This is a genomic window from Leclercia sp. S52 (assembly GCF_039727615.1).
In the GTDB taxonomy this organism is placed as follows: Bacteria; Pseudomonadota; Gammaproteobacteria; order Enterobacterales; family Enterobacteriaceae; genus Enterobacter; species Enterobacter adecarboxylatus_B.
Genome location: NZ_CP152474.1, coordinates 2,185,019 through 2,300,361, shown reverse-complemented (window position 1 = coordinate 2,300,361; position 115,343 = coordinate 2,185,019). Strand labels below are relative to the sequence as shown.

Sequence of the window (115,343 nt, the reverse complement as noted above, 5' to 3'; positions counted from 1 at the left end):
TTCCGCCGTCGATAATCACCACCTGGCCGGGCGAGATCAGCCCGACGCCCTTCTGCGCCACCCGCTTTTTCGCCTCAATGCCCAGGCTGCTGCGTTCGGCAAAGCTGGAGACCGCCTTTGATGCCGGCAACGCGCCGCCGTGTACCCGCTGTAAACGCCCCTCGGCCGCCAGCTCACGCAGATCCCGGCGAATGGTATCTTCCGACACCTCAAACTCCAGGCTAAGGGTTTTGGATAACACCTGCCCATCGGAATTCAGTTTTTCGAGGATCAGCTGTTTGCGTTGACGAGTGAGCATGGGTCGGTTCCTGAAGTTGCATGTTTGATCTTGATATTGCACGAACGTGCAGTTTATGATGCTTACTCTACGAAAACAGGAGGCACCGTGCAATCAAATCGTGCAGAAGTACGCATTCTCGACAGCAAAACGTTGTCAGATGACTGGTACACCCTCAAAAAATACACCTTCGACGTACGCCGCCGTAACGGGGAGTGGCAACGCCAGAACCGCGAAGCCTATGACCGGGGCAATGGCGCAACCATCCTGCTCTATAACCGCGAAAAACGGACGGTGATCCTCACCCGCCAGTTCCGCTTTCCGGTGTACATCAACGGTCACGACGGCTATCTGATTGAAACCGCCGCCGGCCTGCTCGATAACATGGCGCCGGAAAAGCGCATCAAAGCCGAAGCGGAAGAAGAGACCGGGTATCAGATCGACCACGTGGAGAAGGTCTTCGAAGCCTTTATGAGCCCCGGTTCGGTCACCGAGAAACTCTACTTTTACATCGCGGAGTATCTTCCCGGGGATCGCACCGGCGAAGGCGGCGGCATTGAGGCCGAAGGTGAAGACATCGAGGTGCTGGAGTGGCCCATCGGGCAGGCGTTGCAGGCCATTGATGACGGCATTATTGTCGATGGCAAAACCATCATGCTGCTGTATCACGTGGCCCTGAAGAGGATCCTCTGGTGAAATCGCACCGACAGAAACGGATTTCTGTCACCCCGCAAACCTCATCATCTACACTTCTGAAAAGAGCAAACCGGAGATGCCTGCATGACCGACTGGAACCCCGCCCTGTATCTGCAATACGGCGCAGAACGCACCCGCCCCGCCTTAGAGCTTCTCTCCCGCATTGCGCTGGATGAGGTCACCGATGTGGTCGATCTGGGATGCGGGCCAGGCAACAGCACGGCGCTGCTCCAGCAGCGATGGCCCTCGGCACGTATCACCGGGGTGGATACGTCGCCGGCCATGCTGGCAGAAGCCAGAGCGGCGTTGCCGGGCTGTCGGTTTGTTGAGGCCGATATTCGCCACTATCGTCCGGAACAGGCCCTGAGCGTGATTTACGCCAACGCTTCGTTGCAGTGGGTGGTGGATGACCACTACGAACTGCTGCCGCACCTGGTCTCGCTGCTGAAGCTGCACGGCGTGCTGGCGATCCAGATGCCGGATAACTTTCAGGAACCGACCCACGTGCTGATGCGTGAAGTGGCTTTTGAACAGGATTATCCGGATCGCGGCCGCGCGGCCCTGCCGGGGGTGCATGCCTATTACGATATTCTGACCGAGGCGGGTTGCGAGGTTGATATCTGGCGCACCACCTATTACCACCAGATGAGTTCTCACCAGGCGATTATCGACTGGGTAAGCGCCACCGGCCTGCGTCCCTGGCTGCAGGAGCTGAATGAGCGCGAGCAACAACGCTATCTGCATCGCTATCATCAGCTGCTCGAAGAGCAGTATCCGCTGCAGGAGAATGGGCAGATACTGCTGGCCTTTCCGCGACTGTTTATCGTCGCCAGACGCGTACCTTAATTACGCCTTCGCCTCTTTCAGCAGCTGCTGGATCACCTGCTCCTGCCTGTCGTTATTCCCCTCCCCGAAAGAGGCGTAACGCAGCTGACCTTTGGCATCGAAGAAGTAGTGCGCCGGCCAGTAACGATTGCCGAAGGCCGTCCAGATTTTGTAGTTGTTGTCGGCCACCACCCGGTACGGGAGCTGCCATTTATTGATGGCCTGCTGCACCGACGCCAGCGGTTTTTCCCACGGATATTCCGGGGTATGTACGCCAATCACCACCAGCCCCTGGGTCTGATACTTATTGGCCCACTCGCGAACGTGCGGCAGGGCGTGCTGACAGTTGATGCAGTCCCAGGTCCAGAAGTCGATCAGCACCACTTTGCCTTTTAACGACGCCGGGGTAACCGGCTCGCCGTTCAGCCATCCTGTGCCACCCTCAAGCGACGGCATGGCGCTGGTGGTGACCGGTTGCGTGACCGGCTGGAGGGTCGGCTGAGGCTGGCTTTCCGGCGCCAGCTGCAGCAGCGTCTTCTCCAGGCGGTCTGCCACGCCGTTTGCTCCCTGAAAGACGCTGTTCAGACCAAACGCGGTAAAGGCCACCGACATCAGCATCGCCACACCCGCCGCTTTTCGCAGCCCGTCCATCAGCCCTGATTTGGTTTTCAGCCGCGCAATCAGCGCCTGCCCGCTAAAGCCGAGCAGCGCGAGCATTACCGCACAGCCGCTGCCGTAGGCCGCCAGCAGGCTACCGGTATCGATCGGATTATGCCCTGCGATACTCAGACTGATAATGGCCCCCAACACCGGCCCGGCGCACGGCGACCACAGCAGCCCGACCGCCAGCCCGGCGAGCAGCGCCGAGGCCAGACCTCCGGTACGGGTGCTACGGGTATTGAGCGCGTTACCGAGACGTAATGCGGGCCCGGCGATGCGCTGAGCAAAGGCTGGGAAGATCAGGGCCAGCGCGGCCAGGCTCAACAGCGCCAGGGCGATCCAGCGCCCGACCAGAGTGGCGCTGACCACCCAGTCGCTGGCGACGGTGATGAGGCTGGCAACCAGGGTAAACATGATCACCATCCCGAACAGCATGGCGATAAGCTGGCGCTTCTGGCCGCGAAAACCGGCGAACAGCAGCGGGATGACGGGAAGCGTACAGGGGCTGAGCAGACTGACCATGCCCCCCTAAAAATGCGATCACGAGAAACATAACACACCTCACTAAAGCGGTTGGCTGCGACGATTGCAGTGAGGCTATTAAAGCGTGGTGGAGTGTCTGGCATGTGTGGGAAACTGGGGGTTTTGTCAGGTGGTGTATTCGTTTAGCGCGGGGATACAGTGCGGTACAAATGGTGGGTTGAGTGCGGCCTGACTGCCCGGCGGCGCTACGCTTGCCGGGCCTACAAGGTCAAAGGAAGGGTTTTGTAGGCCGGGTAAGGCGCAGCCGCCACCCGGCAGTTCACACCACCGGCAAGGTAATCCGCGCGCTAAGTCCGCCCTCTGACCGGTTCGCCAGCTGCAACTGGCCGTCAAGCTGGGCGGTAAGCTGAGCGGCAATCGCCAGCCCCAGCCCGGTGCCGCCGGTATCCCGGTTGCGGGAGGATTCTACCCGGTAAAACGGCTGCAACACCGCCGCCAGCTCGTTCTCCGGAATACCCGGGCCGTTATCCTCCACGGCGATCAGCACCCTTTCGTCGTGCACCGTCAGCCTCACCTCTGCGGCATCGCCAAACTTCAGGGCGTTATCGAGCAGATTGGTGAGGATCCGGTGCAACGCCTGCGGGCGGGTAGCCAAGGGCAAAGCGGTTCGGGCCGCGACAAACTGCACGTTTTTGCCGGTATCGGCGTAATCACAGACCAGCGTATCAATAAAGTTATAGAGATCGACGTTGCGCACCGGCTCGGGCGATACCCCGGACGAACGTGCATAGTCGATCCCCTCCCGTACCAGCCGGGTCATGCTGTCCAGATCCTGGGTCAGCTTGTCGCGCAGCTCCGGCTGGTCGGCCATCTCCACCCGCAGCCGCATTCGGGTAATGGGCGTCTGTAAATCATGGGAGATGGCGGCGAGGATCTGCGCCCTCTCCTTCAGCGAGGTCTGGATCCTGTCCTGCATGGCGTTAAATGCCCGCGCAGCATGTTGTACCTCCAGCGGGCCTTGCTCGGTGAGGATCAGCGGATTGGGGCTGGCGGGTTCAAGAGTATCGACCGCCCGGGTAAAGCGGGTAAAGGGACGCACCACCTGGCGCACCGCCAGCCAGGCGCAGATCGCCACCAGCAGCAGCTGAATAATAAACACTACCGGCAGCCAGCGGGCGACCGGCGGCATCCGCGGGGTGAGATCCAGCGTCAGCGGCGAGCCGTCGCGCAGCGTCAGGTGCGCCTGAATATGCGAAACCGGGCCCGGCACCGCCGTGAAGCGCAGCGGATACCGGGTCTCAAGGCTCTCCGTTATCGTACGGACCGCATCCCGCGAACGGGCGTCAGCGGGCGGAGCGCCCGGCTCACCGGGGCCCAGCACGTAGTGATAGTTATCCCGGTCGAGGCGTGGAAGCCACTGCGCCCGCTCATTCGCAGGCAGCCGGTCCAGAATCGCCACGCTGGTTGAGACATCGTCCTGCAGATTGCCCAGCATCACGTTGCGCACGCTGCTCATTCGCTCGGCCATCACCAGAGTCAGGCTCAAACCGTTGGCTAACAGCAGCCCCACCAGGACGATCAGCAGCAGACGATAATGCAGCGAACGCGGCCAGAGCCTCACTCTTTAGCCTCAAGAATGCTCACCGGCATCGAAAAGACATAGCCTTCGCTGCGTACTGTTTTTATATACAGCGGGGTGCGCGCATCCTCATTCAGCCGCTGGCGCACCCGGCTGACCAGCAGATCGATTGAGCGCTCGAACAGCTCCGCGTCCCGGCCCTGGGTGAAATTCAGCAGCTGATCGCGGGTTAACACGCGCTGGGGATGGTCGACAAACACCCGCAGCAGACGGTACTCGGCCCCGCTCAGCGCCACGATGGTGCCGGTGGCATCCAGCAGATGACGGGCGCTGGTGTCGAGCTGCCAGTCACCAAAGGCGATGATCCGCCCGGCTTCGGTCACCTGCAGGTTGGGCGGCAGCGTGCGAAAGCGGCGCAGTATGGCTTTGATCCGCGCCAGCAGCTCACGCGCCACAAAGGGTTTGACCACATAATCGTCCGCCCCCATCTCCAGACCCAGAATGCGATCCATGTCGTCGTGGCGCGCGGTCAACATCAAAATCGGCAGATCTTTATGTTGGCCGCTGCGCAGCTGGCGGCACAGGGTCAGTCCGTCGTCGCCGGGCATCATGATATCCAGCACCACCAGATCGACAGCCTGCTTATCGAGCACGGCGCGCATCTCTTTGCCGTTGGCGGCGCCGGTAGCGCGATAGCCCGATTTCAGCAGGTAATCGACGACCAGCTCGCGGATATCCCGGTCGTCATCGACGACAAGAATGTGATCGGTTGTCTCCACCCTAAGCTCCTGTTAATCAGCGATTCGCCAAAAATAGCATAGATTGCTTATAACTTATCCGCATCCACCACCGCCTTGACGAAATCCTGCGGATCTTCCTGCGCCGGATTGTGGCCAATGTTGCCGGTAAAGGTGCGATGCTGATATTTGCCGGTGAATTTCGCGGCATACACCTCAGGCGCCGGATGAGGCGCGCCGTTATTGTCGCCTTCAATGGTGATGGTTGGTACGCTGATGGTCGGGGCGGCCGCCAGCCGTTGTTCATAGCTGTCGTAGCGGCGCTCACCTTTTTCCAGCCCCAGACGCCAGCGGTAGTTGCTGATGGTCACCGCCACGTGATCCGGGTTATCCAGCGCTTTGGCGCTGACGTTGAAGGTGGCATCGCTGAATTTCCAGCCGGGGGATGCGAGAGTCCAGATCAGTTTCGCAAAGTCATGGGTGTTGGCGGCATAGCCCTTCTCGCCGCGCTCGGTGGCAAAGTAGAACTGATACCACCACTGCAGCTCGGCCTGCGGCGGCAGCGGTTTTTCCCCGGCTTTCTGATTACCAATCAGATACCCGCTCACCGAAACCAGCGATTTCACGCGTTCCGGCCACAGTGCCGCCACGATATCCGCCGTTCTGGCACCCCAGTCGTAACCGGCGAAGACCGCACGTTTGATTTTCAGGGCATCCATCAGGTTAATAACGTCTTTCGCCATGGCCGCAGGCTGACCGTTGCGCGGCGTGGCTGGCGACAGAAAATGCGTCGTTCCGAATCCGCGGTTGTACGGCACAATCACCCGGTAGCCTTTTGCCGCCAGCGCCGGGGCAACCTGGGCATAGCTTTGAATATCATACGGCCAGCCGTGGAGCAGGATCACCGGTTCGCCGTTTTTCGGGCCGATATCGACATAGCCAATATTCAGATCGCCCGCGTCAATCTGGCGGATCTGTTTAAAAGCGGTGGCATAGTCGGTGCCCGCCGCTTCGGCCTGACAGGCGGAAACGGTCGCAAAAGAGAGGGTCAGCGCCAGGGTTGAGTAAGCCAGTTTGTTCATCATGGTGGTATCTCCGGGTTATGAATTTCACCCGCTTATCTCACCACCCTGATGTATGGCGAATATGTACAAAGTTGCCCGTTTTGCAAGGTGCTGTATCGCCATACGGCGCAGATACACTGTGATACAAACTTGCAGAAAACTGAGTTAACGCTCATCCGTAACGGCATCCCCCTCCGGCGGGAAAAGCGCTGCCGCAATGGCGTGGTAGAGGTGCCAGTCGGGAATTAAACCGCGCTGGCCATAGCGTTCCAGATCCGTCAGGTGAACATGCAGGGCCTCTTTGACGTCCAGAAACTCGGCGGAAACCAGTTGCGCTTTGGCCAGAGAATAAAACTCATCAATGTTATTCAGGCCTGCGACGCAGGCAATCAGGATCCGGCTGAGGATTTGATAAGGCTCGGTGACCTGCTCGGGAAGCGTCTGATAAGCCTCGGAGAACTGGCGCAAATTACAGAGCGCCAGCGCCAGGCTCATATTCTGGCGCTCATCGCGCTGGAGCGGGGTTAATAAAGCGGCAACGTGCCGGAAATAGTCCTCACCACTCAGCCCGTTAGCCTCCGCCAGCTCACCGGTCAGATTACACAGCAAAAACGAGTCCGGAAACCGCGCCACCAGGCCCGATGCGAGGGCAAACCCTTTGGGAAAATCCTGCGCCTGGGGTTGATACAAAAAGGAGTACACCAGCTGCAGGGCCTGCGATTCGCTGCCCCACGGATTGGCTAACGCCCGCAACGCCAGCTCGCGACCTGTTTGCCAGTCGCCGCTTTTAAAACAGCAGGCGATCACGCTGTCGATGGCGCTGTTCCAGTGCTCTTCAAATTTTAAAAGCGGTGCAAAGGTCCGGGCGGCAATCTGACAGCCCTGTTCGGAGCCACTGAGGGTCAATGTCGCCCCTGTGATATAGAGCGCTAATTCCCGATCGCTCATCCGGGCAACATTCTCGCTAAAGGCGCGGCCTGCCGCCTCCCATCCCTCCTGCAACAGCAGACAGTGCAGCCAGGGATAGAGCACGCCGTTGGCGTCGATGTCGTCGATGGTGATCTGGCGAAACAGCGTTAACGCCCGGGCATAGTCATGAGCAACAATCGCGATCAGCCCCAGCACGGCAAAGGCAGGCGGATAGGGTTCGGCCGGGTCGATCAGCGCCTGAAGCTCGGCTTCCGCACCCTCGATGTTATCCGCCGACCATAAGCAGAGCGCCGCCTCCACTAAGGCCGGCTTTTTATAGTCGGTCAGCGTCGCGGCGTGCAGGAAGCAGCGACGCGCCTCTTCTGGCTGTCCGGCCTCTCTTTTCAGCGTTCCGCTATAAAACCAGGCGTTATCATCCTCGGGAAAGGCGCTGATCCACGCCCCGACGCAGCGTTCTGCCTGGGCAAAATCCTGCTCGCGGCTGAATAAGAACAGAAACTCCGCGGTAAAATGTTCTTTCGATGCGCCCCAGGCGGTTTTCGCTTTCTCCAGCAGGCGGCGGATCATCTGGCTGGAGTAACATTCCCGGTCGAAGGTGAGCAGCCTATAAAACTGCGTTCTCTCCCTCTCCGCCAGCAAAGCTTTGTGTTTGCCGGACGGATGTTTAGCAGCACTACTCACCTCACCCGCTAACGCACTATCGACCAGCCTTTGCAGCTTGCGGTAGTTGCCGCCGAGATCGACCTCGTCGTTAAAGGCGGCAAAGGGCAGGATAAAGTCCCGCTCATTGCCGTTTAACAGGCGCAGCCACTCGGTACGAATTTTTTGATAGCTGGTGGGGTTCTCAGCGGAGACGTCGAGCAGCGCGGCGGTGCCGCGATCGTTGATTTGCGCCAGCCAGTTGTCCGGAAAGCCGTATTGCACCCAGTGCTGGGTTAAGGCGGCGATCGCAGGCTGCCACCAGATATCGTTGTCCGTAGAGGTGATCAGCAGGACATCAATATCGGGCTGGTGGGCCGCCGTAATCTCACCCAGTCTGGCATGGGCGATTAACCATGCCGCCCGGCGCAAACGGGAGGTGAACTCGTCAGGACTGACACTTTGCGTCAGTTCCGCGCTCAGCGCCCGAATTATTTCGACATCCCGGGTATGGACCAGCTGCAAAAAGAGGCGCAGCAGACGAAGTTTCTCTGCGGTGGCGGCTTGCGAAGCTGCACCGTGCGAGGCAAAACGAAAACGGTCCCGGGCAGTAGTCAGCCATTCCCCCACCTTATGGGTGATATTTTCCAGGCCGACGGGCGAATGGGCCAGCAACTGCTGCAACATGTCGCGGTTGCTGACGGCCAGCGCATCGGGATCCGGCTCCACGCGCAGCAGGGGTTGATAAGGCTCCATATTCTCCATCCCATACGCGCGATCGGCTGAAGCCTGGTCGGCAAAAATAATCTCACTAATGCCTTTGCGCGCAATCAGCTGGGGGATGATGAGATTGCACAGCGCAGGCAATGGCCGACAGAGGCTAAGATCGAAGGCGGCGGCGGGCGTCCAGGGAAAATTGGCCTGCACAAAGACCAGATCGGTGCCTGCCACGTCCATCACCACCACCCGGTTTTGCGTATTGTCCCGGGTGGCCAGTATCCGCAGGGCAGCGTTGTGTTCGGCCTCGGTGCCAAAACTGGCCGGTGTCTGACCGTCGCCCTGCTCCACAACGCGCAGCACATTCAGGTGCCCGTGATGATGTCTGGTGCAGCCGATTACCGTGGCGTAGAGATCCTGCCCGGCAACAATCATCGCACTCAGCGGCCCGATGGCATCGAGCAGGTTAATCCAGGAAGAGAGTTGTAGTTCGGCGATGGCGGCGAGAGCCTGATGAGGCGCGGATAGCGCGAGGGCCGCATTGCCATAGAGTTCAATGGCGCCCCCCGGTATGCTGCTGGCAGTAGACAACCCGGTCCGACGCGGATGGCCAAAGTTCGGGAAAATGGCTCGACAAATACTCATCGATCATCTCCGGTTGCAGATAATCGGACATACCCCCCCCTCCGTCAGTTCACGTCGCCCCCGCTACGGCGCATGTCAGGCTGCTGTTCAGGAGTGGGGTGAATGATAGCTTTCTGAAAGGTTCAAATTATAGCAGCCGTGCAGGGGCGAATGACCAGGAAATAAGAATGATTTGCATCAGCGGGACGCGGCTGATGCTCTTCACGCTTACGTCAGCTGGTAATACTTGTCCGGCAGTTTGCGCGCCGGAATTTCCGGCTCATCGTTCATCTGCAGCAAATCAATTTCCATCGCATTGCAGATGGCATCCAGCGGCAAATCGTTATTCTCGGTGCCGAACGGCTCTTCGAGCTCCTCGGCCAGGGTATCCAGCGAAATAAAGGTGTAGGAGATCAGCACCGACACGAACGGCGTCATGTAGTGCAGGTCGCTGACCAGCGCGAACGGCAGCATGATGCAGAACAGATAGACGGTGCGGTGCAGGATCAGGGTGTAGGCAAAAGGCACCGGAGTATTGGCGATGCGCTCGCAGCCGGCCAGCACGGTCGACATATCATTCAGACGAATGTTCAGGCTGTGGAACAGGATATCCGACAGCTCCCCTTTCCGGCGTCTGACCGCCAGCCATTCCCCCCATGATCAGCAGGATGCGGTTAGCTGGCGAACTGGAGTCCATCGCCACGCGCAGGTTTTCCTCGGAAAGATACTTCGACAGCTGGTCGGCCTGCGGCTGTCGGCGCAGGGTCATGCGCAGACAGTGGGCAAAGGCAATCTGCAGGCGAACAAACTCACCCAGCGCCGGATCGTCCGGCAGCGTGTTTTTCACTTCGCGGAACAGCGATCGCGAGGCAATCATCAGCTGGCCCCACAGCTGGCGCGCTTCGACATAGCGCGCGTAGCAGGCGTTGTTGCGGAACCCGAGGAAGATCGCGATGGCGACCCCGAGAATGCTGAACGGCGCCACCGTCAGCCTGATGCCCAGCGAGGTGTACCAGGGCAACATAATGATCACAACGATAGAGAGCAAAAAGTTTAGAAACAGGCGGGAAAAGATTTTGGTCAGCACGGAGCCGTGCCAGACAAAAATCAGACGCAACCAGTGCTGTTGAGGTCGAACAATCATAGTCAGCTTCATCGGAAAAAAGAGCGGTGACTATTAAACGTGATCGTCGTCACGGTTGCAAGTATGTTAAAAAATGATGACGTTTTTGCGAGGCTTAGAGCAGACCGCACCGGGGTTGAGGTGTGGAGTAACAGGAAGAGGTAAAAGTATGTTGTAACTAATATGGAGAAGAAGAAGCAAAGTTATCTGCGGTATGCTCCCCCTCACCCCAACCCTCTCCCTCAAGGGAGAGGGAGTCAGTTCTGTAGGCCGGGTAAGCGCAGCGCCACCCGGCAAAATTTAAAGGATTAACACAGCGGTTTAACCGCTTCGCGCATGCCTTTATGCAAAATCGCATCCAGATCCTGCGCAACCTGCTCTACCAGACCATTGACCTGCGTCAGGTCCTGCTCCCAGTGTTCGCTGACGCTCAGTACCGCCGTCACCAGTTCACGGGTGGTGATCTGCTGGTCATGATGCTGGGTCCACAGCTGCTGGAAGCGGGAGATCCAGTGCGCATCGTCCTGCACCGGGTAGCTTTCGCCGTTACGCTCCGCGCGGTAGAAGGCAATCAGCGCCGCCAGGGCAAACGTCAGACGCGCCGGGAGTTTACCGCTGGCCTGCTGCCCTGCCAGAAGCTGCGGCAGAATGCGGGTGCGGTATTTGGTCATGCCGTTGAGAGCAATCGACAGCAGCTGATGCTTGATGTACGGGTTACGGAAGCGGCCCGTCACCGCGCTGGCGAAGGAGGCCAGCTCATCACGCGGCAGATCCAGCACCGGAATAATCTCTTCATGAATGGCTTTTTCAACAAACGCACAGATTTCCGTGTCGTTCATCGCTTCACCCACGGTATCCAGCCCGGCCTGGAAGGCCACCGGCACCAGGGCGGTATGCGCCCCGTTGAGGATCGCCACCTTGCGCTCTTTGTACGGCTTGATGTCATCAACAATCAGCACGTTCAGCGCCAGCTTGTCGAGACGCAGCTCCTGCGCCAGGGATTTCGGCCCCTGGATCACAAACAGGTAGAAGTGTTCGGCGGTATCGAGGAAGGCATCGTGATAGCCGAGAGAGGCTTCGAGCTGCGCCACTTCATCACGTGGATAACCGGTCACGATACGGTCAACCAGGGTCGAGCAGAAGCTGTTGGCATCGTTCAGCCACTGGGTAAAGGCCGCTGGCAGCGCCCACTCCTCGGCATAACGCAGCACCAGTTCGCGCAGGGCATCGCCGTTATAGTCGATCAGTTCGCAGGGGACGATCACCCAACCTTTATCGGCGGCGCCGTTGAAATGGCTGAAGCGCTCGAACAGCAGACGCGTCAGTTTCGCCGGATAGCTGACCGCAGGCGCATCCTCGAACTTATCCCCGGCGTGATAGCTGATCCCCGCTTCCGTGGTGTTAGAGAAGACAAAGCGCATCTCCGGGTTGTGAGCCAGTTTCAGGAATTCATCGTACTGGTCGTAGACGCTGATTTCGCGGTTAACGGAACGGATCAGGCGTGCGTCGCTGACCGCTTCGCCCTGCTCGTTCAGGCCACGGATAATGGTGGTGTAGAGGCCGTCCTGAGTGCTCAGTGAAGGCGGGAAATCGCTTTTGATCGGGCGGACAATCGCAATACCGGCGTTCAGGTCGGTATGTTCATTGAGCAGGTCGATCTGCCAGTCAATAAACGCGCGCAGGAAGTTGCCCTCACCAAACTGGATGATACGTTCAGGATAGAGAGCACCGGGGAAATCACGACGGTTCAGTGTGTTCACAATGGGGTCCTTGTAATGATTAGTCATACAGCCTGATAAGATTGGTACGATAACTTATCAAAACTTAACGACCACGAACCCCTGTTTTGATCAAATACGGTGTGAATTGTGACAGGATTTATAAGAATTTGTAGAACACAGAGGTGCCCGTCATCTTACCGTCCGGCATCAGGGCATAGCGCGGGATCTCCCCCACTTTCTGCCAGCCCGCCCGCTGATAAAAGGTCTCCGCTCCGCTGCCGGTTGCCGTGTCCAGCACCAGCACCGTTTTACCCTGGTCCCGGGCCACGCTTTCCAGGGCCTGCATTAATCGCCCGGCATCACCGCAGCGGCGTGCGTTCTGGTGAACCAGCAGTTTGGCGACATCCGCACGGTGCGGCTGGTTGTCGGGCTGATCGACGATCAGCTGCACGGTGCCGGTGAGTTGGCCCTCCGCATTGATCGACACCAGTACGGTACGCTCCCCGCGCCCGACGCTGTCGGCCACGCCGCGCCAGAACGCGCTGGCCTGCTCGTGGCTGTAAGGCAGCATAAAGCTCACCGACGCGCCGCCGGTAACGCAGCTGTGCAGGATGTCAGCTAACTGAGGAAGGTGGGCGAGGATCTCGTCGCGGGAAAAGATCTGAATAGCCGGTGATGTCATCATTATTCTCCTTTTTATCAACGGCATCACCATGCGCTTTACATTTTCTTAACACAAGAGTCTCTGACAGAGGATTTTCTTATCTCAGCATCCGGTACCGCGCTGCTGTTTCATGGAGTACATCATCCGATCGGCGGTTTTCAGCCAGCTCTCCAGATCGTCGCGATCGTGGTTAAACTCGATGACGCCCCAAGAGAATGAAAGCGCCCAGGGGAATTCGGCATGCTCATTCCACACCGCAGCCTGTTCGGTGAGATACTGCATGGCGATCCAAGCCCCCTTCTCGTCGCTGTTGGCAAACAGGATCGCGAACTCATCCCCGCCGTAACGCGCCAGTACATCGGCTTCCCGAAAGGTAGAACTCAGCAGCCCGGCCATCGCCTTCAGAGCGTTGTCGCCATCGGCGCGACCAAAACGGGCGTTAATCTGCTTAAAGCGATCGAGATCCAGCCAGGCGAGGGTCAGCGGCTCTGCCCGACGGCGCGCGGCACCAATGGCGTAGGTGGCAAGATGGTGAAAGCCACGGCGGTTATACAGCCCGGTCAGATCGTCGATGATGGTAGCGCAGGTCGCGGCGAACTCCACCTCCACCAGCGCCGCCAGATCGGCCAGCGCTTCGACATCAGCAGGGGAAAACTGCCGCGGCTGATGGTCGATGATGCACAGCGACCCCACCGTGGCGCCATTAGGTAGACGCAGTGGATGACCGGCATAAAACCGCACCGGATTGTCGTCGGTCGCCAGCGGATTATCGGCAAAACGGGCATCGTCTAAGGTGTCAGGCACCACCAGCGGCGTCTCGTTGAGCACGGTATGGCCGCAAAAAGAGAGATTCCGCGGCAGGTTGGTGGCGTCAGCGCCATCCGCGGATTTGACCACCACAACATGCTCATCAACAAGATTGATCATCGCGACCGGCACCGCAAACAGGCGCTTTGCCAGTCGGGTCAGTCGGTCATAGGTCGGGTGATTTTCGATCTCCAGCAGCCCGGATTCGCGCAAGGCGCTAAGACGCGCCGTTTCATTCTTGGGTAAAGCGGGGGGATTTCATACAGGCTCCGGACGTCAGGCTTTTTAAAAGCTTAGCGCATTCTGAGGCCGGTCAATGGGCGAATATCCGATTTTTACCTTCGCGTTTCGCCTGATAGAGCGCGATGTCGGCTGCCTGTAACCAGTCTGTGACATTTCCCATCTCCCGGGTGGCGATGGCGATACCGATACTCATCGTACAATGGACAGCTTCTTCCGCCACGTCGTCGATCACCGCGGCGGCATCCATAATCCGGCTGGCGACCCTGTGCGCTTCGTCGAGCGTGGTGTCAGGCAGCAGGATCACGAACTCGTCGCCGCCCAGCCGCGCCGGAGTATCACTCTGTCGGGTGGCAATATGCAATATTTGTGACACTGTCACTAAAAGCATATCCCCCACCTTATGGCCGAAGCGATCGTTAACCTCTTTGAAGTTGTCGATATCGATAAACATCAGCGCCGATTCGCGGCAGGTCTGCCGCAGCTTATGCAGTTCATTATCGATTCGCTTCTCCAGCAGACGCCGGTTGGCAATATCGAGCAGCGGATCCATCATCGCAATGCGTTCCAGCTCGCGCGATTTGAAGCGCAGCCGCATGGCGATACTGTTGGTGAGCACGCTCAATGCCACGGTATAGATCCCGATCAGCGGCAGCGTGGCGTACAGGGTGCGCTGCGACACCCAGGGGATCAGCGCCATCCCCTGCGTCAGCCAGCTGGCCATAAACACCGCCAGCATCACCGCACCGGCTTTTTTCATTAACGGGAATCCGCCGGCCGCCAGCCGGTCGGCCATTAAGATAGTGGCAATGGCGACAGAGGGCAGCGGGTTCGCCGCCATCATGGCGATCCAGAAACCACCTGCCCCGGCGTCCAGCACCAGGTTTTGATGTTCTGTTGTCAGGGGCGTGGCGGAGCGACGCGCGCGCCAGAAGGCCAGCGTCGGCCAGATAAAGGCGTTGATCCCCAGCAGACCCATAAGCCAGGGTGAACGTTGGTGTTCCACCAGGACAGAGAGAATGGGAATAAAGCAGAGAAATGTTCCAAGCACTCGCATCAGAAACGTGCGTTTGATAAACCGACTGCCAGGCACGCGAGGGGGGTTTACTGAGTCTGTCAGTTCCGTTCATCACACGAATTTTCCGATATAATCACCCCATTATATTATTGACGGATAAAATACGTATCAAGGCATTTATCAGTTTTGTGAATATATGGTGATGGCCCTCTCGCCGGGCAGGCAAACGATTACAGCTGTTCCGATGGCGCAGCCTTTTGGACGGCAGTCGTTATCTCTGTCATTCGCGCGCTGGTGCGATTTCGGCCTGCTTTTTTCGAGCGATACAGATAATCATCCGCTTCGCTCATCAGGCGGTTAAAAATCTCCGTCAGCTTCCACGGATCCGATTTTCCACTGCCCAGCCCAATACTGACGGTCAAAAACAGCGCCTGCTCACGCCAGCTGAACGGATATTGTTCAATCGTGGCGCGGATACGTTCTGCCAGGGCGTAACCCTGTTGCGCCGACGTCGTGTTTACCACTACGGCAAACTCCTCGCCGCCCATCCGCGCCACCAGCCCTTCGCTCCCTACCGTCTCCTGTACTTTGCGGGCAAAAGCCGCCAGCACGGTATCGCCACACTCATGACCGAAGTTGTCATTGATGCTTTTGAAATAGTCGATATCCAGCAACATCACGGTCAGCAGCGGGCTTTTACGCGTTCCCTCCTCGCGCTTCAGCGCCTCATACAGCCCGGAACGGGAGTAAACCTGGGTTAAAAAGTCATAATCGGCGCGCAGGGAGACCTGGCGGATCAGCGAGTTGATCGCCGCCATGCTGACCGACACCATCACCGGGCAGACGGCCATGGTGGCTATCCCCAGACGGGCGGAGAACATCATTGGGGTGGTGAGCGGCGTGGTCGCCACGATGGTGATAATCGAGTTGCCGACCAGGGTGATCTCCACCGTTCCGGTGACAAAGGTCAACAGACAGGTGGCCGGCAGCGAATAGCGGACCGCGCATCAGATCAGCGCCGGCATCGGAAACGCCAGCGCTCCGGCCCCGCCGATCGCGACTGAGGCCACGACAGAGATAATCAGTAACACCACCGGCATCAAATGGCTGACACGTATGGCCCGGTTAAAGGTGGGCCAGGTAATGGTCAGCAGGCAGGGAACGATTAACACCCCGGTAGAAAACTGTTCGCTAAACCAGTCGGCGACCAGCGGCCAGAAGGCGCGACTGTCCACCCCGCCGGACACCGTCGCCCCGAGCAGGGCGCACAGCAGCGCGGCCAGCAGACAGTAGTTAAACAGCCGCAGGGCATTCACCGGATCCGGGGTGCGGTTTTTCAGCCGCCTGTCGCGCTGGACCAGCAGAGCAACGGTGACAATAAACACCATATTCGAGAGGTTAATCCCCAGCGAGGAGATGCCCCAGTTGGTGGTGATGGCGTCATAGGCCAGCATGGCGTCATAGGCCAGCATGGCGATATACGAAATCGCGTAATAGTGCAGTCGGTTCAGGTAAGCGTAACGGGCAAATACCCCCGCCATCACACCGTTTAGCGGCCAGAACATCGACAGCGACTCCACCAGACGTAGCTGCGCGCCAATAAAATAGAACAGCGTGGTCAGGACAACGATTCCCGCCATATTACGCAAGGGGCTTTGCGGCTGAAAAAGCGCGAATGTTCTGGTGGAGGCAGAAGACATGCAATATCAATCCATAGAGTTGCTTTTAACAATGATTTATTACCCGCGCGGGTAAATGTTAAAAGTTTGGCAACAATATATATCACACTGGGGGGGGTAACGATCACCACTCAGTAAAAGGGGTAAACCGGTTGTGCCGTCAGATCCACGGCACAGGTTCCGGTTAATAGACCGAGCGGCCCAGCTTCTGGGTCAGACGTTCCAGCACCGCGACGCCCGCCAGGGAGTTCCCCGTCTCGTCCAGCTCCGGGCTCCAGACCGCAATCGCCATCTCGTGCGGGACAATCGCCACCACCCCGCCGCCAACACCGGATTTGGCAGGCAGCCCCACCCGCCAGGCGAACTCACCGGCGTTCTGATACATGCCGCTGGTTGCCATCAGGGCATTCACCTGCCGGGCCTGCATCGAGGTGACCACGGGCTCAGAGAGATGCGGCGCATAGCCCTGCGCGGCCAGAAACAGAAAGGTGTCAGCCAGTTCGACACAGTTCATCTTCAGCGCGCAGTAGTGGAAGTAGTTTTGCAGGACCGTCGACACATCATTATGGAAATTGCCGAACGACTTCATCAGCCAGGCGATCGCCGCATTGCGCGCCGAGTGTTCGAATTCCGATCGGGCCACCGCGGTATCGTAGGCAATATCGCTGACTCCGGAGAGCTGACGCACAATCTCCAGCATCCGCTGACGGGGCGCGCTGAGGCGGCTTTGCAGCATATCGCACACCACCAGCGCCCCGGCGTTGATAAACGGATTGCGCGGTTTGCCCTGCTCGATCTCCAGCTGCAGGAGGGAGTTGAACGGCTGGCCGGAGGGATCTTTCCCCACACGCTGCCAAATCTCGTCCTCGTCATACTGGCGCATGGCCGCTACCAGGCTCAGAACTTTTGAGATCGACTGAATGGAAAAACGCTCGGTGGCATCCCCGGCCTGGAAGCGCTGGCCGTCCACGGTGCGGATGGCGATCCCGAGCTTGTTGCCGTTGACCGAGGCCAGCGCCGGGATGTAATCGGCCACCTTGCCCTGACCCAGTAAAGGACGTACTTGCGCCAGAATGGCTTCCAGCATCTGATTGTTGATGTTCGCAGCCATCGGTTGCTCCTTGCTCACAGGCCAAAAACGGCCTGCGAGTATAACAGAGGCTTATGGATGACGTCAGGCAGGAAGTCGGAACCGCGATACCGCCTGTAATAAAAGGCCGGATTCATCGTGCAGCCGCCGGGAGGCTACGGAGGCGGTATTCACCAGTTCATCGGTCTGGTGCGCGACCTGGTTCAGGGCCTGCAGCTGGCCGGTCATGCGATGAATGCTGTCCCCCTGGCTGAGAGTGGCAACGGAGATCTCATTCAGTAAGCTGCAGAGATTGCCCACCAGACCGATCACCTGCTGCAGGTTATCTTCCAGCCGGGTGACCGCTTTCGAGCCATCTTCGATACCCTGCAGCGAGTGGTTAATCAGCTGCTGAATGGTTTGCGTCGAGTGGCTGCTTTTGCGCGCCAGCAGGCCCACTTCCCGCGCCACCACCGCAAAACCGCGCCCCTGATTTCCGGCATGCGCCGCTTCGATGGCCGCATTCAGCGCCAGAATATTGGTCTGAAACGCCACGTTATCGATGATCGCCACAATGCCGCGCATCTCGGCAGATCGCTCCACGATGGCCGCCATCGAGGCGTTCACCGTCTCCATCATGCGATCCCCGCCCGCCGCCATCTCCCGCGCCTCGTCCGCCCGCGAGCTTGCCAGCCTGGCGTAGCCGCTGTTGCCCTCGACGTGGGTCTCCAGGTCAGCAATGTGCGCGGTGACCTCTTTCAGCTCCTGCGCCTGACGCGCCGACTGGTGATACAGTTTCTGATTCCCCTCCGCCAGCGACCCGATATTGGTCACCATCGAGGTGGTCGCCTCGCTGACCTCGGTCACCAGCTGCTGCAGCCCCTGCTGCAGGGTATCGACGCTGTCGCCAAGCTGTGCAATCTCGCGGTTGAAACGCTTCACGCCCGGCGGCGGCGAGGAGAGATCCCCCGCCGCCAGCAGATTGATATGGGCGATAAGGCGACGCAGCGGCACGATCACCCAGCGCGACATCGCAAACCACACCACTATCGCGATCGCCAGCAGAACCACCGGGGCCAGTAGGAACAGGGATTGCAGGCTGGAGAGACTGGCGGTCAGCAGCTGGCGCCCCTCTGCGGCGCGCTGGACGCTGGCCTGCTGATAGCGGGCGTAGTTATCGTTGAAGTCCGCCTGGAATGCCTGGGCGGGTACGGCGAAGAAGGCGTCAATCGACTGGCTGTTGACCAGCCCGTCCGCCTGTTCACGGATGGCATCGAAGAACAGCTGATAGCTGGTGAGCAGCGCCTCATCCCGCGGCGGCTGCATCGCCTGCCACGCCTGCCAGGCCTGCTGAGAATCCCGTAATGCCTGCTGCGCCTCGTCCATCAGGCTGTGCCAGCTCCCGTCCGAACCGGTCTCTTTATCCTGCATAAAGTAAACGCCCGCGCGGTTGAGCAGATCGCTCGCCGCCAGCAGCGAGATCCGGGCCTGATCGACCTTCGCCTGTTGCAGGTACGCCATCTGGTTACGCTGTTCATTGCGCTGGGCATCACGCAGCGAGACGGAAAGTAAAACCGAAGAAGAGATTTGCAGGGCGGAAAAGAGCCCGATAATGCAGAAGATCCCCGCCAGCAAACCAAACTGCCGGGGAGTAATGCGGCGAAAAATTTTGGTTAAGTTCATAATTGTATTCATTAACAATGCCTTAGACGTGGGCGAGTCTACGCAGTGAAAATGACAGAACTATTTCAGGGAGATGAAAAGGGGCAGGAGGAACTGGTCTCGTTAATCCCCTTCAGGATATTAATGATTTAATTCGAGTAATAATCGGGTATTAATATACAACTTCTCACGCCCAACGTTCATTTCCTCAAGCACACCGATCTTAACCAGTTGCTTGAGATATGATGACGCCGTTTGTCGTTTTGCCACGCCAGACTCGACGAGATTTTCAATCCGGCAATAGGGTTGTGCAAAGAGTGCCCGCACCAGTTCATGAGTGTAAATTTTAGGTAACTCCTTACGCACGAACCCAGTGGTTTCCGCCATCAGCGCCCTCACGACTGCGATCTTCTTCGTTGTCCATATCGCCGTATTCTCTACCGCTTCGAGCATAAAGAGGATCCATGACTGCCAATCCCCATTCGCAGTCACGCTACGCAATAAGGTGTAGTAATCGTTACGCCTTTCCAGAATGAAACGAGACAAATAGAGAATCGGTAATGACAATAATCCCGTCTGGATCAAATACAGGATATTCAGGATCCGTCCCGTTCGTCCGTTACCGTCGGGAAAAGGGTGGATGCATTCAAACTGATAATGGGAGATTGCCATTTTGATCAGCGGATCGATATCATCCTCTGCATGAAGAAAGCGCTCCCAGTTAGCCAGAAGATCACGGATAGTTGTTTCGCCAACCGGCGGGGTGTAGACCACATCCTTATACTGGTCACGCAAAACTGTACCCGGTGTCTTACGAATATCGGTCTGCACGGCTCGCAACGCGGTACAAATTTTTATCGCGGTATTGGTACATAAAGGGTAGTCGTTGAGATGAAGATACCCATTGTGTAACGCGGTGCGATAGCGTAGCGCTTCTTTTGTGGCGGGATCGGCATTTTCAGCACGGTCAACGAACTGAAAAAGCTGATCGCTGGTGGTCACAATATTCTCAATACGGGAAGAGTCCTTTGCTTCCAGCATTGGAAGGATATTTATCAACAAACTTTGATCAGGTATCAACTCACCCGCGGTTTTTAGCTCTGCAATCGCTGCGCGCGCACTGATACAGGCTTTAAGTACTTTGCGTGTTTCAATGCTATCCAGATCGGGGGGGGAGCGCGGGAAGTTCGTTATAGGGTACAGCAGGATCCCAGCTCATATGTTTAAAAAACCCATTTTTATCGACATATAGTCATTTTATGTCGATGGCATAAACATGTCACGCACATATGTTTAAAAAAATGCATTTTGTCGACATATGTCGCAAACATGTCGAAGCTGTAATTATTTTTATTCAAGGTTTCTATCTGGCAGCGCTGAACAATCCTGGGTAATGATTATTGAGCTACGAAATGTGCGCTTTACAGGGTTATCCATAAGATTGCAAAGCTTTAACTTAACCAGGTCGACTATTTGAAATATTACAGATAGTAAAATATATATTTACACTACCGCTTAGGACGCTGTGATTTCAGTAGTGCTTTTCCATACTGTTCGAGTGGGATATTATACATTCTCTTTATAGAGAAATATGAAGATAACATCCAAAGTAGATATAACCCTAATGATGGATAAAACATTCACCCCATCAATAAATAAGAGTTTATCATCAGTCTCCAATGGTTACAAAGGCTGGAGTTCTGATGGGGAAAACTTCGTAATCTACTCGGTAATTTTATCGAATTTAAATGAGGCTAAGTATGGAACCTGGATACAGCAATTTCAATTATGTTCGCAACAAAGATAAGCTGTTGGCTAATCTTATAAGTATAATTGATGGTGTTATAAGTGACGGAAATATTAATAAAAAAGAAATTCTTTATCTTGATACATGGCTTATGGAAGCCGACTTACTAAGCCGCAATTATTGTGTGCGGGCAATACGTAACAGGGCTAAGGATATTCTCTCGGGCGGTGTGGTAACGGATACTGAACTAAAATTTTTTAAAGCTGATCTTCTCAAAATCCAAAAGCAACTGATTGATATCCCTGATCTGGACCTCTATTCCGAGGAAGCAGACCGCCACCTTCTTGAAGGACTGTGCAAAGGAATGCTTGCGGATCATCATTTGGTCGATGATGAAATTAGATATCTCAATTGGTGGCTAAGCAGTAACGGTACGTTAAAGAATAATTACCCTGGTAAAGAACTGTACAAGCTTGTTTCCCAAGTGCTGAAAGATGGAGTTATCACTCCTGAAGAGCGTGAATCACTTAAAGAAGGACTCATTGCTTATACGGGGTGTGATTTAGCGACAGGAACAGTGGATGGCATGTCTACCCGATTACCTATAGATGTTATTAATTCGTTAGATTTGACGGATTCAATTGTATGTCTCACGGGTGACTTTCTGTATGGCAAAAGAAGTAAATGCAAAGCCGATATTGAAGCGGCAGGCGCAATAGTATGTAACAGTGTTACAATGAAAATCAATTATCTTATTGTTGGTACATTAAGTTCTAAAGACTGGATGTATCAGAGCCATGGAAGGAAGATAGAAAAGGCAGTCGAGTATAGAGACAACAAAAATATTCCACTAAAAATTATCAGTGAAGAGCAATGGCAAAGATTCATGGTTTAGCTGTTATAACCCTCACATCATAAGCTCCTGATGACTTGAGGGTTAATGTGCGCCCATAGAGGCGCGAACTAAATCAAACCCGGTCTTTCCACACCGTCTGCACATTGCAGAACTCATGCAGGCCAAAGTGCGACAGCTCCCGGCCAAAGCCGCTTTTCTTCACCCCGCCGAAGGCCACGCGTGCATCGCTGGCGCTGTAGCCGTTGATAAACACCCCGCCGCACTCAAGCTGGCGAGCAAAGCGATCCGCCGTGGCGGTATCGGCGGTAAACACCGTCGCAGAGAGGCCGAAGTCACTGTCGTTAGCCAAGGTCAGGGCATGGTCGGCATCGGTTGCCACCGTGATGGCCGCCACCGGGCCAAACAGCTCCTGACGGAACGCGGTCATGTTCGGGGTCACATTACCCAACACGGTCGGCGCATAATAGTTCCCTTCCCCCGCCACCTTCTCGCCGCCCAGCAGCAGCGTCGCTCCTTCGGCCAGCGTGGCCTGCACCTGCCGATCCAGCTCGTCGCGCAGATCGAAACGCGCCATCGGGCCGAGATAGTTCTCTTCTGCGTCCGGCGCGCCCATTTTCAGGGCCGCGGTAGCCTCGACAAACCGACGGCTGAATTCGTCGGCAATCCCCGCTTCGACAATAAAGCGTTTGGCCGCGGCACAAACCTGTCCGGTGTTCTGATAGCGTCCGGTTACCGCCGCTTTCACCGCCAGATCCAGATCGGCGTCATTCAGGACGATAAAGGGATCCGAGCCCCCCAGCTCCAGCACGCATTTTTTCAGCGCGGCTCCAGCCTGAGCACCAATCGCCGCCCCGGCGCGCAGGCTGCCGGTAACGGTCACCGCCGCAATGCGCGGATCGGCAATCATCTGGCTTACCCCGTCGTTGGTGGCATTCAACTGACTAAACACAGCCTGCGGGAATCCGGCGTCGTTGAAGATCGCTTGAATCAGATTCGCGGCACCCAGCACGTTCGGGGCATGTTTCAGCAGATAGCTGTTGCCCGCGAGGATAATCGGCACCGCGCCGCGCAGCACCTGCCACAGGGGGAAGTTCCACGGCATCACCGCCAGCACCGGGCCCAGCGGACGATACTCGATCACCGCGTCCGCTACCTGGGTCGCCTCGGTAGAGAGCATGGCCGGGCCGTGGTCGGCATACCAGTCGCACAGACCGGCGGATTTCGCCACCTCTCCGCGCGCCTGGGCGATGGGCTTGCCCATCTCGCGAGTAATCATCTGAGCCATCTCTTCGCCACGGTTGCGCAGCGCGGCGCCCAGGTCACGTAGTTTTTGCGCACGCGTCGCCACCGGCACGCTGCGCCACTGGCGAAATGCAGCATCGGTCCGGGCGAGAGCATGTTCAACCTCGATGTCGGTTGCCCACGGCCAGACGGCCAGGGTTTCGCCGTTTGCCGGGTTAATGGATAAAGCGTGGGTGACAGAAGGTGTAGTCATGATCGGCTCCGTGTAATAACAGTTGCTACAGTGTGGCGTACTCTGCTATTTCTTAAAAATGAATAATAGTGACCACCTTATTCACGATACGAGAATGACATGGATCTGACCCAGCTGGAAATGTTTAACGCCGTCGCCCAGACCGGCAGCATCACCCAGGCCGCGCAGAAGGTGCACCGCGTGCCCTCCAACCTCACCACCCGCATCAAACAGCTGGAGGCCGACCTCGGCGTGGAGCTGTTTATCCGCGAGAACCAGCGGCTGCGCCTCTCCCCGGCGGGACACAACTTTTTGCGCTACAGCCGGCAGATCCTTGCTCTGGTGGATGAAGCCCGGATGGTGGTGGCCGGCGATGAACCCCAGGGGCTGTTTACCCTCGGGTCGCTGGAGAGCACGGCGGCGGTGCGCATCCCGGCCTCGCTGGCGCAGTTTAACCAGCGCTATCCGCGCATTCAGTTTGCACTCGCAACTGGCCCTTCGGGTACGATGATCGATGGCGTGCTGGAGGGGACGTTAAGCGCAGCCTTTGTCGACGGGCCCTTAACTCACCCGGAGCTGGAGGGGATGCCGGTCTACCGGGAGGAGATGATGCTGGTAGTGCCGGCCGGGCAGCCGAAGGTGGATCGGGCGCTGGCCATCAGCGGACGCGATATCTACGCTTTTCGCGCCAACTGCTCCTATCGCCGCCATTTCGAAAGCTGGTTTCATGCGGATCGTGCCACGCCGGGGCGCATTCATGAGATGGAGTCTTACCACGGCATGCTGGCCTGCGTGATCGCCGGGGCCGGGATTGCGCTGATGCCGCGCTCGATGCTGGAAAGCATGCCCGGCCATCAGCAGGTAGAAGCCTGGCCGCTGGCAGAGAACTGGCGCTGGCTCACCACCTGGCTGGTGTGGCGCCGGGGGGGCAATGACCCGCCAGCTCGAAGCCTTTATAGCACTGCTAAACGAAGGTCAGCCACCAGCACCTTCTCCATAAACAGGCTCAGGGGATCGGGCGCATACGGCGGAAAGGCTTCGCACCGCTGATACCCGCAGCGCTCATACAGATGAATGGCCGGCAATTGCTTGATGCCGGTCTCGAGGCGCAACGTATGACAGCTGCGGCTCAACGCTTCATCTTCCAGCGCCGCCAGCAGTTTTTCACCCAGCCGCTGCCCGCGATGGGTCGGATCGATATAGACCCGCTTCATCTCCCCGCTGCCGTCGCCGTTCAGCACGATGGCCCCGCAGCCGACGGCGTTGAGCTGGCGATCGCGGATCACCATCATGATCAGGCTGTGATCGGGCAGCCCGGTCAGATCCAGCAGATGGTTGCTTTCCGCCGGATAGAGCGTGCTCTGGTAACTGTCGAGGTCGGCAATCAGGTTAGTGATAGCCGGATGGGCGGGCGATTCTGAGGTAATGGAATACATGGCAGGCTCCTTTTATCGTTTTTCTCCACCTTAACGCCGCGTGCCGGGCGAACAGGCATATTTTTAACTTATAGCTGCCGCCAGCCATTGCGCCTCCAACGCCTGGGGCGTAAGTTTGGGCCCAGTCACGGTTAAAATCTCAGGAAAAACAATGAACACCAAAGCCCGCAAAGTGATGATTATCGGGGCCGGAAACGTCGGTACCTCCGCCGCTTACGCCCTGCTGAACCAGAATATCTGCGAGGAGCTGCTGCTGGTGGATATCAACCAGCCGCGCAGCGAAGGCCACGCCTGGGATCTGTCGGATGCCGCCGCCTATATGCCGGGCATGATGACCATCTCCACCCGCGCGGCCAGCGACTGTGCCGATGTGGATATCGCAGTGATCACCGTCTCCGGCGGTGCCCTCAAACCGGGGCAGACGCGGCTGGATGAGCTGAACGCCACGGCCAGCATCGTGAAAAGCATTGTGCCGCAGATGATGGCGGGCGGATTTAACGGCATTTTCCTGATCGCCACTAACCCGTGCGACATCATTACCTGGCAGGTGTGGCAGCTCTCCGGCCTGCCGCGCCATCAGGTGATCGGCACCGGCGTCTGGCTGGATACCACCCGGTTGCGACGTACTCTGGCGCAGGCGCTGGATATTGGCGCACAGAGCATCGACGCCTTTATCCTGGGCGAGCATGGGGATACACAGTTCCCGGTCTGGTCCCATTCATCGGTCTACGGCTCGCCGATTGCCGACGTGTATCAACGCCACACCGGTAAAACGCTGGATTTTGATGAACTGGCCGAGCGCGTGCGCAAACAGGGCTTTGAGATCTACGCCCGGAAGGGCTGCACGGAGTACGGCATCGCCGCCACCATCGCTGAGATCTGCCGCAATATTTTTACCGGCAGCCACCGGGCGCTGGCGATCTCCTGCATTCTGGACGGCGAGTATGGGGTGGACGGTGTGGCGATCGGCGTACCGGCGGTGCTGGCCCAGAGCGGTGTCCAGCAGATCATCGAGCTGAAACTGGCGGATGACGAATTGCAAAAATTCCGCCATTCGGCGGAGGTGATCAAAGCCAATATCGCCCGCCTGCCCTGAGCACTTAAGGCGCCAGAGTCAGCGTCGCATCCAGCTGGCTCAGGGTCTGTTGCACCCCTTCGTCCAGCCGTTTGTCGGTAACGATATCGGTCAGGGTGTTGAGGTGGGTAACGTTAAACAGCGACCAGGCACCGTATTTCGAGCTGTCGGCCAGCAGTACGCGGCGTCGGGCGTTGGCGATCAGATCCCGTTTGAGCGCCGCTTTCTCTTCCGTCGGCGAGGTAATGCCGCGCTCCAGATCCCAGCCGTTACAGCTGACAAAGGCGATATCCGGCCAGACGTTCTGCAGCAGGCGGCGGCCGTGCTCGCCAATACAGGACTGGCTGGAGTCATCGATACGCCCGCCGATAATCGTCACCTCAATCTGCTTAAACTCCGAGAGAAACAGGGCGATATGCAGATCGCTGGTGATGATGCGCAACGGCAGATGGGTCAGCTGGCGCGCGAGTTCAATCATGGTGGTGCCCGCGTCGAGCACCACCGCGTCACCGGCTTTTACGAAGCTGGCGGCCGCGCAGGCGATGGCGTGTTTCTCCGCCAGACTGCGCTGCATCTTTTCGCTGGTGGTGGGCTGCGAAGGAATAAACCGGTTCAGGGTCACGCCGCCGTGGGTGCGGCTGATAACCCCCTCCTGATCGAGCTTAATCAGATCCCGGCGAATGGTCGCAGGCGAGGCATCCGTGGCCGCTACCAGCTGATCCACCGTCACCAGATTGTGCCCTTTCAGGTAGTCCATTATCTGTTCTAACCGGCTATATCCCTTCATATTATTCCCGTGTGATTTGCATCGCTAACTGGATAGAAACCGTCATGCTCTCAGACTTCGCTTTACCTGTCCACGCAATGTCGAACGCGGTGCCATGGTCAGCAGAAGTCCGGATAAACGGCAGCCCGGCGGTGATGTTCACCCCGTCGTAAAAACCGAGCAGCTTCAGTGGGATATGCCCCTGGTCGTGATACATCGCCACCACCATGTCATACATCCCTTCATGGCACTGCATAAACACCGTATCCGGCGGGCACGGCCCTGACACATTCAGCCCCTGGGCCTTCATCGCTTCCACTGCCGGGCCGACAATATTGATCTCTTCGTCGCCAAACAGACCGTTCTCCCCGGCGTGCGGGTTAACCCCGGCCACGGCAATACGCGGGTTCTTATACCCCACGCGCTTAAGGAAGGTATCCGCAATGCCAATCACGGTTTTTACCCGATTCTGGTTGAGGGTATCAAGGAATTTGCGCAACGCGATATGAGTGGTGATATGGATCACCTTCAGCTGGTCGGTATAGAGCACCATGGCGTAATCTTTGCTGTCGGTGAGGTGCGCCAGCAGTTCGGTATGGCCCGGATAGTGATGACCCGCCAGATGCAGCGCCTCTTTGTTGAGCGGCGCGGTGGCAATGGCTTTCACCTCGCCCGCCATCGCCAGTTCGGTGGCGCGACGCACGCAGCGGTAGGCCAGATCGCCAGCCTGGGCCTGCACCACGCCGGGTTGCAACGCCTCGGGATCCGCCAGCGGCTCATCCAGCACGTTAATAATAGCCGGGCCGAACTGCGCCTCGCTGACGCGGTTAATCACGCGTAACTCCGCCGGGGCGGTGATCCCTTTCTCCAGCACCCGCTGCAGGGTGCGGGCACAGCCGACTACCACCAGCGGCGCGCCGGACAGCTCGCCTTCGGTCAGGGATTTGATAATGATCTCCGGGCCGATGCCCGCCGGGTCGCCCATGGTTACAGCAATGATATTAGTCACTCATCTTCTCCTCGATAAAATGCAAAACCTCAAGCAGCGTGGTTTCAGTACCAAAACCGCCCGCTTTGGTCATGACTGGCCCCTGCCAGCGACAACCCAAAAACCGACCAAACGGCACGCACTGCGCCACTTGTCCGCGTATGGCAAAACCTTGCGCGTCGAGTGCGCTGGCGACCGCCATCGCCACGTCGCCGCCTGAAACGTACAGCGCCGCCGGGCTATGGCTCTCCAGCACCCTGCGCGTCAATTCCCCGAGAAACGCGCTGATGGTCTCACCCAGCGCGGCGCGGCTTAATCCGCGCTGCTGGCACAGGGCGTCGATCTGATGCCGGGCCTGAGTATCGGCGCAGGTATGCACGACGCAGTGCTGGCCTGCCGCCAGCTCAGCCACGATCTGCTCCTGATAGCCCGCCATCGCGTCGCTGAACACATCATTGATATCTATCAGTACCGTGCTGACGTTATGTTGCGTGCGCACCCGCTGGATCTGCTGCTGAGCAATTTCACTCATCGAACCGATAACCGCCAGCAGCTGCCGTGGGGTCGCCAGCCGGCGCGCCAGGGCATCGCACAGCCCGGCGGAGCCCACCAGCAGCGGGCGTGGGTCGCAGGCAAATGCCGCACTGATGATTTGATCCAGCTCGTCGTCGCTCTGCGCATCGACAATCACCAGTTGCGCATCACCCTGCAGGGCCGCGGCCAGCTGCGCCGGGGTAACGACCACGCTGTTAAGCGCAGTTTGCTCTGCCAGCACCGCCGTAATATGCGCATGGCGCACCGGGGTTTTCGGGTCGCTGGCAAATTCGGTCCCGGTGACCGGCACGCCCTTCACCAGGCAGATGCCATTTTGCGTAGTGCGCCCCGCCGCCGGGAAGGCCGGGGCGACGATGGCCTGACGCTGACCGCTCAGACGCAGCAGCGCTTCCACTTCTGCCCCCCGGATTGCCGCGCAGGGTGGAGTCGATTTTCTTCACCAGCCATTTTGCGGCGTCAATCTCGGCGGCAAAGCGCGTCAGCTTTTCAGCGGCCTCTGATGCCCGAAGCGATCGACTGTCGCTATTAATAACCAGCGCATCGGTGTCGCCGGTAAAGGGAGTCTGAAACGCCACGCTGACTTTTTTGCCGCTTAACGCCAGGCTGACCCCCGCGTCGTTTGCGCCGGTAAAGTCATCGGCGATCGCCACCACTTCTCTGTTCAGGTTGTTCACTTACATCCCCAAAGGTTCGCATTTCCTGTTAATGATTATATTCAATCACGTTTGATTATGTGTGAGCAAGATCAAGGTATTCGGTTTACGAATAAATTATAAATTTAGACACACGATGACTGTGATTGCCTGGTTTGATCGAACTCAATCACAGACACAGCAACAGGAGAGCAATGTGTTAACCATTAACAGTACAATTATCAGCGGTGCGGGTGCGATCCCGGCCCTCGCGCCCCTGCTGGCAGGCAAAACGCGCCTTTTACTGGTCACCGACGGCAATATCGCCCGTCTGGACGCTGCCCGCGCCATCCGCACCCTGCTGGAAGCCGACAACCGCCGCGTCAGCGTGATTGAGAGCGTACCGCCGGAACCGACCAACCATGACGTGCGCGCCCTGCTGGCGGAGATCAACGACACCGCTTTCGATCTGGTGGTGGGCGTGGGCGGCGGCAGCGTACTGGATGTGGCGAAGCTGCTCTCCGTGCTGTGTCATCCCTCTTCTCCGGGGCTCGACGCCCTGCTGGCGGGTGAAAAACCGACCGTTCGTCTTGCCTCTTTATTGATCCCGGCCAGCGCCGGTACCGGTTCCGAAGCCACGCCGAACGCGATCCTCGCCATTCCTGAGCAGAGCACCAAAATCGGCATTATCTCCCCGGTGCTGCTGCCGGATTACGTGGCGCTGTTACCGGAACTCACCACCAGCATGCCGCCGCACATTGCCTCCTCCACCGGGATCGATGCCCTGTGCCACCTGATTGAGTGCTTTACCGCCACCGTGGCAAATCCGCTGAGCGACAACGCGGCGCTGATTGGCCTGCGCAAGCTGTTGAACAATATCGAAACCGCCTGCGCCGAGCCGCACAATCTGGCGGCGAAGCTGGAGATGCTGTGGGCCTCGTACTACGGCGGCGTGGCCATTGCCCATGCCGGCACCCATCTGGTGCATGCCCTTTCCTATCCGCTGGGCGGCAAATATCACCTGCCGCACGGAGTGGCGAACGCCATTCTGTTAGCGCCCTGCATGCGCGTGGTGCGCCCGGATGCCGTGGAAAAATTTGCTCAGGTGTGGGATCTGGTGCCGGGTGCGGATACATCGTTGTCGGTAGAGGAAAAATCTCATGCGCTGGTGGCGTGGTTTGCCGCCCTGGTGCGCCGCCTGAACTTACCGGACAACCTCGAAACGCTGGGCGTCCCGCGGGATGACATCGCCTCCCTGAGCGATGCTGCCCTGAACGTAAAACGCCTGATGAACAACGCCCCGCGTCAGGTCAGACATGCCGAGGTGCAGGGCATTTATCAGACCCTGTTCCCCGAAATTTAACATCGAAGGAGTGAGAAATGCGTAACAAGATTGAAGGCGTGCTGACGGCGATCGTCACCCCCTTTACCGAGGATGGTGCCCTGCATCTGCCGGGACTGAAACGCCAAATCCAGCGCCAGCTGGCGGCGGGGAACGGTATTTTCTGCGGCGGCACCAACGGTGAGTTTTTCGTGCTGACCGAAGAGGAAAAAGTGGCCGTCACCCGCACCTGCGTGGAAGAGGTTGCAGGCCGTGCGCCGGTGGTGGCGCATATCGGCGAAATCTCCACCCGCGCCACCATCCGCCTCGGCAAGCAGGTTGAAAGCCTTGGCGTCGATGCGGTATCGGTAATCACCCCGTGGTTTGTCCCCCTGACGCAGGCGGAGCTGATTACCCACTACACCGCCATCGCCGATGCCCTGACGGTGCCGGTCTTTCTCTACAACATCCCGGCGCGCACCGGCAACACTATTGAGCAGCACACCGCGCGGGTGCTGGCTGCGCATCCGAACATCATCGGCATTAAGGACAGCGCGGGCAGCTATGAGAGCCTGAGCGGTTTCCTGAAGGCTGCCCAGGGCATCGAGGATTTCGACGTGCTGAATGGCCCGGACTCGCTGATCCATCAGGGCTTTGTCGAGGGCTGTTCCGCCTGTATTTCCGGGCTGGCAAACGTCGCACCGGAGGCGATCAACACCATCTGGACACGTTTCCATGCGGGCGATATCGACGGCTCGCGTCAGGCGCAGGAAGGGGTGACTGAACTGCGGATCGATTTGTATAAAGTGGCCTTCTCCCCGGCGGCGGTGAAAAAAGCGCTGCAGGTGATGGGCGAAGAGGTGGGTGAAAGCCGCTACGCGGTGGCTTTCGATGCGCAACAGACTGAACAGATCCGCCAGATAGTGACGAAGTCACTGCAGTAACCGGCGTTTGATTTCGTCCATAAGAATACCGGGTGCCGCAGGCGCCCAGGGTTCCTACGCCCTGAAGAGAGGCAAAGATGAACAATTTTACCGCTGAAGATACCCTGATCATCGTAGGCATTGTGATTGTCTACATCCTGTTTACCACCTGGCTGACGTTCCGATTGCGCAGTAAAAACTCCGGCGATTTTATGGAGGGCTCCCGCGCAATGCCGGCGTTTATTGTCGGGATCCTGCTGATGTCCGAATACATCGGCGCGAAATCCACCATCGGTACCGCCCAGGCGGCGTTCGAGGATGGTTTTGCCGCCTCCTGGTCGGTGATCGGCGCGGCCATTGGCTTCCCGCTGTTTGGCCTGCTGCTGGTGAAGCGCATCTACAGCACCGGCAAAATCACCATCTCCGGGGCGATTGCCGAGAAGTACGGCACCAGCACCAAAAACATCATCTCGATCATCATGATTTACGCCCTGCTGCTGGTGAACGTGGGCAACTACGTCTCCGGCGCGGCGGCCATCTCCACCGTGCTGAAGGTCAACCTGCCGGTCGCGGCCTTTATTACCGCCATTGTCAGTACCTTCTACTTCGCCTTTGGCGGTATGAAGGGGGTGGCCTGGGTAACGCTGCTGCACAGCGCCCTGAAGTATTTCGGTATTCTGGTGATCATGGGCTTCGCGCTCTCTAAAACCGGCGGCTTTACGCCGATGATTGAGCAGATGCCGTCGTACTACTGGACCTGGGATGGCAAAATCGGCGCCAGCACCATCTTTGCCTGGCTGATTGGCACCATCGGCTCCATCTTCTGTACCCAGTTTGTGATTCAGGCCATCTCCTCCACCAAAGATGTGAAGTCCGCCAAACGCTCCACCTGGGTGGCCTTCTTCTTCTGCCTGCCGATTGCCCTGGCGATTGCGGTGATCGGCGTGGCGGCGAAGTATCTGCACCCGGAGATCGACAGCCTGTACGCCATGCCAATCTTCCTGCAGGACATGAACCCGTGGCTGGCCGGCCTGGTGACAACGTCACTTGTTGCCTCAATTTTCGTGAGCGTCAGTACCGTGGCGCTGGCTATCGCCTCGCTGGTAGTAAAAGATTTCTACGTGCCGTACCGCAACCCTACCCCGGAGCAGGAGTTTAAAGCCACCCGCTGGATGTCGCTGCTGATTGGCTTCCTGCCGCTGATTTTCGTCCTGCTGGTGCCGGAAGTGCTGAAGCTGTCGTTCTTCACCCGCGCCATTCGTCTGTCGATTACGGTGGTGGCGGTGATTGCCTTCTATGCGCCGTTCTTCAGGAGCACCCGCGGGGCAAACGCTGGCCTGATTGGTGCCTGCGTGGTGACCTCGGTGTGGTATCTGCTGGGCGACCCGTTTGGCATTAACAATATGTATATCGCGCTGATCACCCCGGCGGTGATTATGGTCCTCGACCGTCTGATCCCGAATAAAGCGGATCGCAAAGCGCCTGCCCCTGTTCAACATAATGGAGTCTGATATGTCTGTAACCGTAACCCGTGACGGGATTGTTCGCCCGCAGCCGCAGGATGCCCGCGTGGAAACGGCAATGCTGCCCTCTTCCTGCCCGCAGAACCACGCCGCGAACCTGCTGCCGCTGCCGGATGGCACCCTGATGTGCGTCTGGTTTGGCGGTACCCAGGAAGGGATCGCTGATATTTCAGTGTGGGGGTCGCGCCTGACCCCTGGCAGCAACCAGTGGAGCGAGGCGGTGAAGCTGTCGGATGATGCCAGCCGCTCGGAGCAGAACCCGGTGCTGTTCCTCGCCCCGGACAACGTGCTGTGGCTGCTGTGGACCGCGCAGCTCTCCGGCAATCAGGACACCGCCATCGTCCGTTATCGTCAGTCTGCGGATTCAGGCAAAAGCTGGGGCGAGATTGCCACCCTGCTGGACAAGCCCGGCACCTTTATTCGCCAGCCCATAGTGGTGCTGGAGAACGGCAACTGGCTGCTGCCGGTCTTCTACTGCCGTACCCAGCCGGGTGAGAAATGGGTGGGTAATGATGATATCAGTGCGGTGAAAATCTCCGAAGATCGGGGTAGAAGCTGGCGCGACGTCGAGGTGCCGGAGAGTCTGGGCTGCGTGCACATGAACATCACGGCACTGAATAACGGTCATCTGGTGGCGCTGTATCGCAGCCGCTGGGCGGACAATATCTATATCAGCCAGTCGCTGGACAACGGCGAAAGCTGGTCGGTGCCGGAGCCGACGGCGCTGCCGAACAACAACTCGTCGATTCAGGTCACCACCCTAGCAAGCGGCGAGCTGGCGCTGGTGTTCAACCACATGAGTGCGGCGGGTGCGCTGGAGCGCCGCGCCTCGCTGTATGACGAGATCGACGATGGCGACGGCCGCAAAGAGCCGGAGGTGACCAACGGCCGCGCCGCCTTCTGGGGCGCACCGCGCGCGCCAATGACGGTGGCGATATCCAACGACGGCGGGAAAAGCTGGGCCTGGCAGCGCAACCTCGACGAGGGCGACGGCTACTGCATGACCAACAACTCGCTGGAGAAACTCAACCGCGAGTTCTCCTATCCGAGCATCAAACAGGGTGCCGACGGGTCGCTGCATATCGCCTATACCTACTTCCGTCAGGCGATCAAATACGTGCGCGTGTCGCCGGAATGGGTGAAGGAGGCGCAACAGTGATTATCGGAAATCTGAACGCCCTGCCGCTGGCCGGGCTCCCTCCGGTCCTGCGGCAGATCCTCGATCGCCCGGACTGCACCCTGGCGGCGCTGGCCGCCCGGGATGACGGACGCTGGCAGCCGCAAGGCTGCCCGTGGTTCTGCCATATCGGCCCGGCGCAGACCCAGCCGCAGGCCGAGCGTCATACTGAATATCACTATTTTTATGCCGATATTCAGGTGGTGCTGGCAGGTGAAGAGACGATCTGCGCCGGAATGCAATCTGTTGCGCAGCCTGGTGACGAAGAGCGTAAGCCTGATCTCTGGATCGCCGCCGGGGCGGTACACCCGGTGAGCATCACCCTGAAGCCCGGGGATTTCGCTGTGTTTCTGCCCGAGGAGCCGCATCAGGCCCTGTGTGCGGTGAACGCGCCCATGACCGTGCGCAAGGCGGTGTTTAAGGTGCCGCGCGCCCTGCTGGAGGCGTGATATGCGCCATGCCATTGTCACCGGTGCAAGCTCGGGCATCGGCGAAGCTATCATCACCCGCCTGCTGGCGGAAGGCTGGCAGGTGACGGGCCTAAGCCGACGCGGAGTGGACTGCGGACACCCGAATTTTACAAGCCTGAGCGTCGATTTAAGTGACAGTGTCACGCTAAAAGCCGCGCTCGATACTCTGCCGGTACCGCAGGCGATAGTCCATGCCGCCGGGATGATGGCCGCCGCCCCGCTCGGCGAGCTGGATCCGGTGGTCAGCGGTCGCCTGTGGGGGCTGCATATTCACGCCGCCGAGATCCTGTTTAACCACTTCGCCCCGCGAATGACAGCGGGTGGACGGCTGGTGGCTATTGGCAGCCGCACCTCGCGGGGTGCCGCCGGGCGTTCGCAGTATGTCGCCACCAAAGCGGCGCTGGTGGGGATGATGCGCAGCTGGGCGGCGGAGCTGGCCCCACGGGGGATCACCGCTAACGTGGTCGCGCCCGGGGCGACGCAGACGCCGATGTTGAGTGCGCCCGGACGGGAGACGTCACCGCCCAAGGTGCCGCCAATGGGGAGGCTGATCGCCCCGGAGGAGGTGGCGGCGATGGTGAACTACCTGCTGAGCGCCGAGGCCGCGCCCATCACCGGGCAAGAGCTGGTGTTGTGCGGCGGGGCGTCGTTGGGGTGATGTGTGCGGCCTGTTTGCCGGGTGGCGGCTACGCCTTACCCGGCCTACGGACGGTGGGGTGTGCCTGTTTGCCGGGTGGCGGCTGCGCCTTACCCGGCCTACATTTCGGGGCGTTTCGTAGGCCCGTGCAAGCGCAGCGCCGCCGGGCGGTTTTAGCTCCTGAGGAACACGGTGCCTTTCAGGTAGAGCGCAGCCTGACCGCCAATCAATACCCGGTCGCCTTTCAGCTCGCAGCGCAGATCGCCGCCGCGGGGCGAGACCTGCCGCGCCTGCAGCGTGGTTTTACCCAGCTTCTCGCTCCAGTAGGGGATCAGCATGCTGTGGGCGGAGCCGGTGACCGGGTCTTCCGCCACCGACTCGCCCGGGCAGAAGAAGCGGCTGACAAAATCATACTCATCGCCCGGAGCGGTCACACAAACCATCTTATCCAGCGGCATCATGCCGTCGATATCCGGGGTTAGCGCCTCGACCTGCTGCTGGTTTTCCAGCACCACCATGTAGTCGCGCCCTGCCCGCACCTCCTTCGCCCCGGTGATGCCGAGGGTGCTGAACAGCAGGTCCGGCGGATTGTCTACCACCTCGCTGCTCCACGCCGGGAAGTTAAGCGTCAGCCAGTCGCCGCTGCGGGTGACTTTCAGGTCGCCGACGAAGCGGGTGGAGAAAACAATCTCGGTGTGCGGATAGTCGAAATACTCAAAAATCACGTGGGCGCTGGCGAGCGTGGCGTGTCCACAGAGGTTAATTTCGTACTGCGTCGTAAACCAGCGCAGCTCAAAGCCCGCGTCGGTGCGCACGAAAAACGCGGTTTCCGACTGGTTATGCTGCTGGGCCATCTTTAACAGTACGTCGTCCGGGAGCCACTCCTCGAGCGGGCAAACGGCTGCAGGATTCCCACCAAACGCGCGGTCGCTAAACGCATCGACCAGATAAAATGCAATTTCTTTCATTGGGTTAACCCTTATCGTTAGCGTAAAAACAGATGACCTTTCAGATACAGCGATGCCCTGCCGCTCATTAATACCCGGTCGCCCTTCAGTTCACAACGCACGTCGCCGCCACGGGCAGAGACCTGCCGGGCGAAGAGCGACGTTTTATTCAGCTTTTCGCTCCAGTACGGGATCAGCATGGTATGCGCCGAGCCGGTAACCGGATCTTCCCACAGCGCCGCTCCCGGCGAGAAAAAGCGGCTGACAAAATCGTATTCGCCCTCGCCGCGGGCGGTGATCGACACTTTATGCTCCCCGGGCGTCATGGCGTGAATATCCGGCGTGACCGCTTCAACCTGCTGACGGTTTTCCAGCACCAGCACCCAGGCGCGCCCCTTGCGGGCCTCGACGTAGCCCTGGATCCCAAGCGCGGCAAGCATCTCTGCCGGCGGGGTCTGCGGCTCGCTCGGACAGGCGGGGAAATCAAGCGTCAGCCAGTCCCCGTCACGGCTGACGGTGAGCCTGCCGGAGGCGGTGTCAAAATGGATACGGGCATCGGGGTACGCCAGCTCGTTAAACAAAACCCAGGCGGTCGCCAGGGTGGCGTGACCGCAGAGGTTAACTTCGCCATTGGTGGTGAACCAGCGCAGCTCGATACCGTCCCGGTGGCGCACGAAGAAGGCGGTCTCCGACTGGTTATGCTCCCGCGTCATACTGAGCAGCGTCTCGTCCGGCAGCCATTCCGGCAAAGGACACACCGCCGCCGGGTTGCCGCCAAACGAGCCGTCACTAAACGCATCGACCAGATAAAACTCAATTTCCTGCATCGCCCGACCCACTGTTAACGTTATGTTGCATCCTATATTTATGGAAAATAACCCGTTTCACCAGCTATTAGTTTTAGGACGGAGTGAGATCCAGATCACAAAACGATTGTATTTCCACCAGGGAAGGTTTTAAGATCGTCCCACCTCATTGACGTAACGACTCCCGGACATCCCTATGACAACCAACACCGTTTCCCGCAGGGTGGCGTGGCTACGGGTGGTCACGCTCGCCGTGGCCGCCTTTATCTTTAACACCACCGAATTTGTTCCCGTCGGCCTGCTCTCGGATATCGCCAGCAGCTTCGGCATGGAGACCGCGCAGGTGGGGATCATGCTGACCATCTACGCCTGGGTGGTGGCGATGATGTCGTTACCCTTTATGCTGCTCACCAGCCAGATGGAGCGGCGCAAGCTGCTGATCGGCCTGTTCGCGCTGTTTATTGCCAGCCATGTGTTGTCGTTCCTGGCCTGGAACTTCACGGTGCTGGTGATTAGCCGAATCGGCATTGCCTTTGCGCACGCCATTTTCTGGTCGATTACCGCCTCGCTGGCGATCCGCCTGGCCCCGGCCGGGAAACGCGCCCAGGCGCTGAGCCTGCTCGCCACCGGCACCGCGCTGGCGATGGTGCTGGGCCTGCCGCTCGGGCGCATCATCGGGCAGATGTTCGGCTGGCGTACCACCTTCTTCGTTATCGGACTCGGGGCACTGTTCACCCTGCTGTGCCTGATCAAGCTGCTACCGAAACTGCCGAGCGAACACTCCGGCTCGCTGAAAAGCCTGCCGCTGCTGATGCGTCGTCCGGCGCTGATGAGCCTCTATCTGCTGACGGTGGTGGTGGTTACGGCCCACTACACTGCCTACAGCTACATCGAGCCGTTTGTGCAGACCATCGCCGGGTTCAGCGCCAGCTTTGCCACGGTACTGCTGTTGCTGCTGGGCGGCGCGGGCATTATCGGCAGCCTGCTGTTTGGCAAACTGGGCAACCGTCACGCCTCTACGCTGGTCAGCAGCGCTATCGGCCTGCTGTTGGCGTGCCTGCTCCTGCTGCTGCCCGCCTCGGGGAGTGAGACAAATCTCGCGCTGCTGAGCGTCGTCTGGGGCGTGGCGATCATGATTATCGGTCTCGGGATGCAGGTGAAAGTGCTGGCGCTGGCCCCGGATGCCACGGACGTGGCGATGGCGCTGTTCTCAGGGATTTTCAATCTGGGGATTGGTGCGGGTGCGCTGGTGGGTAATCAGGTGATCCTGCATCTTTCGATGGCATCGATCGGCTATCTGGGAGCCATCCCGGCGCTGGCAGCGTTAATCTGGTCGGTACTGATCTTCCGTAAATGGCCCGTCGCCCTGGAAGAGCAGCCGCATCACGGCTAATGAGGTGACCGGGTGGCAGAACGCCACCCGGTCCGGATTTACGGGTAGTTTTTAATAATTTCCAGCACGCCGTTGATAATAAACTGCACGCCCATACAGACCAGCAGGAAGCCCATCAGACGGGAGATGGCTTCGATACCGTCCTTACCCACCCAGCGCATAATCGCGCCCGAGCTACGCAGACAGCCCCACAGGATCACCCCGATAATGGCGAAAATCAGCGTCGGGGCAATCATGATCACCCAGTCCGGGAAGTCAGAACCACTGCGCACCGTCGATGCGGAGCTGATGATCATCGCTATGGTCCCCGGGCCCGCGGTGCTGGGCATCGCCAGCGGCACAAAGGCGATGTTCGGGGCGGGTTTGCCCTGTTTATCTTCCATCGCCTCCTGCGCGTCAGAGGTATCCGTCACTTTCTGCGGCGGGAACAGCATCCTGAAACCGATAAAAGCCACAATCAGCCCGCCCGCGATGCGCAGACCGGGAATTGAGATCCCGAAGGTGTTCATCACCAGCTGCCCGGCGTAGTACGCCACCATCATGATGGCGAAGACGTAAACGGAGGCCATCAGCGACTGGTGATTACGCTGTTCGCGGTTCATATCGCCCGCGAGGCCGAGGAACAGCGCAACGGTGGTTAACGGGTTAGCCAGCGGCAGCAGCACCACCAGCCCAAGGCCAATAGCTTTAAATAAATCAACCATTTTACAGAGTTGTCCTTATCAAAATTTAACCAGGCAAGTATACGGCGAAAACCCCTGTTTCAGCCATGCGCACATCGTAAGTAATATTTTCGCTCCGAAATTAATTTATCCCGATGATATGACGATCCGCCAGGCGGGCAAAAAGGTGATCTGAATCGCTTTAGCAAATCGTGTCATAAGCAAATGCATTCAGTTGACTTATAGTTGCCTGAGCAATAATATCTGCCGTGATTAAACTACTTGCCAGGGCAACCATTGTGAAAAGCACCAGTGACCTCTTCAACGAAATTATTCCGCTGGGTCGGCTTATCTATATGGTTAACCAGAAGAAAGACCGCCTGCTCAATGACTATCTGTCACCGCTGGATATCACCGCAACCCAGTTTAAAGTGCTCTGTTCTGTGCGCTGCGAAGTGTGTATTACCCCGGTTGAGCTGAAGAAGATCTTATCTGTCGATCTCGGCGCGCTGACGCGCATGATGGATCGTCTGGTCTGCAAGGGGTGGATTGAACGCCGCCCCAACCCGAATGACAAACGCGGCGTGCTGGTGCAACTGACCAGCGACGGCGCGGCGATGTGTGAACAATGTCATCAATTAGTAGGACAAAAACTGCACCAGGAACTAACAAAAAACTTAACGGCGGATGAAGTGGCAACCCTTGAGCACTTGCTTAAGAAAATCCTGCCGTAAACAGAAAGAGGTATGACGATGTCCAGACGCAATACTGACGCCATCACTATTCATAGCATTTTGGGCTGGATCGAAGATAACCTGGAGTCACCGCTCTCGCTTGAGAAAGTGTCTGAGCGTTCAGGTTACTCAAAATGGCACCTGCAACGGATGTTTAAAAAAGAGACCGGCCACTCATTAGGCCAGTACATCCGCAGCCGTAAATTAACGGAAATCGCACAGAAGCTGAAGGAAAGTAACGAGCCGATCCTGTATCTGGCTGAGCGTTACGGGTTCGAATCACAACAAACGCTGACCCGCACGTTCAAAAATTACTTCGACGTTCCGCCGCATAAATATCGCATCACCAATATGCGCGGGGAATCCCGGTATCTGCTTCCGATCAATCACTGTAACTGCTAATCGCCTGTATTAAGACGTATCGAGGAAATTATGAAACTGTTCGCTTCCGCTGTTCTCACCGCCCTGGTGCTGGTCTCTGGCCAGAGTTTTGCGGAGCAAACTCCTGGTGTCACGCCGCAAAACAGCCGCGACACCATGATTCTGCCAACGGCCAACGGCCAGTCGCCTTACGATTTTAATCATATGGGCGCAGGCAGCGACAAATCCGACGAGTTAGGCGTGCCGTATTATAATCAGCGCTCTTAACGCGTTTTGCCCCGCCCGTGCGGGGCTTTTTTTAGCCTCTGACCCGCGTCGTCCGCCGCAGACGCAGGCCGAAGACGTTGATGTAGAGACCGGCCATCACCAGCAGCGCCCCCACCAGCTGCAACGCCCCGAGTTTTTCATCCAGCAGCAGTGCCGCACTGGCGATCCCCACTACCGGTACTAACAGCGACAGTGGCGCCACCCGCCAGGTTTCGTAGCGACCGAGCAGCGCGCCCCAGATGCCGTAGCCCACTATAGTGGCGACAAAGGCCAGGTAGATCAGCGACAAAATCGTGGTCAGGTCGAGGGTGACGAGGCTGTGAAGCATCACCGTCGGGCCATCCAGCAGATAAGACGCCGCCATAAAGGGCAGAATCGGGATCAGGGCGCTCCACACTACCAGCGACATTACCGCCGGACGGGTCTCAAGCTGCATGATCTTTTTGTTGAAGATATTGCCGCTGGCCCAGCAGAACGCCGCCGCCAGAGTCAGTAAAAAAGCCCAGCAGCGCGACGTGCTGCCCGTTGAGGCTGGCCTCTGCCAGCACCAGCACGCCGACTACCGCCAGGGCGATCCCCGCCAGCTGCTTGCCCTGCAGCCGCTCGCCAAACACCAGCGCCCCGAGAATGATGGTAAAGAACGCCTGGGCCTGCAGCACCAGCGAGGCCAGCCCGGCAGGCATGCCGAAGTTAATGGCGCAAAACAGAAAGGCAAACTGACCAAAGCTGATGGTCAGGCCGTAGCCCAGCAGCAGACGAAACGGGATCTTCGGACGGGCGACAAAAAACAGCGCCGGGAAGGCTACCAGCAAAAAGCGTAAACCGGCCAGCATCAGCGGAGGCATGTTGTGCAACCCGACTTTGATCACCACAAAATTCAGCCCCCAAACTACCACCACCAGCAATGCCAGCAGCCCGTCTTTACGCGTCATACCCTGCCCCTGTTTATTAAATTTTTGTAAACACTTATCAAAGTAACGAAAAAATCCTTCCGGGAACAGATCATTAATTCTGGCAGTCAGGCGAAGCACTTAGGGATAAATTTGGTGGTATACAAGCCTCTTATGCCGTGATAATCCTGATAAGACATAACAAAAACTTCACACGCAATTGTCGGGCAGGAAAATGAAACCATCACTCAGGCGCTCAACCGCAGCGCTGCTGGCGTCGTCGTTGTTACTCACCATTGGGCGCGGCGCGACCTTGCCGTTTATGACCATCTATCTCACCCGCGTCTATAACATGAGCGTGGAGAATATTGGTTATGCCCTGACGGTGGCGCTGACTATCGGAGTGGTGTTCAGCCTGGGGTTTGGCATTCTGGCCGATAAATTTGATAAAAACCGCTACATGCTGATCGCCATTACGGCGGTGGCGCTGGGCTTCCTGGCGATCCCGCTGGTGGACAACGTCGTACTGGTGGTGCTGGCCTTCTCGCTGATCAACTGCGCCTATTCGATCTTCTCCACGGTGCTGAAAGCCTGGTTTTCCGACGTGCTCAACCCGGCGGAAAAGGCGCGGGTCTTCTCCCTTAACTACAGCTTTCTCAACATTGGCTGGACCATCGGGCCACCGTTAAGCACCCTGCTGATGATGTACAGCCTGCAGCTGCCGTTCTGGGTGGCGGCCTTCTGCGCCGCGCTGCCGCTGGTGCTGATCCAACGCTATGTACAGAAAGGCGTGGCGGCCGATAGTGAACATGTGCCGGTTCCGTGGCAGCCGTCGGTGCTGCTGCGCGACCGGGCGCTGTTCTGGTATACCCTCTCCGGGCTGCTGGCCTCCTACGTGGGCGGCTCCTTCGCCAGCTGTATCTCCCAGTACGTGCTGGCGGCAGATTACGACAGCGATTTCGCGCAGAACGTGGTGGCCGTGGTGCTGCCTGTCAACGCCGCGATGGTGGTTTCCCTGCAGTACATCATTGGCCGCAAGCTGTCGGCGCGTAACATCCGCCCGCTGATGACCCTCGGCACCCTGTTTTTTGTTCTCGGTCTGGCCGGGTTTATGGTCTCCGGGGAGAATCTGATCTACTGGGGACTCGCTGCGGCGGTCTTTACCGTGGGTGAGATTATCTATGCGCCAGGGGAATACATGTTGATCGACAACATCGCCCCGCCGGGGATGAAAGCGAGCTACTTCTCTGCCCAGGCGCTCGGCTGGCTGGGCGCGGCCTTTAACCCGATGATTACAGGTCTTATCCTGACCCATCTCCCGCACTGGTCGCTGTTTGTGATTATGATGGTCGCCATTGTGCTGGCGTGGATGATGATTTTACGTGGAATGCGGGTGAAGGCGTGGGTTGATATGCCTCGTGTAGCCTGATAGCAGTGCCCGGCGGCGCTTCGCTTGCCGGGCCTACCTGTACATCACTGAATATCAACATTCACATTTTCACGCAAAAACACGGTGATTCCAGCTATCTTCGTAGAGAATGTTGCCATCGATATACTTCCACAAAATTTTTTCATAACGCAATTCAATATCTTCAAGATGTGTGCTTGTTATACCACTGGGATGCAAATTTGGCGTAATGGCAGTAATTTTTACGTTCTCCATGACCATATTAAAATATTCCACCTCAATACCAGCCTCATTGGTTTGATACATTTTTATTGTTGCTGTTTTTAATATGCGGCCTTCGCAAAGCGCTCGAAACAATAATGGTGTGGTTCTATCAAACTCCTTTTGCATCTTCAAAGGGGTATGAAGTCTTGTTCCAGTCAGTTTCCCGGTATTAGGATCTGTAGGTAACCATACATGGTGGTTAACAAAACGTAACTCGATAGAGCCAAGCCGGGCAGGCATAACACAGGAACCTACAATGGGTGAACCATTCTCATCCGTTAACCATAGATGTGCTGGATTGGACATGTTTTTTATCCTCTTTATTACTTTTTAAATTTAAACCAAAGAAAAACGTGCAAACAAATAAGAAATAAAATGAACAATCCTGTCAACTTAATAGCAGCATCAGAAAAGAGAGAAACAGCGAACATAGCAAATACAACAATAGCTAAACAGCATCCCCACCCCCATACAAACAAGATAAATTCTTCTTTTAACCATTTTTTTAAGAACCCCATCATCTACCTCGTTAGTCTGACAATTAAATCAACCAGTTCATCATCTGATATAAGCATGGGGTTTAAATAAGGGCTGCGAGTAATTAATGGCTCGATAATAAAATACATCATTTCAAGATTCCGCTCATACAGCGCTTGATAATAAAAAGCATTAAATTTCTTGAGATTATCAGCACAGTTTGCAGCTTCATGAACTACGCCATAAACGCTGAACGATATCGCTGAAGCTGTTACACCTCCTTTTAAAATGAGCGTTCGGACCTGACTTAAACGCCCATGTACAAGGGTGTGAAAACTATAGCTTTGACATACAGCAGTTGCCACAGAAATGATGAGTAGTCGGTTAGTCGTCCCTGTCGTTGATAGATAAACACCAGCGCCTACAATTTTACGAAGGATATTCTGAACACGCCCCTCTGTTTTGTTTTTAAAATGAACCTCTATATACAGACGAATCATCTCAAAAATAACATCACGATCTTTATACAATTGAATAAGACCTGAAATAAACCTTAAATCTTCATGTTTAAGTTTAGTACAAACATCCTGATAATTGTCCATAAAACATGAGGTATAGTATGATGCTCGAGTGATACCATCTCCCATCTGTTGTAGAGCTGAAGCGACGTTGTCCTTTACGCCTGCCAGTGCATTATCTAACTTAAAAGCAAGAATTCTATCAGCTTGCACAGAAGTAATGATGGAACCATTAAAATGCATAATCACTCCCTTCAGTTAATCATCCTTTCATATGTGTTTTACAAGATGGGATATAAGCACACATGAAATGAAGAGAGTATTAATAGATTCCGAAAGATATAGTAGGCCGGGTAAGGCGCAGCCGCCACCCGGCACACAGGCCGCACCGAAATTAATGGTGCAACATCTCCTCCACTACCTGCTTTTTATACATTTCGTTGGGATAATAGGTCGGCCAGTTGTCCATCTCTTTTAATAACGCCTCATGGGAGGTGTTGCCCATAAAGATATGGAAATGAGCAGACTGGCGCGGGCCGATGGTGTGGTCGCTGAACTGGACGAATTTCGGCGCCTTGCTGTTTGCGTCCTTGCATTCAAACAGGTAACGCACGCCCTTCTTGCCCGAGGCGTAGGTCAGGATCTTGTAGCCGTTTGAGACATACTCACAGCGGCTGACGCTTTTCCCGGCGTGAAACTCCATCACGTTGTTCTCAATGCCGATGGTCTCCACGTCGGTGGCGTAGCCGGTACGGTAATAAGCCTTCACCTCGTCAAAGGTTTTGCTGTTGTCTGTCCCGGCTTTCTTTTTGAACACCGGGTCGAGATCGCCGCTCAGCAGAAACGGATAGACCGACTGCCAGACGCCGTCCCAGTTGGAGAGCGGGCGATCCTTCACGTCTTTATCCTCAAACACGCCGTTGGCCGCTTTTTGTTCCGCCTCGGTCATCTGGTGGCCGTGGGAATGGGCGTACAGCTGGCCGCTGACCAGCATCGCCCCCAGAGTCATTGCATATTTACCAATAGGTCCTGCCAAGATAACGTCCTCACTCCATTTTAAATAGTGATAGATGTTATATTATAACATATCGCAAAACAACCCTGTTAAATTGCTACCAGACCACGTACGCCCTCCTGTTCCATATCTTCACCGCGTCCGCGTTGGATAATGCTGCCTCGGGACATCAGCAGATAGCTGTCGGCCAGCTCGGCGGCGAAGTCATAAAACTGCTCCACCAGCAGGATCGCCATATCGCCCCGGTTGGCGAGCTGGCGGATCACCTGACCAATCTCTTTAATCACCGAGGGCTGGATCCCCTCCGTCGGCTCATCAAGAATCAACAGCTGCGGACGACTCGCCAGCGCCCGGCCAATTGCCAGCTGCTGCTGTTGCCCGCCCGAGAGATCGCCACCCCGACGCTGCTTCATCTCCTGCAGAACAGGAAACAGCTGCCAGATCTCCTCCGGCACCTGCTTCGCCTCGCGCGCTGGAAAACGTGACAGTCCGAGCAGCAGATTCTCCTCCACCGTCAGGCGGGGAAAGATATCCCGCCCCTGGGGCACGTAGGCCACCCCGGCCTGCACCCGCTGGTGCGGTTTTGCATGGGTAATGGATTTGCCCTGCCAGAGGATCTCGCCGTTGCGCGACGGGATCAGCCCCATCAGGCACTTCAGGAGGGTGGTTTTGCCCACCCCGTTACGCCCCAGCAGGCAGGTGATTTCGCCGGGTAGCGCCTCAAAGCTGACCCCGCGCAGGATGTGGCTCCCGCCGTAATACTGATTCAGTTCATTAACCTGTAGCATCCGCGCTCCTTAGCGTCCGAGATAGACTTCAATCACCTGCTCGTTGGCCTGCACCTCGCGCAGCGAGCCCTCCGCCAGCACCCGCCCCTGATGCAGAACGGTGACGTGATCGGCAATGGTTTCGACAAAGCCCATGTCATGCTCCACTACCATCAGCGAGTGTTTGCCCGCGAGGGTGCGAAACAGCTCGGCGGTGTATTCGGTTTCGGCGTCGGTCATCCCGGCGGCCGGTTCGTCGAGGAGTAACAGATGCGGCTCCTGCACCAGCAGCATGCCGATCTCGAGGAACTGCTTCTGTCCGTGCGACAGCAAGCCCGCCCGGCGATGCCGCTCCGCGCCGAGGCGCAGCAGGCTCAGCATCTCGTTGATCCGGTCCCCCTGCTCGCTGCTCAGTCGGGCACGCAGGCTGGCCCACACCGATTTATCGCCCTTCATCGCCAGCTCAAGGTTCTCCCATACCGTCAGGGCCTCGAACACCGTTGGCTTCTGGAACTTGCGCCCGATACCCTGACGGGCAATGGCGATTGGGTCGAGAGTGGTGAGGTCCGTCGACTGGTCGTAAAGCGCCCGCCCGCTCTGGGGCCGCGTTTTACCGGTGATAACGTCCATCAGCGTGGTTTTGCCCGCACCGTTGGGGCCGATCACACAGCGCAGCTCGCCTACGCCGATGTTGAGCGACAGGTCGGTGAGCGCTTTAAAGCCGTCAAAGCTGACGTTGATCCCCTCCAGCTGCAACACCGGGTCAGTCTGGTCGCGATAGCGATCTCCGGGCAGCTGGCGGGTAAATAATTGTTCGCTCATTACTGGTCTCCTTTGCGGAACAGTCCCGTTACGCCGCGGGGTAAAAACAGCGTGACCGCGATAAAGATCAGCCCGAGAAACAGCTGCCAGTACTCCGGCATCGCCACGGTAAAGACGCTTTTTGCGCCGTTAACCAGCGCGGCACCCAGTACCGGACCAATCAGCGTGCCGCGTCCGCCAAGCGCCACCCAGATTGCCGCTTCGATGGAGTTGGTGGGTGACATCTCGCCGGGGTTGATGATCCCGACCTGCGGGACGTACAGCGCCCCGGCCAGCCCGCACAGTACTGCCGACAGCGTCCAGACCAGCAGCTTAAACCCGCGCGGATCGTAGCCACAGAAGGTGAGCCGGTTTTCTGCGTCGCGCACCGCCGTCAGAATGCGGCCAAACTTGCTTTTTGCCAGCGCATATCCCACCGCCAGGGACGCTGCCAGCAGCAGCACGGTGGCAATAAACAGCGCGATGCGCGTGGAGGTGGCGGTGACGGAGAAGCCCAGCAGCGTGGTGAAGCCGGTAAAACCGTTGTTGCCGCCAAAGCCGGTTTCATTGCGGAAGAACAGCAGCATCCCGGCGAAGGTCAGCGCCTGGGTCATGATCGAAAAATAGACCCCTTTGATTTTTGAGCGGAAGGCAAACCAGCCGAACAGCAGCGCCAGCAGGCCGGGCACCATGACGATCAGCACCAGCGCCCAGGCGAAATGCTGGGTACCCCACCAGAACCAGGGCAGCTCGCTCCAGGAGAGAAACGACATAAAGGCCGGGAGGCCGTCGCCCGCAGCCTGACGCATCAGGTACATCCCCATTGCGTAGCCGCCGAGGGCAAAGAACAGGCCGTGGCCCAGCGACAGCATGCCGGCGTAGCCCCACACCAGATCCAGCGCCACAGCGACGATGGCGTAACAGAGGATTTTCCCCACCAGCGTCAGCATCCAGGTGGAGACCGCCAGCGGGTGCGTGGCGGGCAGCAGCGCCAGAAACGGCAGCACCAGCAGTGCGGCGAGGATCAGGCCGAGTATTATCGGTACGCTGCGCGGCGCTTTCCGCGCCAGGGTTAAGGTCAGTGGCTGGCTCATCAGTCGATTACCCTCCCTTTAAGTGCAAACAACCCCTGAGGACGCTTCTGAATAAACAGAATGATCGCCACCAGAATCACGATTTTGCCCAGTACGGCACCCATCTGTGGCTCAAGGATCTTATTGAAAATCCCCAGCCCAAAGGCGGCTGCCACGCTGCCAGCCAGCTGTCCGACGCCGCCGAGCACCACCACCAGGAAGGAGTCGATGATGTAGCCCTGACCCAGCTCCGGCCCGACGTTGCCCAGCTGCGACAGCGCCACCCCGCCGAGCCCGGCGATCCCGGAACCCAGCCCGAAGGCCAGCATATCGACGCGCCCGGTGGGCACCCCGCAGCAGGCCGCCATGCTGCGGTTTTGCGTCACCGCCCGCACGTTAAGCCCCAGCCGGGTTTTGTTGAGGATAAGCCAGGTGAAAAACAGCACCAGCAGCACAAAGCCCAGCACCACCAGCCGGTTCCACGGCAGGATCAGGCTGGCGTAAACCTGCACGCCGCCGGAAAGCCACGCCGGGTTAGCGACCTCGAGGTTTTGCGCCCCGAAGATCATCCGCACCAGCTGGATCAGCATCAGGCTGATGCCCCAGGTGGCAAGCAGGGTCTCCAGCGGGCGGCCATAGAGATGGCGGATCACCGTGCGTTCCAGCGCCATGCCCACGCCTGCGGTAAGCGCGAACGCCACCGGCAGCGCCACCAGCGGGTAGAAGGTAAGCCACTGCGGGGTAAACTGCGCCATCGCCTGCTGTACCATCCAGGTGGCGTAGGCCCCGAGCATCAGCATCTCGCCGTGGGCCATATTGATCACCCCCAGCAGGCCGTAGGTGATTGCCAGCCCGAGCGCGGCGAGCAGCAGAATGGAGCCCAGCGACAGGCCCATAAACGCCTGGCCCAGCAGGTCGCTGATGGTCTGACGGTACTGGATCTGACGCAGGCTTTCTGCGGCGGCCTCACGCACCCCAGCGTCCGGCTCGGTCTGCGCCTGGGTATAGGGCAGCAATCGGGACTGCACCTCCGGGTCGCTCGACACGCCCAGCAGCGTGACGGCCTGCTGGCGTACCGCGGGCTGGATGCTGGTCAGTTGCAGACTGGCGACGGCCAGGCTCAGCACCTGATGCACCGCATCATCGCTCTCGCTTGCCAGCTGACGCTGTAAAAATGGCAGCATCTGCGGCTGGGGATCGCGCTGGAGCTGCTTCGCCGCCGCCAGTCTTTGGGTGACACTGTCACCTGTCAGCTGGTGGGTGGCGAGCGCGGTGGCGGTCAGCACCCGCAGGCGGTTGGTGAGCCGCACGGCTTTGGTCGCGCCCTGCGGCTGAGCGGCCTCGCCGAGGGTGGTTAAGGCACCGTTTTCACGGGCAAAGGCGTGTTTGTTGGTATCGACAAAGACATTTTCCTGCTGCAATGCCTGCAGCAGCGCCAGCCGGGCGGGATCGGGCGCGGCGGCCCACTGCTCCAGCATCACCGCCTGCTGGCTGCGGCTGGCGGCAACAAATTCATCGGCATCCGTTGCCTGTGCCATCCCTGGCAGCAGTCCGGCAAGCCATACGAGAGCGAAGATCGTGCGCATGACGTTCATGGCTTTACCTCTTTATGATCCGGATTCAGTTGCTGGCGGTTTTGATCGGGGTGTCGGGCTTTTTATCGTTCCCGGCAATGTACGGGCTCCACGGCTGGGCGCGGACCGGCGCTTCGGTCTGCCATACAACGTTGAACTGGCCGTTACCCTCGATTTCGCCAATCATCACCGGCTTGTGCAGATGGTGGTTGGTGGCATCCATCGTCAGGGTGAAACCCGACGGCGCTTTAAAGGACTGGCCCGCCATGGCGGCGCGTACTTTATCCACGTCGGTGGTGCCGGCTTTTTCCACCGCCTGGGCCCACATGTGGATCCCCACGTAGGTGGCTTCCATCGGATCGTTGGTTACGACCGTGCCGGCATTCGGCAGCTTCTGCGTTTTAGCCCAGTTTTTATAAGCTGCGACGAAGGCCTGGTTAGCCGGGTTATCCACCGATTCGAAGTAGTTCCACGCCGCCAGGTTACCCACCAGCGGTTTGGTATCGATGCCGCGCAGCTCCTCTTCACCCACCGAGAAGGCAACGACCGGCACGTCGGTGGCTTTTACGCCCTGGTTAGCCAGCTCTTTGTAGAACGGTACGTTGGAGTCGCCGTTGATGGTAGAGACCACCGCGGTTTTGCCTGCGGCGGAGAATTTCTTGATGCTGGCGACGATAGTTTGATAATCGCTATGGCCGAACGGGGTATAGACCTCTTCGATGTCTTTATCCTGAACCCCTTTCGAGTGCAGGAAGGCGCGCAGAATTTTGTTGGTGGTGCGCGGATAAACGTAGTCGGTGCCCAGCAGGAAGAAGCGCTTCGCCGCCCCGCCGTCTTCGCTCATCAGGTACTCCACCGCCGGGATGGCCTGCTGGTTAGGCGCCGCGCCGGTGTAGAAGACGTTCGGCGACATCTCTTCCCCTTCATACTGCACCGGGTAGAACAGCAGGCCGTTCAGCTCCTCAAATACCGGCAGGACCGATTTGCGTGACACCGACGTCCAGCAGCCGAAGACCGCCGCCACCTTATCCTGGCTTAACAGCTGACGTGCTTTCTCGGCAAACAGCGGCCAGTTGGAGGCGGGATCCACCACCACCGGCTCCAGTTTTTTGCCCAGAACCCCACCTTTGGCGTTGATTTCGTCGATGGTCATCAGCGCCACGTCTTTCAGCGGCGTTTCGGAAATCGCCATCGTGCCGGAGAGCGAGTGCATGATGCCAATCTTGATGGTGTCGGCTGCCTGCACGCTGAAACTCATCCCCATGGCCACCACGGAGGCCGATAAAGCAAAGGCTTTGATTAAGGTACGACGATGCATAATTTTCACTCCTGAAAAACAACGCTGTGCGAAATCGTCCGTTACGGCGTGGACGCAGAAAAAGCATTCAGGATTAGTCAGAGCAAAAAGGATGCCAGAATGAAAAAGCAGCAGGATCAGGGGGCTGGAGAGGGTTTTACACGCAGGGGCGGATCAGAATGGCACAGCGTTGCACTTAATTAATGCAACGCTGTGGAGAAACGGTTACCAGACTTCGCTGGCGATTTGCGTGACCAGACGAACCTTATCCCACTGCTGGGCTTCGGTCAGGGCGTTGCCCTCTTCGGTGGAGGCAAAGCCGCACTGCGGGCTGAGGCAGATCTGCTCTTTCGCGACATACTTCGCCGCCTCTTCCAGACGCGCTTTCACCCCTTCCGGGTTCTCCAGCTCGCCGCTTTTGGTGGTGATCAGACCCAGCACCACCTGCTGCTTGCCCGGACGGACAAAGCGTAACGGGGCAAAATCGCCGCTGCGATCGTTGTCGTATTCGAGGAAGAAAGCATCGACGTTGACGGTGCCAAACAGGATTTCGGCCACCGGCTCGTAGCCGCCTTCGGAGATCCAGGTCGAACGGAAGTTACCGCGACAGACGTGCAGCCCGATGGTCAGATCGTCCGGTTTGCCTTCCAGGGCCTTATTCAGCACGCGGGCATAGGTGCGCGCCAGCTGGTCCGGGTCATCACCACGCTCGCGGATCTGGCGGCGCTGATCGTCGGAGCATAGATAGGCCCAGACGGTGTCATCCAGCTGCAGATTGCGACAGCCTGCGGCGTAGAAGGCGTGGATGGCATCGCGCCAGGTTTGCGCAAGGTCGTCAAAGTAAACATCCAGATCCGGATAGACGGTGGCGTCAATATCTTTACGACCGCCGCGGAAATGCAGCACGCTCGGGCTCGGGATGGTCATCTTCGGCTGGGCGTTGCCGCTGACGCTCTGGAGATAGCGGAAGTCGTCCAGCATAGGATGGCTGCCGAACCCCAGCTTACCGGTGACGCGCACGCCGTGGGCTTTGGTCTGCACGCCGTTAAACTGGATCCCCTGGTTAGAGTCGTAACGCTCCACGCCCTGCAGGCCGTCGAAGAAATCAAAATGCCACCAGGCGCGGCGGAACTCGCCGTCGGTCACCACGTTTAAGCCGCAGGCGCACTGCTGTTCTACCACATGGCGAATCGCCTCGTCTTCTACCGCTCGCAGCTGCTGCGCGTCGATCTCACCGCTGGCGAACTTAACCCGCGCCTGTTTGATGGCGTCGGGACGTAAGAAACTGCCTACCACATCGGCACGGTTCGGGGCGTGTTGTCGCTGCATGCTTATCTCCTTTAACTGCCGCCAGGTAATTGCCGACGGTGATAATTCAGTATTTGAACATTTAGCCTTCTGGATGGCTATATGTCCAAAAAAGATGTCACAGCGCCCGGCCCACGGCAAACGAGAAAAATTCATGGGTGTTGAAAAAAATTCATGTTGGGGGTGAAAAGCGAAAAAAAACCGCCAGGGACTGGCGGTAAATGCTTGCATGGATAGATTTGTATTTTGATATCTACGGACCCGGCATTCCATACCGGGCTGCGGATCCTTCTCAAGCTAGCATGAGGAAGATAAATGAAGGTTAAACGAGGCGTGGGGATACGTTCAGAAAATCACCTGTTCATGTCCGTTTGTGATGCGAAGCACGTCGCCGGATAATCATCCAGACAATAAGGCAGGCAACAACCGGCATCAGCCAGTCGAGCAGGCTGGCCACATTCCAGACCTGCCAGTCAAACCCGCCCCACCACGGCATGTTGGCGCGCTTGCCGTGACCAAACAGGGCGATCCAGCGATATTCCGCCTGAGTCTGTTCCCGGGCGATAAACCAGAGCGAGCCTAGCGCACCGCCGATGCCCCACCTGTTCCACCTCAGGCCGCAAAGGCACTGGAGCGTGACGGCGGCCAGGGCGTGCAGTAGAGGGGAGAAATCCATTATCGTGTTCACGGCTTATTGTTCATTTTTCCAGCTTATTGCCATGCCTTCGCAATCCGGCGTCACTTTTTTTAAAGCCAAACTTTTCATAGAGTGCAGGGACATCAGCCACAAGGGAAATATAGGTACCGTCCCAGGCATTTTTGCTCAGCCATGACATGATATGTTCCATGATAGCTCTGCCCAAGCCCTTGCCCTGGAAGTGGGGATCGACAGCGATATCCACGATCTCGAAATTCAGTGCGCCATCGCCAACGACTCTTCCCATCCCTACGGGGATCCCCTCGTGAAGGATATGTACAGCGTAACAGCTTAAAGGGAGGCCTTTTTTTGCTGCTTCAAGGTTTCGCGGTGAAAGCCCGGCGATAGTGCGCAAACGACAAAAGTCTTCAGGGGCAGGATGGGTTTCGATGAACTTAAAATTGTCCGTCATTTGGATGACTCAAAAGCTGAATGGTAACTTTTTAATAACATTACACGTTTTTATCTTCAATACTGTTTCAAACCCAGACTGAACATTTCTGAAATACAAACAATTTTGTTCTGGCTCAGCTTCGTAGTTTCCATATAAATAGCATCTAATTTCAGGATCCAACGCGCGAAGACTCTACTGGTCTAATTTCTAGCGATCTTTAATCATGTCATCATTTTTATGAATCATACAAACAACAAGGACATATATGAAAAAGTTAATCATGGTGGCTCTCATTGCGGGTGCAGTTTCTGGCTGTGCTCAGCAATCATTTTCGGTAAATAAAGGAACAACTTTCGAGCCACAGAAAGTCACAACTCACCATTTCTTCGTTAGCGGAATCGGCCAGTCTAAGCAAATCGACGCAGCTCAGGTGTGCGGCGGTGCAGACAAAGTCGTTCGCACTGAAGTACAGCAGACTTTTGTGAATGGCCTGCTGGGCGTTGTCACCTTTGGTATTTATACCCCGCGTGAAGCCCGCGTTTACTGCGCCAAATAAAGATTGATCCGGCAAGGACTATTCTTGCTGGCAAAGATAAAAAAACCGGGCATCATGCCCGGTTCTGTTTCCAGCCTGAAAAAACCTCTACGAACCCAACCCGCGATTCACCAGCATCGGCTCAATCTGCGGATCGTGCCCACGCCACTGACGATAAAGTTCAGCTAAATCAGTGCTGTTCCCACGTGACAAAATCGCCTCGCGGAATTTCTGCCCGTTTTCGCGGGTCAATCCGCCCTCTTCCACGAACCACTGATAGCCGTCATCGGCCAGCATTTGCGTCCACAGATAAGCGTAATAACCCGCCGCGTAGCCGCCACCGAAGATATGGGCGAAGTAGCTGCTGCGATAGCGCGGTGGTACGGCGGGGAGATGCAACTGCTCGCGCTCGAGGGCGGCGGTTTCAAAGGCCTCGACATCCTGTGGCGCTTCGCTGGCGCTTAACCCGTGCCAGTTCATGTCCAGCAGCGCGGCGCTGAGCAGCTCGGTCATGTCATAGCCCTTATTAAACTGGGTGGCGCTGAGCATTTTCTCGCGCAGGGCGTCCGGCATAGGCTCCCCGTTTTCATAGTGGCGGGCATAGTGGGCAAAGACCTGTGGATGGCTGGCCCAGTGCTCGTTGATCTGCGATGGAAACTCCACAAAATCGCGCGGTGTGTTGGTGCCGGAGAGCGTGGCGTACCGCTGGCTGGCAAACAGCCCGTGCAGGGTGTGGCCAAACTCGTGGAACAGGGTAATGACATCATCCCAGGAGATCAGCGCCGGCTGGCCTGCCGCCGGTTTTTGATAGTTGCAGACGTTATAGATCACCGGACGCGTGCCGGATTCAAAAGACTGCTCGACAAAGTTCCCCATCCACGCCCCGCCGCCTTTTGAGTCGCGGGCGAAGAAATCACCGTAAAACAGCGCCATCCCCTCTCCGTTCTGGTCGAAGATCTCCCAGACTCGCACGTCAGGATGGTAAACCGGAATATCGCTACGCTCGGCAAAGGTAATGCCGAACAGCTGGGTAGCCGCCCAGAAGACACCGTCGGTCAGGACTCTGTTCAGGGCAAAATAGGGTTTAACCTGCGATTCATCGAGGGCGTACTTCGCCAGCCGCACACGCTCGGCATAAAACGACCAATCCCAGGCCTGCACTTCAAATCCGCCCTGTTCGTCATCAATCACCTTCTGAATATCGGCCTGCTCCTGTAAGGCGCGCCCGCGTGCCGCGGGGACGATGCCGCGCATAAACTGCAGCGCGGCGTCGGGCGTTTTCGCCATCTGATCGGCAATTTTCCAGCTGGCATAGCTGTCGAAGCCCAGCAGCTCAGCCTGACGCGCCCGCAGCGCCACCAGACGAAGTACCAGCTCGCGGGTGTCGTTGGCATCGTTTTTCTGCGTGCGCAGCCAGCCTGCCTTAAACAGATTCTCCCGGGTCTGGCGATCGCGCAGCTGTTGCAGGGCCGGTTGCTGGGTAGTGTTCAGCAGCGGGATCAGCCAGCGATCGCTCAATCCCTTCTCCGCAGCTGCCTGAGCGGCCGCAGCCTGCTCTGCCTCGCTGAGGCCATCCAACTGATGGAGATAATCCACCACCAGCCCGCCCGCTTTATCGGCCGCCAGCAGACGCTGGTTAAACTGGCTGGTCAGGGTGGCAGACTCCGTATTAATCGCTTTCAGCTCCTGTTTTTCCGCCTCGCCCAGTCGGGCACCCGCCAGGATAAAGCGCTGATGCAGCTCCTCGATCAGGCGCAGGGACTCCGCGTCCGGCGCCATCGTCTGTCGCGCGTTGTAGACCGCGTCCACCCGGGCGAAGAGGGCGTCATTCAGCCAGATATCGTTGGAGAGTGCCGCCAGTTCGGTGGCGATCGCCTCTTCCAGCTGCTGCAGATAATCATTGGTGTGCGCCGAGGTCATGGCAAAGAAGACGTTGCTCACCCGGCTCAGCAGGCCGCCGCTGTGCTCCAGCGCCAGCACGGTGTTGTTAAAGTCAGGGGCCGACGCAGACCCTGCGATCGCTGCGATCTCATCGCGCTTCTGGCGGATGGCCTCGTCAAAAGCCGGGCGATAGTGGCTGTCGTCGATCAGATCAAAATGCGGCGCCTGGTACGGCAGCAGGCTGCTTGCGAAAAAGGGGTTAGTGCCAGACATATCAGACTCCTGAATAGGGTGAATATCTTCAATATTAATTATCAGAGCAAATAGGTAAAGTGGTATAGCCTGGTTTGTTGGCCATATAGAGTGGAGCGCATGTCGGCTTTTTTTGCTGATTAAGAGTTGGCGATTCTTTCATCATTTCCCCGTTCTGCGATGTTTCAGATCTGTTAGTTCTGCGTTTATTCTTCACCGCCGAAGATTTTTTCACTGAACTCTGATCAACCGAATCGCTTACTGCGCCATATCCAGAACAAATTTTCTGCGATCGGCTTAAGCTTCCATCGTTACAAACAAATTGCCCGCTTGCTGTACAATGCGAGATACCATCTTTCGCTCCAGAGCACGGTTTTCGACCGCGTCCTGCTTCAGCATAAGAGATCATCACCAGCCCAATCGTAAATGCCAATATTATTTTTTTCATAGATTAATTCCATAGCAGAAGAATGGTCTATTATACGGACGAAGAATTATCTCAACTTTTTATTTTTAAAAGGAATTTGGCAGACTGGCACGCTTCTAGTGACCAAACAAGGCAATCTAGCGGCATCTTGTTACCATCTCAATACTATTTGATGAAAGCCGGGCTTTCTGGGTGAAAACCCGGCTATATTCGGTAAACGACAAGGAGACGTTTCGATAAACTTAAATTATTCCGTTATTAAATTTAAAAAAACGATAATTTTTTAATAACACCTTGTACTGTCACCTGCAATCTCGTCGTTTTAACTATGCTACCTACTTGTACGAGAGATTAAACCGCACGGTATTCTACTAGCGTCGAAGTTTGAACTCCGACTGGAGTCGGCCTGATTACGGTTATAGTATTACCTTCTCTATACACCTCGTCAGATTTATCAGAAATATCAGTATGCAATATCATGACACCATATTTAAGTCCAGAAACAGAGGCGTAAGGGATGATGGCAGAACCCGATGAAGCACCAGCGGATAAATTAACATCAAGGTATCCATGTGTAGAAGGAATCCCTGTATTAGCATAATAAAAATTATGTCCAGCCTTCTGATCGTCTATCAAGCCATTTAAAGTACAATTGCTTATTTTGACGTTAGCCGAATTGCGCAAATAAATAATACTCGTAAAAATGCATTTATCAATGTTAATCCCAGCAGTGTTATCAAATATCGCCACGCCAGCCCAACCACTCGTAAAAGTACAATTCTTAATACTGGCATAAGCGGCAAGTTGCGAGCCAATACTTACTCCTATATTATTACCGTCTGGGTTTCTATTTTCTAAAGAAAAATGCAGGCCATTGATTGTTTTTTGTTGTTGCGTCCCTGCCGAGGCAGGCATTGAGACACCTATAACCTGCTGTTTCCCTTCAGAATCAGCTGCAATCCATCCTCCTGCGATATTGAACCCGCCTTCAACATTTAATATTACAATCCCAGCTTTGAGAATATAATCAAAATCGATTATGCCTATTTGCAAATCCAAACAATCCATTACAAAAAGACCGTACTGGACGCCGATACACATTGTCTCTTGGCCAATATTAATTGCCTCGCTTCTGGATCCCTTCTTTTTATCCGTGCTCCATGCATAAACTCTTGGTTCAATAAAAATCCCATAGGTGCCATCGACAGAGTGCCCATCTCTCCTGAAATGACACCCGCTAATTTGTAGCGAGACATTCTGCCCCCAAAGATGCAGACCTATTCGGCAATAACTACTGGTACAGTTTGAAATGGTTGAATGCCATAACCCCTGGAATTGATAACCTATTTCAAAAACCTCGACCACGATTGCCGTAAATGTCCAGCCGTAGATATGCTGATAACTGACCGATTCATTGTCTACGTTTGTTCCAATGCCTACACCAGAGCCATTACCTGTTAGTCTGATATTACTTATATAGCGCCCGCCGATGCCCCCCGTGATAACAAAGCTGTAATAGCCCGTTGGGAAGAGCGCGGGTTGCGCGAAGACATGATGAAAAACCATCGCCGCGCAAATTAACAAATGGTTTTACCTGCACTGAGTCGCTAATCAAATAACCAACATTCTCCCCACTACCATCACCATTTGTGGGAGGAATGTAAACTTCTCCGCCTCCACGTGCGTAAACAGCGTCTATCGCAGCCTGAAATGCTGAAGTGCTGTCTTTTTTACCGGTAGGATCTGCACCGAAATCCAGAACGCTAACTATTTCCTCGTTTTTGTCGTGCTGCGTACGATTAACAGCGCCAGCTAGCGGCTGATGGACTTGTACCAAAGCGTCGTCATAGTGCTCACCCTCAACAGAATAATCACTTCGCAAAGCTGCCTCTTCAGTCGATTCAGTAATTCCCTGCTGTATTTCAGCATTATTTTCAACAACACTATGATCAATTTCAGAAATACCCTCGCTATTAATTTTTTCTGACGAGCTGTCGAATTCGTCATAATTCCCCATGGTTTCATCCTGCTGCACGCAAAATTTTGTCATTTTCCTTTCCTCTTTGGTCTATTACAGTCCTTTCGATAAAAACATTGCAACGCTTTTCCATGGCTCGATTTTTCTTTAATTGCGACCACTATGAGTTTTTCAAATTGAGCATGGAACCCTTGGTAGCCCCCAAAAATAATCCCTCCGGATTATCCAATTTTTCCTGCACTGCAACGCGCAACACTTTCTCAATTAAATAGAAAAACAAGCCACTTTCTCAAAAAACATAACATGAAATTTAAGGTCAGTCACCATGATTATTGACTGAAAAAATTTCAATCGATAATTTTATAATGTAAACATTGCGCCCCGTCACTTTCATGCACTTTAATAATATCCAATAATTAACAATAAAATATAAGCACCTGATTCTTGTGCTTTTATTTGAACCATAGCGATAATAATCATTTCAGAGTCACAATGAATTTATACAGCCACAATATTGGCCGGACTTATATTTGGAAGTATAATGACAGAAAAAATTGCATTATGAGTTACTTTCCCTCCCGATAATATGCATCTTTGTTGAAAAGTGGACGTTATCATACTTATCCCATAACTTACCTTTCTAAAATCATTGTTATTGCCATAACTAATAATATCCAACTTCTGGGTACATTCTGTTTCAGAAAAAACAACGATAATATTTACAATGATATCCAAAAACAGCATTTTTTCTTGATACTTTACTTAGGCAACAGGTGTTATCTGAAATGCGCCAAAAAGCCCCATGACGCTCTAAGTTTTCTCTCATACTCGACAGATGTATAAGCGTAACATTCGAAAGCCTCATCACCGCTTACTGTGTTTTCCACGCCCTGCGTACCGATCACCTTTCACGATTGCCGGTCAGAATTGCCATCCCGTTAGATGTAGACGCCCTTTTCTTTTATAGCTACAGTGCATCTGTATCATAGTGTTCCGCTACTTTTTTATCTGTTTCTTCAATGTAAAAAGCCATTCGGTTAAACATCTAAAGGTTACTGCGTGGGTCTGGAACGCTGCAATTTCACTAAGTTACTCAATCTCTAATGAGTAACTTTGATTATAACGTGCCAATGACTTCATAATTGCATGATTCATAAGGCTTTATGATTAGATTTTAGGGGGGAACTTGATGATAATTTTAGTTACCGGGGCGACAGCGGGTTTTGGTGAAAGCATCACGCGTCGCTTCGTCGCCAACGGGCATAAGGTGATTGCCACCGGCCGTCGTCAGGAGCGTCTGCAGGAGCTGAAAGAGGAGCTTGGAGAGAGCATCCTGACCGCGCAGCTGGACGTGCGTAACCGTGCATCCATTGAAGAGATGATTGCTAACCTGCCGGCTGAGTGGCGCGACATCGACGTGCTGGTCAACAATGCCGGGCTGGCGCTGGGCCTTGAGCCTGCACACAAAGCCAGCGTCGAAGACTGGGAAACGATGATCGACACCAACAACAAAGGCCTGGTCTATATGACCCGCGCCGTACTGCCGGGCATGGTTGAGCGTAACCGCGGGCATGTGATTAATATCGGCTCCACCGCGGGCAGCTGGCCTTACGCGGGCGGCAACGTTTACGGCGCCACGAAAGCCTTTGTGCGTCAGTTCAGCCTGAATCTGCGCACCGATCTGCACGGCACCGCTCTCCGCGTAACGGATATCGAGCCGGGCCTGGTTGGCGGAACGGAGTTCTCCAACGTGCGCTTCAAAGGCGATGATGACAAAGCAGGCAAAACCTACGAAAACACTACCGCCCTGACGCCGGACGATGTCACCGAAGCCGTCTGGTGGGTGGCCACCCTGCCGAAGCACGTCAACATCAACACCGTTGAGATGATGCCGGTCAGCCAGAGCTTTGCCGGTCTGAGCGTCCATCGCGGATGATCTTTCCGAACCTGGCCTGCGGGCCAGGTCTGGGATGCCCGGCAAAAGAATGGTAGTATTTACCGGTTAATTCTCTGAGAAATCACATCCAATGGCCGCTGAATCGCAACTCAATCCGACCCAACCCGTTAATCAGCAGATTTACCGTATTTTGCGCAGCGACATTGTGCATTGTCTGATCCCGCCGGGAACTCCGCTTTCTGAAAAAGAGGTGTCGGTCCGCTTTGATGTCTCCCGCCAGCCGGTTCGCGAAGCCTTTATTAAGCTGGCCGAAAACGGCCTGATTCAGATCCGCCCTCAGCGCGGCAGCTACGTGAATAAGATCTCCCTCACCCAGGTGCAGAATGGCTGCTTTGTCCGCCAGGCCATCGAGTGCGCCGTGGTGCGTCGTGCGGCAAGCCTGATCGACGATAAGCAGTGCTATCAGCTGGAGCAAAACCTCCATCAGCAGCGCATCGCCATTGAACGTAAACAGCTGAATGATTTTTTCCTGCTCGACGACGAATTTCACCAGAAGCTGGCGCAGATTGCCGGCTGTCAGCTGGCGTGGGATACCATCGAGAACATCAAGGCGACCATCGACCGGGTGCGCTATATGAGCCTTGACCACGTCTCGCCGCCGGAGATGTTGCTACGTCAGCATCATGATATTTTCAGCGCGCTGGAAAAGCGCGACGCCGATGCGGTCGAAAAAGCGATGACTCTGCATCTGCAGGAAATTGGCGAATCGGTACAGTTAATTCGTCAGGAAAACAGCGACTGGTTTAGCGAAGAGTAAGAGTTCCGCATCCTGTCGAATGCCCGGGATGCGGCAATTGAATTAGCGCACCACTAATACCGGAATTTTGGCATAGCGTAATACCGATTCGGCGTTCGAGCCCAGCAGATGCGTTGTTACGCCCGGCTTTTTCGAGCCGATAACAATAATATCGAACTCCCCTTCAGCACTCATCGCGATAATTTCATCGCGTACGCTACCAAAACGCACCGCGGTATGAATAGTGTCATGCGGAATATCAAAGAGCCGCTTTAATTCATTCATTTTTTTGTTGGACTCCTCGGTCATATAGGCCTCGAATTTCACAATATCCGAGGAGAAACCGCGCAGCATGGCGCGACTGCTGACCGGGAGCACATTCAACAAGGTAATTTCGGCATTATCCGCCCGCGCCAGAAAGGCGGCATGGCGCACAGCCTTGTCACTTAAATCCATTTCAAATACATCGACAGGCATCAAAATTTTCTTATACATAGGCCTTTCTCCTTATATCGATAATATGTTTATTAACGATATTCAGAGTGACATGAGTTTATCAAACGAAGGTTAAACGGCAGGGTCAGGAAATAAGCGGTACAGGTAAAGAAGTGTGAATATAAGATCATGCCGCCGCGAACGACGGCATGTGGGGGGCATTAGATCTGCGCGGCGTACTGTGCCACTGTGGCTTTCGCCCCGTTTTTCAGCAACGCAGCGTAAGCGTTCATTACCGCATCAACGAAGACACTGTCGTGCGGGAGTTCCTGGCCGAAAATGGTCTCGATACCCAGCAGGGCTTTCACGCGACTTTCGCCTTCCGCACTGCCCTGCACTGCCGCCTGGATCACCGGCAGCAGCGGATCGCACACTTCGATAGCCTCGCCACCTTCATCCACACCGCCGACATAGCGCATCCAGCCGGCAATGCCCAGCGCCAGCAGCGGGAAAGGCTTCTGATGCACCCGGTGCCAGCGCACGGAGTCCAGCATACGCTGGGGCAGTTTCTGGCTGCCGTCCATGGCGATCTGCCAGGTACGGTGGCGCAACGCCGGGTTACTGTAGCGTTCGATCAGCAGATCGGCGTAACGGGCCAGGTCCACCCAGGTGACTTTCAGCGTCGGGGCCTGCTCGTTGAGCATCAGCGCGTGGGCGGCGCGCTTGTAGTTGGCGTCCTCCATGCAGTCGTTGATATGCTGGTAGCCCGCCAGATAGCCCAGATAGGCCAGGAACGAGTGGCTGCCGTTGAGCATGCGCAGCTTCATCTCTTCGAACGGGATCACGTCGGCCACCAGCTCGGCCCCCGCTTTCTCCCAGGCCGGACGTCCGGCAACGAAGTTATCTTCAATGACCCACTGACGGAACGGCTCGCAGGCCACCCCTGCAGGATCGCGCACGCCGGTGATCTGCTCGATTTTGCTCAGCGTGTAGGCGGTGACGGCAGGGACAATACGGTCGACCATGGTGGACGGGAAGGTAACGTTGGCTTCGATCCAGTCGGCCAGTTCGGCGCTAACTGCCCGGGCATAGGCGCAGGTGACATTGCGCATCACGTGGCCGTTCTCCGGCATGTTGTCGCAGGACATCACGGTGAAGGCTGGCAGACCGGCATTTTTACGCCGCGCCAGAGCCTCCACCACCACGCCCACGGCAGAAACCGGCTGATGTGGGTTTTGCAGATCGGCGGCGATCATAGGATGATCCAGCATTAATTGCCCTGTCGCCGGTGCGTGGCAATAGCCTTTCTCGGTAATAGTCAACGAGACGATTGCCACCTGCGGTTCGCACATGGCCGCCAGCACCGCTTCCAGCCCATCCACCTGAGCATGCAGCGCTTTTTTCACCACCCCAACCACCCGCGCCGTCCAGGCATCGGCTGACATTTCGGCGACGGTGTAGAGGTTATCCTGAGCCTTAAGGTCCGCGATCTGCTGCTCACCGCCAATCAGGTTGACCTCGCAGTATCCCCAGTCGCTGCCGTGGTCAGCTGCCAGCATATCGGTATAGACCGCCTGATGGGCACGATGGAAAGCGCCAAAACCCAGATGCACGATGCGCGACTGCAGGGCATCGCGGTTGTAGTGAGGAAGCGTAGCTTGCGCATGTAATAACGGATTTTTCATGATAGTACTCATTAATGTGATTAAGCGATGGATCCGGGCCGGAGTGACTCTCCTGCCCGTCTTACTAACCCAACTAGAATGGTAGATGGCATAAATAATTCTCTGCCGTTAACCATACTGATTGTTGATATGTCGATATTGATTTACGTTAACTTTTCACCATCTGGTGTGACACCAACTGCAAGTTGTGTGACAGCCTTAAAATGCTGTAAACCACTCACCCGGCAGTGGTGATGCTTTCACGCGGCTGCTCTGTGGCTGGCGTCGGATCCGTCCAGAGCGTGTCGTAGTCATGGCCGGTCAGATCCTCCACGATGCGCCGCACCTGGGGTTCAACCGCCGCTTTAGCACCATTGGCCCGCAGGCGCTCGACCTCTTCCACGAAGATCTGGTGGGTCTGCTTGTTCAGACGGAAGGTCAGAGCCTGCCAGAGGGCGAGGATCAGCAGCCCGGCGGTGCCGATAAACATCAGCATGGCGATCGTGTGAATCGCTTCCGGCGGCTGGACCTGACTCCCCTTCACGAAGCCGCCGCTTTGTAGCAGAAAACCGACCACAAAGGTGGCGATGGCAACCGTGGTTTTACGCGAGAAGGTCATTACCGCAGCAAACAGCCCTTCCCGGCGCTGACGGCTGACCATTTCGTCAATATCAGGAATGAAGGGGAAGACGTTCCACGGAGTAAACTCCAGCACGCAGCGGCCCACCTGATACAGCCCGGCCAGCAGGAACAGCGTGAACACGGTATTCAGCGCAGGGATCTGGTACACCGCCAGGAAACCGCCCAGGCACAGCATCATCACCAGATAGGCGAAAACGTACAGCCGGGCCGGGCCGTATTTAATGATCCCAAATCCGGCAATCAGCGTCACCGGCAGGCCGACGATACTCATCGACAGCAGGCTTCCCGCCAGCGATGACGAGACGTTCAGGCAGTAGACGCAGAAGAAGACAAACACGGTGTTGTAGACGTCTTTGCCGGTGAACGACAGCAGATAGATAGCCAGATGCTTTCTGAAGGCGCGGATTTTCAGCGTCGAGGCGTAGGATTTAAACAGCTCAACAACCATTCGCAGCTTGTCAGAGAAGCTGGTTGGCATGGCTGACTTTTCCAGCTCCGCCTGCATCTCCGGGGTGATCTCCCGCTCCCAGGTCACTTTCCACGAGATAAAGACGCAGATCATGAACAGCACCGCGAAGATCACGCCGTTAATCAGATAGGCACTGGCGCTCTGCTCGCCAAAATAGCCGATCAGCAGTCCGGGGATAAAAGTTGCCAGGAAGGTGCCGGAGGCCGACAAGAACATGCGGCAGGTGGACAGTTTGGTGCGGCCGTTAAACTCTTTGGTCATCTCCGACGGCAGCGTTTCCCAGGGGATCAGCACCATGGCGGCAATAATTTCAAACGCCAGATAGACTGCCAGGTAAAACCCGTAACTCATGCCGTCGAGCCACAGCAAGGCGTAGACCAGCATCAGCGGCGCACCGATCAGCAGGAAAAAGCGCCGACGGCCAAATTTCTTACCAAAGTAGTTCTTATAAAAGTGGTCGGTTAAGCTGCCCATAAAGAGGCTGACTACCGCGTCGACAATACGGGCGATGGCGACAATGGATGCCGCTTCCATCGGGGATAAGCCCACAAAGGTGGTGTAGAAAAATAACAGCCAGGCGCCGATAACGGTAAAGGCACCGCCGCCCATAATATCGGTCAATCCGTATCCAATACTCACCGGAATGGTGATGTTTTTCTTTGCACGAGACATACAGTTTCCTTACCTGAAAAAAATCCAGTTAATTCCCGATGCTTCCCTGAGATGGTGCGTAATAGCGTTGTTTTATGAGAGGGGTAAAAAAAAGACTCTCCTGCGTTGGCAGGAGAGTCATCAGGCGTCAGGAGATAGCGCGATGTTTGTTGTTAATACCTATCGCGGCAGATTTGTCCTCTGCGGCATCTTCCAGGATGCTCAGGTCGCGGTCCCGCACTTCCGGCATCAGCAGGGCTGAGACCAGGCCGATAACGGAGTAGACCACCACCATCACCGCAATAGGCCACCAGGAGCCGGTCATGTTGCAGAAGATCCCTGCCAGTACCGGACCAAAACCGACCGCCACCAGACCGCCCGCCTCTTTCGAAATCGCCATCCGGGTGAAGCGGTTACGTGAACCGAACATCTCGGCCATGGTGATATTTTCCAGAGCAAACAAGCCCAGCACCGCAAAGTTGTGGATCACGATAATCGAGGTCATGATCACGCCCGGCGTATTCGATTTATCGACAATAATCGACAGCATCGGGTAAGCCAGAATAATGGCGGAAATATTCAGCAGAATATAAGGCAGACGACGGCCGTATTTATCTGACAACCAGCCCAGCAGCGGAATGGTAATAAAGCCGAGAATAGAGCTGATCATTAAGGCGTCGGTCGGGATAGCTTTATTAAACAGCAGCGTCTGCACCAGATAACCGGCAAGGAACGTCTGGATCAGACCGGAGTTACCCGCCTGGCCGAAACGCAGCCCGGTTGCCAGCCAGAACGACTTGCTTTTTACCATCGCCCCGACGGTGCTTTCCTGAGCCGCAGCCTGCACCGGCGCTTCTTCAGCGTTGACCTGCTCGAATACCGGACTCTCTTTGAGGTTCATACGCAGCCAGATGGCAAAGATCATCACCACCACGCTGGCGAGGAACGGCACGCGCCAACCCCAGGCCAACAGCTCTTCGCGGTCGAGAGCGAAGAACATTACCGCCCAGATCGCGGTGGCGCTGAGGGTCCCGCAGTTAGTGCCCATCGCCACCAGCGAGGAGATGATGCCGCGTTTCCCTTTCGGCGCGTATTCCGCCAGCATGGTGCCCGCGCCGGAGATTTCTGCGCCAGCGCCGAGGCCCTGGATTATACGCAGCGTCACCAGCAGCACCGGGGCGAAGATACCAATCTGCGCATAGGTCGGCAGCACGCCGATCAGGGTGGTACAGATTCCCATCATGGTGATGGTGATAAACAGCACCTTTTTACGCCCCACGCGGTCGCCCATTTTGCCGAAAATAAAGGCCCCGACGATACGGGCAATATAGCCCGCGCCGTAGGTCCCCATCGCCAGAATCAGCGCCATCGCCGCCGACTGTTCCGGGAAGAAAATCTCGTGAAACACTAATGCTGCGCCCAGCGAGTAAAGCTGGAAGTCCATGATTTAAAGCGCTGTGACGGGTCTTTGTGGGATTGTCCTTAATTCCTGAGTATTTAACAGTAACTTGCCGCTCGTGAAATGCATCCATTTGTTCTTTTGCATATCACCTGCGGTACTTTTATGCCCCATCCATGCCCCAATATAACAGCACACCACGCCATCATCCGTGATTAATGCCTTGCCTCTGAGCTTAGTGAACTGCGTTCGACAGCCGGGCAAATCGATGCAAACGAACGGCTTAAACAGAGATGCCAGTAAAAGCTACCTTGAAAAACTGAAACGCATTTTATAAATGATGTTTGAAGAGATCGATATGTGAATGGTTGCGGATTAGGTCTTCAACTGTAGCGCTTCCGGTAGGACGTTTTGTGCCAAAAGTGGACGCAAAATACACGTCAACAAGAAAAGGTTTGTCTCGCTCCATTTTGGTCATGAAGACGATCTACTATTCAAGAAAATTTCGTTGTTCGGGCGTCTCGACATTTTCCTGAAAAGAAGCCGCGAAGAGGGAACCTTCACGGCTGGGATCTTTTCTCGCTGGCACAGTGACGACGAAAAACGTGGCGCACATTTACGCTCAGTAAGTTTTTACTTGTTGTCTTAGAGCAACAAATTTTACTTCAGAAATTTTGCCAGCTTGCAACTCACTGCTCAAATCAGAGGAAAATAAAATCGATTTGTGAGGCCGAAGACTTAGTCTTTGCTGAACATGGCTCTTTGTTTACCAAAAAATTTACCGAGCATGATGGATAGCCACCATATAATGAAGGCATAAAATAGTACCATGCCGATATGATTCGGATCGATTGCAATACCAACTACAGCGAAAATAATACCGAGACCTATACCTATCCATTCATATTCTCTTATAGGTTCGTACGTAATCCGGGCTGTGCAGCCGTGGCAAAATTTTGCCTTCCAAACGCTTTTCTTGCCGCAGAAAGGACAGGTGATTTTCCTGACACTGTCTTCGATTCTATGTTTTTCTTGAACTGCTTCAATTTTCTTTAGCGTTTCAAGAGCCCTTTGGTTGCCATTCTCACCAGCCATGCGAAGATAGTCTTTGCCTTTTTCATAGTCATGACGGGCAATGTACATTGCCCCTAAATTCGCCTGGGCATCGCTATCCCCTTGTTGCGCAGACAATGTATAGTATTCGAATGCCTTATTTTCATCTTTGGGCACACCTAATCCATGCTCGTAAAAGGTGCCTAGATAATATTGGGCAGAGCTATTACACTGTTCTGCCGCAAGTGCGTAATATTCCGCAGCTTTTGAATTATCTTTAGGAACCCCAAATCCATTTTCGTGTAGCCACCCCACGTAAACCTGAGTATCCGAGTCGCCCTGATCTAACGGAAATTTGAACCACTCCAGGGCTTTTGAATAGCTCAGAGGGACTCCGTTTCCCGTTGCATATATGACAGCCAAAAAGTAATGGGCATCTGACCTACCCTGTTCTGCAGCTCTTGTCAGCCACTCAACGGCCTTTTTACCGTCCTTTTCAACTCCGTCGCCGTCACGGTACATTTTTCCGAGTTTAATTTGGGCGTCAACATCGCCCGAAGAGGCAGATGCGTAGACGGGATTATAATCGCGGCCTGAAACTGAATTTGATTTAAGTTCGTCCATTTCTGTAACAACCCTCAGAGAAGTGCAGTGCTATTAATTATCGTTAAAGGTAAATGCGAACGTGTACATTGACACATTTTAATTTAGGTTAAGTCCTACCGATCCGCAGATACCATTGTCGAAAATATCTTAATCACAATAACATCATTCAGTTTAAGCTTTAAAGACATAGGTCTCGAACTATTCTGTGAAAGTCATGTAAAATAAGAAAAATAGTCGCTGCTTCGTATGAGGATCCATCGTTTGGCTCTTGACCGGGCATATATGAGCGGCACCTTACACCGGCCTGTCACCCTCGTCTGTACTATTGATGAAGAATGTAACCCGCCCCATAACCTCGACCTCTTCCGCTGCTGCCCCCTCGATTGCCTCGCCGTCGTCAGTTATTAACGCCTTACCTCTGAAAATTGCGAACTGCGTCTTGCCACAACTGAGGATCAGTAGAACTTGCCCCTGAACCAACCTTGTGACCGGTTCGATAACTGCAAACCCTGATGAAGTTTCCAGGATTCGGCTTTCGTTTGTGGTGCAGATACTCACCGGGGATAAACGCTGCTCGACATAATCGGTGGCTGGAGATACGAAGCCCATCAGAACACCTGCCCCATAGTGCGCAAGATCCAGTATCGGTTCTCGCTATCGTCCGGAGTCTTGTCTACGAACCCAGTTTGATAGAACTCTATCCACTCGTTGGCATCGACCAGGGTGAAATGATGGTGAACCTTCGCCAGCTCCCGAACGAAGTCAGAAGACCGCAGGCATTGGTAACCTTTGGGGTTAAGCTGAATAGCAGCGTGGAAAGCCGAGTTAATGTCTGATTGGCGGGGCATGGTGACCTCTCATTTATTATTACTGTGCATTCATACAGTAGTTTTAAAGAGAGTGCAGATCAAGAAAGCCCTGCCTATTGATAATTACTGCTGAATATCCGGCTGTTCTGCAGAATTGACCAAGCGAGTGCATTGATCCTTTTGGAGACAGAAGTAAAGGTGAAGCAGCTGTAGGCGAACGGCTTAAACAGCGATGCCAGCAAGAGTGATTGGGAAAAGCTGAATCACATGCTGGAAGAGATGTTTGAAGAGGCCGACATGTGCTGGTAGCGGATTGAGCTTTGTAAGGCCCAGAGATGTAGTGGTGGCCGGACACTGCTTCATGTCACAAAAGGGCTAAACCACTTGTTTAGGCCAGCGCCTTCTGCGCGGCGTTGGAACGATGGAGCGTTTAGTAAGCCGGGTTCCGCATACGGAACGTACCGCGTCATGTGGCAGGTTTTGCACGGGATTAAAAGAAGTGAAAAAGAACCGGTTGCTTCTGCATACAGGACAGATGAATTTCATAACAGCTCTTTCGCCTCCGCACTGTTGGCTGGACCAGCCTCATAAACTTTCCGTTGTATCCAAAAGAACATCACTTAAATATTTTTTATTATTATGCCTCTGGCTCCTTACCAATGGCCAGGACAATACAGATAGTCGGATCTTGGCAGACGTCGTCCTGAATGGTTTTAAGGTTGTTCCGGACCGCACCAGATATTTAATAAAGCCCTTGAAAGACCGACAAGACCCGACACGATAAGCACAAACAAACCAGCTAAAAGCGCAACATTTGCCATGAGAAACTCCTTATCAAGGTCTTAAAAAAAGGCCTGCCGCTTGAGCAGGCAAAGGTTATCAGCACAAACATACAGCTTACTGTGATCTAGGTGCCGGGTGCCTCCCGGTGGCTCGTTACCAGTCATACGGGCCGCAAGCATATTTACACGAACATCAACTGGATTGCCCCGCCGCACAGGGGGGATTCACCTTCATTAAATTTAGATGATTTTAAACGAAGCGCTAATGCTTCCTACCTAAAGTAATGGCTAATGCCGCCGATATGTTAACTACCTGCGTCCTGAACGCGGGATTGATAACAAAACTAAGGGATTTGTGCCCGTTCCCGTACGGGCTTTTTTCTCTCTTCAGAGAGATCGTAATTGCAGTTGATGATAATTACTGCTGAACATCCTGATGCCGTTACGCTTTCAGCGCCTGAACCTCAGACTGCAGCTGCGCAACCTGCATGGTCAGTGTCTCGATTTTGGCAATCGCGTGATGCAGCGCCAGTGCCGTATCCATCTGGATGACGTTATTATCAAGAGCCAGGGTGTCATCTTTATCACAACGATTTCCCTCTTCGTCGAACTCAGGCGCTGCAGGAACCAGCTTCACATATTCACGGTCAATATCCCGTAAAGCGTCCTGAGCAATGATCCCTCGGCGCACACGTTCGAAGTAGTCACCGTTATATATGAACGTGCAGGGTTTCAGCTTCCGGATGTTATCGTAGGACGCTTTCCCGTCGTCATATGCAATGTCGTGTTTTAACGTAGCATCGGAGGTTGCCGCTTTCTGGAATACATAATTACCCGAAAAACTGCCACCGCCATTGACGCTTAAGTCCCCACCAGTCGGATCGAACATCCAGTAACGAGTGCCAGCAGAACTGTTATCACCGAATTGTGTTAAAACAGTGTGGGCCCATCTTGTTGTTCCGTTGCCAACATTTGACCAGGAGGACCGCAATTCATAGCCTCCGTTATGTCTATATCCCCATGTCATGGCGGTGATAGCACCGACACCGCCACCATCAGTGGTCATGTTCATGTAGCAGCCGGCTACGCTCGGTTGCATGCTATCCCACCAACCCGTAGCTTTCGGTGGGCCTGAGCTTATCCTGCCGTCTATAGTGAAGTACCCATCACTGCGAAAACCATAATATGCCTCAGCTGTATTGGCGGGGTTTGCCACTGCCAGGGTATACCAGTTGTAGCCGTCCGCTCGCCGCTCAGCATATGCCCTGGATGAAGCCAGGACTGTGCCTCCAGAATTCTTGGCCTCTTGATATAAGATACCCGTCGCTCCGGTCGCACTATCTAATTTGTTGGACAGTCGCACGTTACCATTTACGGTACCACCGTCTGCGCTGAGCGCCTTTACGTCTGCCGCAGTAAGGGTGATATTATCATTTCTGAGTGTCATATTATTTCCTTAAGCCCAGACGCGCGCCGGTGTTTTAGGGTTAACGACGAAATCATGCACGGATGATAAATCCAGTTCGTCATTCATCACACGAAGGTTGGCGTGGTAGCCTGGCTCATTGACGAACGTAATAACTTCCTTTTCCTCCCCTGCATTTTTAATTTCAGTGGGGACGGCAATAACGCCGATTACATCCAGGCTGATATCCGGGTGATATAAACCGCCCTGCTCCTCATCATCCATAAACCCCGCCGAGATTAATTGCGTGCGCATTTCGTCGGCGTCATTAAAGCGCAGGTATAAGTCTCTCATTAGCGGAGTCCATTAATTTGGTTAAGAGTCAACAGGCGATGCCATATACGGAAGTTTCGAATGTGGTATACAGCGAAAGAATTTCCATTAAATCTTATGGATGTGCCGGAGTATGTTGGACCGGTAGGCGCTTGCCCAGAGCGCGTGGTGCTTTTACCATCAAAGTAACCGGTAACTGTATTATCGTTGGCTACATCAATAGTCTGTACATATGTTTTCTTGTTAAATGGGTAAGTTAGATTTGCAATGGCTATCCCACCCGACCCCCGATAAGAAATTAACTGGCCCGCAATACCTCGAATAATAATATCGTTACGCGCTCCCACATTTGCTAAAAAATCCACATAACCTACGCCAGTTGTGGGTACTGCGAATTTATCCACTGTAAATTCCAACGCTAAGGTACGGGCGAAAGTGTCCCCAACGATTCCGTATCCGATATTACCTTGTGGTTGTAAATCAAGCTGGTCATTTCCGCGCGTTACAGTAGCAGCGGCAGTTGAAATATATGAAGTGGCGTTTGGTAAAGCCTCCAGTTGCGCCCCCCAAATATATAAACCAGACACGCCATCCCCGGTATAACTTGCTGTCACACCGTCCTTCGCTAATTGCAGACGGAAAACGGTACTCTGACTCGCCGCAGCGGTAAATGTCATCCATACGCGATATACACCATTACTGAGGACGTCAAACCCACGATCAACATATTGAGACCCCACTCCACCACTCCCAACAAACGCCCCTGCCACCGGGTCAAAGAAGACACCGGACGTACTTCCAGAGGCAATACGTAGATATAACAGTCGTGGGTTTGTATGAGCTTTAACAAATACCGAATAACAATATGTTGTACCAGCTATTAAAACAATATTGCGGTCCTGGGTATAATGTTCACTACCTGCCGTATCTTCCACCATCAGCGCCATTGTCTTATCGCCCCGAGGGGAGTCACCGCTGTTGTTTGTTGTAGTAACTCGCGAACCCGCCCCCCACTGCTCGGAGTAGGTATATAAGTTTGTACTCTGCCCCTCCATCAATAAACCGTCACGTTCAAAACGAGGTTCGTTAATATCGGCTAACTTCATCGTTCCCGATTTATCGTAATAAGTCCCGACGGTTGATCGGGTAAGGGTCGCGGACTTTGTTGGAAGCTCAAGTATCTGCCCGGAAATAGTCAACCGGTCGTAAGGCGCAAATCCGGCCAGCAGGCGGAGGTCATCATTGAGCGGTAACCAGACATCAGGGAACGGGGCCTCCTCATAGGGTACAGACGTCAGCTTCTGCGCAGCGGCCAGTGATGCGGCGGCGTTCGTTTCGCTGGTTTTGGCGTTGGTTTCTGAGGTCTTAGCGTTCGTCTCCGAGGTTTTCGCGTTGGTTTCTGAGGTCTTGGCGTTCGTCTCTGACGTTTTGGCATTTGTCGCAGACGTTGCAGCAGCAGTTTTGGACGAATTCGCGTTCGTCTCTGACGTTTTGGCATTTGTCGCAGACGTTGCAGCTGCCGCAGCGCTGGTTCCTGCCGCGTTCGCAGCGGCGATCAGCTTCGTCCAGCTGGGCCCGGTTTTTTTCGAACCGTCGGCCAGAGTTACGGTGACGTCACCGGTCCCAGATAAAATCAGGTCCTGGTTAACGATATCAATTTGCGCCTGGCGAAAACCCTCTGTGACGGATTTCGCTAAATCGTCATCAATCGTGGCCATTCATGATGTCCTTAAAATGAAAAACCCAGCCGGAGCTGGGTTATGTTGTTCTGAGAAATTGAGAGAGGGGATTACTTTTTAAGGGATTGTCTGAAGTAATTATCATAGGGGGCACAGTCGATATACATAACTCTCAACCCCGCGACCCAGGGTTTTATTGTCAGGCTTACACTTCCCAGCGTTGACTGATAAACCTCCGTGCTGTTCGTTCTCCATCGGCCATTACTGGCGATACCAGCACCGGCGCAGGTGTAATTCGAAAATCCATAGCTCGGGTGTGCCGGATCCTGGGGGATATACATAAAACTGGTAATTCCCGTGGTTACTGCCAGCGGTCGATCTGACTCCATATAAGACTGGGTTATGAATTTTGCGTCCAGGGGAAGGCAGTTGTTGTGCCACACCATTACCCCGTCGCGGTACATGTAGAACCCTGCCGCAGGCATGGGTGGCAATACCTTTGCAAATATATACGCCCTAGTCGGATACTGGTTCTGTCCCGCATTAGCGAACTGCAGCTGATATGTGCCCCCACTTTCTATTTGGTTAAAGAAGGATCGGCTAAGTGCTCCTCCTTCGTAATTGCGGTTCCGCATGAAAACCATAATACCGGCTCCCACAGGGACACCGGTATCAACAGTTCTGGCACCGGCCTCGATATCAATCACGTTCGCCAGCACAAAAGGGGTGAAGTCAGGCGCGAGCTTTACAGTTTTCACACCAGACGAGTACTGATACAGAGCAAACCCGGCGTATGTCGTATCAGCGCCTGTTTTTGCTGTTGCTGTCACCATCAGCCGCAGCGGCACAGTGGTGTTCCATGTCAGTGTGCTGCCTGAGACTGATGCGGTGATCGTGTTATTTTGCTCATTGTTAGCCAGGGTGTTATTCATGGCCGTAACGGCAAGATCAAAACCGGGAGCTGAATATGCTTTTGAGCCACTACCATTTACGACGAGGTGATCAATAACATAGGTGAACCCCATAGAGTTGGTCGCATCAAAGCCGGTACCCTCAACAAACATCTGCATCATAACGGTTTGCCCATTACCACCAGGGGCCTGTTAGCGGCGTCATAAAATACAATCCTGTCCGCATTGATTTTAAGCTGACCGCCACCAGTGCTCCCGTTCATTTCAAGCGTGCCCCCCTTATCCAGCCGCCACCCGGCAGAACCTGCTACATAATTGACCGACTGAATGAAGTTACCGATCTTGGCGTTATCGATAGACCCGTCCTGGATGAACACCGAGCGCAAAAACAGCTGCCCGCCGGTGGCGGCAAACACCAGTTCCTGCCCGGTGGTCGTCGGGTTATAAACCGCAAACGTGTCGGCGCTGACGAGGAAGTTAGAGGAGCCTGCGGCATCAATGCCCAGCTGGATACCCGCGATGCGTTTAACGCCGTTCGCCTCTACCTGGACTTTAACGCCCCACTGCGCGCTCAGCTTACCATTGATATCTGCAACAGCCTGGCTGGTCGTCTGGACATTGGCGTTGGTTTGCCCAATAGACGCCGTCACCTGCTGAATGCTTGTCACCGTTGCGCTCTCCAGATCTGCAACCGTTCGATCAATGCGCGTAATGGCTGCAGCGTTGGTCTGGCCGTTTTGCTCTACCGTGGACTTAAGCGTGGTGACCTGCTCCGCCACTGCACTGGTTGCATCCGCCGCGGTTTTCCGGACGTCTGTGATCTCGGCCATCGTTTTCGTTTCGCCAACGGCAAACGTCACGCGCTGATCCGAGAACGCTGTGAAGTTGGCGAGCGCATTGGTGACGTTGCCAACAATACCGGCGTCCCGGCTGGCCGTGTTACCGTCCACGTCAACCTTCAGGCTGTCGATACGGCGGCCCAGCGCGCTGTCACCATCCGTACGGGCCGTGGTTTCCGTACTGATGTCCGCCGTGTTCTGGTCAGTGGTGGCCTTAACCGCAGCCAGGGCGGTGGTCTGCGCCTTGTTGTTATCAGCGACCGTTTTATCGATGCGTGTAATATCACCGGTGTTTTTGCCAACGGTGGTCTGCAGCCCGGAAAGCGTGGTGGCCTGAGCCTCCTGCTCAGTTGTCAGCGTAGCCAGCTCCTGCGTTACAGATGCCTGGTTAGTGTTAACGGTCGATTCCAGTTTCTTCCGCTCTGTCACCTCCGCTTCCTGCGCCGTGATGCGCGCCTGGCGTTCGGTGTACAGCAGACCCGATGCCAGTTTTGACGGGTCGTCACCGGCATAGCCGCCCCGGATCTGAGTCGCCAGCGTCTCGCGCGCCGTGGCTTCCGCCTGGTCGCCAGTGACACGGGCTGTCGTCTCCTGCTGCAGCGCCGCCATCCCGGCACCCGGTGTTGGCCGTCCGACCGCCACCCAGTCAATCAGGTAATAGTTTGTCGCGTCCTGTTTGCTGGACAGGTCCAGGCGGATTTGGTTAATCGTGGTATCAGCCAGCCATGGGATATCGTCGCATTCAAGAGTGGCGACGCCGTCAGAGTTATAAGCAGGCTCGGCCACTGCGAACCGGTTGGTGTCGTTGAAACCAGCCGTGTTGCGCCAGCGGATTTCCCCTGTCCATGCAGGCGAACCAACTTTCTTGATGCGCAGCTTCAGGAAGCGATACGCAGCTGCTGTAATGGCCAGCGAGCCGGGAGACGTAACGTACGGATCTGAGGCATGGTTAGCCGGGCGGAGCCAGCCATCAACAATGGTCGGCGTGCCGTTACCGGTCCAGCCTTCTGCTGTCGAATCGAAATACCAGATTTTGGCCGGGTCGAACTGCGAGCCGGTACCTGCGGACACCTGCGCGATCTGCTGCGCCAGCGATTCGGTGCTGCTCTGAATCGTCTGGTTGACATTGCTGATATCCGCGACGCGCTCGTTCTTCTCGTTCAGCAGCGCCTGCCCCCGCGCCGTAGCCTCGTCGGTGATGGCTTTCTTACGGTCCGTGACTTCCTGCGCCAGGCCCGTTTTAGTCGCCGCCGACTCTGTCGTAACTGCGGTGATGTCGTCGCGCGCTGACTGGATATCGTCACCCAGATCCGTAATTTCCGAAACAAGGTCCTTATAGGCGTCGGTCTGCTTAATCTGATTATCGATATCAACCAGGTAATCTGCGGCGGTTGAGCTGCTGCTGCCCTGAATGAAGTCAGTCCAGGCCGACTTGTTGCCGGTGCGATCCACCAGCCGCGCCCGATACCAGAAACCTACCCCTGCCTTTAGCCCAAGCTGCTGGTAGATTTGCTGGGGATACGGGACGCCAGCCAGCAGCATCGGGTTCGCGCCGGTTGATACCGTGGAATACTGAATTTCTGTCTGCAGCGTATCACCAGTGCCGGCAGGGAAATCCCAATCCAGCTGCACCCCCCCAGAGCAACGGCGTGGTACGGAAATTAACTGGCTTTGGAACATCGCCCACCCGGCCTTTGAGGTGTGTCAGCGTTGACGTTGCCCACAGGCTGGACGCCCCGCCTGAGTTTATCGCCCGGACTCGCACCAGGTAATCACCTTCAAAAATGCCCGGTACCTCAATGTTGCGAAGGCCAGTCTGAGGGACGTTTACCCACTCGCTATCGTTCCGGCGCCATTGAGCCTGATAGGCGATCACATCGGCCTGCGGCTTACCGGCTTTATCGAGCGGAACATCCCAGGATGCAGTCAGCGTCGCTATGCGCTGGCCCTGGCGCACCGACTCGTAACTCGATACCACGATATTGCCGGGCTGTGATACAACTCCCGTGGGGATGAGGCTGATCGGCGGGATATCGAGGCGCGCATTGTGGTCGACGGCATCATACTTCGATGCATTGTATTCCGCGCCGGTAATGGAATAGGTGTTCTCTTCATCGTTGAAGGTCAGATTCGTGACACGAAAATACTGCAGGCGCAGCTGCCCGGCATCGATAACGAATACGGCGTTTGGCGCTGGCGCTGCTGTGAACGGAGTGGCCACGATCAGCTGCGTGCCGTTGACCGCCTGTATAACCCGGCTTTCCACAATGCCGCCCTGGGTGCGGATCATCAGTGTGTCACCCGCGACAGCGCTGGTACCGCGATCGGTTGTTACCGCTTTAAGCCCGGCGTTATAGTCCGTGAGGCGGCCACCATAAACACGCCCGGAAACGCGCTCATCAGCGAAGGCAAATACGGTGCCAGGGACATAGGCGAAGCCATCCAGCCCGGTCTGCAGCGTAATGATACGGTCCAGTGAATTAGAATAAACCGCCCACCCGCCGCGGCGCTGCGCCTCGCTCTCGCGCGTGCACCCGATTGCCGTCAGCTGCGTCTGCTTGAATTTGAACTGCTTCACCAGCTCAGGAAACATTACCGCGGTGGTGCGGTCCTGATAATGGTTATCCGGGTCGCTGAAGTTAATCAGCGCGCTCGAGAATCGTGTCTTTTCGCTGCCGCTGGAATACGTTGGCTTCCCGGCCTCATATTCAACGTAGCGCGTAAGTTCCCGCGCCAGCGCATCAATGACCGGTTCGTAGGCCTGTTGGTTCAGGTCGCGTACGCCAGCCAGCAGAGAAGCCAGGCGGCGGGCACTGTAGGTATCCGCGCGCTTGCCGTCCAGCAGCACCAGCAGCCTGGCCGCCAGGTCAGCATCCATTTTACTCAGCAGCGTTACCATGCGCCGGGCGACGCCGTTACCGTAGCGGGTCACATACAGGCCATGCGCTATAGTCTCATCCTGCAGGCGATCGTTAACGGACCGGGTCATATCACACCTCGCCAGGCGGCGGTTCATTCAGCGAAGCTGATTCAGCCAGCAGTTCGCTCAGCACCACATCGGGATCTGCGTCAGCGTCAATCAGGTTGAGCTTTTGCAGCGCCTTAATCGCGTCAATACGGCGAAGATCGCCACCCTGACGGAGTGACTGAATTACCAGCGCCGCCGGCGGGTTGAACTCTTTCGACTCAACATCCAGCTCGGTTCGCACGTCAACATTGCCGCCCTCTGACTCCCCGATATATTCGGCCATGATTTGCAGGATGTTGTCGATCGCATCTTCCAGGCTGGTTGCCATGGTGTAGAGCGGGGACTGCTCCTGCATCTTCTCTTCTGAGGTCTGGTCAACAGACTTGGTCGAGGTATTGTCGGTGCGCAGCAGCTTCGCGCCCGCCTGGCGCATCTGCTCCACCAGGTCAGTCAGTGACTCTTTGCCAGCGCCGATAGAGGAGCCGGTGTGCTCGACGTATTCGAGCCCCTGCATCTGCCGATCGTTAAACTTCGTGGCAGAAGAAGATCCAATGACAAGTTCCTCGCCATCCTCCAGGCCAAACACTGTCAGCAGCGGCACCCTGGCGACGTGCAGAATGTTGTCCTGCTCGCTCTGGCTCTGCCAGTGCTTAACGTTCAGCAGCGCCATGTTGAGCAGCGGCGGTGAGCCGCACATAAAGCCGGTGCGCTTGGTGTAGAGCGTGACCAGAGTGATATCTCGGCGGGAGGTCTGCCACTCTTCATGCAGCGCCCAGTTCACTTGACCATCGGTGCCAGTAGCCTTGCGGTAAATCTGCACTTTCCCGGGTGTCAGGTAGCGAATTTGTTCGACTTTCGTCTGACCGAAGTCGTCACCGTCTTCGACCACAACCTCTTTGATGCGCAACTCGGTGAGCGCAACCTTGCCGCCCATCATTTTTGACTTCCAGCCGATCACCTGGCGGGGATTCAGCATCGTCACGTACGGGCGCGCGCCTGTAGCCTTTTCGTCGGCTTTGGTCTTCACTTGCTCGGCGTCGATCCGGGGATAGTCCACCAGCGCATGGGACAGACCGTACTGCATCGCCAGGCTGAAGAACGCCTGCGCCCAGACATCGAGGCGACTGCCTTCAAGATCCACGTTCCTCGCAAATTCGCGCAGCGCATCCGGGACGTTCTCGCCCAGTTGGATCGGCTCAGCGAACACGCGGCCAACGTTCTGGTTGATGGTCTCTTCGTAGGCGGGAAGAAGCGTGGCCACAGCCAGGCGCTTTTTGTAGTCCTCTTTGTCTTCTTTCGGCCAGCGTGGCAGATAAGCCTCACCAAGCTGGCGCATATACAGTGTACCGCCCATCAGGGCGTCGTTGATGTCCCACGCCTGCACCATGTTCCCATAGTCCAGATTGGGGGTTGAGATATCGGGCATGGTTTACATCCGTAGTTTGGTGACTTTGCCGGTTGGTTTGATGATCGGGAATTGCTTCACGATGTAATACCCACCAGCATCATTGGGGTGATCGTTGTCGGCTGATTTATCCGGCTCGCCGTTGGCCGCCCATACCTGCTGTTCAAGGCTGTCGGTATATACCGGGCAGCGGGTCACGTTAACTTTGTAGCGGCGCTCGCCGTTACCGTTGCAGAACATGGCATTCATGGAGTTAATGCGATCCTTCACCGGCGGGTTGGCAGCATTCACCACCACACTAAATCCGGCCTGTTTGAGCTGCGCGATATCCGTGGCGCTGGCGTTGTTCGATTTGCGCGAATCGCCGGAAGCATCGGGATAGATGTAAATCTGACGAGAGGCGACGTAACGTCCACCCTCATAGCGCCAGAACTCTTCCTGGATGCGCTTAATCATCGCTGGCGTGTCATAAACCTTCACCAGCTCCCTGACAGCCCTCGGTTCTCCGTCGCGCAGCACATGGACGATGGCTGCCATCTTGCCAACGTTAAAGTCCATGCCGATATACAGTGGTTCGCCTGCCTGCTCCTCATCGGTACAGCCATTAAGCTGGCGATCGAACTGATGATAGATGGTGCCGCTGGTCAGGTTGGTAAACTTCCCACGCAAATAAGCCTTAATCAGCTCTGGTGGATAGGAGTCCATCAGCGATGGAATGTAGTCGTGGGGAAGGTTCGCTTCATTATCGAACGTTGAGGCCTGTATCAGGCCATACAGCGTCGCCAGTTCAGGTTTATCGCGCACAGCTTTAACAAACTGCTGGTAGACGAACTTGAAGCCCTCTGGCGTGGTGGTCACATCGATGCCGTTACGAAGGCCGTCAACCTTGTAGCGCATACGAGCAATGATTTTTCGCCATGCCTGCTGCGCTTTTGCGGCAGCCATAACGTCCAGTTCATCCACCATCGCGTTGCCGATTTTGAAGCCGACAATAGAGCCGGGCTTCTCCATCGAACGGCAGATAGTCGTTCCGCGGAACTGACGCCCAGCGTAGAAGTGAACCTCTTTGTTCCCCTCGTTAATTTTGACGTTCATGCCCCAGTCGAAAGCCACCTCTTCCACTGTCGGGTAGAAGATGTCACGGATCTGCGGATAGGTCGGCGCGAAGTAGCCTTGGTTGATTTTAGGGAACTCCCACATTCCCTTGCAGATGCCGCCGCAGCCAACCCACGTCTTACCAGAACCGAACCCGGCAACATAGGCCTTAAACTTATGCGGCATAGCGAGAAAACGCGCCTGGGGGACATTAAGCGTCGGTGCTATCATCACGAACCCTCGCGTCTACCACGTTAATGTTGATTGCAACTGGTGCCGGAACATCATCATCAGGATCGGCCGCCAGCTCTTTGCGGAGTTTCTCCACCTCCAACTGCCGACGCTCAATTTCAATCTGTTGCAGACGCTGTGCAAACTCGCTGTCAGCCAGTCCCAGGCGCTTCATCACTGCTTCATACATGCGTTCACGGCTTATGGCCGTTATCTCTACGCCATTCTTACCTAGCTTCACGCCGGAGTAAGCCAGGGCTGCATCAGGGGGAAGTTTTCGGGTGTCAGCGAAGTATGGCTGCCCTATTCCGTCGCCATTGCAGCGTGGGCAGTTAGGGTTAGGTTCGCGATTGTGGTCATAGCCATAACCGCCAGGGTCTTCCGGGAGTTTTGCTCGTTCGTTGCCTTCAACCTTCGCGAGAGCCTCGTCGAACTCTACAGCGTCGCGCCATTGGTAGTGATGACCGAAGCCCCAGCAATAGCGGCAGGCGCCGCGGCGATACTGCGAAAGCTGGTTTGCATCGAAGGTAGCCAGTTGCCACATCTGCGCGAGGACTTCATCGGCGCTGCCGAGAGTGCGTTCTATGGAAGCTTTCTGCTGCTGTGCAATAGCCTGCGCAACTGAAGTTTTCTTAAGTAGCTGATGACCGATTTGCTCAGCTGTCTTTTTGCTGTACCCCGCCCGGATAGCAGCCTGCGTGGCATTACCATCCTTGAGGTATTCGGCGACGAAAAGTCTTTGCTGGGCCGTCAAGTCGTCATCATCCACCAGCTCTTCTGCGCACTTACCTTTCTGCGCAGTGCGCACTTTCTTCTGCGCAGGTTTTTGCGCACTTTGCGCAGAAGGCTTTTTGATATGTCGACGTGCGGTCGCGTAGTTCAGTCCCTGCGCTTCACACCACTCTTTCGGCGATATACCCGTTTTGGCATGCTCGGCGAGGAACTGGTCTTGCAACGCTCCCCAGTCCGGTTTTGCCATTGGTCACTCCATTTTTTCCCGACAGGGTGTAATTGTGATTTTACCGCTACGGCCATTACGATGGGTCTGCCCATGGTGATGGCAATAAAAAAACCGCCCGAAGGCGGTTATATTCAGCAGGTCAGCATATTATCTGTGAATGACAAATAGTGATTTGCATCTAGGGCAGAGCAAGGCCTGCTCCTGGCGTACTTTTGTTGCTGGGTGATTAGAGTCATGACCGCATATCGGGCAAGTCACTGTTGTTTTGGTCGCCGCTTCAACGCGTTTAAGTGCGTAATCGAAGAATGACATAATTCTTAACCCCTCTAAGAGTGAGGTCTATCATACCACGACTGGCCATTTTTTAACCACTAGCACCCATCACTTTAGCACTTAATCACCGAGTTAATAATCTGCTAACTAACCTCGGATGTTGCAATAGTGAACTTGTTTGACACAAACCCACCAGCCTCCGTAGCTGAGCTTTTGAATGGCTACCACTACCCGGAGTGGCCACGCCCATGCCCTTGAGTTTGCATCTCCTCTGGAAGCTAATGAGCGGTGTGCATCTGGCGTTCGCGCAGCTTTGCCAAAGTTTGTTTTAATTTCAATCCTTAACCATCACAACAGAGGATCACCAACTGGAGACTCAGGGCAACATCGTGGCTGCTGTATTGCTTTTGCCTAAAGTTGGTCTGTTTTAATGCTTCATTGACTTATCCTTAAATGGGTATATCGATACCCTTATCCGCTAATAGGCATTCAACCAACTCGATGTGTTTTTCATGGTGAGGGTTAGATGAGGATTTTCTTAATATCCCACGCTTACGCTTGTTGTTGGTTGGCCGAGTGCCAGGCTATCTAGGACTCTGATGCGGAGAATGCCAACTCCGGGGAAACATCGATAAAAAAGAGCATTAAAACTGAGACTCCTGTAGCCCTCCACGTGAGGGCTCTTTTTTTACCATTATCAAGCACACCTAAAGATAAGCTTTGGAATAGACGCAAAAAAAAGCCACCTTAGAGACCTTAGGATCTCTTACATCAATTTTATTTTTACTTCGTACCCTTCGAGCCCTGTCATAGTCTCGCGGGGAGTAAACTCGATTTCCGAAACCTCCTTGCCAGTTCTCTCTCTAAGTTCAGCAATTTTTTCCGTAATGAGGATAGATATTTCTTCTTCAGCTTTACGTTCCAGTTCTTCGCTTTTCATTTACACACACCTTCAGTTGACCCAAACCTATTATAAATAATAGGTTATCTTCCCAGAAGACGCCCAGGAATCATCAATCCAACCAGCTGTTATGCTAGCCCGTTAGAGGAGGTGCCCAGGCGTGCTGCGACAGTACTAGATACTTTAATTACTACTGCTGGCACTGCATACGGATATAATCCTGTAGATAGTTCACTTGCCCGTTGATGGTGACGATTCGCTCTCTGAGGGTGAAATAATCCCGTTCAGCGGAGTCAGTAAGTCGGGGGCTGGAAGCATCGCCCATGCCGCTGGAGCTGGTCGTTCCGTTAGCTGAACAGTTTGCGTTGAGCTGCAGCCGCTTACGGCCAGCAATGACATCGCTATGCAAACGCTCAATGGTTTCTTTTGCATCAGCAAGTTCTCCGGTGTATTTGGCATCCAGCGCAGCGGCATTACGTTGACGGGTTTCCATGTCGGTGATGGTGGCGTTCGCCAGCCGCAGGTTCTGCTCAGCAGCATCAGCGCGTCGTTCTTCTTTCTGAAACTCGGCGTGGTAATAACTAACCAGCCTGCTCATCACAAGCAGCGTAACCAGTAACAGGCCAATGCCCATTGTTTTCAAGTTAAACGTCATGCCAGCGCCGCCTGCGCCCGACTGTAGCGCACCTTACGATCAGCCAGTCCATTCTGACCGCCGTTGATAATCTGCGTGACACGAACGATATCGCCGGAATACAACAGGCAACCGCGTAACGCGAAGAACCAAGCTGCTGAACGAGCAGCGTGTCGTTCCTGCTCCAGCAGCTCCGGCGTGCTCACCAGATCCAGCTTCAGGGCAGTGGCGCATTTGGTGTAGTTCTCACGTCCGGTGATCTGCAGCAGGCCACGGCCACGATATTTCCAGCCGTCGCCCTCAGCGATGTTGCCCATGCGTCCGCCGTATACCAAGTTGGCGATTTGAGGCTGGCGGGCGGTCTGCTTACCATCAACCCGTCCCAGCATCTCGCACTGATACGATATCAGGCGCTTGCCGAAAGTTTTCTTCAGGCCGTCGACCGAGTAGTTGAAGTTCTCCTCCAGCGAGGTAAAGCCTGCCGATTCGTGGCCCAGCTGAGCGATGAACATGGCCCGATCGTTAACTGCGGTGATGCCGAATTCTTTCATTGCCGCGTCGATATGTGGATACCAGCGCGCAGCTAATTCGGCGCTTAGCCCAGCCGCCTTCTGAAATTGTGCCTGATTCATAGGGTTCCTTACTTGGTGTCACCACCAAAGCGGACATTGATAACTCGGTTTGCCACGGAACGGACCTGCTCGACGCCTACAAAGCCCAGCGCCCCGCCGATTGCAATGGATAGGGATTGAGGAAGGTTGACGTAATCCAGAGCGGATACAGCTGTTAACGTCATGGCGCCGCACATCAGGCCTTCCAGCAGCATCTTTTTCCAGCCACCGCCGCCGTAGGCAATTCTCAGCACTGCCATCACTACTGACAGCAGCACAGCGCCAATGGGTGTTTCACCACGCCACCAGCCGTGGAGCAGATTGATTAACTCCGTCCAGGAGTGGGGGTCGTTGTGCATTTTCATGTCTCTCACCTCGCTGGTTCGCGGGTGCTGTGCTCTAAGGGGGATCAGGCTCTCCGGATGAATTAACGACAAACCTTGATGGGGGTTTCCGGGAGCCTGAAAGAGAAAAAGGCCGCCCAAAGGCAGCCTCTTAAATTTGTTTGTTTTTCCGAAATATTGAACAGTTACAACCGATTTGAATTTAACCACTAGTTAACATTATAAACAATGAGGATATAATTAAAACAAGTTGGTAATGATTGCAGGGAAATGACGATGTCGCATTTCCCGCTTTTTTTTGGCATGTCGATAAAAAAAGCTCCGGCATTGGCCAGGGTGAAGAGGTGTTCTGTTTCGGATTGCTTTGGTGGGCTGATTATCTCAGGTATTCGGCGCAGGAATTGAGCCGAAAAATGTGTGATGCCGGGTGCCTCCCGGTGACTCTGCGCCAGACCACAGAACCGCGCTACTCACCTGCCTGTCCAGACGCCCCACTGCATAGGGGGGATTCACCACACGGTCACCATACTCGGCACAATCCATAAAAGATAGTTATTAATTTATTTTCACTTTTCTGAGCGCAGGTTTTTCATCGTTCTGGCATCTGGCTCTCTGTTTTCGGGCAACCGAGGGGCTAACCTTGGCATGTACAAAAATCATACAGGAGGGTCAAATGTATAACTCTATTTTAGTTCCCATTGACATTTCCGAGGATAGCCTGACAAACACAGTGATTCCATTTGTTCAGGCGCATGCAACTCTCAACACAGCCAAAGTCCATTTTCTTACTGTTATTCCTTCGCTTCCGTATTATTCAGCCTTGGGCCTGGCGTATTCAGCAGAAATGCCTGACCTGAAAGAATTCCAGCAAGCTGCTTTAACAAAGCTGGATGAAATTGTTAAAAAATTCCGAATACCTGACGAAAAAATACTAACTCACGCCGTAACTGGTTCACCAAAAGACCAGATCCTTAAGCTCGCAGACATGATAAATGCTGACTTAATCATTATTGCATCCCATAAACCTGATATATCAACATATCTGCTAGGTTCGAATGCTGCGGCTGTTGTACGGCACGCGAAATGCCCTGTCCTGGTCGTTAGGTAGATATCACAAGTTCGTGAAGTGCAATCTGCATGAAGAACGGAGGGAGCCTCCAGAGGTGTGAGGTTCCCCAAGAGTCTTGATTCTGGTTAGGAACAGTGATTTCACGGGCAACTCACGAAGGCGCAAATAATAAGAAACCCGCTCGGTGGCGGGTTTCTTAACGGTGAACACGCAATGCCCATCGTTGGAACGAAATTAACACAGATTCGGGAAAAGTAAATAGCCCATGATTGAAACGTAAGCCGTTTTCGTGAGCATTATCGTGTTATCTGCTTGAGCTGCGCTTCTGCCCAGGCTTCTTCGATATCAAATTTCGTGATCAGCTGGTCGTAAAACGGCTTAACCGACTTCTTCCAGGTATCCAGGCTGATTGCATCAGTAATCTGGCAAACAGCTGCATGGGCCTCTGTCGAAGGGATTCGCTCATAACCGCGACCACTGCAGCGCTTACAGGCCGCCAGCACCGGTACGCCCTGCGCCTCCGTGAGTTCCTGATTCACTGCCACCCCCCCTCCCATGGCAATCACTACAGGCGCAGCTGACAACTTTCTTCCCTTGGCAGGTCACACATAGAACGTGCGCAACTTCTTTCACCTGCCGCTGGTTCTGATGCTGCGAGGGAATAACTTTCAGTCCCCATTTCTTGGATTTTTGTATGATGTCCTTTGCACACCCAGACATGCTGGTTTTCATAGTGAAAACGTCAGCCTCGATAAACCCCTGCCCCGCGCAGCAATCGCACTGCTTAACGCTGGCTGCGCTGCGCGAATAGTCTTCAAAGGCGAACGCGGCCAGCTGGCGCATCACCAGCGGCTTAACCCTGTCGCTCAGCTTTCGTAGCGCAGCAACTTTATCGCATTTTGTCAGCGCGTATTCGGTCAGCAGCGCGATCGCCCTCTCCCGGTCGTTATGGCCGATCCCCATCTTACCGAGGAAAGCGCTGTACCCCATAGCCGCGCGTTCCTGCGTCATGCCCATGGCTGCCATGATGTCCGTACCGGTCAGAGAATCTGATGCAGTGGTGCGCGGGGAGTCGCTGATCATCGTGGACTTTGCGAAGTGATATTTCACGGTGTTTTCGAGGTTCATGCTGTGGCTCCTGCCATCTGATAAATGCGAATAAAGTTACGAAGGATGCGATAGTCCACCAGCACCGTTCCCGGGCGGCGATAAATGCGGAGGCGCAGCCAGCGCATGCGAAGCGATTCGATCAGTTCTTGTTTCATGCGGCCACCTGCTGTTTTAGGTCTTTGAGTTTTGTGCGGTAATCATCACGGATCCGGATGTAGTCGTCGCGCTTCCATTTCGGTAATTCGTGCGGGCCCATAAGGGCATCAAAGCGGGCCTGGCCGATTTTGGCGATCAGCGCCGGGCGGTATGCCGTCAGGTTGCCGGAGAGGTGGTTGTTGCAGGCCGAACACTGCTTATGGCAATTGTCCTCGTCGAAGCGCAGCTCCGGGTTAGCGCCGGTAGTGCGGAAGTGTCCTGCGTGGTATTGCCCCTCATGATAGCGGTCGCAACTGATGCATGGCTGATGCCTATCTCGGTAACCCAGCATCGCAGCAGGCGGAGCGTGCAGCATGAAACTGATTAACCGCAGCACACAGTCACCGCTCGCGCGGCAGGCATGCGATATCGCTCTGGCAGCTCATCAGGAGCGCTACGGCAACTACGGGCGCAGCCGGATGAAAGAGACGTACACAGTGCGGGTGGAAGGCGTGAAGGTCTGGGTTGAGGTGGTGAACCGCAAGGCGAGCTACGTGGCCACGGCGATGACCGGCATGCGCCGCCTGCGATCCTTACCCGGGCAGGCTGCCTGATATTGAAATATCACCGAGAAACCTAAAACAGCTGATAGCTGTGCCGGGTGCGGAGAAATAGCCAGTTCGCCCCGGCATTAAGTTTGAGTGGAGAAAGGTATGAGCGAAGTAATCATGATGGTATCGCCCGGGAAATGGGTGTCTGAGGAGCAGTTGATAGCTCTAAAGGGGATTAAAAAAGGGGACGCTGAAGAAGGCGCGGGAGAAGACTTTTCTGGAGGGGAAGGAATACAAACACGTCTCGTTCGACTGTAGTCCGTGGGACAACAGCCCGTGTTTTTACAACCTTGATGAGATCGACCGCTGGATTGAGCGTCAGGCCTCAGCGAAACCGCGGCGACAATCTGCTTAAATACTCTGACCATCAACCAACGAGGAATCGTTATGAAATACCCAACAGGAGTGGAAAACCACGGCGGCACGCTAAGGCTGTGGTTCATCTACAAAGGGGTCAGAGTGCGTGAAAGCCTGGGGGTGGCTGACACCCCCAAAAACAGAAAAGTGGCCGGCGAGTTACGGACGTCGATCTGCTATGCCATCAAAACAGGAACCTTCAACTATGCCCAGCAGTTCCCCTCCTCCCAGAACCTGGCGCGGTTCGGGGAGGCAAGGCAAGAGGTAACAATCGGGGAGCTGTCCGCGAGATGGCTTGCACTGAAGGAGATGGAGGTGGCTGAATCATCGCTCAACACTTATGGGCGAGTCATTGCTAATGTCACGGCTATTATTGGGCCTGGCACCCTTCTTTCTTCAATCACCAAAGAGAGCATGCTGGAAGTCCGGAAGGAATTGCTCACCGGTTTCCAAGTCATGAAGAAAGGACATAAAACTCCAAAACGGGGTCGATCCGCAGTTACTGTGAACAACTACATGACCGTGTTGTTCGGTATCTTCCAGTTTGCGGTTGAAAATGGCTACATTTCAAAGTCACCAATGAACGGTGTGGCCCCTCTGCGAGAGTCCCGCCCGGATCCTGACCCAATCACCCGGGAGGAGTTCCCTCGCCTGATTGATGCCTGCCACCATCAGCAAAGCAAGAACCTGTGGGCTATCGCCGTTTACACCGGATTGCGGCCGGGTGAACTGTGCGGACTTGCCTGGGAGGATGTGGACTTGAAGGCGGGAACAATCACCGTCAGAAGAAGCCTGACGCAGAAAGGGATCTTCACACTTCCGAAAACCAATGCCGGCACCAACCGGGTTGTGCACCTGATCGAGCCTGCCCTCGAGGCATTCAAAAGCCAGTATGAAATGACCCGTCTCTCTCAGGAGCATAACGTACCTGTTAAGCTGAGGGAGTACGGAAAGAAAGAGTTCAATAAGTGCACGTTTGTCTTCCTGCCGTCACTGACAGCGAGGGCCGGGAATTACGGCAAGCACTTCTCCATCAACTCCATAGGGAACTCGTGGGATGCGGCGATGAAAAGAGCCGGCCTTCGCCATCGGAAATCGTATCAGTCGAGACACACTTATGCGTGCTGGTCGCTTTCTGCAGGAGCAAACCCGAACTTCATTGCTAACCAGATGGGGCATGCCGATGCCCAGATGGTATTTCAGGTTTACGGGAAGTGGATGGAGGAAAACAACCTGGACCAGATCGCCATGCTGAGCTCAAAGTTAAGCGACTTTGCCCCAACCATGCCCCACAGCGACAGGACTGCTGCATAATATCTTTAAATATCCTCGACATACCTCTCTTAGCGCTGAAAATCCATGAATTCTAACGCGGTGCCCAGCCAGCCGGAGACGGCGGCTTTGATCAGGTCAGATGTGGATCTTTCATGTTGTACTTGAGTCATAATGGCTATCTCAACAGGGTAAGATGCGTACCGCTAAACCGCATTCATTGTTATTAGAACGTCAGCAACACCTTGCAGCACTGCCGCTGGTCTTTCTCAAACAGTTCAATGGCGTCTTTAACGTATTGATACTCAAAGGCGTGAGTAATCAGCTTGTCGGGATCGATCAGCCCTTTTTCCAGCCAGTCGATCACCACCGGGAACTTGTTGGCGTTCAGACGGGAGGAGAAAATCGACAGCTCTTTGCCGGTGATCCCCTGCTGCACGATCTGGCTCGGATCGCTGGAGAAGCCCATCAGCACAATGCGCGCCGCCGGTGAGGCCAGGGTGATGGCTTCCTGCAGAATGGACGGATGGCAGGCTGCATCAATAATCAGCGTCGGCCTGATGCCCTTCTCTTCCAGCAGCGCTGGCAGAGACTGGTTGCCATTGTTGATGACCCAGTCCGCCCCGCTGCGCTGGGCCATTGCCAGGCGCTCGTCGATGCGATCGACCACAATCACCTGCTTCACCTTGTAGACGCCTTTCAGCGCCTGGACAGTGACCAGCCCCATCGGACCGGCACCATAGATCAGCGCCACGTCCTGTTCCGTCGGGCTGGCGTGGCCGGTAACGTTGGCCGCGATGGTGAACGGCTCGACCATCACCGCATGCTTATCGCTGATAGCATCCGGGATGACCCAGGCATTTTTGGCCGGCACCACGGCGTACTCACTGAAGCCGCCGTCGCGATGTACGCCCAGCACCACCAGCGAGGTGCAGACGTTCGGTTTGCCGACCGAGCACGGGTAGCAGTGACCGCAGCTGATCACCGGATCTACCGAGACGCGCTGCCCCAGGCGGGCGCTATCGACGCCGTCACCGACGGCATCAATCACGCCAAAGAACTCATGGCCGATGACGCGCGGATATTTGGCAAACGGGTTATGGCCGCGATAGATATGGCTGTCGGAACCGCAGATCCCGGCCAGCTTCACCTTAACGCGCACCTCGCCCGCTGCGGGGGTCGGTAACGGGCGATCTTCGATAACCAGCGTATTCGGTTGTTGAATGACGATACTTTTCATCTTCTGCTCCTTTACCAGTTCCACAGCGTGCCGTCTTCCAGACGGGCAACGGGCAGATAGGCGGGATCGTAGGGATATTTGGCGGCCAGTTTTTCATCAAACTCGATGCCCAGGCCCGGCTTCTCGCCCGGATGCATGTAGCCGTCTTCGAAGGTCCAGTTAGTGTTGAAGACCTCCAGCATCTGCTCGGAATAGCCCATGTACTCCTGCACGCCAAAGTTCGGTACCCACAGGTCAAAGTGCAACGCCGCAGCGTGACAAATCGGGGAGAGATCCGACGGACCGTGCGAGCCGGTACGCACCTGGTACAGCGAGGCAAAATCGGCAATCCGACGCATCCCGGTGATGCCCCCCCGCGTGGGTGATGGTGGTGCGGATATAGTCGATCAGCTGCTCTTCGATCAGCTGTTTACAATCCCAGATGCTGTTGAACACTTCGCCCACCGCAATCGGCGTAACGGTGTGCTGGCGGATCAGGCGGAAGCACTCCTGGTTCTCGGCCGGCGTTGGGTCTTCCATCCAGAACATGCGGTACTGCTCGATGCTCTTACCGAAGCGCGCGGCTTCAATTGGCGTCAGGCGGTGGTGCATGTCGTGCAGCAGATGTTCATTAAAGCCATATTTGCTGCGCACGGCGTCAAACAGTTTCGGCGTAAAATCGAGGTATTTTTCGGTTGACCACAGCTGTTCATCCGGCCAGTTGCCTTTGGTGGCGGGTTCATACGCCAGCCCTTTTCCTTTAGACATGCCGTAGGTGGTTTTCATTCCCGGCACGCCGCACTGCACGCGGATGGCCTTGAATCCCATCTCTTTATGACGGGCGTAATCTTCCAGCACATCGTCAATGGTGTGGCCGGTGGTGTGGCAGTAAACCATCACCCCTTCGCGGGAGGCACCGCCCAGCAGCTGGTACAGCGGCATATTGGCGGCTTTGGCTTTGATGTCCCACAGCGCCATGTCGATGGCCGAAATCGCCGACATGGTGACCGGGCCACGACGCCAGTAGGCGCCTTTATAGAAGAACTGCCAGATATCTTCGATACGGTGGGCATCACGGCCAATTAACTGCGGGCAGAGATGATCTTTCAGGTACGAGGCCACGGAAAGCTCGCGGCCGTTTAAGGTGGCATCACCCAGGCCGACGATCCCTTCGTCGGTGGTGATTTTCAGCGTAACAAAGTTGCGCCCTGGACAGGTGACAAATACTTCAGCCCCTACAATCTTCATGTTCCGGTTCCTTACATCTCTTGTTGTGATGCAGGAAATTTACGCAACAACCCTACTACCATACAAGTATGAAGATCGAAAAATCCCCGTTTGATCACAGATTGGGCGCTTAAGCGCGCCCCCAGCCTGCCACGATAATCAGCATCCCGCACAGCGCCACCAGTGCGCCGGCCCAGTCATACGGGCTTAACTTAACGCCATCCACCACCCGTAACCACAGCAGTGCGGTGCAAACGTAGACCCCGCCGTAGGCGGCATAGACCCGCCCGCTGGCCGCGGGATGCAGCGTTAACAGCCAGACGAAGAGCGCCAGGGCGATGCCCGCCGGAATTAACAGCAAAACCGATGCGCCTTTCTTCAGCCATAGCCACGGCAGAAAGCAGCCGATGATTTCGCACAGCGCGGTGGCAAAAAAAGAGCAGAGTTGTTTTAAACATATTTAACGTTGTCTGATGAGTGATGCGTTATCATACCCGAATGTGAAAGGATCCTTTCCACATGCCTGATGTGGGTTTGCCCTCAAAATGGACTGTTTTAGAATCTGCGGTGGAATTCGAATTTCCACCATCCATAAGGAAATCGCTATGCGTAAAATGAGCACACGCCTCTGTCTGGTTGCCCTGCTGGCCTCGGTCTTCGTTGCGCCAGTCTCCGCCAACACCAGCAAACTGATTATTGAATCCGGCGACAGCGCCCAGAGCCGTCAAAATGCCGCCATGGATAAAGAGCAATGGAACGACACCCGCAACCTACGCCATAAGGTGAATACCCGCGCGGAGAAAGAGTGGGATAAAGAGGATGTGGCCTTTGATGCGCGGGATAAGTGCCAGCAGAGCGCCAACGTCAACGCCTACTGGGAGCCGAACACCCTGCGCTGTCTGGATCGCCGCACCGGCCGCACAGTGGCCCCCTGATTTCTGCCCGAAAGCCCCGCCGAACGCGGGGCTTAGTAATACTCGATACTGTTTTTAATGGTGTACTTACGCGCCACCGCAGGTTTCACGCTCGCGTCCACAATCTCCAGCTCGCACTCCTCCGGGTTGTTATGACGGTCGTACTGACAGGTCTGCTTCACATTTCCCAGCGGTTTATCATTCAGCAGGCTGACGGCGGTATAATCCATTCTCTTACGCTTGTCGGCCGACGGAGTCGCGGTAATCGACAGGTGCTGCTCTCCGGCAACGGTGGTTTTCCCCAGCGGGTAGCCGTCGGTGTCGTAGCGATACTTCACTTCCATATCTTTTCCGTGAGCGCTGACGATAAAGCCGTTGTCATCGGTTTCCCATGAAATGCCCGACGCAGGCATCTCCGCCAGCTGGCATTTGCCCTGCAGGCGCAGTTTTTTCTGCTGGGTCTGGGCATCAAGATAGTAGTTGGCATCCAGCACCAGGGCGATGCCGGAGTTCGACTCCAGATCCTGCATTTCCAGACTATCAAAGCAGCCTTCTGCCGACAGCGTGCCGCTTACTCGCTTCGCCACTTCCCCTTTATCATTGAAAAGCGTCTGGCTAAAGTCCTTCACCGGCCCGCGGAGCGGATCAAAATCAAACTCATTAGAGAAGCTGGCCATCTCTGGCGTAAACGACAGCGGAGCGGTGGTGTTGTCACACCCCACCAACAGACCCGCCAGGACAAGCACAAGCGCGTGTTTATTCACATGACCTACCGATAGATGGAGAAAATTCTCAGGCATATTAGCAAATACAACCGTTTACATTAGCTATTATTATAGTCACACAGTCGTAAGGAGGCAGATATGAAACGGTTACCCTGGATTACTGCACTTTTGCTGGCGGGCATTGCCCCGGCCGCGCTGGCGGCACCCGATAACTGCGAGCGGATCAAAAGCGATATTCAGCAGCGAATTATCAACAACGGCGTTCCGGAAAGCGGCTTTATGCTGAACATTGTGCCGAACGATCAGGCCGATAAACCCGACGCTGAAGTGGTTGGCCATTGCGCTAATGACACCCTGAAAATCCTCTACACCCGCACCAGCAGCGGAAACTACCCGGTCAGCGGCGGCGGCAATCAGGCCCCGGCACCGCGTGAGCCGCAGTAAACGCTCTCCCCCGTTCAGGCGGGGGAATCCCCTTTGTTTTGATATACATTAATATTATCTCCCCCTTAATAGGTAACACTCCCACTCCATTAGCCTGATCTTAATTACGGCTAAAACGTTCCTCGACAAAGAACATAATGGAGTGAGCCATGTCAGATAATGCGCAAAGCGGCGGGATCAGCCGCCGCACCCTCGTCAAATCTACCGCCATCGGATCGCTTGCGCTGGCCGCCGGTGGCCTGTCACTACCCTTCGGTTTACGTCCCGCCGCCGCCGCACTCAAAGATTCGCTTCAACCCGCCCCGGATAAAGTGGTGTGGGGCGCCTGCTCGGTGAACTGCGGCAGCCGCTGCGCGCTGCGGCTGCACGTGCGGGACGATGAGGTCTACTGGGTCGAAACGGACAACACCGGCGACGATATTTACGGCAATCATCAGGTGCGCGCCTGCCTGCGCGGGCGCTCGATCCGTCGGCGAATTAACCATCCCGACCGGCTGAATTATCCCATGAAGCGCGTCGGCAAACGCGGCGAAGGCAAGTTCGAACGTATCAGCTGGGATGAGGCGCTGGACCTGCTCAGCAACAGCCTGCGCGACGTGGTGGCTAAATACGGCAACGAAGCGGTCTACATTAATTACAGTTCCGGAATTGTCGGCGGCAACATCACCCGCTCCTCGCCTTACGCCTCTCTGGTGGCGCGTCTGATGAACTGCTACGGTGGGTTCCTCAGCCATTACGGCACTTACAGTACCGCGCAAATCGCCTGCGCCATGCCCTATACCTACGGCAGTAACGACGGCAACAGCACCTCCGATATCGAAAACAGCAAGCTGGTGGTGATGTTCGGCAATAACCCGGCGGAAACACGCATGAGCGGCGGCGGGATCACGTATTACCTGGAGCAGGCGCGCGAACGCTCGAATGCGCGCATGATCGTCATCGATCCTCGTTATACCGATACCGCCGCCGGGCGCGAAGATGAGTGGATCCCCATTCGTCCGGGCACCGATGCGGCGCTGGTGGCCGGTATCGCCTGGGTCCTGATTAACGAAAACCTCGTCGACCAGCCGTTCCTCGACAAATACTGCGTCGGCTACGACGAGAAAACGCTGCCGGAAGGCGCCCCTGCAAATGGGCATTACAAGGCGTACATTCTGGGTCACGGCGAGGACGCTACGGCGAAAACCCCGGAATGGGCCGCGGCCATCACCGGGATCCCCGCCGACCGCATCATCAAGCTGGCCCGGGAGATCGGTACGGCGAAACCGGCATACATCTGCCAGGGCTGGGGCCCGCAGCGCCAGGCCAACGGCGAACTGACCTCCCGCGCTATCGCCATGCTGCCGATCCTCACCGGCAACGTCGGGATTAACGGCGGCAACAGCGGCGCGCGTGAATCGACTTACACCATCACCATCGAGCGGATGCCGCTGCCGGATAACCCGGTCAAAACGCAGATCTCCTGCTTCAGCTGGACCGATGCCATCGCCCGCGGGCCGGAGATGACCGCCACCCGCGACGGGGTACGCGGCAAAGAGAAGCTCGACGTGCCGATCAAGTTCATCTGGAACTACGCCGGCAATACCATCATCAACCAGCATTCGGATATCAACAAAACCCACGACATTTTGCAGGACGAGAGTAAGTGCGAAATGATTGTGGTGATCGACAATTTCATGACGTCGTCGGCGAAATACGCCGACCTGCTGCTGCCCGATCTGATGACCGTCGAACAGGAGGACATCATTCCCAACGACTACGCCGGGAATATGGGCTACCTGATCTTCCTCCAGCCGGTGACCGCGCCGAAATTCGAACGTAAACCCATCTACTGGATCATGAGCGAAGTGGCGAAGCGCCTCGGGCCGGATATCCATCAACGCTTTACCGAAGGCCGCACCCAGGCGGAGTGGTTGCAGTATCTGTACGCCAAAATGGTGGCCAAAGATCCGCAACTCCCCTCTTACGAGGCGCTCAAAGCGATGGGTATCTATAAGCGGAAAGATCCCAACGGCCACTTCGTGGCCTATAAGAAATTCCGCGACGATCCCGAGGCCAATCCGCTGAAAACCCCGTCGGGCAAAATCGAGATCTACTCCAGCCGGCTGGCAGAGATCGCCCGCACCTGGGAGCTCAAGGAAGATGAAACCATCAGCCCGCTGCCGGTGTATGCCTCCACCTTCGAAGGCTGGGACTCGGACGATCGCGGCCAGTTCCCGCTCCAGCTGTTCGGTTTTCACTACAAAGCCCGCACCCACTCCAGCTACGGCAACGTGGACGTGCTGCAGGCCGCCTGCCGCCAGGAAGTGTGGCTCAATCCGATGGATGCTCAGGCGCGCGGGATTAAAAACGGCGACATGGTGCGGGTCTTCAACACCCGCGGCGAAGTGCGCATTGCCGCCAAAGTGACCCCGCGGATCATGCCGGGCGTTAGCGCCATGGGCCAGGGGGCGTGGCATCAGGCGGATATGCAGGGCGACCGCGTTGATCACGGTGCCTGCATGAACACCCTGACCACCCACCGTCCGTCGCCGCTGGCGAAGGGCAACCCACAGCACACCAATCTGGTGCAAATCGAGAAGGCGTAAGGAGTAGCCGATGACCACTCAGTATGGATTTTTTATTGATTCCAGCCGCTGCACCGGGTGCAAAACCTGCGAGCTGGCGTGCAAGGATTACAAGGACCTGACCCCTGACGTCAGCTTCCGCCGCATCTACGAGTACGCGGGCGGCGACTGGCAGGAGGACAACGGGGTCTGGCAGCAGAACGTGTTTGCCTACTACCTCTCCATCGCCTGCAACCACTGCGAGGATCCGGCCTGCACCAAAGTCTGCCCCAGCGGGGCGATGCACAAGCGCGACGACGGCTTTGTGGTGGTGGATGAGGATGTCTGCATCGGGTGTCGCTATTGCCATATGGCCTGCCCGTACGGCGCGCCGCAGTACAACGCCGCCAAAGGCCATATGACCAAGTGCGACGGCTGCCACGAGCGCGTGGCGGAGGGCCACAAGCCGATCTGCGTCGAGTCCTGCCCGCTGCGGGCCCTGGACTTCGGCCCGATTGAGGAGCTGCGCAAGAAACACGGCAAACTGGCGGCGGTTGCACCGCTGCCGTCGGCGCACTTCACGAAGCCGAGTATCGTCATAAAACCCAATGCCAACAGCCGACCCACGGGTGATACCACCGGCTATCTGGCCAATCCGAAGGAGGTGTGAGATGGGAAATGGATGGCATGAATGGCCGCTGATCATTTTTACCGTGTTCGGTCAGTGCGTCGTCGGGGCGTTGATAGTGGCAGGCGGAGCCTGGATCCGCCAACACGACCCGGTGGTGCGCTATCGTCTGGTGCGGAGCATGTTCTTTTTTGGGCTGGTAATGGGGGTAGGTTTTGTCGCCTCGGTACTGCATCTCGGCTCGCCGCTGCGCGCCTTTAACTCCCTTAATCGCGTCGGTGCCTCCGGCCTGAGCAACGAAATTGCCAGCGGAGCGCTGTTCTTTGCCGTCGGCGGCTTCTGGTGGTTAGTGGCCGTGCTTGGCAAAATGCCCACGATGCTGGGGAAGATCTGGCTGGTGCTGAGCATGGTGCTGGGGCTGGTGTTTGTCTGGGCGATGACTCGCGTGTATCAGATTGACACGGTTCCTACCTGGCATAACGGCTATACCACCCTGAATTTCTTCCTGACGATGCTGCTCGGCGGCCCGCTGTTTGCCGCCCTGCTGATGCGGCTGGCGAAGGCGCATTTTAATGCCCATCTGGCGGCGGGGATCCCGGTGGTGGCGCTGCTGGCCAGCGCGGCAGTGGTGGTTCTGCAAAGTCACGATCTCGGGGCGATCCACAGTTCCGTTCAGCAGGCCAACGCCCTGGTGCCGGATTATGGTTCCCTGCAGGTGTGGCGTATCATACTGCTGGCGGCCGGGCTGGGCTGCTGGCTGTGCGCACTGGTGCGTCGAAAAGTCCCCACTTTACTGGGGCTCACGCTGGGCCTGCTGCTGGTGGTGGCCGGAGAGCTTATTGGCCGTGGCGTCTTCTACGGTCTGCATATGACCGTAGGCATGGCGATTGCCGGATAATTTGTCAGCGCGGGGCAACCCGCGCCGTTCAAGGAATGCAGTAATGAATGAAGGTTTTGCATTTACCGCCCGGGTACTGGGCGCGCTGTTTTATTTCGCTCCGGACAGCGAGCAGGCTGCCCCGCTGGTGACGGCCCTGACCCAGGGCGACTGGCAGCAGGACTGGCCCCTGCCGCCCGGGCAGTTAGTCCCGATCGCCGACGCCCTGCGCCAGCAGGCTGACGAATCGCTTCCCGATGCCTGGCAGCGGCTGTTTATCGGCCCCTGGGCGCTGCCCGCCCCGCCGTGGGGATCGGTCTGGCTGGATCGCGAATCGGTGCTGTTCGGCGACTCCACCCTGGCACTGCGCCAGTGGATGCGCGACAACGGCATCGCCTTTGAAATGGCGCAGAACGAACCGGAAGATCGCTTTGGCACCCTGCTGCTGCTGGCCGCGTGGCTGGCGGAGACCGGTCGGAACGCGGAACGGGATCAGCTCCTGGCCTGGCATTTGCTGCCGTGGAGCACCCGTTTTCTCGCCGTGTTTGTCGAAAACGCGGACCACCCGTTCTACCAGGCGCTGGGACAGCTGGCGCAGCTGACGCTGGCCGACTGGCAGTCGACGCTGTTGATCCCGGTGGCGGAGAAGCCGCTCTATCGTTAACGCTATGCATGGCTCGCTCACCGTTGGTGGGCAAGCCATGCCCGCCAGCCGGCAAACGACGTGATATCCCGCGCACCTTGCAAACCATACTCCTCGCAGATAAATCCCGTTAACCAGCGCCCGTCCTCCAGCTCAACTTTGCCCAACCCCAGCGGCGAAGGGATCCCGGCCAGAAACGATCCCACTTCGGCGTGAGGCAACTCCCACACCTCAACGGCAATGGACGCCCCCTGTTCGCGGTCGCGCACCATGCCGGGGCGTTTCCCGTCGGCCAGAGCATACAGCCGGTAGTACGGCGCGCTGCGGGTTGCTTCGCGCAGGGTCGCCCCCCCGCTGACGCAGCTGGTGGTTCAGCGCCAGCCCGTCCAGATGCGCCCCGCAGACCACCACCGACAGTCGATCGTGAGTGGCTGTCGTCGCAGGCTCAGCTGTCTGAATCTGACGATCGCCCGGCAGGGCCAGCTGCTGGTGACGTTGTAACGCCCCGGCCAGGCTGAGCAGATACTGATCGGTGAATGCCCGACCAAACAGCGTCACGCCTGACGGCAGACCATTCGCCATAAACCCTGCGGGTACCGCCACGGCGGCATAGTCCAGCAGGTTCATAAAGTTGGTATAGACGCCAAGCTCGGAGTTGCGTTTTACCGGCTCCTCCGCCAGCTCGGCCAGGGTGACCGGGCGCGGATAGGTCGGGGTAAGCACACAGTCCAGATCCGCCATGATCCCGTCGCAGAGGGTTTTGAAATGCTGGAGTTTGTACTGGGCATCAAACGCCGCCACCGCACCGGTACCGGGCGCTTTACGCAGCACATCGCGGATCACCGGCAGCACCGCCTCCGGCTGCTGCTCAATTAACGTCCCGGCAAGGTGATAACGCTCCGCCACCCACGGGCCGTCGTACAGCAGCGTTGCCGCCGCTAAAAACGGGGCGAAGTCGATGGTCACCGGGATGCCGCCCAGCGCGATTAAGCGGTTTTTTGCAGAATGATAAAGTGCCTCGCTCTCCTTGCAGCCAAGAAACTCCAGCCGGTCCGGCACGCCAAAGCGGAAACCTTTTTCGGGTGCGCCGAACGCCTGCGCCCCGTTCCAGGCCGGGTTAGCCCGGCTGTAGTCGTCCCGCGGATCTTTTACCGCCGTCAGGGCCAGCAGCTGGCTGGCCTCGGCGGCGGTGGCGGTAAAGAAGGTCACGCAGTCGAGGGTGCGACAGGCTGGCACCACCCCGGCGGTGGAGATTAACCCTTTGGTGGCTTTCAGCCCGACCAGGTTATTGAGCGATGCCGGCACGCGCCCGCTCCCGGCGGTGTCGGTGCCAAGAGCAAAGCTGGCCAGCCCCAGCGCCACGGCCAGCGACGAGCCCGAGCTGGATCCCCCCGCCGGATACTCCGCGTTGACGCTGTTGCGGCAAATGCCATAGGGCGAGCGCGTGCCGTTTAAGCCGGTGGCGAACTGGTCAAGATTGGTTTTGCCCAGCGGAATAGCTCCCAGCGCAATCAGCTGGCCGACGATGGTCGCATCCTGCTCTGCCCGGTAGGCAAACGCCGGGCAGGCGGCAGTGGTGACGATGCCCGCCAGATCGATATTGTCCTTGATGGCAAAGGGCACGCCGTAGAGCGGCTTGGTCTGCGGCGATTCGCCCTCCAGCGCGGCCAGATAGGGCTCCAGCTCTTTGGACGTGAGGAGATAAATAAAGGCATTGAACTCCGGGTTCAGCGCCTGCGCCCGCTCGCGCAGGGTGGCAATGACCTCCCGCGGCGTGAAGCGGCCCTCGCGGTAGGCCTGCACCAGGACATCGAGACGTAAATCATAGGGATGCATCATGCTGTTTTCTCCAGAACTACCACACACTGACCCGCGCGCACCGGGGAGCCCGGCTGAACGCGCACCTGGCTGACCACCCCGTCCTGCGAGGCAACCAGCGGGATCTCCATCTTCATCGACTCCAGCACCACCAGCACATCGCCCTCGCGGACCTGCTGGCCAGGTTCAACGCTCACCTGCCACAGATTGCCGGAGACCGGGCTGTCAATGCCTGCCTGTCCCGGCTTGAGCGGGGCATCCTCGCCCTCCTCCGCCAGCACGTCGCTGCTGTCGAAATGCGCCTGGCCGTTGGCGATCCAGCGCTCACGCTCGGCGTTAAACGCCCCCTGCTGATGGGTACGAAACGCCTCAATACCCTGGGCTTCGTCAGCCAGAAATTGCTGGTACTCCGCCAGCTTCAGAGTGGTGTGCTCGATGCGCAGCGGGTAGCGCCCCAGCGGGAAGTCGCGGCGAATGGTGAGCAGCTCGTCGGCGGAGACCGGGTAGAAGCGGATCTGGTCGAAGAAGCGCAGCAGCCAGGGTTTGCCGCCGAAATCCTCTACCGCGTGGTAGCGGCTCCACATCTGCAGCGTCCGCCCGACAAACTGATAACCGCCCGGCCCCTCCATGCCGTAGACGCACAGATAGGCCCCGCCGATGCCCACCGAGTTCTCCGCCGTCCAGGTGCGCGCCGGGTTGTACTTGGTGGTGACCAGACGGTGGCGCGGATCCAGCGGCGTCGCCACCGGCGCGCCGAGATAGACATCCCCCAGCCCCATCACCAGATAGCTGGCGTCGAACACCGTTTTGTAGACCTCGTCGACATTCGCCAGGTCATTGATGCGGCGGATAAACTCGAGGTTGCTCGGACACCAGGGTGCGTCCCGGCGCACGGTGGTCATGTATTTGTCGATGGCTTTCTGGCAGGCCGGATCGTCCCAGGAGAGCGGCAGCCAGACGACGCGCGACGGCACCTCCAGCGAATCCTGCTCGCAGACGCCCTGCCACAACCCCACGACCACCTCCAGCAGCGCGGTCAGGCTGAGCGCCTCCGGCTGATAGTGAATTTGCAGGGAGCGGATCCCCGGGGTCAGATCGGTAACGCCGTGCAGGGTCCGCGACTCCAGAGCCTGCATCAGGGCGTGGGCGCGAAAACGCAGGACCAAATCCAGCTCCGGATCGCCAATCTCCAGCAGCAGATGGGTGTCGCCGGAAAGTCGCGCCACCAGCCGTTTATCGGACTGCCCCTGCTCCAGCACCACCGGCGAGGCGATTTCCGTAGTTTGCCAGTCAACGTTTTGCGGGTGCAGGCTAAGGATCTGCGCCTCCTGCGCCTGCGCCAGGCGTCGGGCGGTGGTGATGTCGACGGGAACAAAACGTACTTTATCGCCCGCTTTCAGCTGCCCGACCGCGTGCAGATCGGCCTCGATGATGGTGACCGGGCAGACAAACCCGCCCAGGCTCGGGCCATCCGGGCCGAGGATCACCGGCATATCGCCGGTAAAATCCACCGCGCCAATGGCATAGGGGTTGTCATGGATGTTCGACGGATGCAGCCCCGCCTCGCCGCCGCTGTCGCGCACCCACTCGGGTTTAGGGCCGATCAGGCGCACGCCGGTGCGGCTGGAGTTGAAATGCACTTCCCAGGCGGTGGCAAAAAAAGGTCTGCATATATTCCGGGGTGAAGTACTCCGGCGCGCCGTGCGGGCCGTAGATCACCCGCAGCTCGCGCACCGCATTCAGGGTGGTGCGCAAGGTCTGGGGCAGCACCTGCTCCGGGCAGGGCGCGGTTAACGGCGAAACGTGCAGCACGTCGCCGGTACGCAGGGCGCGTCCGGCGTGGCCGCCAAACTGCCCGAGGGTAAAGGTGCTTTTGCTGCCGAGATAATCCGGGACGTTAAACCCGCCGCGCAGGCACAGATAGCTGCGCACGCCGTCGCCAGAGATATCGCCCATCCGCAGCGTCATGCCGCTGTGCACGCTAAAGACCCGGTTGTTCTCCAGCGGCTCGCCGTCCAGCGTGAGGGCGATCTCCGCCCCGGTCACCACCAGCTGGGCATCGCAGTTGAATTTCAGCGTCGGGCCGCTGAGGGTGATCTCCATCGCCGCGGCGCGGTCATCGTTGCCCAGCAGGCGGTTGCCGAGACGCAGCGCCCGGCTGTCCATCGGCCCTGAGGGGGGAACGCCGACCGCCCAGTAGCCGATGCGCCCGGGATAATCCTGTACCGTGGTTTGCGTTCCTGGACTGAGCACCTCGAGGGTGGAGGCCTGATAAGTCAGTCCTTCCAGACAGCGGGTCCAGGGCTCGCCGCTGGCGAACGGGGCAAAGGTTAAAATCTGCTGCAGGTAGCTGCGGTTAGTCTCCACGCCGTACAGGCGGGTTTCGCCCAGGGCGGCGTGCAGGGCATCAATGGCCGCGTCGCGCGTGGGCTGCCAGGCGATGATCTTCGCCAGCATTGGATCGAAAAATGGCGGTATCTCACAGCCGGACTCTACCCAGCTGTCGATGCGCAGACTGCGGCGGTCATCCGCCGGGAACACCACCTCGGTGAGCAGCCCGGGCGAAGGCTGGAACTGACGGCCCGGATCTTCGGCATAGAGCCGGGCCTGAATGGCATGGCCCGCAGGGGTCAGATTTTCCGCCAGGGCGACCAGCGGAGGCAAGGTTCCGGCCGCCAGCTCAATCATCCAGCGCACCAGGTCCACGCCCCACACCTGCTCGGTGACGCCGTGCTCCACCTGTAGACGGGTATTCACCTCAAGGAAATAGAACCGGGCGGCGTCGCTGTCGTAGACAAATTCCACGGTGCCCGCACTGCGGTAGTTGACCGCTTTGCCAAGTTTAATTGCCGCCGCGCAAAGCGCGTCCGCCATCCCTTCAGGCAGGTTCGGCGCGGGCGTCTCTTCCAGCACCTTCTGGTTGCGTCGCTGCACCGAGCAGTCCCGCACGCCGAGAGCAATCACCTCCCCCTGACCGTCGCCAAACAGCTGCACTTCCAGATGTCGCGCCCGCTCGATGTACTTCTCAATAAAAACGCCCGCATCGCTGAAGTTGTTTTTCCCCAGCCGCACGACGGCGTCAAAGGCATCAAAGAGTTCCGCTTCGGTATAGCAGACGCGCATGCCGATCCCGCCCCCACCCGCGGTGCTTTTCAGCATCACCGGGTAGCCGACCTGTTCCGCCGCCTTGAGCGCCTCATTCACGTCGGCCAGCAGTTCCGTGCCCTCCAGCATCGGCACGCCCTGGGCTTTGGCCAGCGCCCGGGCGGTGTGTTTCAGGCCAAACAGGCGCAGCTGCTCCGGCGTGGGGCCGACGAAGGCAATGCCCGCGGTCTCGCAGGCCTCGGCAAAGGCGGCGTTCTCTGAGAGAAAACCGTAGCCGGGATGGATCGCCTGAGCGCCGCTGGCTTTCGCCGCGGCGATAATTTTGTCGCTGACCAGATAGGTGTTCGCCGCCGGGCCATCGCCCAGGCTCAGGGCCTCGTCGGCCTCGCGAAGATGCAGACTGCTGATATCCGCCTCGGAATAGACCGCCACGCCGCCGATGTTCATGGCGCGCAGCGTGCGCAGGATGCGGCAGGCAATCGCCCCGCGGTTGGCAATCAGGAGTTTCGTCAACATAGTTCAGACTCAATCGTGGCGGGTCGTCCCGCCGAAAATTGGCTCACCGCATGGTCGTCCACGGGGAAAAAGCGTTTACGGCAGGATCCGTCCGGCGCGCACTTCAAACAGGCGGTAAAGCATCTGGCGCAGGCGCTGCCAGCGGGTGGTCGTCAGTTCCATACCAGCACCTCCGCAGGGGTCGGGTTCCAGCCGTTGCAGGGGTTGTTCAGCTGCGGGCAGTTGGAGATCAGCACGATGACGTTGCACTCGGCACGCAGTTCGACGTATTTGCCCGGCGCGGAGATGCCGTCGGCAAAGGTCAGCCCGCCCTCCGGGGTGACCGGCACGTTCATAAAGAAGTTGATGTTGGCCGCGATATCGCGCTTTTGCAGGCGGCCATCGTGCAGACAAGCGCAGAGGAAGTTGTCCCGGCAGCTGTGCATATGGCGTTTGTCGAGGGCATAGCGCACTGTGTTGCTCTCCTGGGCGCAGGCCCCGCCGAGCGTATCGTGCCGCCCGCAGGTATCGGCCATGATGGTCAGCAGCGGATTGCCGAGGTTGGAGTAGAGCACGCTGCCGCTGGTCAGATAGGCGTTGTTCTGCCGACGCAGGGTGCGCTGGGCGTCGTAGCGCTCGCGTGGGTTATCGGCGCTATAGAACAGGGTATCCACCGCCTGATTACCCTCCAGATCCAGCAGGCGCAGGGTCTGGCCCTTTTTCACTTCAAACAGGTACGGCTCGCCCGCCGGGATCACGTGGCGGAAGCTCGCCTCCTGAGGTTGTTTTTCGCGGACATTAGTCATCTTACGGCTCCTTACAGGGCGAAAAGTTGAGTGTTGGTGATGGCGCGGCCGTTTTCCGGGCGCGTGAGGAGCGCGTTAAGGGCCCCCTCCTCGTCCTCTGCCTGCCGCCAGCTCAGCTGCACCGGACGCGGGGCATACTCGGTGGAGGGATCCATCGGATGCTGCAGAGCGGTCATCACCATCAATGTGTCCATCGGCGCGAACAGCTCGACGTAGCTCCCCGGCTGTGAGTGGTCGCGGTGGAAGCTGAACTGCCCGTGGTCATCCACGGTCACTTTGCTGAAGAAGTTGACCACCATCAGCAGATCTTCGAGGTTCAGATCCCACTTGCCCATCTCCACCAGCAGGTTGTCGGTGCCGTTACGGAAGAAGCCGTTGCGCAGCTCCTGATAGCGCCCCTGACCGTATTTTTCCGTCACTTCGGCGGCATTGAGTACGCCGCCAAAGGGATCGTGCCAGCCGCTGGTGTCGGCGGTAATGCCCGCCAGCACCCGGCCCATATCGGAATAAAAGCAGTGCCCGGCGGTCAGGCGCGCGGTGTGCTGGCCCTTCAGGGTGTCCGGCAGGTTCAGGCGTTCGCTCTTCTCGTGCGGGTTGAGCATCATCAGGCTGACGTTCGCCCCGCCGTCGAGGTCGGTCATGCGCAGGATCTGCCCGCGCTTCAGTACAAACGAGAGGTGGCCGCCGCCCGGCAGGATCTCTTCACGTAAAGTCGTCGTCATAGTGTTAACCCCTTAAGGCATAAACGTTGTCGGGAGCCGAACCGCTCAGGCTGGAGAGCCGCGTCTCGTTGAGCGGAATGTCGTAGGTAATGCGCGCCCCGTAGGCGTTCGGGGCCTGCGGATCGAGGCGCACCTTGTCAAACACCAGCAGGCGGGTGCCGAGGTTGAAGCCTTCGGAGAGATCGTGGGTGACCATAAACACCGTCATGCGGGTTTCGCCCCACAGCTGCAGCAGCAGCGCGTGCATGTCTTTGCGGATGCCGGGATCCAGCGCGCCAAAGGGCTCGTCCAGCAGCAACACGCGGGGCTGCATGATAAAGGCCTGGGCGATGGCGAGGCGCTGCTGCATCCCCCCCGGAGAGCTGGGCGGGATATTTATCCAGGGCATGGCCGAGGCCAACCTTTTCCAGCATCTGCGCGGCCTGCTCACGGGCGGTGCGTTTTTTCGCACCAAACAGCCGTCCGAACAGCGGGGATTGCGGCAGTTCGAGGCCGATCGCCACGTTATCCAGCACGCTGAGGTGCGGAAAGACCGAGTAGCGCTGAAACACCACGCCCCGGCGGCTGTCCGGTTCGGCGGTCAGAGGTTTACCGTCCAAAGTGATTGAGCCCCGGCTCGGCGTCTCCTGCCCGAGCAGCAGGCGCAGAAAGGTCGATTTACCGCAGCCGGACGCCCCGACCATCGAGCAGAACTCGCCCTCGTTGATCTGCAGATTCAGGCGCTCCAGCACCACATGGTCGCCGTACTCCTGCCAGATATTGTTGATGGTGATAAAACTCATGCTTTCCCTCCTTCTGCCCACGGGAAGCAGGTTTTATGCAGCTGGCGCAGAGCCAGATCCATCAGCCACGCCAGCAGGGTGATCCACAGGACGTAGGGGATAATCACGTCCATCGCCATATAGCGGCGGACGAGGAAAATGCGATAACCCAGCCCGGCGGTGGAGGAAATCGCCTCCGCCGAGATGAGGAACAACCAGGCCGAACCGAGCAGCAGGCGCAGCGAGGTGAGCAGGCGCGACAGCAGCTGCGGCAGCACCACCCGCAGCACCAGCGTCCAGCTGTTGGCCCCCAGGGTCTGGGCTTTGATCAGGATCTCCGGCGGGATTTCACAGGCGCGATGCTCCAGATCCCGGGCCAGCATCGGGGTGATGCCGATAACAATCAGCATCACTTTTGACAGCTCATCCAGCCCGAAGACGATAAACAGCACCGGTAAAATCGCCAGGGGTGGCACCATCGACAGCACCGTCATCAGCGGCGAGAGCGACGCGCGCCATAGAGGGAACACGCCAGCGGTGACGCCGATGCACAGGCCGATCAGCGAGGCGATCGACAGCCCCACCAGCAGACGAGCCAGGCTCACCAGGGTATCGACCCAGAACAGGTACTCGCCGCTGCGTTTATCCGGAGTAAAGGCCATCCGCGAGATCGCATCCAGCATCTGCTGGAGGCCGGGCAGCAGCTTGTCCTGGGGGTTGGCCTCGAGGCGCACCGCCGAGCCGAAAAAGTACGCGGCCAGCAGCAGGACAAAGGGCAGCATCACCAGCATCAGCCGCATGCCCGGGGTGGGATGACGATTTATTTGTCGCATGGAGACTCCGTCACTCATCACAGCTGGCCCGCGGCAGCCATCTTCACGAAGCTGTCGTCAAAGCGCAGTTTGACGTTGTTGGCATCGCCCTGGGTCACGTTGCCCGGGAAGCTCATGCCGATAAAATCGGCGCTCTGCGCGCCATCGCCCAGCAGCCCTTTATCGAAGGAGAACGCCGCTACACGCTGCATGGTTTTCGCCAGATCTGCCGAGGTGACAAAGGCGATGTTGTCCTGCGGGGTGTAGAACAGGTGGGTGGTTTTCAGCTGCGCCTGATAGCCGGCGAGATCGGTGCCGGACGCTGCAGCCATCGCATTCAGGGCGTTCGCATCCTGGGCCTTCATCAGCCCCATCATCTCGTACCACGCGCCGGTCAACGCTTTACCCAGCGCCGGGTTGTCTTTCAGGGTTTCGCTGTTGACCACCATCATGTCGATCAGCTCGCCCGGCACCTGCGAGGAGCTGAACACCTCGGTGGTTTTCGGCGTGCCTTTGATGACCGAGAGCTGCGGGTTCCAGGCCACGGCGGCCTGCACGTTGGCGGTGTTGAAGGCCGAGACGATATCCGCATCCGAAGTGTTGACCACGGTGACGTCTTTCTCCGCCAGCCCGGCTTTCTCCAGCCCGCGCACCAGCAGATAGTGGGAAACGGACAGCTCCGGCAGATAGATCTTCATGCCTTTGAGGTCGGTGAGGGTTTTGCCCTCGCCTTTCAGCACCACGCCGTCGTTGCCTTCCGAGTAGCTGCCGAGGATCAGCGCCGTGGTATCCACCCCGCCCGCTGCCGGAATGGTCAGTGCATCCATGTTGGTCATGGTGCAGCCGTCAAACTGGCCGGCGGTGTACTGGTTGATGGATTCGATGTAGTCGTTGAGCTGCACGACGTTGATTTTGATGCCGTACTTATCGGCCCACTTATCGATGATCTTGCTGGTGCTGATGGTGCCCCAGGGCATCCACCCTGCGTAGATGGTCCAGCAGACGTTGAACTCTTTTTTGACGGACGCAAAGGTGGGGAGACTGACCAGCATCGCCAGCGACAGGATAAGAGAGCGGAGTAATGGCGTTTTCTTCATGCTTGACCTCTGAGTGGCACAAAATAAGGGGGGCAGCGCGACACCGTCTGGTGCTGCTGTCTCCCGGGCTTTTGTCCCGCCGTGTAACCTCTCAGAGGTCGCCAGCTCTTGGACCAGCCATTCACCTCAGTGAACCGGAACCCTAGCCAGCTATTTTCATGTTGTGTGGTGCTGCCCTTCGCTTGTAGTGATTGCAAAGGGTGTGCCAGGAATATTTTTTGAGGTTTATTAGGGGCCTGGAGAATGGTGGGGATTTGGTTTCACTGTTTTGGGGAGGCGGTGCGGGGCGGGTGCACTGTGGTGGTGCTCAGGAAAGGCTGGTTAGATGGGAGTTGGTTAATCACGTATTTGGGCAAAGTTGATGAACTTAATGCCCGAAACAGAGGGTCCGCTTTGTGCCAGAAGCGGACATTCATTTACCATCTAAACTCTAATTTAGAAGCTGCTCTTTATTATCTTATAACTGTTTGCGAGTTGAATAGCGTAGCTCATCAACCAGCAAGCTAAAAGCTGGCGTTGGCTGGCGGTGGCTTGGATAGTATAGATGGTACCCGGAGTAAGGTTCACACCACTCTTCCAGAACGCGAACCAGTTGTCCTGATGACAGATAAGGTTCCAGCTGCCCTTCAGGCAGATAAGCAAGACCCCGCCCTTCTAGCGCTGCCCTGAGTATCATACTTCCGGTATTGAAGACCAGTTGGCCGTCAACCCGCACATTCAGTTCTCGCCCGTCTTTCTCAAATTCCCACGCATAAAGTCCCCCATGCCCCGAGAGACGAAGATTGATACAGCAATGCTCGGTAAGCTCCTGAGGTATCACCGGAGCAGGCCTGTCAATGAAATAGGCTGGAGAACCGGCAACTGCCATCCGCATATCAGGCGCGATACGAACGGCAATCATATCCTTTGCAATGGTTTCACCGGGTCGCACTCCGGCATCAAAGCGATCTCTTACAATATCAGTCAAACCGTAATCCGTCAGGATTTCAACCTTAATATCCGGGTATGCTTTTACCAGGCGGGATACCGCTGGCCACAGAACTGACTCTGCTGCATACTCTGTTGCCGTAAGCCGTATCGTACCCGCAGGCTTATCCCGTAGCTCACTCAGCACCATCAACTGGCGCTGGATATCCTCAATCTGCGGCCCGACGGAGGTCATTAGCCGCTCTCCGGCTTCTGTGGGCACAACACGCCGGGTGGTTCGGTTGAGCAACCGGAGGCCCAGCTGCGCCTCCAGCCCGCGGACCGTCTGGCTCAGCGCGGACTGTGAAACACCCAGCCGTTTTGCCGCGCGTGTGAAGTTTTGCTCCTTTGCAACCACCATAAAGGCAGCAAGGTCATTAAGATTCTGATCGGACATTAAGAAGCCCTCCTTATAATTTCAATCTCATATTACCCTCTAATCACTTAATAAGTCCTCCGATATACTTTCTTCCGTTCACTAATTAATCAGGCCTGACGACTGTAATGCAATAAAAACGTCAGCATTCCCGATGCCACAATCCGGATTGCGGATGCGCCAATAATCTATGAAACAAGACGGCAGATAAACGGAGGTTAATGATGTGCGGAAAATGTGAAGACAATAGTCATCCGGACGCGCCAGCGTCCCCGACCCGGAGAAAGGTTCTGATGGCCGGGGCCGGCCTTGCTGCAGCATCAACGCTGGCGGTCATGCCGGGAAAGGTACAGGCACAGGAATCTGCCGCTCAGGCAGGTAATGGACCCTGGCGTGTTCGTGCCTGGGGCAACCGGAATCCGGAGGGGCCATTTGTTCCCCCTGGAAATTTCCCGCCGGGCACTTCGTCCGAACGATGTCCTCATCGACATTATGTACTGTGCTATCTGTCATTCAGATATCCATATCGCCAGGCAGGAATGGGGACCACCCTATCCGGCCACCAATTATCCCTGTGTACCGGGGCATGAGATCATCGGGCGTGTCGCCGCCATCGGAAGCGCCGTGACGAAATTCCGGCCGGGTGATATTGCGGGTGCCGGTGCCATGATTGATTCCTGCGGGGAATGCGAGAACTGCGTTAACGATCTGGAACAGTACTGCCTGAAAGGCTGGACGCTGAATTTCAACTCGCCGGATAAAATTTCGGGCGGCTATAACTATGGCGGTTTTTCCCAGCGTGTGGTGATCCCCGAACGTTTCACCGTTCGCATCCCACCGGGAATGAACCTTGCCGCTGCGGCCCCGTTAATGTGCGCAGGCATCACCACCTTTTCACCCCTTCAGCACTGGTCGGTAGAGGCCGGGCAGAGAGTCGGGGTGATCGGTATGGGCGGACTGGGGCATCTGGCCGTCAAGCTGGCCGTCGCGCGCAGGGCTGATGTTACGGTATTCACCACCACTCCAGGAAAAGTCACGGACGCGAAAAAAATGGGGGCCCGGGAGGCTGTTGTCTGGAACGATCCTGACGCCCTGAAGCCTTATGCGAACCAGTTTGATTTTCTTATATCAACGGTGCCGACGAGCGTCCCCACTCATCCGATTACCAGTATGCTTCGCCTGGATGGTACCTACGTCATCGTCGGAGCCCGTGAACCGATAGAAGACGTCCGCGGTTCCGGGCTGTGGCTTCAGCGTCGGCAGGTCTCAGCATCACTGATGGGTGGCATGGCAGAAACTCAGGAGTTCATCGATTTCTGTGCCCGCCGCAACATTGTGGCCGATATCGAGCTGATAAAGCCCGACCAGATAGATCGCGCCTTTGAGCGAATCAAAGCAAAAGACGTTCGTTACCGTTTTGTTGTGGACTTAACGTAAGCAGACACGCCATTTAGCCGAAAGTAACCAGCGAGGTGAAAGATGAAAGCGATTATTGCTGCAGCAGCCATGTCCGTACTGGGTGCCACCCAGGTTTCTGCCGAAAGTATTGAAATCCGTCGTAACGGGCAGACCCCTTCTGTCGTCGGCAAGGCCGATAACTTCTCGGGTCATGCGGTTGTCAGCCCGTTGTTGCCGCCAAACGAGTCCACGCGTGCCAATCTGGGCCAGGTGGATTTCGCCCCAGGTGCGCGCACGGCCTGGCATACCCATCCCGCCGGGCAGTTGCTGATCGTCACGGCAGGCAAAGGCTGGATTCAGGAAGAAGGTAAGGCTCGTCAGAATATAGCCCCTGGGGATGTCGTCTGGATCCCTGCGACCGTTCGCCACTGGCATGGCGCCACGGCGACGTCCCCCATGAGCCATCTGGCCATGACGTATATGGTGGACGGTAAAAACGTGGACTGGCAGGAGCCCGTCTCCGACGAACAGTATCAGTAATCCGGAGGTCAGATGAAAACTTCAACGGCAGTTGCGCTGGCGCTTTCTCTCGGATCGGCTGGCGCCATTGCAGAAACGGGGGCACAGCGGGGCCCGCTGTCAGACACCGACATAGAGGCAGTATCTCCCGCACTCGAACGCTATGCGAGCACCAGGCTGGCAGGAGACCTCTGGAAAAGAAAGGATTTGTCGCCACGTGATCGCAGCCTCGTTACCGTTGCAGCGGTTATTGCCCGGAATCAGACCGTGCTTTTACCGGAGCAGCTGGAGCTGGCGCTGAAAAACGGTGTTAAGCCGGCTGAGCTTTCCGAGACCCTCACGCAGCTGGCGTTCTATGCCGGCTGGAGCAATGCCATTGCGGCCGCAGCGGTAACGAAAGAGATATTCCTGCAAAAAGGAATTAACGCTGAACAGCTTCCTCGCGCGGAGGAGGCGCTGCTGCCGATCGATGAAAAAGCTGAAACAGCTCGCGCTGCACGCGTGGAACAGAGTATCGGTAGCGCGGCGCCGGGGCTTGTCAGCGACACCACCGACGTGCTTTTCCGGGAATTGTGGCTGCGTCCCGGGCTCGCACCGCGGGACAGAAGTCTGGTGACCGTGTCTGCCCTGATTGCAAACGGGCAGGTACAGCAAATTCCGCCGCACCTTAACCGGGCAATGGATAACGGCCTGACCCGGCAGCAGGCTTCAGGCGCACTGAGTCACCTTGCGTATTATGCCGGGTGGCCCAATGCTTTCTCAGCAGCGCCGGTTTTCAAAACGGTGTTTGAGCAGCGTGAGTCGAAATAACCATTCTTTACAGGAGGACAGTATGTCTCAGGGTATCGAAAACAAAATCATCGTCATCACCGGTGCCAGCAGCGGCCTGGGAGCAGAAACAGCCCGACACCTGTCGAAACTGGGCGCAAAGGTGGTTCTTGGGGCGCGCCGTATGGAGAAGCTTGAGCAACTTGCCGGCGAACTGGGACTGGATGCCAGAGCCATACTCCGCACCGACGTGACGGACCGTGCACAGGTCCAGTCCCTTGTTGACCGGGCGGTAGAGTTGCACGGCCGTATTGACGTTATCATTAATAACGCCGGCTTAATGCCGAGTTCCATGCTTGACAAGCTGAAGGTGGATGAATGGGACCGGATGATCGACGTGAACATTAAGGGCGTACTTTACGGTATTGCCGCCGCGCTGCCGTATATGAAAGCGCAGAAGTCCGGACAGTTTATCAACGTGTCATCAGTAGCCGGACACAAAATTGGACCCGGCGGTGCCGTATATGCGGGGACGAAATGGGCCGTCCGGGCTGTTTCAGAAGGCCTGCGTCAGGAAGTGAAGCCCTGGAATATCCGCACAACTATTGTTTCTCCCGGCGCGGTAGATACCGAACTGACTAAAACCATCACCGACGAAGATATTGCGAAAGGTATGTCGAAAACCTACGAGAATGCGATCCCGGCAGAGGCTTTTGCGCGGGTCGTTGCATTTGCTATCAGCCAGCCTGACGACGTGGATGTTAACGAAATACTTTTCCGGCCGACCGTGCAGGTTTATTAAACCATCAACAGGCGGGTAGCTGACGCCTGCATTATTTCCGGATGGTTTTTATCATCCGGAAATAAAAAGAGCTGTATCAATTAACGCTTCTTTGTAAACAGGAAATTCAAACCGCAATTTTCTGCGGGCCACATCGTGCCCTAAAAACGAAATACGTAAACGACATTCTGTTCATTAAAAGGTAAGGGGCTGTATTAAATGCCTGTAAAACTTTCTCACAATAACTCCGGCACCCGGGTTTTCGCAGCGCTGATGCCGGTAATGGCTGCGGTACTGGTCGGCTTTATTATTATTGGTGTGGCACTTCCCGTCCTGCCGCTGCATGTCAAAAATGACCTGGGCTTCGGGACGTTTATCGTGGGCCTGGTCGCCGGGGCACAGTTTGCGGCATCGCTGATTTCCCGGGTGTGGTCCGGGAGTTATTCAGACAGGCGCGGCGCCAAAAAGGGCGTGGTGGCCGGGCTCATCGCTGCTGCCGTTTCAGGGCTACTGTATCAGGTGTCGCTCTGGTTCGTCGGCATGCCGGTACTGTCTGTGAGTGTATTGCTTGCCGGGCGCGCGATCCTTGGAGGGGCGGAAAGCTTCATCATTACCGGTGCCGTGGCATGGGGTCTGGCCCTCGTGGATAAGGAGCATGCAGGTAAGGTTATCGCCTGGGTGGGCACCGCGATGTTTGCCGCTATGGCTCTCGGCGGACCGGTGGGGACGCTGTTATTTGATGCTTTCGGCTTTGAGGCGATCGCATTACTGACGTTCCTGCTTCCGCTGCTGGTACTGGCGTATCTCGCCCGTATGCCCGCCGTGCCGCCTCATCCCCATGCAGCACAAGCCTCCTTTAACTCCGTCATGCACGCGGTCTGGTTACCCGGCCTGGGCGCGGCACTGGCCAGCACGGGCTACTGCACCATTCTGGCCTTCAGCTCGCTCTATTACAGCGCCATGCACTGGCAGCCCGTCTGGATGGCATTCACCGCCTTTGGCGTCGCGCTGATTGTCGCCCGTACCGTTGCGGGCCATCTGCCGGATCGCTTTGGCGGTGCCCGCATTGCGCTGATATTTGTGCTCGTCCAGGCCGCTGGTCTGTTTCTTATTTGGCTTGCCGGCACGTCCCTGATTGCGACGGTCGGTGCCGCATTAGCTGGCTTTGGATATTCGCTGGTTTACCCGGGTCTCGGTATCGAAGCCATCAGTGGTTCAACGCCCCAGAACCGCGGCATGGTGATGGGGATCTACACGGCATTTCTTGACGTGGCGATGGCAATCGGTAGCCCCGCCCTTGGCTGGGTAGGCGGACATCTGGGGCTGAACGCAATCTTCCTGGCCGGCGCGCTGGTAGTGCTCTCCACGGCCATAGTGGCATTCCTGCTGTTAAAACGCCCGGGCCAGACCAAACAAAATCCGGCCTGAAAAGGTCCTGCTGTCCGGAGGTTTATTGTTCTCCGGATGTTTCACTCCGTTAGTCTTGATATCGTTGTCCAATTCAGGAGGTAATATGAAATTGCATTCAAAAGGGAAATTAAAAACCCTGGCCGCGCTGGCAATTCTGAGCGTCGCTCTGGGTATGGGGGCAAATACAGCCGTCGCAGCCGATATGTCCCACGGTGCGGATAATTTCTATAAAAGCGATAAAGTGAAGACTGAAACCGTAAAATTCAAAAATATTTACGGCATGGAAGTTACCGGCACGTTATTTACTCCCCGCAATATGGAAGCCGGTAAAAAATATGACGCCCTTATTGTCGGCCATCCTTTTGCTGCAGTAAGACAGCAGGCTGCTAACCTCTACGCAACAAAAATGGCGGAGGCCGGTTTTGTTGCACTGTCCTTCGACCAGTCTTTCTGGGGTGAGAGTGCGGGTACGCCGCGCGGGGCCGTGCTGCCTGATGTGTATGCAGAAAACTTCAGCGCTGCAGTTGATTTCCTCGGAACGCGCGCATTTGTGGATCGTGAAAAAATTGGCGTGATAGGTATCTGCGGTAGCGGCGGCTTTGCCATCGCCGCGACAAAAATGGATCCCCGCATCAAGGCGCTCGCCACCGTTAGCATGTACGACATGGGCGAATATTTCCGTACCGGTCTGAACCATGAGCGGACCGTGGAAATGAGAAACAAGGACCTGGCGATTGCAGCAGAACAACGCTACAAAACCGCTGAAACCGGGCAACCCGTTTATGGTCCCGGGCAGAACGATCCGGTGTTCATCGAAGGTAAAGAGTCCAATGACTTTTATCAGACGGAGCGCGGTAAGGTGGCATCTAACAATCGCCGCTCAACACCGGCGACCTATGCGAAATTCATGAACTTCCATCCGTTTATCGATATCGAGTCCATTTCACCGCGACCAATACTCTTTGTCGTGGGTGATGCTGCACCATCCCGCACCTATACCGATACAGCTTACAAAATGGCCGCAGAGCCGAAGGAACTTGTGGAGATTAAGGGCGCTAACCGTATCGACCTGTATGACCGCACTGAACTCATCCCGTGGGACAAGCTGGTCTCATTCTTTAACACCAATCTGAAATCAGATAAATAATGTTTCTGAACGGCACTGCTTTAGTGCCGTTATTCATGAAAATATAAAAACAATGGAGAGTTTTATGTTCAAACCATTCATGCTTGCTCTGGCCTCCCTGACGGCTGTTTCATTCTCATCTTTAGGTGCCGAGGCCGAAGGTATCCGGGTCAAGATCACCGCAGGTGACCAGGTTATGACGGCAACATTTTATGACAATGCCACTACCCGGGCGCTGGTCTCTCGCTTTCCGCTGACGCTGCCCATGGAAGATCTTTACGGACGGGAAATGTGCTACCGGTTCCCGGATGCCCTGCCGGCAAACGAAACGCAGACCAGCGGTTATGAAGTGGGCGATATTGTTTACTGGGCTCCCCGCCACAGCTTCGTCATCATGTACGAACAGAACAATGAACGGATAGGTAACCTTCAGAAAGTGGGTCGTATCCATTCTGGAGTTGGGATTTTCAGGCATACGGGTAATATTGATGTGACATTTGAGATGGCACATTGATTGCAATTCAATTTCGATAATTTGATGCAGTAACATTATTTGTCTTCATTGAGCATAACTTAGGTGTCCTGGTCAGCGTCCGCTTTTCGCTCAGAGCGGACCTACGCCCACTCCTCGCCCGTCCGCCACTTCCCGGGGCGGCTCGAATTTATCGCTATTGCGCGCTCATATCCATAAGAAACCAACCCTCAAAAACTGTACGTCACCTTCAAACTCCCCGTGGGCGACGTTTTGCGTTGAACAATGGGACTATCACCCGCATCCCCCGTCAACTGCGTTGCACCCGCTGAGGCCAGCACGCTCCAGCGCGAGGTGAGCCTGTGGGTCCAGTCCAGATTCATCGACCAGGCATAAATACCGGCTCCGGCGTCATGTCGGGCAAATCCCGATGCGCTCGACTGGGCGGAACTGACACCATAGTACGTCTGCATATACTTGTCGGATCCCCAACTACCTGTCAGCGCCAGCGTCACCTCATTTTTTGGTGAGGTATAGAGCGGGCTGATGATACCGAAATGCACCGCCTCACCGTTGTCTCTCTCAGAAACCGGAACCTCAGCCTGCAGCTGCAGATGAAGCCAGTCGGTCACCTTATACCCCAGCCCAGGCACAACGATGGCCGAGCCTTTGATGTCGCCCATACCCCGAAGGTAATCGCTGCCGGAGCTGATCGAATCACTGCTCACGTCTTTATCTTTACGGCCTGTTCGATAGCTCACTGCGGCGCTGTAATCCAGGTTGCCGATGTTGTTGCCGTAA

94 protein-coding genes, 18 pseudogenes and 1 riboswitch (2 of these 113 running past the window's edge) are annotated in these 115,343 nt (G+C 56.3%); of the genes and pseudogenes, 37 read left to right on the top strand and 75 right to left on the bottom strand.

Going from position 1 to position 115,343, the window contains the following annotated elements; genetic code table 11:
- Positions 1-298, bottom strand: a pseudogene (locus AAHB66_RS11070) (DeoR/GlpR family DNA-binding transcription regulator); it reaches 459 nt to the left of the window's first position.
- 87 nt (positions 299-385) lie between these two features.
- Between AAHB66_RS11070 and AAHB66_RS11065 the strand changes: the two are divergent.
- Complete coding sequence (locus AAHB66_RS11065) at positions 386-973, top strand: GDP-mannose pyrophosphatase (protein WP_347116271.1); 588 nt, start codon at positions 386-388, stop codon at positions 971-973.
- Positions 974-1,057: 84 nt separating this feature from the next.
- Positions 1,058-1,819 (top strand): trans-aconitate 2-methyltransferase, encoded by a 762-nt coding sequence (tam, locus tag AAHB66_RS11060; protein WP_347116270.1) that lies wholly within the window; start codon positions 1,058-1,060, stop codon positions 1,817-1,819.
- Here the strand turns inward: tam and AAHB66_RS11055 are convergent.
- The 14 genes and pseudogenes from AAHB66_RS11055 to AAHB66_RS10990 form a co-directional block, all read right to left on the bottom strand.
- A pseudogene (locus AAHB66_RS11055) lies at positions 1,820-3,011 on the bottom strand (cytochrome c biogenesis protein/redoxin).
- A gap of 249 nt (positions 3,012-3,260) precedes the next feature.
- Entirely contained in the window at positions 3,261-4,562 is a 1,302-nt protein-coding gene (locus AAHB66_RS11050) for an ATP-binding protein (RefSeq protein WP_347116269.1), read from the bottom strand.
- Positions 4,559-5,299: a response regulator gene (locus AAHB66_RS11045; RefSeq protein ID WP_347116268.1), complete on the bottom strand. Its 741-nt coding sequence runs from the start codon at positions 5,297-5,299 to the stop codon at positions 4,559-4,561. The genes AAHB66_RS11050 and AAHB66_RS11045 overlap by 4 nt, the downstream gene beginning before the upstream one ends.
- Positions 5,300-5,346: 47 nt before the next feature.
- The gene (locus AAHB66_RS11040; protein ID WP_347116267.1) at positions 5,347-6,342 is read right to left on the bottom strand and encodes an alpha/beta hydrolase; all 996 of its coding nucleotides are present in this window, start codon (positions 6,340-6,342) and stop codon (positions 5,347-5,349) included.
- Positions 6,343-6,486: 144 nt separating this feature from the next.
- On the bottom strand, positions 6,487-9,252 hold the full coding sequence (locus tag AAHB66_RS11035; RefSeq protein ID WP_347116266.1) for a hypothetical protein: 2,766 nt from the start codon (positions 9,250-9,252) through the stop codon (positions 6,487-6,489).
- Between the two features lie 207 nt (positions 9,253-9,459).
- Positions 9,460-10,375, bottom strand: a pseudogene (locus tag AAHB66_RS11030) (bestrophin family protein).
- 287 nt (positions 10,376-10,662) lie between these two features.
- Positions 10,663-12,114: a tagaturonate reductase gene (locus AAHB66_RS11025; protein WP_347116265.1), complete on the bottom strand. Its 1,452-nt coding sequence runs from the start codon at positions 12,112-12,114 to the stop codon at positions 10,663-10,665.
- A 118-nt stretch (positions 12,115-12,232) separates the two neighbouring features.
- A complete protein-coding gene (locus tag AAHB66_RS11020; RefSeq protein ID WP_347116263.1) occupies positions 12,233-12,760 on the bottom strand; it encodes a GNAT family N-acetyltransferase in 528 nt (175 codons plus the stop codon).
- An 81-nt stretch (positions 12,761-12,841) separates the two neighbouring features.
- Complete coding sequence (locus AAHB66_RS11015) at positions 12,842-13,759, bottom strand: sensor domain-containing diguanylate cyclase (RefSeq protein WP_347116262.1); 918 nt, start codon at positions 13,757-13,759, stop codon at positions 12,842-12,844.
- Between the two features lie 100 nt (positions 13,760-13,859).
- Complete coding sequence (locus AAHB66_RS11010) at positions 13,860-14,843, bottom strand: diguanylate cyclase (protein ID WP_347116261.1); 984 nt, start codon at positions 14,841-14,843, stop codon at positions 13,860-13,862.
- Positions 14,844-15,034: 191 nt separating this feature from the next.
- Positions 15,035-16,444 (bottom strand): annotated as a pseudogene (locus tag AAHB66_RS11005) (diguanylate cyclase).
- A 223-nt stretch (positions 16,445-16,667) separates the two neighbouring features.
- Positions 16,668-17,594: a glutaminase B gene (gene glsB, locus AAHB66_RS11000; protein ID WP_347116260.1), complete on the bottom strand. Its 927-nt coding sequence runs from the start codon at positions 17,592-17,594 to the stop codon at positions 16,668-16,670.
- Between the two features lie 63 nt (positions 17,595-17,657).
- Complete coding sequence (locus AAHB66_RS10995) at positions 17,658-19,235, bottom strand: methyl-accepting chemotaxis protein (RefSeq protein ID WP_347116456.1); 1,578 nt, start codon at positions 19,233-19,235, stop codon at positions 17,658-17,660.
- A 120-nt stretch (positions 19,236-19,355) separates the two neighbouring features.
- A pseudogene (locus AAHB66_RS10990) lies at positions 19,356-20,433 on the bottom strand (Fic family protein).
- 541 nt (positions 20,434-20,974) lie between these two features.
- On the opposite strand from AAHB66_RS10990, the gene AAHB66_RS10985 reads away from it, so the two are divergent.
- The gene (locus AAHB66_RS10985) at positions 20,975-21,856 is read left to right on the top strand and encodes a BRCT domain-containing protein (protein WP_347116259.1); all 882 of its coding nucleotides are present in this window, start codon (positions 20,975-20,977) and stop codon (positions 21,854-21,856) included.
- 73 nt (positions 21,857-21,929) lie between these two features.
- Here the strand turns inward: AAHB66_RS10985 and sad are convergent, their stop codons facing one another.
- The gene (sad, locus tag AAHB66_RS10980; RefSeq protein ID WP_347116258.1) at positions 21,930-23,312 is read right to left on the bottom strand and encodes a succinate-semialdehyde dehydrogenase; all 1,383 of its coding nucleotides are present in this window, start codon (positions 23,310-23,312) and stop codon (positions 21,930-21,932) included.
- 99 nt (positions 23,313-23,411) lie between these two features.
- On the opposite strand from sad, the pseudogene AAHB66_RS10975 reads away from it, so the two are divergent.
- A pseudogene (locus tag AAHB66_RS10975) lies at positions 23,412-24,291 on the top strand (LysR substrate-binding domain-containing protein).
- Here the strand turns inward: AAHB66_RS10975 and AAHB66_RS10970 are convergent.
- Positions 24,245-24,727, bottom strand: a complete 483-nt coding sequence (locus tag AAHB66_RS10970) for a GNAT family N-acetyltransferase (RefSeq protein ID WP_347116257.1) — start codon at positions 24,725-24,727, stop codon at positions 24,245-24,247. The pseudogene AAHB66_RS10975 and the gene AAHB66_RS10970 sit on opposite strands and share 47 nt — an antisense overlap.
- Positions 24,728-24,878: 151 nt before the next feature.
- Here AAHB66_RS10970 and AAHB66_RS10965 point away from each other — a divergent pair, with 151 nt between their 5' ends.
- On the top strand, positions 24,879-25,823 hold the full coding sequence (locus tag AAHB66_RS10965) for an L-lactate dehydrogenase (protein WP_347116256.1): 945 nt from the start codon (positions 24,879-24,881) through the stop codon (positions 25,821-25,823).
- Between the two features lie 4 nt (positions 25,824-25,827).
- On the opposite strand, the gene AAHB66_RS10960 is transcribed toward AAHB66_RS10965, so the two are convergent.
- The 3 genes and pseudogenes from AAHB66_RS10960 to AAHB66_RS10950 all read right to left on the bottom strand — a co-directional run bounded on the left by AAHB66_RS10960 (position 25,828) and on the right by AAHB66_RS10950 (position 28,785).
- Positions 25,828-26,589, bottom strand: coding sequence for a DeoR/GlpR family DNA-binding transcription regulator (locus AAHB66_RS10960; RefSeq protein ID WP_347116254.1), 762 nt, complete (start codon positions 26,587-26,589; stop codon positions 25,828-25,830).
- A 1-nt stretch (position 26,590) separates the two neighbouring features.
- The gene (locus AAHB66_RS10955) at positions 26,591-27,577 is read right to left on the bottom strand and encodes a D-threonate 4-phosphate dehydrogenase (protein WP_347116253.1); all 987 of its coding nucleotides are present in this window, start codon (positions 27,575-27,577) and stop codon (positions 26,591-26,593) included.
- Positions 27,570-28,785 (bottom strand): annotated as a pseudogene (locus tag AAHB66_RS10950) (four-carbon acid sugar kinase family protein). Before AAHB66_RS10950 ends, AAHB66_RS10955 begins: the two are co-directional and overlap by 8 nt.
- A 175-nt stretch (positions 28,786-28,960) precedes the next feature.
- Between AAHB66_RS10950 and AAHB66_RS10945 the strand changes: the two are divergent.
- The 6 genes from AAHB66_RS10945 (at position 28,961) to AAHB66_RS10920 (ending at position 34,815) form a co-directional block, all read left to right on the top strand.
- A complete protein-coding gene (locus AAHB66_RS10945; protein WP_347116252.1) occupies positions 28,961-30,106 on the top strand; it encodes an iron-containing alcohol dehydrogenase in 1,146 nt (381 codons plus the stop codon).
- 17 nt (positions 30,107-30,123) lie between these two features.
- Positions 30,124-31,008 carry a dihydrodipicolinate synthase family protein gene (locus tag AAHB66_RS10940; protein WP_347116251.1) on the top strand — a complete coding sequence of 295 codons (885 nt, stop codon included), beginning with the start codon at positions 30,124-30,126 and terminating at the stop codon, positions 31,006-31,008.
- A gap of 77 nt (positions 31,009-31,085) precedes the next feature.
- The gene (locus AAHB66_RS10935) at positions 31,086-32,498 is read left to right on the top strand and encodes a sodium:solute symporter family protein (RefSeq protein WP_347116250.1); all 1,413 of its coding nucleotides are present in this window, start codon (positions 31,086-31,088) and stop codon (positions 32,496-32,498) included.
- A 1-nt stretch (position 32,499) separates the two neighbouring features.
- Positions 32,500-33,669, top strand: a complete 1,170-nt coding sequence (locus AAHB66_RS10930) for an exo-alpha-sialidase (protein ID WP_347116248.1) — start codon at positions 32,500-32,502, stop codon at positions 33,667-33,669.
- Entirely contained in the window at positions 33,666-34,136 is a 471-nt protein-coding gene (locus AAHB66_RS10925) for a YhcH/YjgK/YiaL family protein (protein ID WP_347116247.1), read from the top strand. The genes AAHB66_RS10930 and AAHB66_RS10925 overlap by 4 nt, the downstream gene beginning before the upstream one ends.
- Position 34,137: 1 nt before the next feature.
- The gene (locus AAHB66_RS10920) at positions 34,138-34,815 is read left to right on the top strand and encodes an SDR family oxidoreductase (RefSeq protein WP_347116246.1); all 678 of its coding nucleotides are present in this window, start codon (positions 34,138-34,140) and stop codon (positions 34,813-34,815) included.
- Between the two features lie 152 nt (positions 34,816-34,967).
- On the opposite strand, the gene AAHB66_RS10915 is transcribed toward AAHB66_RS10920, so the two are convergent.
- Entirely contained in the window at positions 34,968-35,762 is a 795-nt protein-coding gene (locus AAHB66_RS10915) for a PhzF family phenazine biosynthesis protein (protein WP_347116245.1), read from the bottom strand.
- A 17-nt stretch (positions 35,763-35,779) separates the two neighbouring features.
- Positions 35,780-36,568, bottom strand: coding sequence for a PhzF family phenazine biosynthesis protein (locus AAHB66_RS10910; protein WP_347116244.1), 789 nt, complete (start codon positions 36,566-36,568; stop codon positions 35,780-35,782).
- A gap of 175 nt (positions 36,569-36,743) precedes the next feature.
- Here AAHB66_RS10910 and AAHB66_RS10905 point away from each other — a divergent pair, with 175 nt between their 5' ends.
- Positions 36,744-37,940: a sugar transporter gene (locus tag AAHB66_RS10905; RefSeq protein WP_347116243.1), complete on the top strand. Its 1,197-nt coding sequence runs from the start codon at positions 36,744-36,746 to the stop codon at positions 37,938-37,940.
- Between the two features lie 38 nt (positions 37,941-37,978).
- Here the strand turns inward: AAHB66_RS10905 and AAHB66_RS10900 are convergent, their stop codons facing one another.
- A complete protein-coding gene (locus tag AAHB66_RS10900) occupies positions 37,979-38,644 on the bottom strand; it encodes a MarC family NAAT transporter (protein WP_347116241.1) in 666 nt (221 codons plus the stop codon).
- Positions 38,645-38,901: 257 nt separating this feature from the next.
- On the opposite strand from AAHB66_RS10900, the gene marR reads away from it, so the two are divergent.
- Genes marR through marB form a run of 3 tightly spaced genes read left to right on the top strand, consistent with a single transcriptional unit; the run spans position 38,902 to position 39,984 of the window.
- The gene (gene marR / locus AAHB66_RS10895) at positions 38,902-39,336 is read left to right on the top strand and encodes a multiple antibiotic resistance transcriptional regulator MarR (RefSeq protein ID WP_106993851.1); all 435 of its coding nucleotides are present in this window, start codon (positions 38,902-38,904) and stop codon (positions 39,334-39,336) included.
- A gap of 18 nt (positions 39,337-39,354) precedes the next feature.
- On the top strand, positions 39,355-39,738 hold the full coding sequence (marA, locus tag AAHB66_RS10890; RefSeq protein ID WP_072250842.1) for an MDR efflux pump AcrAB transcriptional activator MarA: 384 nt from the start codon (positions 39,355-39,357) through the stop codon (positions 39,736-39,738).
- Between the two features lie 30 nt (positions 39,739-39,768).
- Positions 39,769-39,984 (top strand): multiple antibiotic resistance protein MarB, encoded by a 216-nt coding sequence (gene marB / locus AAHB66_RS10885; protein ID WP_347116239.1) that lies wholly within the window; start codon positions 39,769-39,771, stop codon positions 39,982-39,984.
- Positions 39,985-40,015: 31 nt separating this feature from the next.
- On the opposite strand, the pseudogene eamA reads toward marB, so the two are convergent.
- Positions 40,016-40,916 (bottom strand): annotated as a pseudogene (gene eamA / locus AAHB66_RS10880) (O-acetylserine/cysteine exporter).
- A 193-nt stretch (positions 40,917-41,109) separates the two neighbouring features.
- Here eamA and ydeE point away from each other — a divergent pair.
- Complete coding sequence (gene ydeE / locus AAHB66_RS10875; RefSeq protein ID WP_347116237.1) at positions 41,110-42,303, top strand: efflux MFS transporter YdeE; 1,194 nt, start codon at positions 41,110-41,112, stop codon at positions 42,301-42,303.
- Positions 42,304-42,372: 69 nt separating this feature from the next.
- On the opposite strand, the gene tssD is transcribed toward ydeE, so the two are convergent.
- From tssD to AAHB66_RS10815, 12 genes and pseudogenes are all read right to left on the bottom strand, one after another.
- The gene (gene tssD / locus AAHB66_RS10870) at positions 42,373-42,852 is read right to left on the bottom strand and encodes a type VI secretion system tube protein TssD (protein ID WP_347116236.1); all 480 of its coding nucleotides are present in this window, start codon (positions 42,850-42,852) and stop codon (positions 42,373-42,375) included.
- Positions 42,853-42,869: 17 nt separating this feature from the next.
- Positions 42,870-43,064, bottom strand: coding sequence for a hypothetical protein (locus AAHB66_RS10865; RefSeq protein WP_347116455.1), 195 nt, complete (start codon positions 43,062-43,064; stop codon positions 42,870-42,872).
- Positions 43,065-43,067: 3 nt separating this feature from the next.
- Positions 43,068-43,784: a hypothetical protein gene (locus AAHB66_RS10860; RefSeq protein ID WP_347116235.1), complete on the bottom strand. Its 717-nt coding sequence runs from the start codon at positions 43,782-43,784 to the stop codon at positions 43,068-43,070.
- 151 nt (positions 43,785-43,935) lie between these two features.
- On the bottom strand, positions 43,936-44,577 hold the full coding sequence (gene zinT, locus AAHB66_RS10855; protein ID WP_347116233.1) for a metal-binding protein ZinT: 642 nt from the start codon (positions 44,575-44,577) through the stop codon (positions 43,936-43,938).
- Positions 44,578-44,645: 68 nt separating this feature from the next.
- Complete coding sequence (urtE, locus tag AAHB66_RS10850; RefSeq protein ID WP_347116232.1) at positions 44,646-45,344, bottom strand: urea ABC transporter ATP-binding subunit UrtE; 699 nt, start codon at positions 45,342-45,344, stop codon at positions 44,646-44,648.
- Positions 45,345-45,353: 9 nt separating this feature from the next.
- The gene (gene urtD, locus AAHB66_RS10845) at positions 45,354-46,145 is read right to left on the bottom strand and encodes an urea ABC transporter ATP-binding protein UrtD (protein ID WP_333849706.1); all 792 of its coding nucleotides are present in this window, start codon (positions 46,143-46,145) and stop codon (positions 45,354-45,356) included.
- Complete coding sequence (gene urtC, locus AAHB66_RS10840; protein WP_347116230.1) at positions 46,145-47,218, bottom strand: urea ABC transporter permease subunit UrtC; 1,074 nt, start codon at positions 47,216-47,218, stop codon at positions 46,145-46,147. The genes urtD and urtC overlap by 1 nt, the downstream gene beginning before the upstream one ends.
- Positions 47,218-48,792 carry an urea ABC transporter permease subunit UrtB gene (urtB, locus tag AAHB66_RS10835; RefSeq protein WP_347116229.1) on the bottom strand — a complete coding sequence of 525 codons (1,575 nt, stop codon included), beginning with the start codon at positions 48,790-48,792 and terminating at the stop codon, positions 47,218-47,220. The genes urtC and urtB overlap by 1 nt, the downstream gene beginning before the upstream one ends.
- A gap of 25 nt (positions 48,793-48,817) precedes the next feature.
- Positions 48,818-50,089 (bottom strand): urea ABC transporter substrate-binding protein, encoded by a 1,272-nt coding sequence (gene urtA / locus AAHB66_RS10830; RefSeq protein ID WP_347116228.1) that lies wholly within the window; start codon positions 50,087-50,089, stop codon positions 48,818-48,820.
- A gap of 204 nt (positions 50,090-50,293) precedes the next feature.
- Entirely contained in the window at positions 50,294-51,397 is a 1,104-nt protein-coding gene (locus AAHB66_RS10825) for a cobalamin-independent methionine synthase II family protein (protein WP_347116226.1), read from the bottom strand.
- 340 nt (positions 51,398-51,737) lie between these two features.
- The gene (locus AAHB66_RS10820) at positions 51,738-52,052 is read right to left on the bottom strand and encodes a hypothetical protein (RefSeq protein WP_347116225.1); all 315 of its coding nucleotides are present in this window, start codon (positions 52,050-52,052) and stop codon (positions 51,738-51,740) included.
- A 15-nt stretch (positions 52,053-52,067) separates the two neighbouring features.
- Positions 52,068-52,485: pseudogene (locus tag AAHB66_RS10815) on the bottom strand (GNAT family N-acetyltransferase).
- Between the two features lie 247 nt (positions 52,486-52,732).
- Here AAHB66_RS10815 and AAHB66_RS10810 point away from each other — a divergent pair.
- Positions 52,733-53,023, top strand: a complete 291-nt coding sequence (locus tag AAHB66_RS10810; protein ID WP_347116224.1) for a Bor family protein — start codon at positions 52,733-52,735, stop codon at positions 53,021-53,023.
- Between the two features lie 87 nt (positions 53,024-53,110).
- On the opposite strand, the gene dcp is transcribed toward AAHB66_RS10810, so the two are convergent.
- From dcp to AAHB66_RS10790, 4 genes are all read right to left on the bottom strand, one after another.
- Positions 53,111-55,156 (bottom strand): peptidyl-dipeptidase Dcp, encoded by a 2,046-nt coding sequence (dcp, locus tag AAHB66_RS10805; RefSeq protein WP_347116223.1) that lies wholly within the window; start codon positions 55,154-55,156, stop codon positions 53,111-53,113.
- A 34-nt stretch (positions 55,157-55,190) separates the two neighbouring features.
- On the bottom strand, positions 55,191-55,583 hold the full coding sequence (locus tag AAHB66_RS10800; protein ID WP_347116566.1) for a hypothetical protein: 393 nt from the start codon (positions 55,581-55,583) through the stop codon (positions 55,191-55,193).
- A 330-nt stretch (positions 55,584-55,913) separates the two neighbouring features.
- Positions 55,914-57,146 carry a hypothetical protein gene (locus AAHB66_RS10795; protein ID WP_347116221.1) on the bottom strand — a complete coding sequence of 411 codons (1,233 nt, stop codon included), beginning with the start codon at positions 57,144-57,146 and terminating at the stop codon, positions 55,914-55,916.
- A complete protein-coding gene (locus AAHB66_RS10790) occupies positions 57,031-57,612 on the bottom strand; it encodes a glycosyl hydrolase family 28-related protein (RefSeq protein WP_347116220.1) in 582 nt (193 codons plus the stop codon). Before AAHB66_RS10790 ends, AAHB66_RS10795 begins: the two co-directional genes overlap by 116 nt.
- A 1,117-nt stretch (positions 57,613-58,729) precedes the next feature.
- On the opposite strand from AAHB66_RS10790, the gene ydfG reads away from it, so the two are divergent.
- Complete coding sequence (ydfG, locus tag AAHB66_RS10785; RefSeq protein ID WP_347116219.1) at positions 58,730-59,476, top strand: bifunctional NADP-dependent 3-hydroxy acid dehydrogenase/3-hydroxypropionate dehydrogenase YdfG; 747 nt, start codon at positions 58,730-58,732, stop codon at positions 59,474-59,476.
- Positions 59,477-59,567: 91 nt separating this feature from the next.
- Entirely contained in the window at positions 59,568-60,254 is a 687-nt protein-coding gene (locus AAHB66_RS10780) for a GntR family transcriptional regulator (RefSeq protein WP_347116218.1), read from the top strand.
- Positions 60,255-60,296: 42 nt separating this feature from the next.
- On the opposite strand, the gene AAHB66_RS10775 is transcribed toward AAHB66_RS10780, so the two are convergent.
- The 6 genes and pseudogenes from AAHB66_RS10775 to AAHB66_RS10750 all read right to left on the bottom strand — a co-directional run bounded on the left by AAHB66_RS10775 (position 60,297) and on the right by AAHB66_RS10750 (position 67,761).
- Positions 60,297-60,728 carry a universal stress protein gene (locus AAHB66_RS10775; protein WP_347116217.1) on the bottom strand — a complete coding sequence of 144 codons (432 nt, stop codon included), beginning with the start codon at positions 60,726-60,728 and terminating at the stop codon, positions 60,297-60,299.
- Between the two features lie 161 nt (positions 60,729-60,889).
- Positions 60,890-62,353, bottom strand: a complete 1,464-nt coding sequence (locus AAHB66_RS10770) for a mannitol dehydrogenase family protein (RefSeq protein WP_347116216.1) — start codon at positions 62,351-62,353, stop codon at positions 60,890-60,892.
- A 217-nt stretch (positions 62,354-62,570) separates the two neighbouring features.
- On the bottom strand, positions 62,571-64,115 hold the full coding sequence (locus AAHB66_RS10765; RefSeq protein WP_347116214.1) for an MFS transporter: 1,545 nt from the start codon (positions 64,113-64,115) through the stop codon (positions 62,571-62,573).
- A 127-nt stretch (positions 64,116-64,242) separates the two neighbouring features.
- Positions 64,243-65,538: pseudogene (locus AAHB66_RS10760) on the bottom strand (MFS transporter); the annotation flags it as partial.
- A 693-nt stretch (positions 65,539-66,231) separates the two neighbouring features.
- Complete coding sequence (locus tag AAHB66_RS10755) at positions 66,232-67,170, bottom strand: hypothetical protein (protein ID WP_347116213.1); 939 nt, start codon at positions 67,168-67,170, stop codon at positions 66,232-66,234.
- 276 nt (positions 67,171-67,446) lie between these two features.
- Positions 67,447-67,761, bottom strand: a complete 315-nt coding sequence (locus AAHB66_RS10750) for a hypothetical protein (protein ID WP_347116212.1) — start codon at positions 67,759-67,761, stop codon at positions 67,447-67,449.
- A 348-nt stretch (positions 67,762-68,109) separates the two neighbouring features.
- On the opposite strand from AAHB66_RS10750, the pseudogene AAHB66_RS10745 reads away from it, so the two are divergent.
- Positions 68,110-68,270: pseudogene (locus AAHB66_RS10745) on the top strand (DinI-like family protein); the annotation flags it as partial.
- A 915-nt stretch (positions 68,271-69,185) separates the two neighbouring features.
- On the opposite strand, the gene AAHB66_RS10740 reads toward AAHB66_RS10745, so the two are convergent.
- The 13 genes from AAHB66_RS10740 to AAHB66_RS10680 form a co-directional block, all read right to left on the bottom strand.
- The gene (locus AAHB66_RS10740; protein WP_347116210.1) at positions 69,186-70,190 is read right to left on the bottom strand and encodes a tail fiber domain-containing protein; all 1,005 of its coding nucleotides are present in this window, start codon (positions 70,188-70,190) and stop codon (positions 69,186-69,188) included.
- Positions 70,191-70,199: 9 nt separating this feature from the next.
- Positions 70,200-70,502, bottom strand: a complete 303-nt coding sequence (locus tag AAHB66_RS10735; RefSeq protein ID WP_347116209.1) for a hypothetical protein — start codon at positions 70,500-70,502, stop codon at positions 70,200-70,202.
- Positions 70,502-72,199, bottom strand: a complete 1,698-nt coding sequence (locus tag AAHB66_RS10730; protein WP_347116207.1) for a hypothetical protein — start codon at positions 72,197-72,199, stop codon at positions 70,502-70,504. The genes AAHB66_RS10735 and AAHB66_RS10730 overlap by 1 nt, the downstream gene beginning before the upstream one ends.
- A 71-nt stretch (positions 72,200-72,270) precedes the next feature.
- Positions 72,271-73,233 (bottom strand): hypothetical protein, encoded by a 963-nt coding sequence (locus AAHB66_RS10725; RefSeq protein WP_347116206.1) that lies wholly within the window; start codon positions 73,231-73,233, stop codon positions 72,271-72,273.
- Positions 73,230-75,542 carry a DUF1983 domain-containing protein gene (locus AAHB66_RS10720; protein ID WP_347116205.1) on the bottom strand — a complete coding sequence of 771 codons (2,313 nt, stop codon included), beginning with the start codon at positions 75,540-75,542 and terminating at the stop codon, positions 73,230-73,232. The genes AAHB66_RS10725 and AAHB66_RS10720 overlap by 4 nt, the downstream gene beginning before the upstream one ends.
- Positions 75,505-76,899 (bottom strand): phage tail protein, encoded by a 1,395-nt coding sequence (locus tag AAHB66_RS10715; protein ID WP_347116204.1) that lies wholly within the window; start codon positions 76,897-76,899, stop codon positions 75,505-75,507. The genes AAHB66_RS10720 and AAHB66_RS10715 overlap by 38 nt, the downstream gene beginning before the upstream one ends.
- A gap of 1 nt (position 76,900) precedes the next feature.
- On the bottom strand, positions 76,901-78,304 hold the full coding sequence (locus AAHB66_RS10710; RefSeq protein WP_347116203.1) for a DUF4055 domain-containing protein: 1,404 nt from the start codon (positions 78,302-78,304) through the stop codon (positions 76,901-76,903).
- 3 nt (positions 78,305-78,307) lie between these two features.
- Positions 78,308-79,612 carry a terminase family protein gene (locus AAHB66_RS10705; RefSeq protein WP_347116202.1) on the bottom strand — a complete coding sequence of 435 codons (1,305 nt, stop codon included), beginning with the start codon at positions 79,610-79,612 and terminating at the stop codon, positions 78,308-78,310.
- Positions 79,590-80,588, bottom strand: coding sequence for a terminase small subunit (locus AAHB66_RS10700; protein WP_347116201.1), 999 nt, complete (start codon positions 80,586-80,588; stop codon positions 79,590-79,592). Before AAHB66_RS10700 ends, AAHB66_RS10705 begins: the two co-directional genes overlap by 23 nt.
- Before the next feature lie 1,021 nt (positions 80,589-81,609).
- The gene (locus AAHB66_RS10695; protein ID WP_347116200.1) at positions 81,610-81,783 is read right to left on the bottom strand and encodes an addiction module toxin, GnsA/GnsB family; all 174 of its coding nucleotides are present in this window, start codon (positions 81,781-81,783) and stop codon (positions 81,610-81,612) included.
- A 151-nt stretch (positions 81,784-81,934) separates the two neighbouring features.
- Complete coding sequence (locus AAHB66_RS10690) at positions 81,935-82,399, bottom strand: lysis protein (RefSeq protein WP_347116199.1); 465 nt, start codon at positions 82,397-82,399, stop codon at positions 81,935-81,937.
- Positions 82,396-83,010, bottom strand: coding sequence for a glycoside hydrolase family 19 protein (locus AAHB66_RS10685; RefSeq protein WP_347116198.1), 615 nt, complete (start codon positions 83,008-83,010; stop codon positions 82,396-82,398). Before AAHB66_RS10685 ends, AAHB66_RS10690 begins: the two co-directional genes overlap by 4 nt.
- A gap of 8 nt (positions 83,011-83,018) precedes the next feature.
- Positions 83,019-83,354 carry a phage holin, lambda family gene (locus AAHB66_RS10680; RefSeq protein WP_270735990.1) on the bottom strand — a complete coding sequence of 112 codons (336 nt, stop codon included), beginning with the start codon at positions 83,352-83,354 and terminating at the stop codon, positions 83,019-83,021.
- 652 nt (positions 83,355-84,006) lie between these two features.
- On the opposite strand from AAHB66_RS10680, the gene uspF reads away from it, so the two are divergent.
- On the top strand, positions 84,007-84,441 hold the full coding sequence (gene uspF, locus AAHB66_RS10675) for a universal stress protein UspF (protein ID WP_142486223.1): 435 nt from the start codon (positions 84,007-84,009) through the stop codon (positions 84,439-84,441).
- Positions 84,442-84,698: 257 nt separating this feature from the next.
- Here the strand turns inward: uspF and AAHB66_RS10670 are convergent.
- The 3 genes and pseudogenes from AAHB66_RS10670 to AAHB66_RS10660 form a co-directional block, all read right to left on the bottom strand.
- Positions 84,699-85,530, bottom strand: a pseudogene (locus tag AAHB66_RS10670) (antitermination protein).
- Positions 85,527-85,667 (bottom strand): YlcG family protein, encoded by a 141-nt coding sequence (locus AAHB66_RS10665; RefSeq protein WP_347116196.1) that lies wholly within the window; start codon positions 85,665-85,667, stop codon positions 85,527-85,529. The pseudogene AAHB66_RS10670 and the gene AAHB66_RS10665 overlap by 4 nt, the downstream one beginning before the upstream one ends.
- Positions 85,664-85,969: pseudogene (locus AAHB66_RS10660) on the bottom strand (recombination protein NinG); the annotation flags it as partial. The gene AAHB66_RS10665 and the pseudogene AAHB66_RS10660, both read right to left, overlap by 4 nt.
- 52 nt (positions 85,970-86,021) lie before the next feature.
- On the opposite strand from AAHB66_RS10660, the gene AAHB66_RS10655 reads away from it, so the two are divergent.
- The 3 genes and pseudogenes from AAHB66_RS10655 (at position 86,022) to AAHB66_RS10645 (ending at position 87,929) form a co-directional block, all read left to right on the top strand.
- The gene (locus AAHB66_RS10655) at positions 86,022-86,261 is read left to right on the top strand and encodes a DUF4060 family protein (protein WP_347116195.1); all 240 of its coding nucleotides are present in this window, start codon (positions 86,022-86,024) and stop codon (positions 86,259-86,261) included.
- A gap of 99 nt (positions 86,262-86,360) precedes the next feature.
- A pseudogene (gene xisR, locus AAHB66_RS10650) lies at positions 86,361-86,613 on the top strand (excisionase family protein).
- Between the two features lie 32 nt (positions 86,614-86,645).
- Positions 86,646-87,929: a site-specific integrase gene (locus tag AAHB66_RS10645; protein WP_347116194.1), complete on the top strand. Its 1,284-nt coding sequence runs from the start codon at positions 86,646-86,648 to the stop codon at positions 87,927-87,929.
- Positions 87,930-88,113: 184 nt separating this feature from the next.
- On the opposite strand, the gene AAHB66_RS10640 is transcribed toward AAHB66_RS10645, so the two are convergent.
- The 3 genes and pseudogenes from AAHB66_RS10640 to AAHB66_RS10630 form a co-directional block, all read right to left on the bottom strand.
- The gene (locus tag AAHB66_RS10640) at positions 88,114-89,127 is read right to left on the bottom strand and encodes a Zn-dependent oxidoreductase (RefSeq protein WP_347116193.1); all 1,014 of its coding nucleotides are present in this window, start codon (positions 89,125-89,127) and stop codon (positions 88,114-88,116) included.
- 11 nt (positions 89,128-89,138) lie between these two features.
- A pseudogene (manD, locus tag AAHB66_RS10635) lies at positions 89,139-90,354 on the bottom strand (D-mannonate dehydratase ManD).
- A gap of 109 nt (positions 90,355-90,463) precedes the next feature.
- On the bottom strand, positions 90,464-90,793 hold the full coding sequence (locus AAHB66_RS10630) for a YnfA family protein (protein WP_347116454.1): 330 nt from the start codon (positions 90,791-90,793) through the stop codon (positions 90,464-90,466).
- A 145-nt stretch (positions 90,794-90,938) separates the two neighbouring features.
- On the opposite strand from AAHB66_RS10630, the gene AAHB66_RS10625 reads away from it, so the two are divergent.
- Positions 90,939-91,268: a DUF1283 family protein gene (locus AAHB66_RS10625; protein WP_347116191.1), complete on the top strand. Its 330-nt coding sequence runs from the start codon at positions 90,939-90,941 to the stop codon at positions 91,266-91,268.
- A 32-nt stretch (positions 91,269-91,300) separates the two neighbouring features.
- Here AAHB66_RS10625 and AAHB66_RS10620 read toward each other — a convergent pair whose 3' ends face one another.
- Positions 91,301-92,011 (bottom strand): YnfC family lipoprotein, encoded by a 711-nt coding sequence (locus AAHB66_RS10620; RefSeq protein ID WP_347116189.1) that lies wholly within the window; start codon positions 92,009-92,011, stop codon positions 91,301-91,303.
- Positions 92,012-92,110: 99 nt separating this feature from the next.
- Between AAHB66_RS10620 and AAHB66_RS10615 the strand changes: the two genes are divergently transcribed.
- The 5 genes from AAHB66_RS10615 to dmsD all read left to right on the top strand — a co-directional run bounded on the left by AAHB66_RS10615 (position 92,111) and on the right by dmsD (position 97,131).
- Positions 92,111-92,416: a DUF1161 domain-containing protein gene (locus AAHB66_RS10615; RefSeq protein ID WP_103824474.1), complete on the top strand. Its 306-nt coding sequence runs from the start codon at positions 92,111-92,113 to the stop codon at positions 92,414-92,416.
- A 149-nt stretch (positions 92,417-92,565) separates the two neighbouring features.
- The gene (gene ynfE, locus AAHB66_RS10610) at positions 92,566-95,004 is read left to right on the top strand and encodes a selenate/tellurate reductase subunit YnfE (RefSeq protein ID WP_347116187.1); all 2,439 of its coding nucleotides are present in this window, start codon (positions 92,566-92,568) and stop codon (positions 95,002-95,004) included.
- Positions 95,005-95,014: 10 nt separating this feature from the next.
- Complete coding sequence (locus AAHB66_RS10605) at positions 95,015-95,632, top strand: DMSO/selenate family reductase complex B subunit (protein WP_347115742.1); 618 nt, start codon at positions 95,015-95,017, stop codon at positions 95,630-95,632.
- A 1-nt stretch (position 95,633) separates the two neighbouring features.
- Positions 95,634-96,488 carry a dimethyl sulfoxide reductase anchor subunit family protein gene (locus AAHB66_RS10600; RefSeq protein ID WP_347116185.1) on the top strand — a complete coding sequence of 285 codons (855 nt, stop codon included), beginning with the start codon at positions 95,634-95,636 and terminating at the stop codon, positions 96,486-96,488.
- A gap of 43 nt (positions 96,489-96,531) precedes the next feature.
- Positions 96,532-97,131: a Tat proofreading chaperone DmsD gene (dmsD, locus tag AAHB66_RS10595; RefSeq protein ID WP_347116184.1), complete on the top strand. Its 600-nt coding sequence runs from the start codon at positions 96,532-96,534 to the stop codon at positions 97,129-97,131.
- A 17-nt stretch (positions 97,132-97,148) separates the two neighbouring features.
- On the opposite strand, the pseudogene atzF reads toward dmsD, so the two are convergent.
- The 8 genes and pseudogenes from atzF to AAHB66_RS10555 form a co-directional block, all read right to left on the bottom strand.
- A pseudogene (gene atzF, locus AAHB66_RS10590) lies at positions 97,149-98,949 on the bottom strand (allophanate hydrolase).
- Positions 98,946-102,549: pseudogene (gene uca, locus AAHB66_RS10585) on the bottom strand (urea carboxylase). Before uca ends, atzF begins: the two co-directional pseudogenes overlap by 4 nt.
- A 152-nt stretch (positions 102,550-102,701) precedes the next feature.
- Positions 102,702-103,334 (bottom strand): urea amidolyase associated protein UAAP2, encoded by a 633-nt coding sequence (locus AAHB66_RS10580; RefSeq protein ID WP_347116183.1) that lies wholly within the window; start codon positions 103,332-103,334, stop codon positions 102,702-102,704.
- Between the two features lie 11 nt (positions 103,335-103,345).
- The gene (locus AAHB66_RS10575; RefSeq protein ID WP_347116181.1) at positions 103,346-104,056 is read right to left on the bottom strand and encodes an urea amidolyase associated protein UAAP1; all 711 of its coding nucleotides are present in this window, start codon (positions 104,054-104,056) and stop codon (positions 103,346-103,348) included.
- 4 nt (positions 104,057-104,060) lie between these two features.
- Positions 104,061-104,838, bottom strand: a pseudogene (locus AAHB66_RS10570) (ABC transporter ATP-binding protein).
- Positions 104,835-105,650 (bottom strand): ABC transporter permease subunit, encoded by an 816-nt coding sequence (locus AAHB66_RS10565; protein WP_347116180.1) that lies wholly within the window; start codon positions 105,648-105,650, stop codon positions 104,835-104,837. The pseudogene AAHB66_RS10570 and the gene AAHB66_RS10565 overlap by 4 nt, the downstream one beginning before the upstream one ends.
- Positions 105,651-105,667: 17 nt before the next feature.
- Complete coding sequence (locus tag AAHB66_RS10560; RefSeq protein WP_347116179.1) at positions 105,668-106,726, bottom strand: putative urea ABC transporter substrate-binding protein; 1,059 nt, start codon at positions 106,724-106,726, stop codon at positions 105,668-105,670.
- Between the two features lie 58 nt (positions 106,727-106,784).
- Positions 106,785-106,883: riboswitch (guanidine-I (ykkC/yxkD leader) on the bottom strand.
- Between the two features lie 300 nt (positions 106,884-107,183).
- Positions 107,184-108,089: a LysR family transcriptional regulator gene (locus AAHB66_RS10555; RefSeq protein ID WP_089598749.1), complete on the bottom strand. Its 906-nt coding sequence runs from the start codon at positions 108,087-108,089 to the stop codon at positions 107,184-107,186.
- Between the two features lie 411 nt (positions 108,090-108,500).
- On the opposite strand from AAHB66_RS10555, the gene AAHB66_RS10550 reads away from it, so the two are divergent.
- From AAHB66_RS10550 to AAHB66_RS10520, 7 genes are all read left to right on the top strand, one after another.
- Positions 108,501-109,505, top strand: coding sequence for an NAD(P)-dependent alcohol dehydrogenase (locus AAHB66_RS10550; RefSeq protein WP_347116177.1), 1,005 nt, complete (start codon positions 108,501-108,503; stop codon positions 109,503-109,505).
- Between the two features lie 42 nt (positions 109,506-109,547).
- Positions 109,548-110,006 carry a cupin domain-containing protein gene (locus AAHB66_RS10545; RefSeq protein ID WP_347116176.1) on the top strand — a complete coding sequence of 153 codons (459 nt, stop codon included), beginning with the start codon at positions 109,548-109,550 and terminating at the stop codon, positions 110,004-110,006.
- Between the two features lie 12 nt (positions 110,007-110,018).
- On the top strand, positions 110,019-110,795 hold the full coding sequence (locus AAHB66_RS10540) for a carboxymuconolactone decarboxylase family protein (protein ID WP_347116175.1): 777 nt from the start codon (positions 110,019-110,021) through the stop codon (positions 110,793-110,795).
- 22 nt (positions 110,796-110,817) lie between these two features.
- Positions 110,818-111,555: an SDR family oxidoreductase gene (locus AAHB66_RS10535; protein WP_347116173.1), complete on the top strand. Its 738-nt coding sequence runs from the start codon at positions 110,818-110,820 to the stop codon at positions 111,553-111,555.
- Between the two features lie 198 nt (positions 111,556-111,753).
- Complete coding sequence (locus tag AAHB66_RS10530) at positions 111,754-112,962, top strand: MFS transporter (RefSeq protein WP_347116171.1); 1,209 nt, start codon at positions 111,754-111,756, stop codon at positions 112,960-112,962.
- Between the two features lie 85 nt (positions 112,963-113,047).
- Positions 113,048-114,091: an alpha/beta hydrolase gene (locus AAHB66_RS10525; RefSeq protein ID WP_347116170.1), complete on the top strand. Its 1,044-nt coding sequence runs from the start codon at positions 113,048-113,050 to the stop codon at positions 114,089-114,091.
- Positions 114,092-114,155: 64 nt separating this feature from the next.
- Positions 114,156-114,584 (top strand): cyclophilin-like fold protein, encoded by a 429-nt coding sequence (locus tag AAHB66_RS10520; RefSeq protein WP_089598742.1) that lies wholly within the window; start codon positions 114,156-114,158, stop codon positions 114,582-114,584.
- A gap of 188 nt (positions 114,585-114,772) precedes the next feature.
- Here the strand turns inward: AAHB66_RS10520 and AAHB66_RS10515 are convergent, their stop codons facing one another.
- Positions 114,773-115,343, bottom strand: the 3' portion of a protein-coding gene (locus tag AAHB66_RS10515; protein WP_347116168.1) for a MipA/OmpV family protein. Its footprint extends 266 nt past the window's final position; only the last 571 of its 837 coding nucleotides appear in the window; the start codon falls outside the window, past its right edge; it ends in the stop codon at positions 114,773-114,775.

Bases quoted from the DNA above. Each gene is read 5' to 3' on its own strand.
- tam (WP_347116270.1), top strand. From the start codon at position 1,058: ATGACCGACTGGAACCCCGCCCTGTATCTGCAATACGGCGCAGAACGC.
- AAHB66_RS11040 (WP_347116267.1), bottom strand. From the start codon at position 6,342: ATGATGAACAAACTGGCTTACTCAACCCTGGCGCTGACCCTCTCTTTT.
- AAHB66_RS11035 (WP_347116266.1), bottom strand. From the start codon at position 9,252: ATGAGTATTTGTCGAGCCATTTTCCCGAACTTTGGCCATCCGCGTCGG.
- AAHB66_RS11020 (WP_347116263.1), bottom strand. From the start codon at position 12,760: ATGATGACATCACCGGCTATTCAGATCTTTTCCCGCGACGAGATCCTC.
- AAHB66_RS11010 (WP_347116261.1), bottom strand. From the start codon at position 14,843: ATGCGAGTGCTTGGAACATTTCTCTGCTTTATTCCCATTCTCTCTGTC.
- glsB (WP_347116260.1), bottom strand. From the start codon at position 17,594: ATGGCTGCGAACATCAACAATCAGATGCTGGAAGCCATTCTGGCGCAA.
- AAHB66_RS10995 (WP_347116456.1), bottom strand. From the start codon at position 19,235: ATGAACTTAACCAAAATTTTTCGCCGCATTACTCCCCGGCAGTTTGGT.
- AAHB66_RS10985 (WP_347116259.1), top strand. From the start codon at position 20,975: ATGGAACCTGGATACAGCAATTTCAATTATGTTCGCAACAAAGATAAG.
- sad (WP_347116258.1), bottom strand. From the start codon at position 23,312: ATGACTACACCTTCTGTCACCCACGCTTTATCCATTAACCCGGCAAAC.
- AAHB66_RS10970 (WP_347116257.1), bottom strand. From the start codon at position 24,727: ATGTATTCCATTACCTCAGAATCGCCCGCCCATCCGGCTATCACTAAC.
- AAHB66_RS10965 (WP_347116256.1), top strand. From the start codon at position 24,879: ATGAACACCAAAGCCCGCAAAGTGATGATTATCGGGGCCGGAAACGTC.
- AAHB66_RS10960 (WP_347116254.1), bottom strand. From the start codon at position 26,589: ATGAAGGGATATAGCCGGTTAGAACAGATAATGGACTACCTGAAAGGG.
- AAHB66_RS10940 (WP_347116251.1), top strand. From the start codon at position 30,124: ATGCGTAACAAGATTGAAGGCGTGCTGACGGCGATCGTCACCCCCTTT.
- AAHB66_RS10935 (WP_347116250.1), top strand. From the start codon at position 31,086: ATGAACAATTTTACCGCTGAAGATACCCTGATCATCGTAGGCATTGTG.
- AAHB66_RS10930 (WP_347116248.1), top strand. From the start codon at position 32,500: ATGTCTGTAACCGTAACCCGTGACGGGATTGTTCGCCCGCAGCCGCAG.
- AAHB66_RS10920 (WP_347116246.1), top strand. From the start codon at position 34,138: ATGCGCCATGCCATTGTCACCGGTGCAAGCTCGGGCATCGGCGAAGCT.
- AAHB66_RS10915 (WP_347116245.1), bottom strand. From the start codon at position 35,762: ATGAAAGAAATTGCATTTTATCTGGTCGATGCGTTTAGCGACCGCGCG.
- AAHB66_RS10910 (WP_347116244.1), bottom strand. From the start codon at position 36,568: ATGCAGGAAATTGAGTTTTATCTGGTCGATGCGTTTAGTGACGGCTCG.
- AAHB66_RS10905 (WP_347116243.1), top strand. From the start codon at position 36,744: ATGACAACCAACACCGTTTCCCGCAGGGTGGCGTGGCTACGGGTGGTC.
- AAHB66_RS10900 (WP_347116241.1), bottom strand. From the start codon at position 38,644: ATGGTTGATTTATTTAAAGCTATTGGCCTTGGGCTGGTGGTGCTGCTG.
- marA (WP_072250842.1), top strand. From the start codon at position 39,355: ATGTCCAGACGCAATACTGACGCCATCACTATTCATAGCATTTTGGGC.
- marB (WP_347116239.1), top strand. From the start codon at position 39,769: ATGAAACTGTTCGCTTCCGCTGTTCTCACCGCCCTGGTGCTGGTCTCT.
- ydeE (WP_347116237.1), top strand. From the start codon at position 41,110: ATGAAACCATCACTCAGGCGCTCAACCGCAGCGCTGCTGGCGTCGTCG.
- tssD (WP_347116236.1), bottom strand. From the start codon at position 42,852: ATGTCCAATCCAGCACATCTATGGTTAACGGATGAGAATGGTTCACCC.
- AAHB66_RS10865 (WP_347116455.1), bottom strand. From the start codon at position 43,064: ATGGGGTTCTTAAAAAAATGGTTAAAAGAAGAATTTATCTTGTTTGTA.
- AAHB66_RS10860 (WP_347116235.1), bottom strand. From the start codon at position 43,784: ATGCATTTTAATGGTTCCATCATTACTTCTGTGCAAGCTGATAGAATT.
- urtE (WP_347116232.1), bottom strand. From the start codon at position 45,344: ATGCTACAGGTTAATGAACTGAATCAGTATTACGGCGGGAGCCACATC.
- urtD (WP_333849706.1), bottom strand. From the start codon at position 46,145: ATGAGCGAACAATTATTTACCCGCCAGCTGCCCGGAGATCGCTATCGC.
- urtC (WP_347116230.1), bottom strand. From the start codon at position 47,218: ATGAGCCAGCCACTGACCTTAACCCTGGCGCGGAAAGCGCCGCGCAGC.
- urtB (WP_347116229.1), bottom strand. From the start codon at position 48,792: ATGAACGTCATGCGCACGATCTTCGCTCTCGTATGGCTTGCCGGACTG.
- urtA (WP_347116228.1), bottom strand. From the start codon at position 50,089: ATGCATCGTCGTACCTTAATCAAAGCCTTTGCTTTATCGGCCTCCGTG.
- AAHB66_RS10825 (WP_347116226.1), bottom strand. From the start codon at position 51,397: ATGCAGCGACAACACGCCCCGAACCGTGCCGATGTGGTAGGCAGTTTC.
- AAHB66_RS10820 (WP_347116225.1), bottom strand. From the start codon at position 52,052: ATGGATTTCTCCCCTCTACTGCACGCCCTGGCCGCCGTCACGCTCCAG.
- AAHB66_RS10810 (WP_347116224.1), top strand. From the start codon at position 52,733: ATGAAAAAGTTAATCATGGTGGCTCTCATTGCGGGTGCAGTTTCTGGC.
- dcp (WP_347116223.1), bottom strand. From the start codon at position 55,156: ATGTCTGGCACTAACCCCTTTTTCGCAAGCAGCCTGCTGCCGTACCAG.
- AAHB66_RS10800 (WP_347116566.1), bottom strand. From the start codon at position 55,583: ATGAAAAAAATAATATTGGCATTTACGATTGGGCTGGTGATGATCTCT.
- AAHB66_RS10790 (WP_347116220.1), bottom strand. From the start codon at position 57,612: ATGACAAAATTTTGCGTGCAGCAGGATGAAACCATGGGGAATTATGAC.
- ydfG (WP_347116219.1), top strand. From the start codon at position 58,730: ATGATAATTTTAGTTACCGGGGCGACAGCGGGTTTTGGTGAAAGCATC.
- AAHB66_RS10780 (WP_347116218.1), top strand. From the start codon at position 59,568: ATGGCCGCTGAATCGCAACTCAATCCGACCCAACCCGTTAATCAGCAG.
- AAHB66_RS10775 (WP_347116217.1), bottom strand. From the start codon at position 60,728: ATGTATAAGAAAATTTTGATGCCTGTCGATGTATTTGAAATGGATTTA.
- AAHB66_RS10770 (WP_347116216.1), bottom strand. From the start codon at position 62,353: ATGAAAAATCCGTTATTACATGCGCAAGCTACGCTTCCTCACTACAAC.
- AAHB66_RS10765 (WP_347116214.1), bottom strand. From the start codon at position 64,115: ATGTCTCGTGCAAAGAAAAACATCACCATTCCGGTGAGTATTGGATAC.
- AAHB66_RS10755 (WP_347116213.1), bottom strand. From the start codon at position 67,170: ATGGACGAACTTAAATCAAATTCAGTTTCAGGCCGCGATTATAATCCC.
- AAHB66_RS10750 (WP_347116212.1), bottom strand. From the start codon at position 67,761: ATGGGCTTCGTATCTCCAGCCACCGATTATGTCGAGCAGCGTTTATCC.
- AAHB66_RS10740 (WP_347116210.1), bottom strand. From the start codon at position 70,190: ATGACACTCAGAAATGATAATATCACCCTTACTGCGGCAGACGTAAAG.
- AAHB66_RS10735 (WP_347116209.1), bottom strand. From the start codon at position 70,502: ATGAGAGACTTATACCTGCGCTTTAATGACGCCGACGAAATGCGCACG.
- AAHB66_RS10730 (WP_347116207.1), bottom strand. From the start codon at position 72,199: ATGGCCACGATTGATGACGATTTAGCGAAATCCGTCACAGAGGGTTTT.
- AAHB66_RS10725 (WP_347116206.1), bottom strand. From the start codon at position 73,233: ATGATGCAGATGTTTGTTGAGGGTACCGGCTTTGATGCGACCAACTCT.
- AAHB66_RS10715 (WP_347116204.1), bottom strand. From the start codon at position 76,899: ATGACCCGGTCCGTTAACGATCGCCTGCAGGATGAGACTATAGCGCAT.
- AAHB66_RS10710 (WP_347116203.1), bottom strand. From the start codon at position 78,304: ATGCCCGATATCTCAACCCCCAATCTGGACTATGGGAACATGGTGCAG.
- AAHB66_RS10700 (WP_347116201.1), bottom strand. From the start codon at position 80,588: ATGGCAAAACCGGACTGGGGAGCGTTGCAAGACCAGTTCCTCGCCGAG.
- AAHB66_RS10695 (WP_347116200.1), bottom strand. From the start codon at position 81,783: ATGAAAAGCGAAGAACTGGAACGTAAAGCTGAAGAAGAAATATCTATC.
- AAHB66_RS10690 (WP_347116199.1), bottom strand. From the start codon at position 82,399: ATGACGTTTAACTTGAAAACAATGGGCATTGGCCTGTTACTGGTTACG.
- AAHB66_RS10685 (WP_347116198.1), bottom strand. From the start codon at position 83,010: ATGAATCAGGCACAATTTCAGAAGGCGGCTGGGCTAAGCGCCGAATTA.
- AAHB66_RS10680 (WP_270735990.1), bottom strand. From the start codon at position 83,354: ATGAAAATGCACAACGACCCCCACTCCTGGACGGAGTTAATCAATCTG.
- uspF (WP_142486223.1), top strand. From the start codon at position 84,007: ATGTATAACTCTATTTTAGTTCCCATTGACATTTCCGAGGATAGCCTG.
- AAHB66_RS10665 (WP_347116196.1), bottom strand. From the start codon at position 85,667: ATGAAACAAGAACTGATCGAATCGCTTCGCATGCGCTGGCTGCGCCTC.
- AAHB66_RS10655 (WP_347116195.1), top strand. From the start codon at position 86,022: ATGAAACTGATTAACCGCAGCACACAGTCACCGCTCGCGCGGCAGGCA.
- AAHB66_RS10645 (WP_347116194.1), top strand. From the start codon at position 86,646: ATGAAATACCCAACAGGAGTGGAAAACCACGGCGGCACGCTAAGGCTG.
- AAHB66_RS10640 (WP_347116193.1), bottom strand. From the start codon at position 89,127: ATGAAAAGTATCGTCATTCAACAACCGAATACGCTGGTTATCGAAGAT.
- AAHB66_RS10625 (WP_347116191.1), top strand. From the start codon at position 90,939: ATGCGTAAAATGAGCACACGCCTCTGTCTGGTTGCCCTGCTGGCCTCG.
- AAHB66_RS10615 (WP_103824474.1), top strand. From the start codon at position 92,111: ATGAAACGGTTACCCTGGATTACTGCACTTTTGCTGGCGGGCATTGCC.
- ynfE (WP_347116187.1), top strand. From the start codon at position 92,566: ATGTCAGATAATGCGCAAAGCGGCGGGATCAGCCGCCGCACCCTCGTC.
- AAHB66_RS10605 (WP_347115742.1), top strand. From the start codon at position 95,015: ATGACCACTCAGTATGGATTTTTTATTGATTCCAGCCGCTGCACCGGG.
- AAHB66_RS10600 (WP_347116185.1), top strand. From the start codon at position 95,634: ATGGGAAATGGATGGCATGAATGGCCGCTGATCATTTTTACCGTGTTC.
- dmsD (WP_347116184.1), top strand. From the start codon at position 96,532: ATGAATGAAGGTTTTGCATTTACCGCCCGGGTACTGGGCGCGCTGTTT.
- AAHB66_RS10580 (WP_347116183.1), bottom strand. From the start codon at position 103,334: ATGACTAATGTCCGCGAAAAACAACCTCAGGAGGCGAGCTTCCGCCAC.
- AAHB66_RS10575 (WP_347116181.1), bottom strand. From the start codon at position 104,056: ATGACGACGACTTTACGTGAAGAGATCCTGCCGGGCGGCGGCCACCTC.
- AAHB66_RS10565 (WP_347116180.1), bottom strand. From the start codon at position 105,650: ATGCGACAAATAAATCGTCATCCCACCCCGGGCATGCGGCTGATGCTG.
- AAHB66_RS10560 (WP_347116179.1), bottom strand. From the start codon at position 106,726: ATGAAGAAAACGCCATTACTCCGCTCTCTTATCCTGTCGCTGGCGATG.
- AAHB66_RS10555 (WP_089598749.1), bottom strand. From the start codon at position 108,089: ATGTCCGATCAGAATCTTAATGACCTTGCTGCCTTTATGGTGGTTGCA.
- AAHB66_RS10545 (WP_347116176.1), top strand. From the start codon at position 109,548: ATGAAAGCGATTATTGCTGCAGCAGCCATGTCCGTACTGGGTGCCACC.
- AAHB66_RS10540 (WP_347116175.1), top strand. From the start codon at position 110,019: ATGAAAACTTCAACGGCAGTTGCGCTGGCGCTTTCTCTCGGATCGGCT.
- AAHB66_RS10535 (WP_347116173.1), top strand. From the start codon at position 110,818: ATGTCTCAGGGTATCGAAAACAAAATCATCGTCATCACCGGTGCCAGC.
- AAHB66_RS10530 (WP_347116171.1), top strand. From the start codon at position 111,754: ATGCCTGTAAAACTTTCTCACAATAACTCCGGCACCCGGGTTTTCGCA.
- AAHB66_RS10525 (WP_347116170.1), top strand. From the start codon at position 113,048: ATGAAATTGCATTCAAAAGGGAAATTAAAAACCCTGGCCGCGCTGGCA.
- AAHB66_RS10520 (WP_089598742.1), top strand. From the start codon at position 114,156: ATGTTCAAACCATTCATGCTTGCTCTGGCCTCCCTGACGGCTGTTTCA.